The following is a 115343-nucleotide window of genomic DNA, read 5'->3' on the forward strand; positions in this document are numbered from 1 at the left end:
TCTCAGGTCTCAGGGCGAGGCCGCGTAGCCAGCCAGGCTGGACGGTGTCGGCCAATGTGGATCGCCACGCGACCGCGCGATCAGAGCGGCCGAACGATGATCTGCGCCAAAATCCAGTTGACTGAGACGGCCCCGTTACCGAAGTCCTGAGCCTAGATCACGGGGCCGGATATCGTATCAGACCCGACGACCTCATCGTCTGCGTTAGCGTCGGCTTTCCCGGGAATCGCAATCCACTTTCCCGGCCGATGCCTTGGGCGCTACTCGGCCGGCGCGGTCTCGGTCTTGCGCTTGTCGCCGAGGATCAGGCCGAAGACCGGCCCGGCGCCGACCATGACCAGGAAGACGCGAATGATGTGATGGGCCGCGACGAAGGCGACTTCTGTGTGGAGCGCCAGCGCAATCAGGCTCATTTCAGCCAACCCGCCCGGTGAATAGGCCAGGATCAGCGGCACGTGACCATAGATCGAAACCTTCGAGACGCCCCAGGCGAAGGCAATCGTCAGGGCGAGCAGCACCGCCGTCGAGCCGACCGAAAGTAGCAGGACACGCAGGATGACGCTCGGCGAGGTGCCGACAAAGCGGCAACCGACCGTGACGCCGAGCACGAGCTGGGCTGCGTTGACGACTTGGAAAGGCGGGGCGGAATCGCTCCAGCCGAGGAAATGGACCAGCGCACTGACCACCATCGGGCCGAGCAGGTGCTTGGCCGGCAGCCGCAGCAGATGTCCGAGAATGACCCCGAAGACGCCACAGCCAATGAGCCAGAGCTCGGCGAAAAGCGGTGTCTGCGCCAGCGAGGGGCCGGCATTGCGCGTTGCCGACAGCGAGACACCCTCGATCGACTGAACGATGAACGGCAGGGTCATCACCACAAGCAGAACGCGCGCCGAGTGGATCAGCGCGATGATCCGGGCATCGCCGCCCTTCTCCTCGCCGAGGAGAACCATCTCCATCAACCCGCCCGGCATGCCGGCGAAAAAGGCGGTCACCCGGTCGAAGCCGGCGACGCGGCGGAAATAGGTGACGCAGCACAGGCCGCAGGCGGTCATGAACAGAACGAGGCCAATCAGCGTCGGCAGCCAGTTCGGCAATTGCGCCACGAGATCGGGGCGAAAGCCCGCACCGAGCATCACGCCAATCACAGCGCTCATCGGGGGGCGAATGACGCCGGGCGCGGAGACCGGCGCCTTGAGCAGCGCGGCGACCGTGCAGAACACCATGGAACCCAGCATCCAGGGCAGTGGCAACTTCGCCTGCACGAAGAGCCAGCCGCCGAAGCCGCCGAGCGCAAGGGCGAGGCCAAAACGGCGATAGGGGAAGCGCCGGGGAGAGAGCGAACGCAGACCGCTCACAAAATCGGACAGCAATTCCCGCATGCGTCTGTCGTGCCCTTCAACCCGGCGACGGCCGGAAATGCGTCGATGGTGGCACGGCTCCTACACCGCTTCGGCCGACGCATACAGTCCGCCGATGGAATGTCGGCTCCGCGACCCGAACGGGTCGGCGCATGACGGCCACCTTCCATCACAACCCCGCCATGCCCACTGACCATCTGGTCAGGACGTCGAAGATCATCAATGGTTTCAGGGCATTTGCGATGTGAAGAGCCGGGGGCGCGATCGCGCTCGGCCAATGGTTCGGGCGATGAGCGAAGACCGGCTTTCCGAGCAGCGGCGCGGCTCGGGTTCTGACGACGGTGTCGGCGAGCTGTCGACGCCGTTACGGCACGCATCGCCGGAGGATTCCGAACCTCCAGAATCAAGAGGCGACGAGGCTCCGCCTATCGTGCTGGCCGCCATTCCCGGCGTGATCGAACCCGGCCCTTCCGGCTGGTTCGCCGGCCGCCGGCACCGGCTGAGGCATTGGTGGCGCGGCTCGACACCCAACCTGCGCGGTTCGGTCTACATGCTGTCGTCGATGCTGGTCTATGCGGTGATGGTCGGGCTGATCAAGCATATCGGCTCAGCCATTCCGCTGGTCCAGACGCTGCTGATCCGACAGGTGATCATGAGCGTCATCATCATCGCCTTCGCGGCCAACCAGCTGCCAGCCATGATGCGGACCTCGCGCCTGGGACTGCAGGTCTTCCGCGGGTTGATCACGCTCGCTTCGATGCTCTGCGGCTTCAGCGCCATCATCTACATTCCGCTGGCTCAGGCGACCGCGATCGGATTCAGCCAGGTTCTGTTCGTCACCATCGCCGCGGTGCTGCTGCTGAAGGAGAAGGTCGATGGCCGCCGCTGGGTCGCGACCATCATCGGTTTCATCGGCGTCATCATCATGCTCAATCCATCGGCGCAGGGGCTGAACATCTACGCGCTGATGTCTGTCGCAGGCGCGTTTCTGGGGGCGGGCATCACCATCAGCGTGCGCAAGCTGGCGGCGACGGAACGGACCGACACGATCCTGATCTACCAGGGCATCGTGCTGATCATCGTGCTCGCCGTGCCGACCTGGATCTTCTGGGTCCAGCCGACCGCCGAGCAATGGCTCTCGCTGATCCTGCTCAGCCTTTTCGGCACGGCAGGGCAATGGCTGATCACGCGCGCCTATCAGGTCGGGGAGGCAGCCGCGCTCGCTCCGCTGGATTTCACGCGCCTGCTGCTGGCGAGCTTCACCGGCTTCGTCTTCTTCTCCGAGATTCCGGCGCTCACCACTTGGATCGGCGCCACCTTCGTGATCGGGGCAAAGCTCTACACGATGCGCAAGAACGCCCGGCCGCTTGCCCCTCCCGCCTGATCTTCGCGCTCGCTACAGGATGCCCTCGTGATCCATCACCAGCTCGATGCCGGACCGAAGACCTGCCACTGGGGTTTCTTCGACGCTGCCTTGCCGCCCGTTCTGACGATCGCGAGCGGCGACAGCGTCACCATCCGCACGATCAACGGCGGCACGGGAGAGCAGCCGAAATCGGGTTTCCATGTTCTGCCCGAAACTCACGAGATTCACGCGAAGGTCGAGCGCCCGATGCCGGGCCATATCCTCACCGGCCCGGTCGCGGTGAGGGGAGCAAGGCCCGGCCATGTCCTCGAAGTGCGCATCCGCGAGGTCAAACTCCGCACCGATTGGGGCTACACGTTCATCAGGCCTCTCGCCGGCACCCTGCCGGAAGAGTTCGACACCTATAAGCTTGTCCATATCGGGCTCGATGCCGAAAGGAATCTGGCGCATCTGCCCTGGGGCATGGAGCTGCCGCTCGCGCCGTTCTTCGGCGTAATGGGTGTGGCTCCGCCCGCGCATTGGGGCCGGCAGAGTTCGCTGGTGCCGCGCGCCTTCGGCGGCAATCTCGACAACAAGGAACTGGGGCCGGGGTCGACGCTCTATCTCCCCGTCTTCGTCGAAGGTGGGCTATTCTCCTGCGGCGATGGTCACGGCGCCCAGGGCGACGGCGAGGTTTGCGTCACCGCGATCGAGACCGCCCTGGAAGGCACCTTCGAGTTCATCCTGCGCGAGGACTTGAGCTTCACCACGCCACGCGCCGAGACGCCGACGCATCACATCACCATGGGCATCGACCCGGATCTCGACATCTGTGCTCAGAAGGCGCTGCGCGAGATGATCGTCGTGATCTGCGCACGCACCAAACTGACGCGGGAGGAGGCCTATATGCTGTGCAGCCTCGCGGCTGACCTGCGTGTGACCCAGACGGTCAACGGCTCCAAGGGCGTGCACTGCATGCTGGCGAAGAGCCTAGTGGCCTGACTCCCGGCAAGGCACTGGGAGGAGGAATTGCGCCTCCTCTCCAGGCTTTCGACCCCTATGGCGGGCACGAGGATCAGACCGCCGCCGCGGTACGCTCGAGCTCCTGAGCCAAACTCTCAAGCAACTCGCGGGAGCCGGCCTCGCGCGTGGATACCTCATCCTTGCCGTCGAGGAAGGCAGCCTGTTCTGTATAGACGAGGCGGGTGCCCGATCCGACCGGAATGAGCTCGACCGTCGCCAGCGACGCGGAAATCGGCTCGCCTGCGATCGTCATGGTGTAGGCGGAGACGATACGGCGATCGGGCACGATATCCTGAAAGGTCGTGTCGTTGCTGATCGGCGGTCCGCCCTGATAGCGGAAGCTGCTGCGCTCGGAGCCCCCGATCCGGAAATCGACATCGAAGCGCTCGATGCTCCAGCCTTCGCCCTCGGCAAACCAGCGGCGCTTCTGCGCCGGATCGGCAAAGGCTGCGAAGACCCGGGAGGGGGAAGCGGCATAATCGCGTTCAATGACGAAGCTGGCGTGAGTGACGGTGCGGTCGGACATATTCGTCTCCAAATCAAAACCAGTTGCTTTTTGCAACTGGTTGTAAGCTAGGGAGACTGATCTCATAATGCAAGCGGTATTTGAAAGCCGGCTTTCGGGAGACTGCGCATGACCGACGATCCTCGCTCGGGCTGTCCGATCAACCTCACCCTCGAGGTGGTCGGCGACAAATGGAGCTTGCTCATCATTCGCGACATGATGTTCGGCAACCGTCGGCACTTCCGGGAATTGCTGCTGCATTCCAAGGAGGGCATCTCGTCCAACATCCTGGCCGACCGGCTGAAAACGCTGCTCGACCAGGGCATCATCACCAGGAGCGACGACCCGAGCCACAAGCAGAAGGTGACCTACAGCCTGACGGAGAAGGGCATCGGGCTCCTGCCGGCGCTGGCCCAAATGTCGTGCTGGGGGCTGAAATTCCTGCCGGTCAGCGAGGAACTCTCGATCCGCGCCGAACTGCTGGCCGAGGGCGGGCCCGCCCTCTGGGAAGAGTTCATGGACGAACTGCGCGAAAGCCATCTCGGCCAGCCCAATCCGCGACGCGCAAATCCCGGCTGGCTCAGCGTCGGCACGCGCCTGCGGGCCGCCTATGACGCCGTGGTCGCGCGCAAGGCGGCGGAGGCGCTCGCCGGCGCAAGCTGATGGCACGCTTCATCGCGAGCGACACAGTGTGCAGTCATGATGCAAGGGTTGTTCGCGATAGCCGCTAACCGCGTGGAAACATATGCAGGTAGGGCGCGGCCTCTCGCAGCACGCGCATATAGGACGGGCGCTCCAGCAGCCGGTCGAAATAGGCTGCGACGGCCTTGTGCGTGTCGCGGAACGGGAGCACGAGCTCGGAATAATAGAGCGCCGGCGCGGCAGCGCAGTCAGCCATGGTGAAAGCATCCCCTGCGGCCCAGCGCCGTCCGGCCAGCGTATGCTCGAGCACGTCATAGGCCGTCTGGAGCCGTTTCCTTGCCTGTTCGACGCCGGTCGGATCCTTGCCGTCGGCCGGCCTGATGCGGTCACCGACGATCTTCTGCATGGTCTCATTGAGATAAATGTCGAAGAAGCGGTCCTGCAGCCGGGTTTCGAGCGCGTGTCCGGCATCGTCAGGGATCAGCCTGAGCGCCCCCGGATAGGTCTGGTCGAGATAGTCGATGATGATGCTGGACTCAGGCACGATGCGGCCCCGCGCTTCATCCTGCAGCAGCGGGAACCGGCCCATCGGCCAGAGCTGCAGCAGAGCCATGCGCTGTTCCGGATCACCCAGGTCGACAAGCTTTGGCGTGAAGGGTGTGCCGTTCTCATAGAGCGCGATCACCACCTTCTGGCAGAACGAGGACAGCGGGTGGAAATGCAGCGTCAGGGACATGGTCGAGCCTCCGTGAGACATCAGGCGGCGGCGGACTGGCGCTGCAATTCGTGGGCGAGATTGTCGAGGCCGATGCGGGTGCCGTGTTCCCGTTCCTCCGGGCGGTCGTAACCGTCGAGGAAGGCAGCCTGCTCGGTAAAGACAAGCCGCGTTTGCGCGCCTTCAGAYCTGAACAGAACGGTCGCCAGCGACACCGATATACGCCGCTCGGCCAAGCGCATCGCATAGGCGTAGACGATACGGGTGCCGGGCACGATATCCTGGTAGACCGCGTCATAGACATGGTCGACGCCGTCGGAATCCCGGGTCGTCGAATGCTCCTGGCCGCCGACCGAGAAGTCGAGCGTATGTGCGCCGGCCGCCCAGTCGTCATGGCAGGCGAACCAGCGCCGCTTGATCGCCGGATTGGCCCAGGCCGCGAAAACGCGGGCAGCGGAGGCGTCATAGACGCGCTCGATGGTGAAGGTGGCGTGCGTGACACTATGATCTGTCATCCCGTGCTCCTCTGCTCGATGCCGGGCTTCCGTCATCCGGCTCGTCCGGATTTTCTGCGAGATAGGCGCCCAGGCGATCGAAGCGCCGCTCCCACAGCATCCGGCGCTCGTTGATCCAGCGTTCGGCGGCGCGCAGGGCCTGGGTCTCGATATGGCAGGTCCGGACGCGGCCCTGCTTCTGCGAGCGGACGAGGCCGCTTTCCTCGAGCACGGCGAGATGCTGCACAACGGCCGACAATGTCATCGCCAGCGGGGCGGCAAGCTCGCTCACGGACGCCGGCCCATCGCACAGGCGTTCCACCATCAGCCGGCGGGTCGGGTCCGCCAGGGCCTGGAACATCAAGTCGAGTTGCGCCGGTTGGTGAAGCATACGCTTAAGTATCTTGAGGCAGCGAGTCCGTCCAGAATTATTTTAGCAACTGCTAAAGTGTTGCCGCGAACGGCCGCTGCACGCCATTTGCGTCCAAGGCCCCGGACCGGCTATGAGTCCCGGCACGCCTCCTCAGCGTGCGCCCGAATTCCGCGCCAAAGCAGCCGAGGCTTCCATCATGCGTATCGAGAACGATCCCAAGCTCGACTTCCGAGACGTCCTGATCCGGCCCAAGCGGTCGACACTGGGCAGCCGCGCCCATGTCGACGTCAACCGCACGTTCCGCTTCGCCCATACAGGCAAGGACTGGACCGGCTTCCCGTTGATCGCCGCCAACATGGATGTGGTCGGCACCATGGGCATGGCGCGCGCCTTGCTGAAGCACGGCGCGATGGTGGCCCTGCACAAGCATTACGATGCCGACGATCTGATCGCCTTCTTCAAGGAGAAGGAGTCGGCCAACGCCTTCTATTCGCTCGGCACCACCGAGACCGATCACGAGAAGCTGAAGCACGTCCATTCCAAGGCGCCGATCAGCAAGATCTGCCTCGATGTCGCCAATGGCTACACCGAAAAATTCGTCGACACCGTCAAGGCGACCCGCGAAGCCTTCCCGCATGCGGCGATCATGGCCGGCAATGTCGTGACCGGCGACATGACGGAAGCGCTGCTTCTTGCCGGCGCCGACATCGTCAAGGTCGGCATCGGCCCCGGCTCGGTCTGCACCACCCGCAAGATGACCGGCGTCGGCTATCCGCAGCTCTCCGCCATCATCGAATGCTCCGATGCGGCCCATGGCCTGAAGGGTCTGGTCTGCGGAGATGGCGGCTGCACTGTGCCGGGCGATCTCGCCAAGGCCTATGGCGGCGGTGCCGATTTCGTCATGCTCGGCGGCATGCTCGCCGGCCATGACGAATGCGAGGGCAAGATCCGGTACGAGGAGCACGACGGCAAGAAGGTTCCGGTCGCGATGACCTTCTACGGCATGTCCTCGGACACGGCGATGAAGCGCTATTCCGGCGGCGTCGCCAAATACCGCGCCTCGGAAGGCAAGACCGTCGAGGTGCCCTATCGCGGCCCGGTCGAGGGCACGATGCAGGAACTGATGGGCGGCGTGCGCTCGGCGATGACCTATATCGGCGCCGTGCGGCTGAAGGAGATGCCCAAGCGCACCACCTTCATCATGGTCGGCAGCCAGCTGAACACGGTGTTCGGCACCTGAGGCGCTCGCGCGGGCGGCGGCTCAGCCCTCCGTCGGGGTTTCGTCCTCGGTCACCCGGCCATCGACGAGATGGATGCGCCGTCCGATCCGCGCCGCCATCTCCAGGTCATGCGTCACCGCGATCACGGTCTTGCCGCGCTCACGCACCAGCGCGTCGAGAATCGCGAAGACCTGCTCGGAGTTCTTGCTGTCGAGGCTGCCGGTCGGCTCATCGGCGAGCACGAGAGGCGGGTCGTTGGCGAGAGCACGGGCGACCGCGACACGCTGGCGCTGCCCGCCCGAAAGCTGGTCCGGCCGCTTGTCGAGATGGTCGACGAGGCCGAGCGCCTCGAGCAGTTGCGTCGAGCGCTCGCGCATCGCTCCAGACGTCAGGCGCCCGAGCCGGCGCATCGGGATCTCGACATTCTCGCGCACGGTGAATTCCGGCAGCAGGAAATGGAACTGGAAGACGAAACCGAGAGTCTCCAGCCTGATCCGCGCCTTCTCCCGTTCGCCGAGCCCATCGGTGTCGCGGCCGCCGATGCGGAGCAGGCCGGTTGTCGGCCGGTCGAGCAGGCCAAGCAGATAGAGCAACGAGGATTTGCCCGAGCCGGACGGGCCGGTGATGGCGACGAATTCGCCCTCGCCGATCGTCAGCGTCACGTCCTGCACCAGGGTCACGGGCACGGCGGCCGGGAGCACGCGCGTCAGGCCGGCTGCTTCGATCAGCGCCGTCATGTCGCCCCCCGGATAATATCGACCGGGTTGAGCCGCGCCGCCTGCCGCGCCGGCAGATAGCCGGCTATCCCGGCCGAAACCAGGGCGAACCCGGCCGCAATCAGGTAATGCCAGGGGCTCCAGGCCAGCGGCAGCCGCGTGATCTCCTGCACCACTGAGGCCCCCGAGAGTTCGAAGCGGACGAGCGAGAGCGCGAAGCACAGGGCAAGGCCGACCGCCCAGCCGATCAGCGAACCTCCAGCCCCGAGCACAAGCCCCTCCAGGAGGAACAGACGGCGCATGTCGGTTTCCGTGAAGCCAAGCGACTTCAGGATGGCGATGTCGCGCGCCTTCTCATGGGTGATGGTCGAGATGATGTTGAAGATGCCGAAGCCGGCGACCAGCAGGATGGCGCCGACGACGGTGTACATGATGACATTGCGGATCACCAAAGCCTCGAGCAGCGACTCGTTCGCCTCCTGCCAGGCGACCGCCTTGTAGCCGATCAGCGCCTCCGCGCGCCGTGCCACCTGGGGAGCGGAAGCGGGATCGTCGAGCTTCAGGCGGATCTCGTTGATCGCGTTCGGCCGCTCGCTCAGGATCTGAGCGTTCTTGAGCAGAACATAGCCCTCTCCCTCGTCACGGGCGGTCGTTCCGGTATGGAACAGGCCGACGATCTTGAAGGCACGGGTCTGGCCGGTGGAGGAGACCACCGTCACGGTTGTTCCGAGTTCGGCACCAAGACGCTGGGCCAGGCGGTCGCCGACGACGATGTTGTTGCCCCCGGCGATCAGCGAGGTGAAGCTCCCCTGGCGGAAATCCCTGGCGATCGACGAGACGCGCATTTCGGCCTGCGGCTCGATGCCGATGATGCCGATGCCGACATCGCGCCCGGCATAGCGCACCACCCCTTGCGTCTTCAGGCCCGATGCCATCCGGCCGGGAACCCAGGCTCTCAGCAGTGCCGTCGCTTCGGTCGGGTTGAGGATACCGCGACGATCGTCCTTGGGTCTCAGCCCGGCGATCTGAACCGATGCGAACTGGTCCTGCGCGGGTTGCCGGCGTGCGGCGCGCCGTTCGTCGGTGATGGCGACATGCGGCATGGTGTCGACGAGCCTCGCGACGAAATCGTCCTCGCCCCCCTGCATCAGGGCCGCCATGGCGATGGAGAAGCCGACCCCGAGCGCCACGCCGAGCACGGCGACGAGCGTCTGCCGACCGCGCCCGAGGATATGCGTCAAGGCAAGATCGAGGATCAGCCGCATGGCCTCACCCTCCCTGAGCCCTGACGTGCGCGCCGTCACTGAGACGTTCGGGATAGGGCGCAACGACGCGCGCCGTGTCCGGCACCCCCGAGAGAACCTCCACCTCGCTCGTGCCGCGGATACCGATCGTCAGTTCGCGGCGGCGCACGACATCGCCCTCGACGACGAATACCGCATTGTCGTGCACGGCGTTGTTCGGCAGCAGCAGGGCATTCTGCGACACCCGCACGATGACATTGATCTCGACTGTCATGCCGATCATCACGGGCGTCTCATCCGGCAAAGACAGATAGACACGATAATTCTTCGCGATCGGATCGCCCTTGGGCGTGATACTGTCGACCGTGGCTTCAAGCTTCCGGCCCGGGAAGGCATCGGCCGTCAGCAAGACATTCTGGCCGACCTTGACCTGGGGAATGTCCTCCTCGTTCACCTCGGCGACGACGCGCAGCGGCTTCGCCTCGCCAATCCAGAACAGCACCGTGCCGGGCTCGGCGATCTCGCCAACCTCGCCGTCGCGGCGCAGGACGGTGCCACGCATCGGCGCGCGGAGCAGATAGTTCTCCAGCCGGGCAGTCTGGCCTGCGACAAGCGCCGCGGCCTGGCCGATTTCGCTGCGGGCGCGATCAAGCGCCTGCTGGGTGACGACCTTGCGCTCGACAAGCGTCGAAAGCCGCTCAAGCTCCGTCGAGGCAAGGGCATGGCGCGCCTTCATTTCGGCCAGCGTCGCCTCGGCCTGGGCCCTGTCCAGCCTGGCCAGAATCTGCCCCTCCTCGACCCGGGTGCCTTCGCAGTTGCAGAGTTCGACGATGCGTTCGCGGATGAGCGGGGTCACCTTGGCCCAGGTCCGAGGCTCGACGACGCCCGTCGCATAGACGATGGCCGCCGCGTCGCCACGCTTCGCCAGCACGCTGGAGACCTGCGCCGGCCGGGTGGCGGACCAGTAGGCCGCAGTCGCGACGGCGAGCGCGGCTAGGACGAGCAGACGACGAACGAGCTTCAAGGCATCCCTCCCAGGAGGAGGCGGCGGCAGCAGCAGCATGGCGCGACGCGATTATTCATTGCCCCCGCATCGATCCAGGCGCTAAAGTTACAGACCGACCGTCGGTCATTTTACAGACCGACGGTCGGTCGTCAAGTTGGAGAGACCGAACCGGCATGCCCCGCGTGGTGAAACACCCCGATGATCGCAGGAACGAGCTGCTCGACTGCGCCCAGGCGCTGTTCTTCGAACGCGGCTACGAGCGCACGACGATCAACGATGTGATTGCACGTGCCGGCATCTCGAAGGGCGGTTTCTATCACCACTTCACCGCCAAGGAGGACCTGCTTGCCGCTTTGGCGTCTCGGCTCGCCCTGACCTCGGTCGAACGCCTCACGGATTTGACGGAGGCGCCCGATCTCCCACCGCTTGCGCGATTGAACGGCTTTCTGGCGCGCGCCCGGCAAATCAAGCTCGAGGATGCACCCCGGCTCAGAGCGACATTCGATGTCCTCTTCAAGCCCGAGAACATCGTGCTCTATCACCGCATCAACGCAACCGTGATCCCGCTCGCGGTCCCGGTGCTCACCCGCATCATCGCGGCGGGGAAGGCCGAAGGCGTGTTCAAGGTGCCCGATGCCGGAATCGCAGCCGAGATCGTGCTGCATCTCAGCGCCACCAGTCACGACGCCATGGCCCGGGCGATCTCGGCATCGGGAACCCCGGACGCTCCGGCGGCGATCGATGCGCTCGATCAGCAGCTGCGTTTCCAGGGCATCGCCATTGACCGCATCCTCGGACTGCCGGACGGCAGCGTCACCTATGTCGAAGACGGATTCGTGCAGGCCATCATGACCGCGCAGTGATGCACCGATGACGGTGCCGCCAGCCGTCTTCCACTCGACATCGCATCCGGGATTCGAATTCCACCCACTCCCCTTCGCCGCTCAGCTGTTGCATAGTCGCGCCACCATGCAGAAAGCCGCCCAGGCTTCGGGGGAATGACAATGACGAAGATGATGATCCTGGGGGCCGCAGCCGCCCTCGCAGTCGCGGCGACCTCCGCCCATGCGCAACAGCTGGCGCCGAGCCCGACGCTGGATGCCATAAAGGCTCGCGGGCATCTCGAATGCGGCGTGCATCTCGGCCTGCCCGGCTTCTCCTTCGCCAATGACAAGGGCGAGTGGACGGGGCTCGATGTCGATTACTGCAAGGCACTGGCTGCGGCCGTGCTGGGCGATGCCACCAAGGTGAAGTTCACGCCGACCTCGGTTCAGCAGCGCTGGCCGATCCTGCAATCGGGCCAGGTCGACCTGCTCTCGCGCAACTCGACCATCACCTTCTCGCGCAACGCGACCTTGGGCCTGAACTTCCAGGGCATCAATTTCTACGAAGGCCAGACCTTCATCGTCCGCAAGTCGACCAATGCCAAGACGGCGGCCGATCTCGATGGCGCCTCGGTCTGCGTCGCAGCCGGCTCGACCGAAGAGAAGAACGCGGCTGACTGGTTCCGCGAGCGCAACCTCAAGGTCACGATCACCAATTTCCAGAAGAACGACGACGCCATCGCCGCCTATGATGCCGGCCGCTGCGACGCCTATACCGCCGGCGTCGGCGCGCTCGCCGGCCAGCGCGCCAAGCTCAAGGTCCCCGACGAGCACATCATCCTGACCCAGCCGATCTCGAACGATCCCCAGGGGCCGGTAACGCGCTACGGCGACGAGCGCTGGCAGCTGATCGTGCGCTGGGTGCTGAATGGCACCATCGCCGCCGAGGCGCTCGGTGTCACCTCGGCCAATGTCGATGAGATGAAGGCCAATTCGAAGAACTCGGAAGTCCGCCGCCTGCTTGGCGTCGAAGGCGGTTTCGGCGCGATGATGGGCCTGCCGGACGACTGGATGTACAAGGCCATCAAGCAGGTCGGCAATTATGGCGAGAGCTATGAGCGCTCGGTCGGCATGGGCTCGCCGCTGAAGCTCGAGCGTGGCCAGAACCAGCTCTGGACCAAGGGCGGCTTGCTGTTCACGCCGCCTTTCCAGTGAGAACCACGGCATCAGGCGCCTGACGGTGCTTCGAGAAACCGGGCGTCATTCCGGGCAGGCGGCGAAGCCGTACAGCTCCGGAAGCCATCGCAGCGCGCAGCGCCTTTCGATGGTTTCCGGGCCTGCGCTACGCTCCGCAAGGAATGGGGCCCCTCCTTCGCCACTTGTCTAAGAGGCGGCAACCGTGGCCAGCGTTCTGTCCTTCATCAACGACAAGCGGGTGCGCGACCTGTTCTATCAGGTCGCGCTCGTGCTTGGGCTCGTCGGCGCGATCGTCTGGTTCGTGCGCAACGCCTCGGAGAACATGGTCAAGGCCGGCATCGCGTCGGGCTTCGACTTTCTCTGGCGCACTTCGGGGATCGAGGTTCCCTTCGTCCTGACCGGCTACACCCAGCAGGACAACATCCTCGCGCTGTTCTGGGTCGGCATCGCCAACACGATGCTCGTCACGGTGATCGCGATCGCGCTCGCCACCGTGCTCGGCTTCATCATCGGCATCGCGCGGTTGTCCTCGCACTGGCTGCTCTCGACGATTGCCGGTGCCTATATCGAGTTCGTCCGCAATATCCCGCTGCTGTTCTTCGTCCTGTTCTGGTATTTCGGCGTGATCGCGGCCCTGCCGGCGCCACGCGCCTCGCTGAGCCTATTCGGCGTCGCCTTCCTCAATAATCGCGGCCTGACGATGCCGCTGCCCGACTCGCCGGCGCCCTTCCGCTGGGCATTGGCGATCATGCTCCTGTCCTGGCTCATACAGTGGCTGGTGATGCGCTGGGCACGCCGGCGCAAGGAGGAGACCGGCCGCGATGCGCCCGTGCTCATGCTGGGCATCCTGTTCGTCCTGATCGTGCCCGCTCTGGCCGTCACCTGGGCCGGACTCGCCGTGCGCTGGGACGTGCCGGTGCTGCGCGGCTTCAATTACCGCGGCGGCTTCGTCGTGATCCCCGAATTCGTCGCGCTGCTGGCGGCCCTCGTCACCTATACGGCGGGCTTCATCGCCGAGATCGTGCGCGGCGGCATCCAGGCCGTGCCGCATGGCCAGAGCGAGGCGTCTGCAGCGCTCGGGCTGCGTCCCGGCCAGATCCTGCGGCTCGTCGTCATCCCGCAGGCGCTGCGCGTGATCGTGCCGCCGATGACCAACCAATATCTCAACGTGCTGAAGAACTCGTCCTTCGGTGCGGCCATCGCCTATCCCGACGTCGTCAGCCTGTTCATGGGCTCGGCGCTGAACAATACCGGGCAGGCGATCGAGATCATCGCCATGACGCTAGCGGTCTATCTGGTGATCGGGCTTGCCGTCTCCGCCTTCATGAACTGGTACAATGCCAGGATCGCGCTGGTGACCCGATGAGCGCAGCGACCTTTCCGCTCTGGCGCCAGAGGCTGTTCGGCACGCCGGCAACCGCCGCCCTCACAGTGGTCCTCGCACTCGGCATCGCCTGGGTCGCGGTCCCGCTGATCCGCTGGGCGCTGATCGACGCGACCTGGTCCGGCACCACGCGCAATGATTGCACCGGCAGCGGTGCCTGCTGGGTCTTCATTCGGGCCCGCTTCGGCCAGTTCATGTATGGGCTCTATCCCGTCGACGAGCGCTGGCGGGCCGATCTCACCGGAGCAATCTTCGCACTCTCTGGGCTCGGCCTCTATCTCTCGCCGAAATCCATGCGGATCCGGCTCGCGATCCTGGCGCTGATCATCCTGCCACCGCTCGGCGTCTGGCTGCTTGCCGGCGGGTTCGGTCTGCGCCCGGTCGAGACGCGCGAGTGGGGCGGGCTGATGCTGACGCTCTTCATCTCGGTCTATTCCAGCCTGATCGCGATCCCGCTCGGCATCCTGCTCGCGCTTGGACGCCAGTCGCAGCTCAAGGTGGTGCGGCTGATCAGCGTGCTGTTCATCGAGTTCTGGCGCGGCGTGCCGATCATCGCGGTCATCTTCCTCGCCTCGCTGCTGCTGCCGCTGATCCTGCCGAGCGGCACGGGCATCGACCGCCTGGCGCGCGCCGTGATCGGGCTCGGCCTCGTCATCGCCGCCTATATGGCCGAAGCCGTCCGCGGCGGATTGCAGGCGCTTCCCTCCGGCCAGCGCGAGGCCGCAACCGCGCTGGGACTGACCTATTGGAAGGCAACCGGGCTGATCGTTCTGCCGCAGGCCTTGCGGATTTCGCTGCCGGCGATGACCAACGAATTCATCGCGCTGATCAAGAACACGACGCTCGTGCTCGTCGTCTCGATCCTCGACCTGCTCGGCATCGCCCAGGCCTCGCTTGCCGACCCCAACTGGGTCGGGATGAACATGGAGGCCTATGCCTTTGCCGGGGCGATCTATTGGCTGATCTGCTACGCGCTATCGCGCTGGAGCAAGCGCCTCGAGCGACGCAAACTGGGTTAAGCGACCGTAAAGTCGGGATCACCCGCTCCGCTCCCGCGGGCCCCAATGAAAAAGCCGGCCTTGCGGGGCCGGCTTCGATTTCAGATCCAAGGAGCCTTGGCTCAGGCGCGCACGACCTTGCGGTCGCGACGGCGATCGGCCGCGGGCTGATAGGCAATCCGGGCGTGGTAGCTGCAATAGGGCATGCCGGTCTGCGAACGGCCGCCGCAGAAGCGGAATTCCGCCGTGGTCGGGTCGCCCATCGGCCAGCGGCACATATATTCGCGCAGGTCCATGATGGTGACCCGATCGGAGAACGGCACCACGACGTCCTCAGGCAAAGCCGGCGCCTGTTGTGCCTCGACCTCGACCTCGGGCTCATATTGCGGCGCGAGCGCATTGGCGCCACGGGTCATGCCGGCATTGCCGCCGACAGGATGGCTCGGCGCGCGGGTCGGCGCCTTGCGGGGGCGCGGCGTCGACGAAGCGGCCGGGCTCTTGGCTCGCCCGGAAAGACCAAGCCGGTGCACCTTGCCGATCACGGCATTACGCGTGACGTTGCCGAGTTCGCCCGCAATCTGGCTGGCGCTCAGTCCGTCGCTCCAGAGCTTCTTGAGAAGCTCGACGCGTTCGTCCGTCCATGCTCCGACGTCGTTCATGGCTTCACCTGTCTCATCGGGCCAGCTCCTTCACGGAACCGGCCTATGGGCCGATCGTGGGCGGAATCCGAAACCGGCAGCTCCCGCTGTTAAACGGAGGCCGTTACACCCGGAATTGACGGTACAGGAGACGCCGCACGAGATGTCGTATCTGACAAACCGGACCATACAAGATGCCGGGAGTCGGCCACAAGAGTCCCCGAATCGGAAATTGGTTTTTCCCCAGCCATTCGCGGATCGCGGGTCAAGCCCCCACCTGCGGAGCAACTGACCTTACGGCGCGGAATTGACAGCGGGGGACCGGTTTTGCATAGTCTCGCCGACCTAGCCGCCCTTCCACGGGCGGCGCTTATGTTTTTGACGGATCAAGGTCTTCTTGGTGATGCGGATGACGGCGCGACGAGACGTCGGGAACTGGCTGCGACGATAATGTCGCCGGCGGGTCGCAGAGGGCTGCCAATTCTTGCCCCGCGACTCCGTTCTTCCATCCAGCGCCCACCCGTTCTCATTCGCCCTTCCGTGAGGATCGCCTGTCATGACCCCTGCTCCCGTTAATCCCTCCCAGTCCGTGCTGTTGCCGACCTATGCTCGCGCGCCGATCGCGCTTGAGCGCGGCGAAGGCGCCTGGGTGGTCGCCTCGGACGGCCAGCGCTATCTCGATTTCGGCGCAGGCATCGCCGTCAATGCGCTCGGCCATGCGCATCCGCATCTGGTCCAGGCGCTGACCGAGCAGGCCTCGCGCATCTGGCACACCTCAAACCTCTACAGCATGCCGGAAGGAGAACGGCTGGCCCGGCGGCTCTGCGAGGCGACCTTCGCGGAACGGGCATTCTTCACCAATTCCGGCGCCGAGGCCAATGAGTGCGCCATCAAGATGGCGCGCAAGTACCATGCTGCGAAAGGCCATCCCGAGCGCTATCGCATCATCACCTTCGAGGGCGCCTTCCACGGTCGTACGCTTGCGACCATCGCTGCCGGCGGCCAGCAGAAATATATCGACGGCTTCGGCCCGAAGGTCGACGGCTTCGACCAGGTGCCCTTCGACGACGAGGCCGCGCTGAAGGCCGCGATCGGGCCCGAGACGGCTGCGCTGATGATCGAGCCGATCCAGGGCGAGGGTGGCCTGCGCTCCGCGCCCGTGCGCTTCCTCAAGCTGCTCCGCGAGCTCTGCGACACGCATGGCCTGATGCTGATCTTCGACGAGATCCAGACCGGCGTGGGGCGCACCGGCAAGTTCTTCTCCTATGAGCTCTCGGGCGTCGCGCCCGACATCATGGCGATCGCCAAGGGCATTGGCGGCGGGTTCCCGATGGGCGCCTGCCTCGCCACCGGGGAAGCGGCTTCGGGCATGACGCTCGGCACGCATGGCACGACGTTCGGCGGCAATCCGCTCGCCATGGCGGTCGGCAATGCCGTGCTCGATGTCGTGCTGGCGCCGGGCTTCCTCGATCACGTCCAGCAGATGAGTCTGCGCCTGCGACAGTCGCTGGCCCAGCTCAGGGATCACCATCCCGACGTGATCTCGGAGATCCGCGGCGAGGGGCTGATGATCGGCCTGAAGCTCAACACGCCGAACACCGATTTCGTGGTCGAGGCGCGTGCGGCCGGGCTGCTGGTCGTCGCAGCCGGCGACAATGTCGTGCGCCTGCTGCCGCCGCTGGTCATCACCGAGGCCGATGCCGCGGAGGCGATCGTGCGGCTCGAAAGGGCTGCGCAAGCGGTCGAGGCCACCCTGAAGCGACCGGCGGCCGAATAACGAACCCTCCGCCCACGGCACGTTTTTTTTGAAGGAAGCGCCGACGATGCGCCATTTCCTCGATCTTTCCGATTTCTCCAGCGACCAGCTCCGCGCCATCCTGCGCGCGGGCGAGGAGATGAAGGCCCGCCGCCGCACGCCGGCGGCAGCCTCCGACCGCCTGCTCGAAGGCAAGGTCATCGCCATGATCTTCGAACAGCCTTCCCTGCGGACCCGCGTCTCCTTCGACGTCGGCATCCGCGAACTTGGCGGCTCGCCGATGATGGTGACGGGGCAGGAGATCGAGCTCGGCGAGCGCGAGACCATTGCCGATACCGCCCGCGTGCTGTCGCGCTATGTCGACGCCATCATGATCCGCATGCTCGACCATGATTCCGTGGTCGAGATGGCGAAATATGCCACCGTGCCGGTCATCAACGGGCTGACCAAGCGCCAGCATCCCTGCCAGGTCATGGCCGACGTCATGACCTTCGAGGAGCGCAGGGGGCCGATCACCGGCAAGCGCATCGCCTGGACAGGCGACACGAACAATGTCCTGACCTCCTGGGTGCACGCGGCCGGGCGGCTCGATTTCGAGCTTGCGATCGCGACGCCGGAAGAGCTGTCGCCCCCGCCGGCCCTGATCGACTGGGCTCGCAAGCAGGGCGCCAAGATCCGGCTGACCAGCCGGCCCGAAGCCGCGGTCGAGGGCGCAGATTGCGTCATCACCGATTGCTGGGTCTCGATGGGGGACGAGGAAGGCACGCGCCACAATCTGCTGCGCCCCTACCAGGTCGACGAGCGCCTGCTCGGTCGCGCCGAAAAGGATGCGATCTTCATGCACTGCCTGCCGGCGAGCCGCGGCGAGGAAGTCACCGATGCGGTCATGGACGGCCCGCAATCGGCCGTCTTCGACGAAGCCGAGAACCGGCTGCATGCGCAAAAGGGCATCCTGGCCTGGTGCTTTGGCGGCGTCGCAGCCTGATGGCCGTCGCTGACACCCCCTCGGAGACGGCGGCGCTAGACGATCGGGTCGTGCCGTTCACGGTCCCGGACCTCGACATTCGCGGCCGGGTCGTACGGCTCGGCGCCTCGATCGACACAGTCCTCGAGCGTCACAACTATCCGGAGCCGGTCTCGCGCGTCCTTGGCGAAGCAGCCGCGCTTACCGTTCTGCTCGGCACCGCACTTAAATTCGAAGGCCGTTTCCAGCTCCAGACCAAGAGCGACGGGCCGATCTCCATGCTGGTGGTCGATTTCAACGCGCCCGACAATTATCGCGCCGTCGCGCATTACGACGAGGCGCGGCTACAGCAGGCGGTCGCTGAGGGCACGTTGAGCACGGGCGATCTGCTCGGCAAGGGCCATCTCGGCCTGACGGTCGATCAGGGCTCGCAGTCGACGCGCTATCAGGGCGTGGTCGCGCTCGAACATCAGAGCCTCGAAGACGCGGCGCACCAGTACTTCAAGCAGTCCGAACAGATTCCGAGCCGGGTGCGGCTCGGCGTCGGCAGCGTCGTCACAGGCGCGGGACGGCAATGGCGAGCTGGCGGGCTGATCGTGCAGTTCATGCCGACCTCGCCCGACCGGCTACGCGCCGCCGACATCCATCCGGGCGATGCCCCGCAGGGGCACGAGATCCTGGCCAGCGACCACCCCGACGGGATCGCCGACGATGCCTGGGCCGAGGCCCGCTCGCTGGTCGAGACGGTCGAGGACCACGAACTGCTCGACCCGATGCTGGAAAGCGAGCGGCTGCTCTATCGCCTGTTCCACGAGCGTGGCGCACGCGTCTTCGAGCCGGTGATCGTGCATGAATCCTGCCGCTGCTCGCGTGAGCGCGTGCTCGGCATGCTGCGCGGCTTTTCCGCCGAGGACCGCCGGGCCATGGTCGCCGATGACGGCACGCTCGCCGTCACCTGCGAATTCTGCTCGCGGCGCTATGATTTCGACCCGACCGAGGTCGAGGCGGGGCTGAACACCTCGCCCTGACGCTGCCGCGATTCTCGCTCCGGCGCTGTTCTCTCAGAGCGACAGCCCGGCGGCCTTCATCAGAAGACGGAAGCCGAGGGCAACGACGCCGAGCGAGAGCACGCTTGCGCCCCAGATCAGGACGAGCCAGCCGAAGCGGCTGAGCCAGGACTTGCGAGGGGCAGTGACCGGCTCCATCAGTGGTAGCCCTCCCCCGCCTTCACCTTGCCGCGAAACACGTAATAGGACCACGCGGTGTAGGCGAGGATGATCGGGATGATAAAGAGCGCCCCGACCAGGGTGAAGCCCAGGCTCTGCGGCGGAGCCGCTGCCGCGCGGATCGAGATGTCGGGCGGGATGATGTTGGGCCAGAGGCTGATCGCAAGGCCGCTATAGCCGAGGAAGAGCAGCACCAGCGACAGCAGGAAGGGCGCTGCATGCGGCGACCGCTTCAGCACCGACAGGATCAGCGCGGCCGTCGCGAAGACAAGGATGGGGACGGGCGCGAAGAAGAACAGGTTCGGCAGCGTGAACCAGCGTTCCGCCACGCGCTGATGCAGCCATGGCGTCCACAGGCTGACAAGCACGATGGCGACGAGCAGGGCGATGACGATCGGGCGGGCGAGCGCGATCATGCGCTGCTGCAGCTGTTCCTCCGTCTTCATGATCAGCCAGGTGCTGCCCAGCAGCGCATAGGCCACCAGGAGACCAAGTCCGGTGAACAGGCTGAACGGTGTCAGCCAGTCGAGCGCGCCGCCGGCGAAGGCGCCGTCGCGCACCACAAAGCCATTGATGAAGGCGCCGAGCGACACGCCCTGGAAATAGGTGGCGATGTAGGAGCCCCAGGCAAAGGCCTTGTCCCAGAACGGCTTGTGCGCCTCATCGGCCKTGAAGCGGAACTCGAAGGCGACGCCGCGCCAGATCAGCCCGGCCAGCATCAGGACGAGCGGAAGATAAAGCGCGCTGAGGATCACGGCATAGGCGAGCGGGAAGGCGGCCATCAGCGCTGCGCCGCCCAGCACCAGCCAGGTTTCATTGCCATCCCAGACCGGCGCCACCGTGTTGACCATGGTGTCGCGATCCTCCCGCCCCTTCACGAAGGGGAACAGGATCCCGATGCCGAGGTCGAAACCGTCCATGATCACATACATCATCAGGCCGAAGCCGATGATCACCGCCCAGATGATCGGAAGATCGATACCCATCTCGCTCACGCTCCCTTGCCGGCGCCGCTGGGGGCATCGAGGTGATCCGGCGCGGCCGAGAGCGGCCGGGCCGGGCGTTGATTCAAGAGCTCATCGCCATGGGCTTCCGGCTCCGGGCCGTGGCTCTCTGGACCATGTCCCACCAGCTTCAGCATGTAGCTGACACCGGTTCCGAAGACCGCGATGTACATGACGATGAAGACGATCAGCGTCGCCGACAGCGCCAGTGCCGAGTGGTTGGAGACTGCGTCCTTCGTTCGCATCACGCCATAGACGATCCAAGGCTGACGACCGATCTCCGTCGTGAACCAGCCTGCGAGGATGGCGACCAGCCCCGACGGCCCCATCAGCAAGGCAAAGCGCAGGAACAGCTTCGACTCGTACAATCCTCCGCGCCAGCGCAGCCAGACGCTCCAGAGGCCGAGCGCCAGCATGAGGAAGCCGAGGCCGACCATGATGCGGAAGCTCCAGAACACGATGGTCGAATTGGGCCGGTCCTCGGGAGCGAACTCCTTCAGGCCCTGAATCTGGCCATTCCAGTCATGGGTCAGGATCAGGCTTCCCAGGCGGGGGATTTCGAGCTTGTAGCGCGTTGTCTCGACCGCCATGTCGGGCCAACCGAACAGCACCAGCGGCACGCCCTCGCCGGGTTTGTTCTCCCAGTGTCCTTCCATCGCGGCGATCTTGGCCGGCTGATATTTGAGCGTGTTCAGGCCATGCGCATCGCCAACGGCAACCTGCAGCGGCGCGACGACCAGCAGCATCCACATCGCCATCGACAGCATCGTCCTGATCGCCGGCGTGTCGCGGCCGCGTAGCAGATGCCAGGCGCCGGAGGCGGCGACGAACAGGGCCGTCGCGAGAAAGGCGGCGATGGTCATATGCACGAGACGATAGGGGAAGGACGGGTTGAAGATGACCTTCAGCCAGTCGACCGGGATGACCCGGCCATCGATGATCTCAAAGCCCTGCGGCGTCTGCATCCAGCTGTTGGACGCAAGAATCCAGGTCGCAGAGACGAGCGTGCCCAACGCGACCATGATCGTCGCGAAGAAATGCAGGCCAGGTCCGACCTTGTTCCAGCCGAACAGCATGACGCCGAGGAAGCCGGCCTCGAGGAAGAACGCGGTCAGCACCTCATAGGTGAGGAGCGGCCCGGTGACGCTGCCGGCAAAGGAGGAGAAATAGCTCCAGTTCGTGCCGAACTGGTAGGCCATGACCAGCCCCGAGACGACGCCCATGGCAAAGTTCACGGCAAAGATCGTCGACCAGAAATGGTAGAGGTCGCGATAGACAGTGTCGCGCTTCCACAGCCACAGGCCTTCCAGCACGGCGAGATAGCTCGCGAGCCCGATCGTGATTGCAGGGAAGACGATGTGGAACGAGATGGTGAAGCCGAACTGGATGCGGGCCAGCTCGAGTGCGGTCAGACCGAACATCTCAGCTCCTCACCCATGCCGCTGCCGAGGCAGGTTTCCCGCAGGCGAGCGCCGAGATTGACGCGTTTTCCATCGCTTCACCAGAGTTCGGCGAGCAACGGATCATCGCTCGCTACATCCAATCAATGTCTGCATACATTATTACTAAGCGTATGCATTTTCCAGTGAAGCGTGCCGCGCGCAAGCGAGGCAAGACAGCGCAGGCGTCCCTGCACGGGCACCTGCGCTGCGACGTGTACGGCGTTATGCGAGCAAGTTCAGCACGGGCAAGACGACGCACCTGGCCGGGACGGTGCGCCGGGGCGCGCCGAACGGCAGAACATCGGGCTGCGGCTGGCTGGGCAGACCTCGCCCCCAACGCACCGAGGCGACGCTCGCCCCGGCGGCCTGCCGTCACCGATGCGGGGCTCAGAGCCTCTCAGCTCCGGCAGCTCTCCATCAGATCACGCATGAATGCCTCGCCGGCGGCGAGCTGTTCGAGCGTGATGAACTCGTCAGGCTGATGCGCCTGATCGATCGAGCCCGGGCCGCAGACGACCGTGGGCAGGCCGGCGCGCTGGAAATGTCCGGCCTCGGTCGCATAGGGCACGGCAATCGTGCTGTTGCGGCCGGCAAGCCGCATCGTGAGGGCCTCCGCCGTCGAGCCGGCATCGGGCCCGAGGCCCGGCACATCCGATGTCATCACGGTCGTGATCGTCGAGGACGGCGCGGTGCGGCGCATGCGCGCGAGCACCGTCTCGGCATAGGCGGCGAAGCGACCCGGCACCTCGTCGGGATCCGAGCCGGGCAGGGTGCGCACCTCCCAGCCGAGCTCGCAGCGATCGGCCAGGATGTTGCGGGCAATGCCGCCATGGAACTTGCCGACATGGACCGTGTCGTAGGGCGGATCGAAGCGATCTGCCGGGTCGGCCCGCTCCATCAGCTCCTGCGCCATCCGGTCGAGCTCGGCGGCGAGCAACGCCCCGGCATGGACGGCGCTGGCGCCGAGATGCGGCTTAGAGGAATGGGCGGCGAAGCCGGTGACGATCGTGTTGAAGGTGCGGATGCCCTTATGGGCGTCGGCAATTTCGAGCGAGGTCGGCTCGCCGACGATGACAGCGCGCGGCAGCGGCAGGTCGCGCCCCATGCGGGCAATGCCGTCCACCACGCCGAGGCAGGTAAGTTCCTCGTCATAGGACAGGAAGAGATGGATCGGCGTCGTCAGCCTGGCGGCCAGGAATTCCGGCACGAGGGCCAGTCCCAGCGCCACAAAACCCTTCATGTCGACGGCGCCTCGACCATAGGCCCTGCCATCGGCAATGCGCAGGGTGAAGGGGTCGCTCGACCAGGCCTGCCCCGCGACGGGCACGACATCGGTGTGGCCGGACAGGACGATGCCGCCACGATCGGCCGGGCCAATTGTGGCGAAAAGCGCAGCCTTGTCGCCCTCGGCATTGGGAATCCGGATCGAGGACACACCCCAACTCTCGAGATAGTCCGCAACGAAGGCGATGAGATCGAGATTGGACTTGGCGCTCACCGTGTCGAAGGCGACGAGGCGCGACAGCATTTCGAGCGGCGTGTAGCGCCGCGCGGCCGTGGTCGGAATGGTCAATGCAGAACCTTCTTCACATAGGGGGAATCGAGCGGAAACAGCGGCACCTCGACATCGAAGACCACACCATCCTCGCCCAGCATGGCGTAATAGCCACGCATCGAGCCGTCGGGCGTCATCAGCGGGCAGCCCGAGGTGTAGCTGAAGCTCTCGCCCGGCCGCAGCACCGGCTGCTTGCCGACGACGCCATCGCCGCGCACTTCATGGACCTCACCACGGCCATCGGTGATGAACCAGTGGCGGGTCATCAACTGCACGGTCTGTCGCGACTGGTTCACGATCTCGATCGTATAGGCCCAGAAATAGCGACCCTGCTCATGGGCGGATTCCCGTTCCATGAACTCGGGAACGGCGGTCACGCGCACGCCTCGGGTTTGCGCCTGATACATGCTCAGCGGCTCCGTGCCGTTGCGGTTCGCCGGCGGGCGGAATTGGGCCGGGAACGACGTCCCTGTTATGGACCGGCCGGCGGCAGCGTCAATCCCGAAGCCGCGCTGGCCAGTCCTGCGTCCGGCCCGGCGCGGCGGCGGGCAGAATGATTCCCGCATGGACAACCGCCCCGAAAACGGGCGATAGGACTGGCCCGCCTGGCCCTCATGCCAGGCTTCGCTAGCTCAGGCTGAACAGGTCCGACGCTCATGCTGCCCTTCCTGCCCGGCATCCAGCCCGACAGCCGCATCCGTGCCTTCATCGAAGAAGGTGTGATCAAGCTCGCGCGGCCGCCCGCAGAGGGCCAGATCCAGCCGGCCAGCCTCGACCTCAGACTCGGCGACAAGGCCTACCGCGTCCGCGCCAGTTTTCTGCCCGGCCCGGGATCGACCGTCGCACGGCGGCTCGACCAGCTCGCCCTGCATGAGATCGACCTGACCAGGGGTGCTGTGCTCGAGACCGGCTGCGTCTATGTCGCCGAGCTGATGGAAGGGCTGGCGCTGCCCCAGGGCCTGCGCGCCGCGGCGAACCCGAAGAGCTCGACGGGCCGGCTCGATGTCTTCACCCGCGTCATCACCGACCGGGCGCGCGAGTTCGATCTGGTCGAGGAAGGCTATGAGGGCCCGCTCTTCATCGAGATCTCGCCGCGCACCTTCCCCGTCCTCGTGCGCTCCGGCTCGCGGCTCTCGCAGATCCGCTTCCGAGCCGGCGATGCCCGGCTCGACGACCGCACGTTGGGCGAATTGCACGAGCGCGAGACGCTGGTCAGCGCAGCCACTCCCTCCTTCCAGAGCGGCGTTGCCGTCAGCGTCGATCTCGCCGGCTTCGACGGCCTCGTGGGCTATCGCGGCAAGCGGCATACCGCGCTCGTCGATGTCGACCGGGTCGGTGCCTACCGCGTCGCCGATTTCTGGGAGCCGATCCAGGCGGACGCCTCGCGCTCCCTGATCCTCGATCCGGACCAGTTCTACATCCTGGCCTCGAAGGAGGCGGTGCATGTGCCCCCGGACTATGCCGTCGAGATGACGCCATTCGATGCGCTCGTCGGCGAGTTCCGCGTCCACTATGCCGGCTTCTTCGACCCCGGCTTCGGCCATGGCGGCGCCGGTGGCAAGGGCTCACGCGCCGTTCTCGAGGTCCGCTCGCGCGACGTGCCCTTCATCATCGAGGACGGCCAGATCGTCGGCCGGCTGGTCTACGAGCACATGGCGGCACGCCCGGACGCGCTCTATGGCGCCGACCTGAAATCGAACTACCAGGGCCAGGCGCTCAAGCTCTCGAAGCATTTTCGCGACTGAGTGAATCGCAGGCTCCCATCCCGCACGATTGCCGGATGACACCCGCGCAGGAAGCCGCTATGAGATTCGTGTCCTCGCCGTTGATCTGCGGTCGCTGCGAGCGCATGCGGGCGTAGTTCAGTGGTAGAACGTCAGCTTCCCAAGCTGAATGTCGTCGGTTCGATCCCGATCGCCCGCTCCAAATCCTTTTTACGACAATATGTTAGAGCACTGTTTCTCGAACAGCGCCGGTCATTCGACCCCTCCGGCATGGCCTGGCTGGGAACGCTGGCGAGCATCTTAAATCGCGCCGCGCAGGCATCTCAGCCGGTGCGTTCGGCGATAGCGGTCCCTGCGGCCCAGCCTGATGACCACGCCCATTGGAAGTTGTAGCCGCCGAGCCAGCCCGTGACGTCCACCACTTCACCGATGAAGTACAGGCCGTCGACCGTCCTTGCTTCCATCGTCCGTGAGTTCAGACCGGACGTATCGACACCACCGAGCGTCACCTCCGCGGTCCGGTACCCCTCCGATCCAATGGGCATGACCTCCCAGCCGTGAATGATGGAAGCGATCGCGGCCAGCTTCTTGTCGCTTGCGTCGCCGATGGGTCCCGTCCAACCGTGGGCATCTGCGAGATAAGCGGCCAATCGCTTCGGCAGAATATCACCAAGCGTATTTGCGATGCTTCTGCGGCCGTTTTCCTGTCTGGAAGCGCGCAAGTCGGCGAACACGTCCTGCGTGGGCAGGAACGCGATCCTGATCGGTTCCTTCTCGCGCCAGTACGACGAGATCTGCAGAATCGCAGGGCCGGACAGCCCGCGATGCGTGAACAGCAGCGCCTCATCGAATGTGGTCTTGCCGCGCGAGACCCGCGCATCCGCCGCGACGCCGGCAATCTCGCGAAACCCGGCAAGAACGTCTTCACCGAATGTCAACGGCACCAGGGCCGGGCGCGTTTCCGTCACCGCCAAACCAAACCGGCCGGCGATCTGATAGCCAAGGCTGGATGCCCCCATTTTCGGGATGGATTTTCCTCCGGACGCGACGACAAAATGCCGGCACCGAATTTTTGCAGCCCCATCGCCGGCAAGCGTGATCGCAAAGCCGTCATCAACCCGCTCAAGGCTTTCCAGTGTGGTTCTGAGGCGCAATTCGCATGCCGCGCGCGCCATTTCATCCATCAGCATTGCGATGATATCCTTGGCGGAATCATCGCAGAAGAGCTGCCCGAGCGTCTTCTCGTGATAGGCAATGCCGTGTTTTTCGACCAACGCAACGAAATCATGCTGCGTGTATCGGCCAAGCGCAGATTTTGCGAAATGTGGGTTGTTCGACAGAAAATTCCGCGCGCTCGTGCCGATATTGGTGAAGTTGCAGCGCCCCCCGCCTGAAATGCGGATCTTTTCGCCGGGTGCTTTGGCCTGATCGACGATGAGAACACGCCCGCCGCGTGATGCGGCATGGATCGCGCACATCATTCCAGCAGCACCCGCGCCCAGGATGACAGTGTCGAAACGCTCAATTGGCATCGAATGCTGCTAGCCCCAGACCAGCCCTGACGGGCATTGCGCGGCATTCCGGATGACATCGCGCTACACTCGGCTTCGGGTAGATGATCCGCGACCGTCCATCAACAGTGGGACTGCGATCGAGAGTTTTTCGTGCCCGGCGCTCCCGTCAGCTTTTCTGCCTGGGAGCGAGGAAGAGAGATTCGACGTCATAGAACTGCTCCCCAAGCCCAATACCGCCCGTTCGATCCCGATCGCCCGCTCTCGTCTCCTTGCACTCCCCCTGCGTCACGGTTGCCGCTTCCGGCCTCAGCCTGGCGCGGCTATGCTCGCGGTCATGACGCAATCGGACCAGACAGCCGCCGAGCATGAGGCCGAGGCCTCGCGGACCGGGCTATGGCTGCTCGGCGGCGGCGCTTTTGCGCTGCTGCTGACCGGGCTGCTGCTCTGGTGGCGCGAGGGCGACCGGCTCTTCACCGACGGCCTCATCGCCGCCATCGTTGCCTGTTTCTGAGGCGCCCCTGCGCCGTCCGAGTTTTTTCGAGGATCCCTGTGAACCGTCGCCTCATCCTGCCTCTCGTGGTCTTCCTGGCCGGCGCAGTCGCCCTGGCGGCTGCCGCGATCCTGACTTTCAGCCCGGTGCGTCAGGGCCAGCGCGCGACCTCGAGTGTCGGCGGCCCCTTCACGCTGACGACGGCTGAAGGCAAGCCGCTGACCGACGTCGATCTGCGCGGCGCACCCTTCCTCGTCTTCTTCGGCTTCACCCATTGCCCCGATATCTGCCCGACCAAGCTCTTCGAGATTTCCGAGACCCTGCGCGCCGCCGGCCCCAAGGGCGAAAAGCTGCGCGCGCTGTTCATCAGCGTCGACCCTGAGCGTGACACGCCGGAGGTGCTGAAGAGCTATCTTGGCAGCTTCGACCCGCGCATCGTCGGCCTGACCGGCGACCGCGCCGCGATCGACGCCACGATCAAGGCCTATCGCGCCTATTCCAAGAAGGTGCCGCTCAAGGAAGGCGATTACACGATGGATCACACCGCGCTCGTCTATCTCATGGACAAGAAAGGTGGTTTCGTCGGCGCCTTCAATATCGAGCGGCCGCCGGCGGAAGCGGCGGCGGAATGGCTCAGGCATCTGTGAGGCTGCGATAGCGCGCAATCCGCGCGCCTTTGGTTCGTCTTGCTCGCGCCCCGAGGGGATAGCACCGGCGCCCCCCACGGACCACGGGTGAGGCCGAAGCGAGCAGGAAGCCGGCGGGCAAGCCGCGCGGCGCCTCTACTCCGCTGGAGCGACAGGAGCGGCGCGCTGGCCGCTCAGCTCTGGGGAATGAGCGTGACGCCCGAATTTGCAAAGGAGAGCCCGACCTCGCTGCCATAAGGCAGCAGATCGCGCCCGCCCGGCTGGACGACGAAGAGCTCGCCGACCTCGGTCTCGATCATCAGATCAAGGTGGTTGCCGAGATAGGCGCATTTGCGAACGGTGCCGCGCAGGCCCGGCCCGGAGGAAGGCCCCATCAACAGGCTTTCGGGCCGGATCGCCGCCCTGGCCGGTCCGGCCACCAGGCCACGCGCCGGCAATTTCACCTTTGCCGAGCCGATCATCACATCGGCGATGCCTTCGGACACCTCCGCGATCGTGACTGCGACCATGTTGGCATCGCCGATGAAGTCGGCGACGAAGGGGTTGGCCGGCTCCTCATAGAGTTCGCGGGGCGAGCCCTCCTGCGCGATCCGGGCATTCGACATCACGATGATGCGGTCCGAGACGGCGAGCGCCTCCTCTTGGTCATGGGTGACATAGGCAACCGTCAGATTGAGGCTCTGCTGCAGCTCGCGGATCTCCTCCCGCACCTTGCGGCGCAGCTTGGCGTCGAGATTCGACAATGGCTCGTCGAAGAGCAGCACCTGCGGCTCGAGCACCAGCGCGCGCGCCACGGCGACGCGTTGCTGCTGTCCGCCCGAGAGCTCGGACGGGTAGCGCTTCTCAAAACCCTTGAGGCCGACGAGGGCGAGCTTGGTCAGCGCCATGTCCTGCGCCTCGGCCTTCGGGAGCCCCTTCACCAACGGCCCGTAGGCGGCATTCTCCAGCACGCTCATATGTGGAAACAACGCATAGGACTGGAAGACCATGCTGACGTCACGGTCGGCAGCCGAGAGCCGCGTGACATCCTTGCCGCCGATCAGGACCTGGCCTTCGCTTGCGATCTCAAGTCCGGCGATCATGCGCAAGGTCGTGGTCTTGCCGCAGCCGGAGGGGCCGAGCAGGGTCACCAGCTTTCCCGGCTCGATCGTGAAGCTGATATTGTCGACGGCAGTCACCGCGCCATAGCGCATGCTGACATTGCGGAATTCGACTGAGGCAGGTCCCGCCTTGGCCATGAGAGGTGCTGCTCCTTACTTGACGGGCTGTGCGGCGGATGTGGCGAGCGGGATCGCGCTGCGCCGTCCGAGCTTGCGCTCGCCGACGCCGAGCTGGATCAGGGCGATACCAACGGCCATGACCACGATCAGCACCGAGGAATAGGCAATGGCGAGCCCGAACTCGCCGGCCTCGACGCGCCCGACGATATAGGCCGTCGCCAGGTTGTACTCGGCGGAGACCAGGAAGATCACCGCGCTGACCGAGGTGATGCTGCGCACGAAGCTATAGACCAACGCGGAGACGAGCGCAGGGCGCAGCAAGGGCAGCACCACGCGCCAGAGCGTGGTGAAGCTGCGTGCCCGCAAGGTGATCGAAGCCTCGTCCAGGCTCTTGTCGATCTGCGACAAGCCGGCGATGCCGGAACGGACGCCGACGGGCATGTTCCGGAAGACGAAGGCGATGATCAGGATCAGCCCGGTCCCAGTGATCTCGACCGGCGGCACGTTGAAGGCGAGGATATAGGCGACGCCGAGCACCGTGCCGGGGATGGCGAAGCTCAGCATGGTGGTGAATTCGAGCACGTGGCGGCCGCGGAACTGCTGCCGCATCAACAGATAGGCGGTGAGCAGGCCGAGCACCGCCGTCAGCGGGGCCGAGATCGCCGCGACCTTCAGCGTCGTGAACAGCGAATCCCACGCCGCACCCTCGAAGAATATTCCACGGCTGAAATCGATGGCGAAACCGGTGCGGTAATGCTCCAGCGTCGGCGTGTGGTCGCGGCCCATGGTCTTCACGAAACCACCCATCAGGATGATCACGTAGATCACGAAGGTCAGCGCCACCCAGGGCACGATCACCAGTGCGGAGACGAAGGTGACCGGCTTCGGCAGTTTTGCCGGCAGGCCGGAATCACCCTTGCCGGTGACGGTCGTATAGGATTTGCCGCCGAGCCAGCGCTGCTGCACCCAGAAGGCGCCGAGCGTGAAGACGAGGAGCACCATCGCGAGCACCGCCGCCTGCCCCTGATTATGAGCGGCGCCGACCACGGCGAAGAAGATCTTGGTCGACAGCACCTCGAAATTGCCGCCGAGCACCAGCGGATTGCCGAAATCGGCCATGCTCTCGACGAAGCCGAGCAGGAAGGCATTGGCGAGGCCGGGCTTGAGCAGCGGCCAGGTCACCGTTCGGAAGGTCGCCCAGCGCTTGGCGCCCAGCGTCTGCGAGGCCTCCTCCAGGCTGGGGCTGATGCCCTGCACGACCCCGATCAGGACGAGGAATGCGATCGGCGCGAAGGCCAGGACCTGCGCCAGCAGCACGCCGGGCAGCCCGTAGATCCAGCGCGAGCGCGGAATCGAAAACCAGTCATAGAGCAGCCCGGAGACCACGCCGGAGCGGCCGAAGAGCAGGATCAGCGCGAGACCGATGACGAAGGGCGGCGTGATGATCGGCAACACGGTGAGCGCGCGCATCAGGCGCTTGCCGGGCATGCGCGTGCGCAACACGAGCAGTGCGCAGGCAAGCCCGAGCAGCGTGGTGATGACGCCGGTCAGCACGGCAAGGATCAGCGTGTTCCAGGCGACGCCGCAATTCGTGTTCGCGGTGACGCAGCCAAGTCCCCAGATTGAGGAATCGAACAGGCGCGCGACGAAGATGCCAGGGGCGAAGGCGCCGGCCTGATCGACAAGCGCGCTTTGCAGGATCGTCGCCACCGGGAAGAAGATGAAGAGCCCGATCAGCAGGACGATGATGCCAATCGAGCTGGTCGTGAAGATGTCGCCCCGGCAGAAGCCGCGATAGGCGAGCCCGTGACAGAGCAGGAGCAGAAGCGAGAGCACCGTCAGGAAGGCGCCGAAGCCCATGCCGCCCTGAGCCGCGCCGCTGCCGCCGAGCAGGGCGGCGAGCCAGGGGATGCCCTGGCCCTGCAGCGTGATGGCGAAGCCCTGTGCGAAGAACAGGACCATACCGAGCAGCCCCGCCCAGATCAGCGTCCTGCCGACCGCAGCACTCTCGCTGCGGCCGAGCAACAGCGTCACGGCCAGCAGCGCCACGCCGACTGGCAGCAGCCAGGGGGCCGTGCCGGACAGGGCCAGCGCGAACGCCGTGCCGGCCCTGCCGAACGGGTACCCCGCGAGCCAGCCGAACTGGCTGAGACTGACGCCGTCAGGCAGGTACCAGGGAATGACCGCATAGCCGAGCCAGCCGAGCAGCAGGACGAGCCGTGTCGCAGGACGCATCGCAGGGGATCTCTTCAGGGCGCTGGACGGAGAGTTACTTCGGCAGCGCCTTGACCTCCTTGTCCCACTTCGTCAGCAGCCGCGTGCGCTCCGCGGACGAGCCGTATTTGACGAAGTCGTAGTCGATCATCTTCATCTCGGACATCTTCGGCGCCTGCGGAGGCACCGTCGAGTTCTTGTTGGAGGGGACCTGGTACGACTTGGCCGGAGCCGCCAGCGCCTGAGCCGCCGGGGTCAGCGCCCAGTCATAGAACTTCTTGGCGTTGTCGAGATTGCGCGCACCCTTGATGATCGACATCGAGCCGATCTCGTAGCCGGTGCCCTCGCAAGGCGCGACAGCCTTGATCGGATCGCCCTGGACCGCGAAGACGACCGCGTCGTGGATGAAGACGATGCCGACGGCGGTTTCTCCGAGGCTCGCGGCCTTGGCGGGGGCGGCGCCCGACTTGGTGTACTGGCTGACGTTCTTGTGCAGCTTCTTGAGATAGTCGAAGCCCTTCTCCTCGCCCATCAGCTGGACCACGGTCGCAAGCAGGTTATAGGCCGTTCCCGAGGAGTTCGGATCGGCGACCTGGACGTCGTCCTTGAGCTTCGGATCAAGCAGGTCAGCCCAGCATTTCGGCTCGTTCAGGCCCTTCTGCTTGATCTGCTGGGTGTTGAAGCCGAAGCCGAGAGCGCCGGCGTAAATGCCGACGGAGCGCTTCTGAGCCGCCTTCCACTGCGACAGCGCCCAGTCGTGAAGGTCCTTGTTGACCGGCGATTCATATTCGAGGGTCAGCCCTTCCTCGGCAGCCTGGAGATGGGGGTCACCCGTGCCACCCCACCAGATATCGCCGCGCGGATTGGCCGATTCCGCCTTGAGCTGGGCATAGATCTCGCCCGCCGATTTGCGGGTCATCGCGACCTTGATCCCCGTATCGCGCTCGAACGCGGTCGACATGGCGCGGCACCATTCCTCCTGGACGCCGCAATACATGACGAGTGCACCCTGGGCCTGTGCGGGGGCCGCCGCAAAAGCAGCCCCGCTGGCCAGCGCTGCCAGGACCCCGGTCCGGAGCCATTGAAATCCCTGCATGTCATCCTCCCGTTACGTGTCGTTCTTGGTCTTGTTATTGGCTTGATAGTGACGTGTTGCCGGCAAAGATCAATCGTTCGCCTGCCGGCTCCCGATCTGCGTGACCTGTTCGAGTTCGCGGCGAAGCCCCGGCGTGCAGCACAGGATCGGGTTGCCCTTGGCAATACCGTCCCCGCTGAAGAAATCGCTGACATAGGCGCCGGCTTCGGCTGCGATCACGACACCCGCCGCAACATCCCATGCGTTGATGTGGAGTTCGGCATAGGCCTCCGTCCGGCCATTCGCGACATGGGCCAGGCCGAGCGCGCCGGAGCCACCGCGCTTCACCGAGGCGCCTGCGGCGTAGCCACGCCCGATCATCGCGACATAGCGTTCGGCCGGGATGCGCGTCGACCAGCCCAGTTCGACATAGGCGCGCTTGATATCGGTCTGCCCCGACACCTTGATCGCCTCGCCATTCAGGGTCGCGCCTTGCCCCTTGCGTCCGACATAGATCTCGCCCAGCGCCGGCGCAGAGAGAATGCCGATTTCGGGAACGCCGTTCAGCAGAAAACCAATCGAGATGCACCAGTTGCGGTCGCCACGGGCGAAATTCGAGGTGCCGTCGATCGGGTCGATGATCCAGACCGCGTCCGAGGCTTCGCCGCCACCCTCTTCGCCGATGATCGCATCCTGCGGGAACATCACGGCAAGGCGCTGCCGCAGGAAATCCTCGACAGCACCATCGGCGACGGTGAGCCAGTCCTGGGCGCCCTTCATGGTGACGCCAAGGCTTTCGCTCTTGTTGAAATAGTCGAGCGCCATGAAGCCGGCCTGCTGGACGAGGCCCAGCACGGCATATTGGCGCAGATCGAGTTCAGCGGGCGTCATGATCAGATCGCCCCGAGATCGACAGCGACCGGCTTGCCGCTGCGAGCGGATTCGGTCGCCGCATCGGCCAGGATCTGTGCCTTCAGGCCATCTTCTCCGGAGGGCAGGGGCGCCGTCTTGCCCTTCAGGGCGGCGACGAAGGCATCGAGTTCGGCGCGATAGGCGGCGGCATAACGCTCGAGGAAGAAATTCTGCACCGGGTCAGCCCGGAAGCCGGCGCCGGTTGCGATCTCGACCGTGGTCTCGTGGATATTGCCGGCCCGCAGCATGCCCTTCGAGCCATGGACTTCGATGCGTTGGTCGTAGCCATAGCTGGCGCGGCGCGAATTCGAGATCTGCGCGATCTTGCCTGACGCCGTGCGCATCAGAACCGCAGCCGTATCGACATCGCCGGCCTGCCCGATCGCCGGATCGACCAGCGCCGAACCGAGCGCGAAGACCTCGACGGGCTCTTCGGCGAGGAGGAAGCGGGCCATGTCGAAATCATGGATCATCATGTCGCGGAACAGGCCGCCCGAGCGCTTGACATAGTCGACCGGCGGCGGCGAGGGGTCGCGCGAGATCACGCTGACGATCTCGATCGCGCCCGCCTCTCCGGCCCGCAGGCGGTTCTGGAGCGCAGCGAAGCTCGGGTCGAAGCGCCGGTTGAAGCCGATCATCAGCGGCCTGCCGGTCTTGGCGACGGTCTTGAGGCATGCCCTGATGCGCTCGGCGTCGAGATCGACCGGCTTTTCGCAGAACACCGCCTTGCCGGAGGCGACGGCTGCCTCGATCAGATCGGCATGGGTGTCGGTCGGCGTGCAGATCAGGACCGCATCGAGCGTCTTGTCGGCGAGAATCGCGTCGAGACTGGCAACTGTCGCGCCGGTCTCGGCTGCCAGCGAGGCCGCCGCATCCGCAAAGGCGTCCGCAACCGAAACCAGCGTCGCGTCCTTGCGCGCCGCAAGGTTCAACCCATGAATGCGTCCGATCCGGCCGGCACCCAGCAATCCCATGCGCATCGTCATATGTCCTGTCGTCAAGGCTGTGGCTGCGGCAGGGTTACTGCCGCGCTCCAAGAATCGTCTGGTCGAAATCGATGTTCGAGCCAGTCATCAGACCAGATTCGGCCGAGGCCAGATAGGCGACGGCGCGGGCGACCTCTTGCGGGTCGAGCAGGCGGCCGAAGGGCTGGCTCGCGGCAGCCTGATCGAGCCAGCCATCCTGCGCGTCATGGCGCAACCGCATGATCGCGTCTTCGCCCGGCGTCGCCATCCAGCCGATATTCAGTCCATTGACCCGGATACGGTGCGGCAGGAGCCCGAAGGCGGCGTTGCGGGTCAGCGTCGCCAGCGCCCCCTTGGAGACGCTGTAGGCGCTCAGGAATGGCTGGCCGCCATGGGCCGACATCGACTGGATGTTGACGATGGCGCCCGCGATCCCGAGCCGGCACATCAGCTCGGCGGCGCCCTGGATCAGAAAGAACGGCGCACGCAGATTGACCGCCATGATGCGCTCATAGAGCTCGGGCGTCGTCTCCAGGATGGAGCCGCGATCCGTGTCGCCGGCGGCGTTCACCAGGATGTCGAGACGACCGAACGCCGCCTCGGCGGCCGGAACGATTGACTTGACCTGATCGAGATCGGAAAGATCGGCGGCGTGGAAACGAACATCGCAGCCAGCATTGCGAAGATCGCGGGCTACGGCCTCGCCGCGCTCGCGATTGCGGCCGGTCAGCAGCAGGGAAGCAATCCCGCGCGCCTGAAACTCGCGGGCGACGGCTTCACCAAGCCCCTGGCTGCCACCGGTCACGATGGCGGCCTTGCCGGTCAGATCCCGACCGAATTCGTTCTTCCCTGACACCTGACGCCACGCTCCCCAGCGAAATTTTGATATGAATGGATTGTCTTTGTCTGATTTTGGAATAAACATTCCGCCGATCAGCGCTTGAAGTCAAGGCGCTTTAACCGGAACCGGCATGTCATCAGGATCACAGCCTCAGCCCACGGACAGGCCGGAATTCGACCGTTTCGTCGCCTTGCTGCGGGAACGGCGGCCATCCCTGCCGAAGCGACTGAAGCAAGTCGCTGATCATGCGCTTGCCCATCTCGACGACATGGCCTTCGGCTCCACCGCGCAGATCGCGGAGAAGGCCGGCGTGCAGGCCTCGACGCTGGTGCGTTTCGCGCAGGCGCTCGACTATTCCGGCTTCAGCGAACTCCAGGAGGTGTTCCGCTCGCGGCTGCGCCGGCATGCCGCCGATCACCGCGCGCGCCTGGCAGCCCTACGAACGGCAGGAACAGGCTCGGGGGGGGGCGCAGCCCTGCTCGACGGCTTCATTCAGGCGAGCGAAGCGTCGCTTGCCCAGCTCAGGGCGGCTGTCAGGCCCGACCAGCTGGAAGAGGCGGCTGCCTTGCTGGCCAGGGCGCAAACCATCGTCCTCGTCGGCGCGCGACGCATGTTCCCGGTGGTGTCCTACCTCGCCTATGCCTTCGGCAAGCTCGGCATCAGAGCGGTGCTGGTCGACCATGTCGGCGGCCTCGGCCAGGAGCAGGCAGCCCTTGCCGGGCCAGGCGACGCCATCCTGGCGATCAGCTGCGCGCCCTATACGACTGCCACGGTCGAGATCGCTGCCGCCGCACATCAGCGCGGCATTCCGGTGCTGGCCCTGACCGACAGCCCGCTCAGTCCGCTCGCCGAGAACTGTGAGCTCTGGCTGGATGTGGCGGAAGCAGATTTCGGCGCATTCCGCTCGATGGCGGCCAGCTTCACCCTGGCGATGGCGCTTGCAGTCGCTACCGCCGAACACGCCGGCGTCAGCGCCGATCCCGATCTCGCAGGTTAGTGCGGAAGGCCGAAGCTCCATGCCCGTCGCCCCTCAGCTCGACGTCATCACGATTGGCCGCTCCTCGGTCGATCTCTACGGCCAGCAAATCGGCGGCCGGCTTGAAGACATGGGCAGCTTCCTCAAAGCGGTCGGTGGCTGCCCGACCAATATCGCAATCGGCACCGCCCGCCTGGGCCTCAAATCGGCCGTGATCACCCGTGTCGGCGACGAGCAGATGGGCCGCTTCATCCGCGAACAGCTGGAGCGCGAGGGCGTCGAGACGAGCGGCGTGATCACCGACCCCAAGCGGCTGACCGCACTCGTCATCCTCGGCGTCCGCGACGAGAAGACCTTCCCGCTGATCTTCTACCGCACCGACTGTGCCGACGCCGCATTGCAGGAAAGCGAGATCGACGAGGCCTTCATTGCCTCCGCCAGGGCGATCGTCGTCACCGGCACGCATTTCGCCATTCCCAACGCCGCCGCGGCTCAGAAGAAGGCGATCGCGCTCGCCCGCAAGCATGGCCGCAAGGTCGTGTTCGATGTCGACTATCGGCCCAATCTCTGGGGACTTGCCGGGCACCAGGCCGGTGAGGAGCGCTATATCCGCTCCGAGACGGTGACCGAGCATCTCCAGGCGATCCTGCCCGATTGCGACCTGATCGTCGGCACGGAGGAAGAGCTCCACGCCGCCGGCGGCTCGGAGGATACGCTTCAGGCCATCCGCACGATCCGATCCTTGAGCGCCGCGACGATCGTCTGCAAGCGCGGGCCGATGGGCTGCGTGGTATTTCCCGGCGCGATCCCCGCGTCGCTCGAAGACGGAATCAAGGGCCCCGGCTTTCCGGTCGAGGTCTACAACGTGCTCGGCGCCGGCGACGCCTTCATGTCCGGCTTCCTGCGCGGCTGGCTGCGCGACGAGCCGCTTGCGACCTGCTGCGCCTTTGCCAATGCCTGCGGCGCCTTCGCCGTCTCCAGGCTGCTCTGCTCGCCGGAAAGCCCGACCTTCCCCGAGCTGCAATATTTCCTTGCTCATGGTTCGCCGCACCGGGCGCTACGCCGGGACGCCGAGATCAACCATGTGCATTGGGCGACGACGCGCCTGCCGCAGCCCGCGGGCGTGATGGCGCTCGCCATCGATCATCGGGCGCAGCTCGAGGAGATGGCCGACGCGGCAGGCGTGCCGCAGGAGCGGATCACCCATTTCAAGACGCTTGCGGTGAAGGCGGCCGCCCGGGTCGCCGACGGACGCCCTGGCTTTGGCATGCTGGTCGACGGCATCCATGGCCGCGAAGCCCTGTTCCGGGCGGAGGATCACGGCTTCTGGATCGCCCGCCCCCTCGAACTCCCCGGCTCGCGCCCACTCGCGCTGGAGACCGATGCGACAGGGTCTCTCGGCGCCACCCTGGCCGAGTGGCCGGTCAGCCATGTCGCCAAATGCCTGTGCTTCTACCATCCGGATGACCCCGAGGCTCTCAGGAGTGCGCAGGAGCAGGTACTGAAGCGCGTCGCCCTCGCCTGTCGACAGGTCGGGCGGGAATTGCTGGTCGAGATCATTGCCTCGAAGCACGGACCGGTTGCTGACGACACGGTTGCTCGGGTGATGACGCGACTCTACGCCATCGGCATCAAGCCCGACTGGTGGAAGCTCGAGGGCCAGCCCTCCCCGGCTGCATGGCGCGAGATCGATGCGGTCATCGCGGGCCATGACCCCTATTGCCGCGGCGTGTTGCTGCTCGGGCTCGACGCTCCGGAAGAGACGGTCGCGCAGGCCTTCCGGGCAGCGCAGGGCTCGGCATCGGTCAAGGGATTCGCCGTCGGCCGCACGATTTTCGGTGAAGCGGCGCGCGGCTGGCTTGCCGGCGGACTCGACGATGAGGCCGCAACGACGATGATGGCAGAACGCTTCGCCAGGCTGGTCGCAGCCTGGCAGGAACGCTGAGGAACTCCCAATGGGTACGATCCGCCTCACCATGGCGCAGGCGCTGACACGCGCCATGCAGGCACAGAAGACGGTGATCGACGGCAAGACCGTGCCGATCTTCGCGGGCGTCTGGGCCATCTTCGGGCACGGCAATGTCGCCGGGCTCGGAGAGGCGCTGCATGCCGCTCGCGACACGCTGCCAACCTATCGCGCCCATAACGAGCAGGCCATGGCGCATGCTGCTATCGCCTTCGCCAAGGCTTCGCGCCGGCGCCAGATGATGGCGGTGACGAGCTCGATCGGACCCGGTGCCACCAACATGGTCACGGCCGCCGCCGTCGCGCATGTCAACCGCCTGCCGCTGCTGCTGTTGCCGGGCGATGTCTTTGCCGGGCGCCTGCCGGACCCGGTGCTGCAGCAGATCGAGGATTTCGGCGACGGCACGGTCTCCGCCAATGACTGCTTTCGCCCGGTCTCGCGCTATTTCGACCGGCTGACACGGCCGGAGCAGCTGATGCCGGCCTTCGAGCGGGCCATGGCCGTCCTGACCGATCCGGCCGGATGCGGGCCGGTGACGCTGGCGCTCTGCCAGGACGTGCAGGCCGAAGCCTATGACTATCCCGAGAGTTTCTTTGCCGAGCGGCTCTGGACGCCACGCCGCCCACGCCCGGACGAGCAGGAGCTGGCCGAGGCCGTCAGACTGCTCAAGGCGGCGAAGAAACCACTCGTCATTGCCGGCGGCGGCGTACTCTATAGCGAGGCCGAAGCCGCGCTCGCCGAATTCTGCGAGGCGCACGGCATTCCCGCCGCTGAGACGCAGGCCGGCAAGAGCAGCCTCGGGGCAACCCACAGGCTCAATCTCGGCGCCATCGGCGTCACCGGCACGGCCGCCGCCAATGCGCTGGCGCGCGAGGCCGATCTGGTCCTGGCCGTCGGCACGAGGCTGCAGGATTTCACCACCGGCTCCTGGGCACTCTTCGCCAACCCGGCCTGCCGGATCGTCGGGCTGAACACGCAGGCCTTCGATGCCGGCAAGCACCGCGCGCTCCCGCTGGTCTGCGATGCCCTGGCCGGCCTCTCCGAGCTGGCTACGGCACTGGCGGGACATCGCGCTCCGGCGGCATGGACGGAGCGGGCGGAATCCGAGGGCAAGACCTGGCTTGGCCTCGCCGCGCGCTACACCGATCCCGGCAACCAGCCCCTGCCGAGCGATGCGCAGGTGATCGGCGCCGTGCAGCGCTGGAGCGAGCCGTCCGATGTCGTGCTCTGCGCCGCCGGCGGACTGCCCGGCGAATTGCACAAGCTCTGGCAGGCCGGCGCGCCCGGCGGCTACCACATGGAATACGGCTATTCCTGCATGGGCTACGAAATCGCCGGCGGGCTCGGCGTCAAGATGGCCGATCCGAGCCGCGAGGTCGTCGTCATGGTCGGCGACGGCTCCTATCTGATGATGAACTCCGAGATCGCAACCTCGGTGATGCTCGGCCTGAAGCTGACGATCGTCCTGCTCGATAATCGCGGCTACGGTTGCATCAACCGGCTGCAGAATGCGACGGGCGGCGCCTCCTTCAACAACCTGCTGCGCGACACCCGCCACGAGACGCTGCCCGCAATCGATTTTGCCGCGCATGCCGCTTCACTCGGTGCCGTCGCCACGAAGGTCGGCAGCCTCGCCGAACTGGACGAAGCGCTGCGTGCCGCCCGCGCGCATGCGCGCACCACCGTCGTGGTGATCGATACCGACCCGCTCGCCTCGACCGATGCGGGCGGCCACTGGTGGGATGTCGCGGTGCCGGCAACCTCCGCGCGCGCCGAAGTCCGGCAGGCGCGTGAGCGTTATGAGACCGCGCTGAAGTCACGCCCCTGATCCCGAAGGACACTTATCCATGCCCATCCGCATTGGTGCCAACCCGATTGGCTGGTCGAATGACGATCTCCAGGAGATCGGCGGCGCGACATCGCTCGAAACCTGCCTCGCCGAGGCGCGTGAGGCCGGCTTCACCGGCATGGAGCTTGGTCACAAGTTCCCACGGCAACCGGCAGCCCTGAGGGCGGCTCTCGCCCCCTTCGGCATGGACTGCATCTCGGGCTGGTATTCAGCTGAACTGCTTCAGCGCGACGCCGACGAGGAGATGCACCATCTGCGGCCGCATCTCGATCTGCTCAAGGCCATGAGCTCGACCGTGCTGGTCTTCGCCGAGACCTCGAATGCGATCCATGGCGACCGCTCGAAGCCGCTCTCGCAGCGCCCTGTGATGAGCGCGCAGGACTGGGCCGAGTTCGGCCGCCGGATCACGCAGGTTGCCGAGCGCACGCTGAGCGAAGGCGTCCGGCTGGTCTATCATCACCACATGGGCACGATCGTGCAGAGCGAAGCCGATATTGACGCCTTCATGGCGGCGACGGGCCCTGCCGTGCATCTCCTGCTCGACACCGGCCATGCCACCTGGGGTGGCTCGGACCCAGCCGCGCTCGCCGCGCGCTATCGCGAGCGGATCAGCCATGTCCACGCCAAGGACGTGCGCCCGCATGTCATGACGCAGGCAGCGGCGGAAGGCTGGAGCTTCCTTGATGCCGTGCTCGGCAAGGGCAGCGATCTCGGCATCTATACCGTGCCGGGCGACGGGATGGTCGATTATCCCGCCGTGTTCCGCGCATTGCCGGGCTATTCCGGCTGGGTCGTGGTCGAAGCCGAGCAGGATCCGGAAAAGGCCCATCCGCTGACCTATGCCAAGAAGGGCGTCGCCCATCTCAAGCACAGCCTGAAGGAGGCCGGGCTCGTCTGAGGCCCGGATGCGCCATGTCGAAGCTGCTCGTCAAACCATCCGCCCCAGATCAGGACGGCCGCATCCATCACGTCACCCCGGAATCGGCCGGCTGGAGCCATGTCGGCTTCGAAGTCTACCGGCTCGCCGACGGCCAGGTGCTTGAACGGGAGACCGGAGACCGGGAGGTCTGCGTCGTCCTGCTGTCCGGAAAGGCCGCAGCCATGGCCGGGGGCACCGATTTCGGCATCATTGGCGGTCGGTCCTCCCCGTTCGAACCCGACCCCTGGTCGCTCTACGTACCGGCCGGATTGTGCTTTGCCGCGACGGCGCAGGGCCCCTGCGAGCTGGCGATCTGCTCGGCGCCGGGAAAACCGGGTTCAAAACCCCGGGTGATCGCGCCAGGGGATGTCGGCTGCATGACGCGCGGCAGCGGTACGAACACCCGCCATGTCCGCAATATCCTGCCGGAGACCGAGCCCGCCGAAGGGCTGCTCGTCGTCGAGGTGATCACCCCGTCAGGCAATTGGTCGAGCTATCCGCCGCACAAGCACGACCAGGACAGGCTGCCGCAGGAATCGCTGCTGGAGGAGACCTATTACCACCGGCTCTCGCCGCCCCAGGGCTTTGCGCTGCAGCGCGTCTATACCGACGACCGTTCGCTCGATGAGACGCTCTGCGCCGAGGACGGCGATGTCGTGCTGGTGCCAAGGGGTTATCATCCGGTCGCAGCACCGCACGGCTATGAACTCTATTATCTCAACGTGATGGCGGGTCCGAAGCGGGTTTGGAAGTTCGCCAACGATCCGGCCCATGAGTGGATCGTCAAGCCCTGAACGGTCGGGCGCGGCGGGTCGCGCGAATGCAATCCGCCGCCTTGCGATGCCCCGGCGCTCAGCGGCGTTTCCGGATTTCCCGCAAGCGTTCGATATCGGCGCAGAGACGCTCGGCGATCTCCGGGGGATATCCACGCAGGACCCGGCCCCGTTCCAGCGAGGGTAGCCACAGCAGATAATCGACATCCCGCTCGTGGCACCATTCCGGCGAAGAAATCGCGACCATCTGCCCGGCCAGGTCAGACCAGATCATGCGTTCCCCGCCGCCGTTATCCTTGGTCATGCCCAGCCCCCCGCTGGAGATTCAGAACAGCGTTACCTGATATTTGTTCCAATCACCTAGTATTTTGGCCATTCTAATTCTTGCGTTACTCCTCTCTCAGAGAGTCTGACGTGATATTTCTCAATAATACTTGAGAATCCGAAACCCTGAATTCCGCGACCGGCCCCATCGGCAATCACAGATCCGCCGCAAGTCGGGACCCTTCCAAAATATACGACCCAAAGACCCCGAGAACGATTTTCACAGTACAAATAAATCATAACATCGGTAAAATACCAGAGGATCATCTGACTGGATCGCTGAAGATGGCTTGGGGTCTCGTTTCAGATACTCCTGCCCTTCGGCGGAAGCTGCGGGCCAACACGACTTGCACTCGCCTGAGAGGGGCGTCGCGCGCCGCCGCCGGCATTACGCCATGCTCGGCATGACCCTTGGCCAGGCCAGCATCTCCCTTGCGTAACGATCTCGTGACTAAGGCCGTCACCAGGCGATCGCGTGCGCCCTTGCGTCCCGCTTCACGCTGAAATATCCTCACTTGTAGATTTTATAGCAATCATCCGAGCAATGCCGCGATCCGAGCGATCCACTTCCCCCAGCCCAGCTCCGCGCCCTCGCGGTCGGCGGCTCAAGGACCAGATGTCGGGCCGCGAGGCTTTGCTTCTCGCTGCGACGAGCGCCTTTGCGCGTCATGGCTATGACAGCGTCGATCTGCGCAGCCTGGCCGCTGCCGCCAAGGTCGACCCCGGGCTGGTGCGTGTGCATTTTGGCGGCAAGGAGGGGCTCTGGCTCGCGAGCATCGACCATGTCGCCTCGTATACGACGCAGCTGCACGCCGAGATCCGACGCCTGACGGCCGAGACACGCCCGCTCAGGGACCGAGTGACCGATGCCATCCGCCTGACAGTGCTTTTCCATTTCAGCCACCCGGAACTCGGCCTCTTCATCGCGCAGCAGGCGAGGGAGAGCGGGGCGCGACTGGCCGCATTGAAGGAACTCCTGCTTCGTCCCGCGCTCGATGCCTTCATACCGCTTCTCGATCAGGCGGTTCGCGAAGGTGTCACGCATGCGAGCGACCCCTTCATCGCCTTCTCCATTCTCGCCGGCGCATTCTTCTGGCCCTCGACCGCGCCCGACCTCGTTCAATCCCTGTCCGCGAGCCCGATGGATCGCGGACAGTTTCAGGAGCATTTCCTTGAGAATCTCGTCGCCGTATTCCTGTCCAAGCCTGACTAGAGGGAGGACACCCCTGCCTCATGCCCCCGCAAAGACGATGAAGGCTACCCGCGCTTCCGGTGGGCAATGCTCGTGGTTGGATACGGGCCTTGCTCATGGAAGACTGCGCGATGCCCCGACGGCGACCGCGCCGCGACCTGCACTACTGGAAGGATGCGACGGATGACCACCTACACGCCGCGGCGCCGTTTCGCGCTCTTCAGCCTTGCCTTCATCTGGCCGCTGCTTGGCGCAGCAACCCTGGCCCAGGCGCAGGGGGCCGCGCCCCCGCCTCAGGTGACCGTGGTCGAGGTCAAGGCCGGCAAGGTGCCGCTGACATTCGAGTATGCCGCACGCGTCGAGGCCTCGCGGGAGGTTCAGGTCCGGGCCCAGGTTGGCGGGATTCTGCTGAAGCGGAACTTCGTCGAGGGCGCCGAGGTCAAGGCCGGCGACATTCTCTTCGAAATCGATCCGAGGCGCTACGAGGCCGACGTTGCCAAGGCCAAGGCACAGCTCCAGCAGGCGGAGGCACAGCTCGCCCAGGCGACGCGTGATGCCGAGCGCTATACGCGGCTGGCCCTGACCGGCTCCGGCACGGAAAAGGCGCGCGATGACGCCCTCTCCGCCAAGGAACTCGCAACGGCTTCGGTCGCCGTCGCTCACGCCGACCTGAACGTCGCGGAACTCAATCTCGGCTACACCAATGTGAGGGCGCCGATCAGTGGGGTCACGAGCCGCGAGGAGTTGCCCGAGGGCAGCCTGATCGGCACCACTGGCGACAGCAGCCTGCTCACCAAGATCACCCAGCTCGACCCTGTCTACGTCATCTTCAACTCCAGCGAGAGCGAAGTGGCCGAGGTCAGGGCCCTGCTCGAGGCACAGGGCATCTGGGAGCGTGCCGGGGAGGTCCTCTCGGTCAAGCTCACCTACGGCGATGGCCGCGTCTATGCGCAGCCCGGCGTCATCGATTTCGCCTCCTCCGGCCTTGATCCGGAAACCGGGACGCTGCGGCTGCGTGCCGTTGTCCCCAATCCCGAGCATCGCCTGCTGCCCGGCCAGTTCCTGCGCGCGATCGTGATGGGGGTCGTGCTCAACGACGCCATCGTCGTTCCGCAGGCAGCCGTCTCGCAGGGACCGCGCGGACAGTTCGTCTACACAGTCGACAGCCAGGGGAAGGCCGAAGCCCGCCCCGTCGTACTCGGACGTCAGGTCGCCGACGGCTGGATCGTCACCTCGGGCCTCAAGCCCGGCGACAAGCTGATCACGGAGGGGATCATCAAGGTTCGTCCCGGCGCGCCGGTCTCGATCGCTGCTGCGGCGCCCGGAGCTGCCAAGCCATGAATCGCTTCTTCATCGACAGGCCCGTCTTCGCCGCCGTCATCTCGATCGTCATCGTGCTTGCCGGCCTCGTCGCGATCCGGGCGCTTCCGATCGCGCAATATCCCGAGCTGACGCCGCCGCAGATCGTCGTCAGCGCCACCTATCCCGGCGCCAGCGCCGAGACGATCGCGCAGACGGTGGCAGCGCCACTCGAGCAGCAGATCAACGGCGTCGAGGGCATGCTCTACATGCAGTCCTCGAACTCCAGCAGCGGCCAGATGTCGCTGACGGTGACATTCGCTCAGGGCACCGATCCCGATCAGGCAACGATCAACGTCAATAATCGCGTCCAGCGCGCGACGCCGACCTTGCCGCAAGAGGTCACCCGGCTCGGCGTGACGGTCAGCCAGCGCTCGACCTCCATCCTCGGCCTCGTGGCGATGTATTCGGAGAACGACCGCTTCGACACGACCTATGTCGGCAACTATGCCCTGCTGAACGTCATTGACGATCTGAAGCGCATTCCTGGCGTCGGTGACGCGGCATTGCTCGGCCAACGCGACTACTCGATGCGGATCTGGCTGAGCCCCGACAAGCTCGCCCGCTACGGCCTGACGACCACCGATGTCGCGGCAGCCATTCGCGAACAGAATGCCCAGTTTGCAGCCGGCCGTTTCGGCGATGAGCCGAACGACCCATCGACCCCCTTCACCTATTCCGCCACGACCCAGGGGCGTCTCCCGGATGCCGAGGCGTTCGGCAACATCATCCTGCGCTCCGACATCAACGCGGCGACGCTCAGGCTCAGGGATGTGGCGCGGGTCGAGCTCGGCTCGGCCAGCTATACCGTCGACAGCAAGCTCAACGGCAAGCCTGCGGTGCCGCTTGCGGTCTATCTTCAGACGGGAGCGAACGCGCTCTCGACCATGGAGGCGCTCAAGAGCCGCATGGACGAGCTGAAGCAGTCCTTCCCGGAGGGCATGGCCTACAGCATTCCCTACGACACGACGAAGTTCATCCAGGTCTCGATCGAGGAGGTGGTCAAGACCTTCGTCGAGGCCATCGTCCTGGTCATCCTCGTCGTCTTCCTCTTCCTGCAGAACTTCCGGGCGACCCTCATCCCGGTCATCGCGGTGCCGATCTCGATCATCGGCACCTTTGCCGGCATGTACATGTTCGGCTTCTCGATCAACCTGCTCACCCTGTTCGGCCTCGTCCTCGCCATCGGCATCGTCGTCGACGACGCGATCGTGGTTCTGGAGAATGTCGAGCGCATCATGGCGACCGAGCACCTGTCGCCGCGAGAGGCTTCGATCAAGGCGATGAGCGAGGTCACCGGGCCGGTCATCGCGATCGTCCTGGTGCTGTGCGCGGTCTTCATCCCCGTGTCGTTCATGGGCGGGTTGGCCGGCGCGATGTACAAGCAGTTCGCGGTCACGATCGCCCTGTCGGTCACGATCTCGGGCATCGTCGCGCTGACCCTGACTCCGGCTTTGTGCGCGCTGATCCTGAAACCGGGCCATCAGGAGCCGGCATTGCCGTTCCGGCTGTTCAACCGCTTCTTCGACAAGCTGACGAGCGGCTACGTCTCCGGTGTCGGCTTCCTGGTCAAACGCTTCGCCATCGGCCTTGTGCTCTTCGCCGTGCTCATCGCCGGCACCGGCATCCTGTTCCGGACCATTCCGGGCTCGCTGGTTCCAGACGAAGACCAGGGCGTGCTGCTCGGGGTGGCCATCCTGCCTCCGGCCGCCTCGCTGAACCGCACCGTGGCGGTGATGGATGAGGCTGCGACCAATATCGGCAAGCACCCGGCTGTCGAAAACGTCTTCGCCATTTCGGGGTTCGACCTTCTCTCCGGAAGCGAGCGGACCAGCGCCGCCACGACCTTCGTGACGCTGAAGGACTGGAGCGAGCGCCGAACCCCGGACCTCGATGCGCGCAACCTGGTCAAGACGTTCACCGGCATGAATATCGGGATCAAGGACGCCATGGTCCTGTTCTTCAATCCGCCGCCGATCAGCGGGTTGAGCACCACGGGCGGGTTCGAACTCTATGTGCAGGATCGCACCGGAGGCGGCGTCCCGTCGCTCTCCGCCGCCACCGCACAACTGGTCGAAGCCGCCTCGAAACGTCCCGAACTGGCCGGCGTGCGCACGACCTTCGACACCGGCGTTCCGCAGTACCGGCTCGACCTGGACCGCGACATGGCCAAGGCGCTCGGCGTGCCGATCAGCTCCGTCTTCGAGACGATGCAAAGCACGTTCGGCAGCCTCTACGTCAATGACTTCACGCTCTATGGGCGCAACTACCGCGTCAACCTGCAGTCGGAGGCCGCTTTCCGTCAGGCACCGAAGGATCTCAAGCAGGTTTTCGTGCGCTCGAGCAACAACAAGATGGTGCCGCTCGATACGCTAGTGAAAGCCGTGCGCGTCGCCGGCCCCGACCAGTTCGAGCGCTTCAACGCCTTTGCCGCGGCCAAGGTGATGGGCAATCCGGCGCCCGGATACACATCGGGCGCGGCGATCGCTGCGATGCAGGAGGTGGCGCGCGAGTTGCCGCAGGGCTTCCAGATCGCCTGGACGGGTTCGGCCTATCAAGAGCTCGCCACCAGCGGGACCGGCTCGCAGGCCATGATCTTCGGCATCATCATGGTGTTCCTGATCCTCGCCGCGCAGTACGAGAAATGGACCCTGCCGCTGGCGGTCATTCTCGCGGTTCCATTCGCGCTGTTCGGGGCGCTGCTCGCGGTCTGGCTCCGCGGCCTGACCAACGACGTCTACTTCCAGATCGGCCTTGTCACGCTGATCGGTCTGGCCGCCAAGAATGCCATCCTGATCGTCGAATTCGCCGTTCTGGTGCGGCAGGAGGGCATGAGTGCCGCCGAGGCCGCGCTCGAAGCAGCGCGGCTGCGCTTCCGGCCGATCGTGATGACCTCGCTCGCCTTCATTCTCGGCGTCGTTCCGCTCGCGATCAGCAGCGGAGCGGGCTCCGCGAGCCGGCACTCGATCGGCACGGGCGTGATCGGCGGCATGTTGGCGGCGACCTTCATCGCCACCTTCTTCATCCCGATGTTCTACCGGCTCATCGACTGGCGCGACCCTCGCCCGGCCAAGGATGCAGGGCCGGCGGCGAAAGTCGAGGTGACGGCGGAGAAGGCGGGAAGCCCGGTCTGAACCTCGGACCGGTCTCGTATCCACCTCGCTCACGTGGCGCGCGGCCGGGATGATCGCGCGCGACAAATCGGGTGTCGAGCACTAGGCTCGACGCCGCAACCAGCACGATGTGATGGGACACACCATGAGCGAATTCAGAATTGCCGTCGTGATCGGCAGCCTTCGTCGCGATTCCTTCAATCGCAAGCTTGCCACGGCCATCGCCAAACTCGCCCCGCCCGAATTCAGGTTCCATCAGGTCGCGATCGGCGATCTGCCGCTCTACAATCAGGATGACGACGCGAACCAGGCCCCGGTCGTGAAGCGACTGAAGGCTGAAATCACCGACTCCCAGGGCGTCATCTTCGTCACTGCCGAGTATAACCGCTCCATCCCCGGCGTGCTGAAGAACGCGATCGATCAGGCCTCGCGGCCCTATGGGCAGAGTGCCTGGGCCGGCAAGCCGGCCGGTGTTCTCGGCGTGTCGGTCGGCGCTATCGGAACAGCGATTGCGCAGCAGCATCTGCGCAATGTCCTCGCCTATCTCGACATGCCGACGCTCGGACAGCCGGAAGTCTTCATCCAGGCCAAGGATGGGTTGTTCACCGAGAGCGGCGAGATCGGTGATTCCAGCCGGGCTTTCCTGCAAGGCTGGATGGATGCCTATGTCGTCTGGGTGAAGAAGCACTCAGCCTGAGGCGCCTTTTCTGGAAAATCTAACGACGACATCCCGGCTCTGTGCCGTTGAAGCGGCCTGACCGGGATGAGCGCCGAGCTTGCGCGGCCTCCTGCGCACGCCATTACGCGCCGGCGAGAAAGGGCTCCGCCTGCCGAAATGCCGCTGCGGCCTCCTTCATGGCGCGTGCGGCCTCGGCATTCGCGATTGTTCGCGCGGCCTCGTCGAACAATTCCGGCCTGGGCGATTCCGTCCTGAACCGCCCCAGAGCCGCGAGCCCCTGCGCAATCAGCCGCCGATCCTCGTCCCCGAGCCCTCCCTCAGACATCAACCGCTGCAGCGCCGCCACCGCCCTCTCCGGCTCGGGCGAGGTGCAGAGTGAGGCGCATGATCTGCCGGGTCATGCCCTGATCCCAGCTTGCCCCGCGCCTGGCCTGCGGATTGGCGAGGAGCCGCTCGAGGTCTCGCCGGATATCCTCGCGGGTCCTTGCCGCGTGCCGGTCATGCCTGCGCGGCAGCAGAATGAAGCTGCTTGTCACCAGCACCGCAGCGGCGACAAGCGCGCCGGCCTCGCTCAGGATTGCGGCGGGTCTGGTGACGGCCGGCAACACCGCCTGGCTGGCCAGGAGAAAACACATATTCGCGTCGATCGCCGCGATTGCCGTCCTGCGGCTCGCGCGCGCCAACCCTCCAAGCAGGAGGAACGGTGCCACCGAAACCAACAGCTCGGGCACGGTCTGGACATGCGGCTGCACGCCGAAGCGATAGATCAGGGCAGCCACCACCCCAGCCAGCACCCCCTTCAGCATATGCGGCGCATTGGCCTGCGGCTGCGCCAGCGAGCCCAGGACCATCGAGAAGATGCAGACTCCCAGCGCTGCGAGCTCCGCCACCGGCCAGTTTGCAGCATAGGCCGCAGAGGCAGCCAGCCAGGTGGCCAACCCCGACACCGCGCCGGCGGTGGTGCCCAGCGACCAGTCGCCATGGGGATTGTGCAGGAAGACAGGCACCAGGCCGGAGAGCTCATCTCCGGCCGGGCGGTCCGCACTGAGCGCGGCTTCTGCTGCGACCAGCCGCCGCAGACTGTCCGACAGGCGGGGATCCAGCCCTTCGGCACGGGGCACCTCCCCTTGCGCCTCTGTCTCCCGTTCGAAACGTTGCGCCAACCGGTCAAGTTCTGCCAGAGCCCTGGCGTTGGTCTCCTCCGACGCCTCCCGCGACGCAGCCGCGCGCCCTGCCGACATCACCAACAAGGCGGCCGCGACCAGTGCATCGACGCGCTTGCGACGCCGCGAGCCCCGCAGCGAGCCTGCCGTCATCTGATCCGCCGCCTGGGTGACGCTGCTCATCTCGGCGAGAAGCTGCCGTTCGGCTACGGCAACCCGATCCTGCGGAACGCCCTGGAGCGCCAAGGCTGCGAACCGCACCGCTTGCCGGGCCATCAGCCGCGCCCGGGACATGAGAGCAGAACGCGATGCTGACGGCGTGAACAGCGCCGTGACCAGCGTCACCACCGCCACGCCGATCAACGTGCACTCAACCCGTGCAATGGCGATGTCCCAGGATCGTTCCGGAGAGAACACCGTTGGCAGGATGACGATGGCCGCGGTTATGCCGCTCATCAAGGCGCCATAGGCGGTGACGCCGCGCAGCACATGCGTCAGCGCAGTGTTGAAGCCGACCCAAAGACCAAGCGCGAGCAACAGAAAATAGTGGTTGGGAATCAGATGCAGCAGGCCGAAGCCGACGGCTGCACCAATCAAAGTTCCGAGAATCCTGAGAAAGCCACGGGCGAACAAGAGCCCGCGCGAGGCTTGCGCCACAACCCAGACCGGCATTGCGGCCCAATAGGCGTTGGTGATGTGAAGCGACGATGCGAGAGCAAATGCGAGCCAGGCGGCAAGAGCCAGCAGCGCTGCTTGCCGGAGGCCCGCACCATCCAGCCCCAGCCGGAGCAAGGGCGAGGACCTCACGGCCACGGCTCGCGCATGTCCTGAGCAGCCTTCTCCAAGCGGACCTCATGTCGGTCGGTTGCCCGGCACCAAGCCCGGCGGGCGTTCACGCCACCATACCGCATGAGGCCGGTGGACGAGCCTGCATCGGCGGGCACGGCCCTGTCGATGACTGAGACCGACCGGTTCCAGCGCAGGCAGATTGGAGCTGCACCAATGATAGTGTAGGATTTGTGGCTACGGATGCGCGGGCCGGCCTGCTGCGTGTGGTGGGGCGAACCGAACCCGAAGGAGGCCCTTCGATGATACGCTTGGCCTTGACGACCGTCCTGCTTCTCCCCCTCCTTTCCCATTCAGTCATTGCCGCAGCAGACGCCACCTCCGGCGAGAAGATCTTCCTGCGATGTCGTGCCTGCCACCAGATCGGCGAGACCGCGAGGAATGCGGTCGGCCCGAAGCTCAACGGCCTGATTGGGCGCCCGGCAGGGTCCGTCGAGGGCTACAGCTACTCGGCTGCCAACAAGAACTCCGGCATCACCTGGGACGAGCCGACGTTCCGCGATTACATCAAGGCGCCACAGGCCAAGATCCCCGGTACGAAGATGGTGTTCCCCGGCCTGAAATCCGATCAGGAGATCGACGATATCGTCGCCTTCCTCAAGCAATTCGACGCCGACGGAAAGAAGAAGTAGCCGCCTTCGACGCGCAGGTGCGGCGATAGCGCGGCTGGCTCAACGCCGGCCTCGATTGACAACCAGCGAACGCGGCCGGACAATATTCAGCGACCATAGGCTGAGAAGCGGAGCGCTTTGCAGCCTGGGCGGGAGCTTTGCGTCACATGTGACGCGCAATCGTCTGACGAACCGGGAGGTTCGGCGATGGCGAGCAGGAAGCGACGCTTGAAACCGGTTGACGCGCTCGTCCGAGCCCGCGCCACGCGATCCCTCTGCGCCATCCCTCCAGTCTTTCTCCCTGCCCCGTTCTCGCCGCTCCCCGGCACCGCCATGAGCAGGCGGTATCGTTCTCGGGCCGACGAGAAGCCCGCTTTCACGACGTCGCCACGCTCCTATCGCGTTGCGGCGCCGACCGGACCCCGTTCATCGCCGCCATAGGCAAGGGTGACTGACCATGGGTGTTGCCGTCGTACTTGCGCTGGTCGTGGTCGGCTCGGTGGCGTTCCACCTGCTAAGCCCATGGTGGTGGACCCCGATCGCCTCCAACTGGCACTATATCGACAACACCATCATCATCACCTTCTGGATCACCGGCACCGTCTTCGCTGCCGTGGTGCTGTTCATGGCCTATTGCCTGTTCCGCTTCCGCCATCGCGAAGGACATCGGGCAGCTTATGAGCCGGAGAACAAGCGGCTGGAATGGTGGCTCGCGATCGGGACCGGCATCGGTGTCGCCGCCATGCTGGCGCCTGGCCTCGTCGTCTGGAAGCAGTTCGTGACGGTGCCGGCCGATGCCGCAACGGTCGAGATCGTGGGCCAGCAATGGCAATGGAGCTATCGCCTGCCCGGCGCCGATGGCCGGCTCGGAGCGACCGACGTAACCCTTGTCAGCCCCGAGAACCCGCTTGGCCTCGATCCAAAGGATGCGCGCGGCCAGGACGACATCATCATCCAGGGAGACCAGCTTCACCTCCTGCTCGACAAGCCGGTGAAGGTGCTGCTGCGCTCACTCGACGTCGTCCATGATTTCTACGTGCCCGAGTTCCGCGCCAAGATGGACATGATCCCGGGCAACGTCACCTATTACTGGTTCACGCCGACCCGTACCGGCACGTTCGAGGCGCTGTGCGCCGAACTCTGCAGCACCGGCCATACCTTCATGCGCGGTGGCGTCGTCGTCGAGCCGGAAAGCGAATACCGCGCATGGCTGCAGCAACAGAAGACCTTCGCACAGCTCACCGCAGCGGCGCGGGCGCAGGCGAGAAACTAGGGGATGGAAGACGGCTGAGCCTCCGACGAGGCGTGCCATCTGATGGAGAGCGGGAGGCGGTTTGATGGTCGATGTGCCGAGTGACGCTGCCGGACCTCTCTCGACCGCCGAGGTCGAGGATGTCGAACTCTATCATCCGAGAAGCTGGGTCACGAAATATGTCTTCTCCCAGGACGCCAAGATCATCGCGATCCAGTACTCGTTGACGGCGCTGGCGATCGGCCTCGTCGCCCTCGTCCTGTCCTGGCTGATGCGGCTGCAGCTCGGCTTCCCTGGCCTCGTCTCCTTCATCGACCCGGAGCGCTACTACCAGCTCATCACCATGCACGGCATGATCATGGTGATCTACCTGCTGACCGCGCTGTTCCTCGGCGGCTTCGGCAACTACCTGATCCCGCTGATGCTCGGCGCGCGCGACATGGTCTTTCCCTATGTCAACATGCTGAGCTACTGGATCTATTTGCTTGCCGTGCTGGTGCTCGTCGCCGGTTTCTTCGTGCCGGGCGGAGCGACCGGAGCCGGCTGGACCCTCTATCCGCCGCAGGCGATCCTCCCCAACACGCCCGGGCAGCCCTGGGGCATCATCGTGATGCTGGTCTCGCTGATCCTCTTCATCATCGGCTTCACCATGGGTGGGCTGAACTATGTCGTGACCGTGCTGCAAGGCCGGGCGAAGGGCATGACGCTGATGCGCATGCCACTCACCATCTGGGGCATCTTCACCGCGACCGTGATGGCGCTTCTGGCCTTCCCGGCTCTCTTCGTCGGGGCGGTGATGATGCTGCTCGACCGGCTGATCGGAACGAGCTTCTTCATGCCGTCCATCGTGGCTCTGGGAGAACAGCTCCCCTATCGCGGCGGCAGCCCGATCCTGTTCCAGCATCTGTTCTGGTTCTTCGGGCACCCTGAAGTCTACATCGTCGCATTGCCGGCCTTCGGGATCGTCTCCGACCTGATCAGCACCCATGCGCGCAAGAACATCTTCGGCTATCGCATGATGGTCTGGGCGCTGGTGGGGATCGGCGCGCTCAGCTTCGTCGTCTGGGCGCACCACATGTATGTCAGCGGCATGCATCCCAGTTTCGGGTTCTTCTTCGCGACCACGACGCTGATCATCGCCATCCCGACCGCCATCAAGGTCTATAACTGGGTGCTGACGCTCTGGCGCGGCGACATCCATTTCACCTTACCCATGCTGTTCGCGCTCGGCTTCATCGTCACTTTCGTCAATGGCGGTTTGACCGGGCTGTTCCTCGGCAATGTCGTCGTCGATGTGCCGCTCTCGGACACGATGTTCGTCGTCGCGCATTTCCACATGGTGATGGGTGTTGCTCCTATCCTCGTCATCTTCGGCGCGATCTATCACTGGTATCCCAAGGTCACCGGGCGGATGCTCGATACCACCCTCGGAAAACTGCATTTCTGGGTCACTTTCCTCGGCGCCTACCTGATCTTCTTCCCGATGCACTATATCGGCTTGATGGGCGTGCCGCGCCGCTATCACGAGATCGGCGACATGGCCTTCGTTCCGGCGTCGACGGCGACGCTGAACGGCTTCATCACCATCGTCGCCCTGGTCGTCGGCGCCGCCCAGCTCGTCTTCGTCTTCAATCTCGCCTGGAGCCTGAAGCGAGGCCGGCCGGCTGGCGGGAATCCCTGGCGCGCGACCACGCTGGAATGGCAGACGCCCGAGACACCGCCGGCCCATGGCAACTGGGGCAAGACGCTGCCCGTGGTCTATCGCTGGGCCTATGACTACAGCGTGCCCGGCGCCGCAGAGGATTTCCTGCCGCAGAACCAGCCTCCCGATCCGCAAACGGCGTGAGGAGGCAGCATCGTGGTCGTCATCCTCCTGTTCATGGTCTTGATGGCAACGCTCGCCGGCTGGTGGCTGTCGCATCAGCGGCTGACAGCCAAGCCCTGGCTCGAAGTCGGGGTCATCGACGAGGCCGGAGATGCGGGGACGCGATCCCTCCTGATCGCGAAGCTCGGCCTCGGCGCCTTCCTCGCCGTCGCCGGCTCGCTCTTCGCACTCCTGATCAGCGCCTATTCAATGCGCATGAGCATGACGGACTGGCGCTCTCTGCCGATGCCAATCGTGCTCTGGTTCAACACCGGGCTGCTCATGCTTGCGAGTGTCGCCCTGCATTCGGCGGTAATCGCTGCGCGCTGTGACGAACCGTCGAGCATCCGCTCTGGACTGCTGGCTGCAGGGGTCTGCTCGCTGGCCTTCCTCGCCGGACAGGTGCTGGCCTGGCGCGAACTCGCGGCTGCCGGCTATTTCAGCGCGGCGAACACGGCGAGCGCCTTCTTCTATCTGGTCACCGCAATCCACGGCCTGCACATGCTTGGAGGTCTCGTGGCGCTGGGGCGGACGACGGCCCGGTCTTTCGCGCCGGCCGAGCGTACCCCCCAGGCATCGGGCGCCTTGCGCCTCAGCGTCGAGCTCTGCGCGATCTACTGGCATTTCCTGCTGCTGGTCTGGCTCATTCTCTTCAGCCTGCTGATGCGCTGGACCGACGACCTGATCGAGATTTGTCGCGGATTGCTGAGCTAGGAGGCGCGACCGATGAACGAGCTATCGCCAACCGCCCTGAAGCCCGAAAGCATAGGTCTCACCGGCTGGAGCGGTGTCGAGGCGGACTGGTCCGCGGATCAGCGGGCGTTCAGGACGGCCTCCTGGGGGAAGGCCATGATGTGGATCTTCCTGCTCAGCGACACCTTCATCTTCGGCACCTTCCTGATCTCCTACATGACGGTCAGGATGTCGACGGTCGTGCCCTGGCCCAATCCGAGCGAGGTCTTCGCGCTTGAGATCGGCGGCCACCACCTGCCGCTGATCCTGATCGCCATCATGACCTTCGTGCTGATCAGCAGCAGCGGCACCATGGCGATGGCCGTCAATTTCGGCTACCGGCGCGACCGCCGGAAGACGGCGATCCTGATGCTGCTGACCGCACTGCTCGGCGCAACCTTCGTCGGCATGCAGGCCTTCGAATGGTCGAAGCTGATCGCGGAAGGGGTCCGTCCCTGGGGCAATCCCTGGGGCGCCGAGCAGTTCGGCTCGAGTTTCTTCATGATCACCGGCTTCCACGGCACCCATGTCACGATCGGCGTGATCTTCCTGCTGATCATCGCGCGCAAGGTCTGGCGCGGCGATTTCGACCAGGAGCGCCGCGGGTTCTTCACGAGCCGGAAGGGCCGCTACGAGATCGTCGAGATCACCGGCCTGTACTGGCACTTCGTCGATCTCGTCTGGGTCTTCATCTTCGCGCTGTTCTATCTCTGGTGAGAGGTCGCCATGGCTCAGTCAAACATTCCGCACGGCGACACGCAGCAGCATCCCATCCGGCTCTATCTCGTCGTCTGGGCCTGGCTCTTCATCCTCAGTGCCTGCTCCTACATGGTCGATTACTTCGGCCTCGTGGGCTATCTGCGCTGGTCGCTGATCCTGCTCTTCATGGCGCTGAAGGCAGGGTTGATCGTCGCGGTCTTCATGCACATGGCCTGGGAGCGCCTCGCGCTCGCCTACGCGATCCTGCTGCCGCCCGCCGCCTTGATGGTCTTCGTCGCGATCATGGTCTTCGAAGCGCACTACACGCTCTTCAACCGGCTGACATTCTTCGCGACGGGATGACGTGCCCGGCCGCCCGGCGCGCTAAGCAACGACCAAGCAAGGGGCCTCCCCTCTCGACGGCCCCGGACAGGCCGTCAGGAGGGCGAGGACGCACCGCTATCAGGCGTTGCCGACGCTGCCATAGACCATGCGCCCGCGATGGAATGTGGCGCTGCGTGCGGGCAGGCGGGCGACCGCCTCGGCGGAGCAACTGGCCCCGACCAGCGTGAAGGCTGCGTCATCGCCGGCCTTTGGCCAGACGCGATTGCCACCATTGTCCAAGGGCAGCACCCCGCCGGTGGCGATCGCCATGGCACGCGACAACCGGAACTCATCGCTGCCCCGGTAGAGTTGAGCATACAGGTTGGCTTTTTCCAGCATGTCGGCGCAACCGAACGGCGACCAGTGATCGATCACGCTGTCGGTCCCGGTCATCACGAAGACGCCTGCTTCGCTCAACCGAGGCAGCGGCATCATCAGGCCGCCGATCGGTACCGTCGAGGCGATGGTCATCTGCTGCGCCGCCAGACGGGAGGCGGTTTCGGCCAGAGCGTCCGGAGGGAGCGTGGTGAGCGCGAAGGCGTGGCTGATGGTCACCTTGCCGCGCAGTGCCGGATTCTTCTCCACCGTATCGATCATGTGGTTGATCGCGGCGACCCCGGCCGGACTGGTCTCATGCAGGTGGATATCGACGCCCTTGCCGGTATCGAGAGCGATCTGGAACATCGCATCGAGCGATTTCTGCATCGAACCGTCGACATTGGTCGGGTCCAGACCGCCGACATAGTGCACGCCCATCTGCATGGCTTCGCGCATCAGGCCGTCGACCTGGGAATGCAGCAGGCCGTGCTGCGGGAAGGCGACGATCTCGCAGCTGAAATCGCTGCGGTGATTCTCCAGCGCGCGCTGCAGGTGCTCCAGGCTCTTCAGGCCGCTGACCGGGTCGATGTTGCAATGGCTGCGCGCCACGGTCGTTCCCTTGGACTGCAGCAGGGCAATCAGCTGCTCGGCGCGCTGTTGCGAGGTCGGCAACAGCTTGGGGAGCAGATTCTGTTCGAGCGCGATCATGTCCAGGATGGTCTTGCCCTGGCGCGGTCGCGGCGCCTGCCATGGGCCACCGTAGAAGGTCTTGTCCAGGTGAATGTGCATGTCGCGCATTGCCGGGAGCATGAGCTGGCCATGCGCCTGATAGCGCGGCACGCCGGCGGGCGGAGCGGTGTTTGCCGGGTGCAGCGCAGCGATCTTGCCGTCCTTGATCTCAAGCGTGTGGAGCGCGGTGCGGGTGCCGATGACCGTGTCGCCATCATACTCGAAGCCTTCTTCGAGCCGCACGTCGCTCAGGTAGTAATGCCGATCGGTCAGCGTACTCGCGCCGGCCTCGGAGGGGCGGCCGGCGCTGGCCGGCGCGGCCTGTGCGCCGCCACCGGCCAGGCCGATGACTGCGCAGGCGGTGGTGAGTTTCCCGGTCTGGCTGAGAAAGCCCCTGCGGCTGTGTTGATGGACGCTTTCCACGTTTGTTTCCTTAACCTCGGGTCTGGGCGTTTCGGCTCCTAGATTACGAATGGGCTGCGCGGGTTGGCAGCGATATTTGCCAATGATGACTATTCGATTTGGCAATGATGTCCGTCGCGGACATAGCATCACCGTCAACTCGGGCCCGCTCACCGTTCCAGGTGGCAGAACTCGGCCAATCTTTCTGCCAGCATGACGGCCGCGGCGGGCGCGTTGTCGCGGTAGTACAGCGCCAGCTCGAAATCGTTCACCGGCGGCAGGCCTTCCGCCGTGCCCAGAATTCGGTGGTCGGGCAGCCGGCAGCCGGCCGGCAGCAGGGTTACGCCCAGCCCGGCGGCGGAGGCGGCAGCGAGCGCAGCCAGGCTGGCGCTGCTGTAGCTTACACGCCAGCGAATGCCGAGGCTGTCCAGCGCCTGGCAGAGCTCCTCGCGATAGAGACCGTTGAGCGGGAACACCGCCAGCGGCACCGGCGAGCGTTCGATGGCCGGGTGCGCCTGGCTGTCCAGCCATAGCAACGGTTCGAGCCTGGCCGCGCGCGGCGGCTGACGGCGGCGCTGCTTGACCAGGATCAGGTCCAGCTCTTCGCGCTCATAGGCGCTGCGCAAATCGGCGCTGAGGCCGCTGGTGACGTCCAGCCGCAGATGCGGCTGCTCACGGCTGAATGCCGCCAGCAGGTCGACGGTGGGGACCGTAAAATCCTCCGGCATGCCCAGCCGCAGCACGCCGTCGCGCCAGAAGCCGGTCAAGGCGTCATGCGCCTCCTCGTTCAGGGCGATGATGCGCCGTGCATAGCTCAGCAGCCGCCCACCCTCCTCGGTCAGCTCAACCTGATGCGAGGAGCGCTCGAAGAGCGGCTTGCCCAGCATCTCCTCCAGACGCCTGACCTGCTGGCTGACGGTGGACTGCGACAGGGACACGCGGTCGGCGGCGCGGGTGAAGCTCTGGCTCTCGCAGACCGCGACGAAGCTGAGCAGCAGCTGCGGGTTGAACATCGGATAGCGATTCATGCGCCCGCCGCCAGCATTTCATGAGCCGATTTGCCCGATACTAGGCGGTGCGGGTGGTCATGGCCAAGGCGAAGCAAGCCTTCGCGGGCGAATATCCGCGCGTTGGCGTCGGACTCAGCAGCCGCTGAATCCCGTCCTTGAGCTGCGCGCGGCAATCTGCCCGGCACTGGCCTTCGCTCACTGCGCCTGTCGGCCAGACGGAGCGGCGTTGGTGCTTGGCGCCACTGAGGGTCCCCTCAGCGGTGATTCGGAAAGATCTCCGGGATCGAGAGACATCTGTCGGTGAGCCCCTGTTCCCGGGAATAGCGGGCCATGGCCTCGATCGCCGTGCGGTTGGGCTCGATCCCATAGGGCCAGTAATCCTTGCCCATGACCTCTTCGGTCTGGCGCAGCGCCGCCTCCTGCCAGGGCAGCATCGCCGTGTCATAGGCAAACTGATGCAGCTCGTTGGCGGCGAAGGCCTTGGCCTGCTCGAAGGCCACGGTCAGCGACGCAGCCAGGTCGGGATGGCGATCGGCGATGTCGGAACGGATGCCGATCAGATGCATCGGCGGGAACAGGCCGGTCTTTCGGAAATAGGCCCTCTCAGCCGCCGGAACATCCGGAAACAACCGCCGGATCGCCGGATGCCCGTCGGCGAAGGCCTTCGGCGCGCGCGGCGCGATGATGGCATCGAGCTTGCCCTCGAGCAGCCACTGCCAGAGCGTCTCGCCGGCGGGCAGCCGCGTCGTCTCGAACCGGGCGGGCAGGGTGACCGGCACCTTCTCCTCGCGACCGGGCGCATCGATGCCGCCGATGATCCAATGGACTGCTTCCGGCCGCACGCCATATTCGTCGGCGAGGAGGCCGCGCACCCAGACATTGGCCGTGAGCTGATATTCCGGGACGCCGACGCGCCGGCCGGCGAAATCCTCCGGCCGCTCGATCCCGGAATCGCTGCGGACATAGAGCGCGCTGTGGCGAAATTTGCGCGAAACGAACAGCGGCAGGCCCAGATAGCGACAGGTGCCGCGCGAGCGCAGCAGGAGGTAGGTCGAGAGCGACATCTCGGTTATGTCGAACTCGCCTCCAAGCATGCCGCGCAGGAAGACCTCCTCCGGCGGGAGCACCGACCAATTGAGCGTATAGCCCTTCGGCCGGAACATGCCCGCGATCAGCGGCCAGGTCCGGTCATAGGCGCCGCAGCCGACGGTGAGCCGCGTGTCCTCTCCCAGGGGCCCGTTCATCGGTCGGAATAGCCGGGGATGATCAGCGCATCGATGATGTAGCGACCGCCGGCCGCGACAACGGCAGCGCCCCGCTCCAGCTCGGCGAGCAGCTCGTCGACGCTACGGACCGAAACAGCCCCTTCGAAACCCTGCGCGCGCGCCAGCCCGATGATGTCGGGCGCCGGATCATCCAGCCGCTGGCCGATCCACTTGTTCTCGACCGGCCGGCCGCGCTGGCGTGCCATGCGCTCCTGATGGACCTCGTCGTTGAAATAGGACCGGTTATTGGCGACGACGAGCAGCATCGGCACGCGCTGATGCGCGGCTGTCCAGAGTGCGTTCACGCCCATCAGGTAATCGCCGTCGCCGATGACTCCAATCGTCATCCGGCCGCTGCCCTTCAGCGCAATCGCGGCGCCGATCGTGTGGCCAGGCCCTGTGCCGACGGCGCCGCCGCCATCCTTGCCGAGAAAATCCAGTGGCGTGCGGAACCGGCAGGCGCTGCGCGGCCAGCCGAAGGAGAGACGGGCGAACGTCACCTCCCGATCGCGCGCGAAGGCAGAGATCGTGAAGGCCATCTGTTCGGCGTTGAAGGGCGCGGTACGGTCCGGGCCCTCCGAGGCTGTCTGCGTCCAGTGGCTGCCTTCGGACACCAGTGACGGCGCCGGTTGCCAATCCGTGCCGACAGCCTCCAGCAACTGGCTGACGAAGCGATCCGGATCGGCCGCGATCCTGACATCGCAGGCCGGCAATGCCTGATGGTCCATGCTCCAGCCATTGGCGACATGGCCGTCGAGCGAGCAGTGGACGATCGCGGTCGTCAGCGGCTCCTGCGTCTGCGAGGCACCGCAGCGGGCGCTGAGGAAGCCGGCCAGATCGTGCCAGTCGAGGCTGACGATGGCATCGGCCTCGCGCAGCAAGTGCTGCTCAGCGTCGTTCGGGCGCTCGCCGACCGGGGCCAGCGCATGAAGCCGGTGCTCGGTCGGAAAGCCTGACGCATTATGCGTGGTCGTCAAAACCGTCGCCCCCAGCCGCTCGGCCAATGCGATACGGCGTTGCCAATCGCCAGCATGGCGCGAGACCCGGCCGATCAGAAGCAAGGGCGCACGCGCATTGCGCAGGATGTCCAGGGTCCGAGCGATGTCCTCGGCGGGAGCCGCGGCCGGCCGCGGCGGCGCAAAGCGGCGGATATCGGGGACCCTTACCGCGCGGTCGAGCCGGCTTTCCTGCATCTCGGCGTCGAGGCAGACATAGACCGGGCCGGTCGGAGCGGTCCGCGCGATCTGGTCGGCGCGCAGCACGGATTCGACCGCGGCCTCGGCCGAGGCCGGCTGGTCGTCCCATTTGGTGTAATGCCGGACCAGCGCGCCCTGGTCGCGCGCAGTGTGGATCCAGTCGATCCAGGGCCGGCGGCGATGCGCGTCGACCGGGCCCGTCGCGCCGAGAATCAGCATCGGCCGGCGATCGCACCAGGCGTTGAAGATCGTCATCGTCGCATGCATCAGCCCGACATTGGAATGCAGGATGACGGCCATCGGCTCCTGCGCCACCCGCGAGAATCCGTCGGCGATCGCCACCGCGTGTTCCTCGTGCAGGCAGACGATCATCGCCGGGTCATGGTTGCCGAGGTGGTTCACCAGGCTGTCATGCAGGCCCCGGAAGCTCGCGCCTGGAACCAGTGCGACATATCTGTAGCCCAGCGCCCTGATCGTCTCGGCAACGACGTCGCTGCCCCATCTTTCGGTCGCCGGCGCCACGGCGCCCCCCTCGGTCTGCATGGTCATGTCCATCTGGCTGTCGCGCTTATTCGCTGAAGACCTCGTCGCGGCCCTTACGGATCGCCGGTAGGATGGCGACGGTGAGCATGGCGAACGCGATCAGGATGAGGATGGCGGCGATCGGCCGCTCGACGAAGGTCATGGGGTTGCCGCGCGAGATCATCAGTGCCTGACGGAGGTTTTCCTCCATCATGCGTCCGAGCACGAAGCCGAGGGTCAGCGGCGCCGGCTCGAAGCCGAACTTGGTGAGGCCGTAGCCGAACACGGCCAGCGCTCCCATGATTAGGATGTCGGCCGGCTCGTTGTTGATCGAGTAGACGCCGATGCAGCAGAAAATGACGATGCCGACGAACATCAGGCGATACGGCACTTTCAGCAGTTTCACCCAGAGCCCGACCGCCGGCAGATTGATGACCAGCAGCATCAGGTTGCCGACCCACATCGAGGCGATCAGCCCCCAGAACAGGTCGGGCATCTTGGTCATGATCTGCGGGCCAGGCACGATGCCGTGGATCGTCATTGCGCCGACCATCAGGGCCATCACCGCATTGGGCGGGATACCGAGCGTCAGCAGCGGAATGAAGGAGGTCTGAGCTCCGGCATTATTGGCCGATTCCGGCCCGGCGACGCCCTCGATCGCGCCGCGGCCGAACCGGCGCGGATCGCGGGCCAGCTTCTTCTCGAGCGTGTAGGAGGCGTAGGGCGCGAGCACGGCACCGTTGCCCGGCAGGATGCCGAGGATCGAGCCGAGCAGGGTTCCGCGCAGGATCGGCTTGGCCGAAGCGCGCAATTCCTCGGGGCCAGGCAGCAGCCGGCCGATATGGGTCTGGCGTACCTGCCGTGACTCGCCATGCTCGAGGCTGCGAAAAACCTCGGCGATGCCGAACAGCCCCATGCCGAGCAGGGCGATCTCGATACCGTCGGCGAGCCAGGTCGCTCCGAAGGTGAGGCGCAGCTGGCCGGTTGTCAGGTCTGGCCCGACAGTCGAGAGCAGCACGCCCACCAGGATCATCACCACGGCCTTGAGCACGGATCCGCGCGCCAGCAGGACTGCGAACGCGAGCCCCATCAGCATGAGCGCAAAATACTCCGCTGGCCCGAAGATCAGCGCGATGCTGGCCAACGGCGCGGCGAGGGCGGCAATCACCAGTGTCGCAATCGTGCCGGCGACGAAGGAGCCTATCGCCGAGATCCCAAGCGCAATGCCCGCTCGGCCTTGGCGCGCCATCTCATGGCCGTCGATTGCGGTGACGACAGCGCTCGACTCGCCGGGGATATTGAGCAGGATCGAGGCGGTGGAGCCGCCATACTGGGCGCCGTAATAGATGCCGGCCAGCATGATCAGCGCGGCGGTAGGATCGAGCCCGAAGGTCAGCGGGAGCAGGATCGCGATGGTCGCGATCGGCCCGATCCCAGGCAGGACGCCGATCAGCGTCCCCAGCATGCAGCCGGCAAAGCAGAGCAGGATATTGGTCGGCGACAGCGCGATGCCGAGGCCGTGGCCGAGATTCTGCAGGAGTTCCATGCGCGCCTCAGAAGTTGATCGAGAACGACGGGAGCACCAGCATCGGGATCGGCTGGTTAAGCGCGAAGCGGAACAGAAGGGCACAGGCGACCGTCATCGCCAGCGCAAAGACAACGAGCTCGCGCGGCCTGACCTCACGCGAGCCGAAGCCGGCGACGAGCATGGCAAGCGGCGCCGCGACGATGAAGCCGGGCTCACGGATCGTCGCGGCGAAGAGCACGATTCCGGCCAGTACGAAGGCCGGCCCGCGCAGATGCCAGCGTTCGAGCGCGTCGCCATCCTCGATGAAACTCAGCACGACGAGGACAGCACCGCCGATGCCGATCGCGATCGCCGTCCAGCGCGGCACCATGGCCGGGCCGATGACGCGCAGCGTGCCTTGCGCGAGATTGCCCAGCATCAACACGACGACGGTCGCCGCTGCGATGAGGATCAGGCCGGAGACCAGATTCTGCGGAGAACGCACGGCGCGTTTCCACCGGGGGAGAGGCTCGGACTGGCTCATGGCAGTTTCGCCCTGGCTTGGGAGGCGGCGCGTTGCGGCCGGCTCGGCGTCATTCGACGGTCACGCGGACGGTGCGCACCATCTCGCCCCATTTGGCGACCTCAGCCTTCAGATAGGTCGCGACCTGGGGAGCCGAGCGGACATGGAGTTGGTAGCCCATGCCGAGGAGCTTCTCCCGCGTCTGCGGCTCGCTGACGATCTCGTTGATCGCGGCGTTGAGCTGCTCGACAATGGCCGGCGGCGTCTTGGCCGGGGCGAGCACGGCGACCCAGGATTCGGCGACGAAGGGGAATCCGGACTCGGTGTAGGTCGGAACATCGGGCATCGCCGCGACACGCGTCTCGCTCGCAACGGCCAGTCCCTTGAGCTTACCCTCCGCGACCTGCGGGATGATGCCGAAGGACGAAGCGACCATGTCGACCTGGTTGCCGAGTGCCGCCTGCACCGAGAGCGCGCCGCCGCGGAAGGGGATATGCGAGGCCGGCTGCATGGCGAGGCGTTTCAGGAAATACTCGGTCGCCAGATGCGAGCCCGAGCCGACACCGGCGCTGGCGAAGGTGATCTCCTCCTTCTTGGCCCAGGCGAGATAGTCCTTCAGATTGCCGGGCTTCGACGGATGCGTCGCGATCGTCTCCGGCGACGAAACCGCAATGGCGACCGGGATGAGCTGATCGAGCGCGTAGTCGCGCTTCTTGTAGAGCGTCTCGTTGATGGCGATCGCCGTCGAGGTGACGAGCAGCGTCAGCCCGTCGGGCTTTGCATGCGCAACGATGGCGGCCGCCGTGTTGCCACCGGCGCCGGCCTTGTTCTCGACCGTGACCGCCTTGCCCCATTTCTCGTTGAGCTTCTGGCCGACAATGCGTGCGAAGGTATCGACGAAGCCACCGGCGGCAAAGGCGACCGTCATGTTGATGCGATCGGACGGGTAGGCCGGCGCCTGCGCCGAGGCGAGGCCGGCAGAAGCCGAAAGTGCGATACCGACTCCGACGAGGCGGGCGGTGGCGCCAGTGAGACTACGCATGTTTCTCCCTCCGTTTATGTATTTTTATGACCCGCGAGCAGTCACGCGGTCTTTCCGATCGCTCCTGTCAGCTTCTTGCCGGCCGCTTCAGGTTGACGTGGATGTGCTTTTCTTGGGTGTAGCTGAGCAATTCTTCGAGGCATTCCTCGCGGCCCAACCCGGATTGCTTGTAGCCCCCGAAGGGTGTGCCGAGGAAATGCCGCGAAACCTCGTTGATCCAGACAAAGCCGGCCTCGACCTCGCCGGCGAGACGGTGCGCGTTGCGGACGTCATTGGTCCAGATCGAGCAGGTCAGCCCGTATTCGACGCTGTTGACGGTCTCGAGCATGCTTGCCTCGTTCGACCAGCGGAAGACCGCAAGAACCGGTCCGAAGACCTCCTCGCGCGCCAGCCGCATCGCAGGCGTCACCTCGGTAAACACGGTGGGCTCGACGAAATTGCCGTTGGCGAGCGCCGGATCGAGCGGGCGGCCGCCACCACAAAGCAGGCTCGCGCCCTCCGCCTTGGTGTCCGCGATGAAGCCCATCACCTTGTCCAGCTGGGCACGGCTGATGATGGCGCCCATCGTGGTCGCCGGATCGGTCGGATCGCCGGGGCGGAATTGCTTCACACGCTCGGCGATACGCGCCACGACCGCGTCGTGGATTGCCTCGTGGATGAAGGCCCGGCTGGTCGAGCCGCAGGACTGGCCGCACCAGATGAAGTTCATGCCGGCGACCACGGCGGCCGCGACCTCGTCGGGATCGGCATCGGCAAGCGCGATCAGCGCATTCTTGCCGCCGAGTTCGAGCAGGACCGGCTTGATGGTATCGGCACCGGCCTTCATGACGGCGCGCCCGGCCTGGACGCTGCCGATGAGCGAGATCATCGCGACGCCTCGATGGGCGGCAAGCGCCGCTCCGGCCTCGCGACCGCCTGGGAGTACGTTGAAGACGCCGGGAGGCAGCACCCCGTCGATCAGCTCGGCAAAGCGCAGCGCGCTCAGCGGCGCCTGGTCCGGCGGCTTGACGATGACGGTGTTGCCAGCCGCGAGCGGCGCAGCCGACTTGGCGGCGCAGAACATGAACGGGTGGTTGAACGGGATGATGCGGCCGATGACGCCGCGCGGCTCGCGCACCGAGAAATTGACCGAGTCGCGGCCGAGCGGCACCGATTGGCCCTTCATCTCGGTGACGAGGCCGGCGAAGAAATCAAGCTGAGAGGCGGCGTTGGCAACGTCCCCGAGCATCTCGTGGACCGGATTGCCGCCGTCGATTGCGTCGATGAGCGCGAGTTCCCGCGCGTTGTCGCGGACGATCTGGGCGATTCGCCTGAGGATCTTGGCGCGCTCGGCCGGGGCGACGTTCCGCCAGCCGCGATAGGCGGCGCCAGCGGCCCGGACCGCGGCATCGACATCACTGCTTCCGGCCTGCGCGACGAAGCCGAGCGACGCGCCCGTCGCCGGGCTGGTCAGTTCGAGACCGCCGGTCTCGGCCGCCTCGCGCCAGCTGCCGTTGATGTAGAGGTTCCGGTTCCGCGGCAAGACATCGGGCGATGCGCTTGCAGTTGCTGGCGCGATCGGGTCGCGCATGTCCTGGTCCATCGTCTGTCTCCCCTTCCGGCGAGGCCGGTCGCGCCGGCTTGCTGCGCCGGCGCATTTTCTTGCTTGCTTATTGGGTATCGGCTTCGCCCGGAGCGGTCTTCGCGGTGTTTCGGGCTTCAGCTATAACTTTCGCGACTATGAGGGCTCCGGCTTCTGCCCGGAGAGTGCGGCGCGTACGGCATCGAGCATCGCGAAACCGTCTTCGGGCTCGGCCTGCAACGGCAGGCGCCCGAGTCGTTCCTGCTGGAGGACGACGCCCTCTGTGACGGCCGGGTCGATGCCAAGCTCGCGAAGCGTCAGCGCGACCTCGCGCATTTCGGCGGCACGCCGGACGCCATGCTGCAGCATACGGCTGACATTGTAGGGAACGACTTTTGGCCAATCGAGGCCAGGATAGCTGCGCCCGAGGGAGTCGAGGATCACCGGGTCGATTCCGGCGACACGCGCCGCCATGAAACACTCATAGGTCAACGCCTCCAGCCCCTTGACCATGACGCTGCGGATCATCTTGATGATCGTTGCCGATCCGATCTGCGGACCCGCCGGCCCGAGTTCCATGCCGAAGCCACCGAAGATCGCGATGAAGCGCTCGGCCGCCTCGCCGGCGACCAGGCAAGGTGTGGCGTGGCGCTTGGGGTGAACCGGCGCCATGATCGCGAGATCGAGATAGGCACCAGGCGAAGCAAAGGCTGCGGCCGCCTCGCGCTTGCGGCCGGGCGAGACCGAATTGACGTCGACGAAGACCTGGCCGGATACAAGATGCGGCGCAACCTGGCGGGCGGCGTCGAGACTGTCGGCTGCGGTGACGGCCGAGAATACGAAATCGGCACCGGCCAGCGCGGCCTCGAGGCTGTCGGCGAGGCGGACGCCCAGGTGCTCTGCCGGCTTGCGGACGCGCTCCTGCGTACCCGCGGTGTCGAAGGCGGCGATCTCGACGATGCCGGCTTCGAGCAGGCCGCCGGCGAAGGCCTGTCCGGCCTCGCCGAAGCCGATGAAGCAGAGTCGCGGCGGGTTGGTGCGCGGAGAAACGGTTTGCAGCATGATGCCCTCCGCGATCAGAGAATCTGGCAGATATCGTCGAAGTCGAACCGCGCGGCGCGCGGCCTGACGCTCGCCGGGTCGCCATGACCGATATTGATCAGGAAATTGGACCTGACCTCACCGCCTGGGAAGAATTCGGCGTCCACGACATCATGCAGGACCCCGGACATTGGGCCGCAATCGAGCCCCAGCGCACGCGCCGCCATCAGCAGGTAGGCGCCCTGCAGGGTCGCGTTGCGAAAGGCCGCCCGGGCAGCAAGGTCGGGATCCGCGAGATAGCCCGCGCGCTTGTCGACCGCATGCGGCGCCAGGCGCTCCAGATGATCGAAGAAGCGGCTGTCGATGCCGAGGATCGCAGTCACCGGCGCCGCCATGGTCTTGTCTACATTGCCGGGTTTCAGCCCGGGCCGCAGCCGCTCCTTGGCCTCTTGCGAGACGACGAAGACGATGCGCTGGGGGCTGATATTGCTGCTCGTCGGCGGCATCCGCGCGAGTTCGTAGAGCTCGCGCAGCTGCGCGTCGCTCACCGCCTTCGGCAGCCAACCGTAATAGGTTCGCGCCTCGCGGAAGAGAATGTCCAGGCAATGCTCGGATACGCATTGTCTTGTCGTCTGTTGAAGCATGAGCTGCGAACCTGCGGATGTGACGCCGGAACGCTATCCGCAGGATGCCCGTCGCGTCTTCATGTGCTGGTTCACAAGAGCTATAAGTGCCGGGAATATCAGATGCCGGTGAGCGTATCCGGCGAGGCGCCGTCCTCGTCGAGGAGGCCGGTCGCCCGCAATTCGCGCAGATGGTCTCGCAGCGCCGCCAGCAGGGCCCCGACGCTCGGCGACCGTCGACGATGGCGCAATGTGATGATTCCGGCCGGCCGGCTGCCTGAGACCATGGGAACGGGCAATATCCTGACGGCACCGCGGCCGAGATCGCCGGCGAGCATCAACCGCGGAAGGATGGTGACATAGTCGTTCGACAGAACGAGCTCGCGGATGAAGGAAATCGAGGTCGAACGCAGCGGCGCGGCCAGCATCTCCAATCCGGAATAGGCGATCACCGCATCGATCTCCTGACCGAGGCGCTGTTCCAGCGAAGGCAGTACGAGGCCGAACTTCCCGAGCTCCGCTCCCGCGCTGCCGGGGCGGTCGAGCAAGGGATGACCGGCCCGTGCCAGGACCGAGATCGGCTCGTGATAGATCGTCTCGCGGTGAACATCATGGGCGGTTTCGAGCTCGTAGAGCCGCCCGACGATCAGATCGAGCTTGCCGCTCTCCAGCTGCGGCATCAGCTCCGCCGTGCGCCCCTGCACCAGCCTGATGTTCAACTCGGGATTGGAGGCGCGCAGCCGGCCGAGCGTCGGCGGCAGCACGCTCGTCGCCGCAGTCGGCAGGGCGCCGATGACGAGCGTGCCGGCCTGCCCCTGCTCGATCAGCCCGATATCGTCCGTGAGTCGCTCGACCAGCGACAGCATGGCCCGGCCACGCTCGACAACGGCACGGCCGAAGGGATTGATCATCACGCCGCGGGCCATCCGGTCGAAGATGGGATGGCCGACGATCAGCTCGACATCCTGCACCGCCTTCGACACTGCGGGCTGCGTGATGCTGAGCGCGTGGGCCGCGGCCAGGAAACTGCCCTGCTCGGCCACGGCAATGGCGATCTCGATCTGCCGCAGCTTCAGGCGCGCATTGATCTGCGATCGCATGGCCTGCCTCTCCCCATTGCAGGCAAGCCCTTTGCCCTACTGAGGGGGCAATGACAAATTGGGGGAATCAATGATCTCACCGACGCATACCAGCGAATCGATGGTTCTTCGGAGAGTCGGGCCTTCGGGCTGAGATTGCCGGCATGGTCGGGCGACCGCGAAGCTGATTCTCAGGAACGATCTGTTCGGCGGCCTCTGAGAAAGCCTGAGGGCCGAGCGCGGCGGCCGGCGATCAAGGCCGCAGATGCGACCCGTCCACTCTCGGTGAGTTCGTGATCCGGATCGGAAAATTTGGTGGAGCCAGGCGGAATCGAACCGCCGACCTCTTGAATGCCATTCAAGCGCTCTCCCAACTGAGCTATGGCCCCACGCTGGCCGATTGATTTGGGGGTCAACCGGCAAATTCCCGGACACCGCAGGAGTGGCTTCAACTTCGAAGCCCGGCGATGTCCGCGTCGTCACTGTCGCGACGGAGGGCTCTATAGGCGGGCTCGGCAGAAGACACAAGCACCTATATCGCAGAAATATTTTTTGTCCTCAGACGTCCTCGTCACCCTCGATGTCGCCATCGATCAGATCGGAGACGTCATCGTCGCCTTCCTCGTCCTCTTCCAGGAACGTGTCGTCTTCCTCGGCAGCGATGTCGTCCTCGACCTCGATGTCGTCCTCGCTGGTGACAACCGCGTCCTTCTCGCTCGTTTCGGCATCGGCCTCATCGAGAGAGACAAGCTCGACCGCGCCGTCAGCGGCCTCGGTCTCGTCCTCGTCATCCGCTTCCTTGGCGACAACCGCCGCCGCTTTGGCCTGCGGCTCGAACATCGAACGCGGGAAAGCCTGCCCCGTATAGGGCGAGACGATCGGGTCCTTGTTCAGGTCGTAGAATTTGCGTCCCGTGGTCGGGCAAACGCGCTTGGTACCAAGTTCCGGTTTCGCCACTGCGTCGGACCTTCATTCATTCATGTTTTGAAAAGCAGGCGCGTCCGTTAGTCGTGCCGGCCGGCCCTGTCAAATGCTGATTTGATTCGCGTCTCGCGCGTGGCGCGCGACGGGTGGCCATGCTAGGCAGCCAGCGTCCAAGATCAAGCAGCCAGAGACGATCGACGTGGCCCACGCGCAGCACCCAACTCCCGTCACCGCCCGGGCCTCCGGCCCGCTCTCCGGCCGTGTCCGGGTTCCCGGCGACAAGTCGATCTCGCATCGCGCGATGATCTTCGGCTTGCTCGCCATCGGCGAGACCAAGGTCACCGGCCTGCTCGAAGGCGAGGACGTGCTGCGCACAGCCGACGCGGCCCGCGCGCTGGGCGCCATCGTGCATCATGACGGACCCGGCGCCTGGCGCGTCCAGGGCGTCGGCGTCGGCGGGTTGAGGGAGCCGGCCGGCCTGCTCGATTTCGGCAATGCCGGCACCGGCTCGCGCCTGATGATGGGCGTTTGCGGCGCGCACCCGATCACCACCACCTTCGATGGCGACGCCTCGCTCAGGAAACGGCCGATGCGGCGTATCCTCGATCCGCTCGAACTGATGGGCGCCACCATCCTGTCGCAGGAAGAGGGCGGGCGCGTGCCGTTGACGATCCGCGGGCCGAAGGAGGCGCTGCCGATCACCTATCGCACACCGGTCGCCTCGGCGCAGATCAAGTCGGCCGTTCTGCTCGCCGGCCTCGCCGCCCCGGGCGAGACCACGGTGATCGAGACCGAAGCGACGCGCGACCATACCGAGAAGATGCTGGCGCATTTCGGCGCCGAGGTGCGGGTGACCCCCGAGGGGGCCCATGGCCGGCGGATCGTGCTGACGGGCCAGCCCGAATTGCAGGCAGCGCCGATCGTGGTGCCTGCCGACCCCTCCTCCGCCGCCTTCCCGCTGGTCGCCGCGCTGATCGTGCCGGGCTCCGACATCCTGATCGAGAGCGTGATGACCAATCCGCTCCGCAGCGGGCTGCTGACCACGCTGCGCGAGATGGGGGCCGACATCACGGTCGAGAGCGAGGCCAATGAAGGCGGCGAGACGGTCGCGACGCTGCGCGTCCGCTCCGGCGCCCTCACGGGCGTCGAGGTGCCGCCGGAGCGCGCGCCATCGATGATCGACGAGTATCCGGTCCTCGCGGTCGCCGCGTCCTTTGCCAGCGGCACGACCCGGATGCGGGGGCTTCAGGAGCTGCGCGTCAAGGAATCAGACCGGCTCGCCGCTGTCGAGGCCGGGCTGAAGGCCGCGGGCGTGACCTGCCGGATCGAAGGCGACGACCTCGTCGTCGAGGGCGGAAACGGCAAGGTCACGGGGGGCGGCACGGCCGCAACCCATCTCGATCACCGCATCGCCATGAGCTTCCTCGTCATGGGGCTGGCGACGCAGAAACCGATGCAGGTCGATGACGGTGCGATGATCGCGACCAGTTTCCCGACCTTCATCAGCCTGATGAACGGGCTGGGCGCTGAGATCGCATGAGCCCTGCCGCGATGCGTAAGCGCCTGGTCATCGCCGTGGATGGTCCTGCCGCCTCGGGCAAGGGTACGCTGGCGCGGCGGCTCGCGGCCCATTACGGCCTGCCCTATCTCGATACCGGCCTGCTCTATCGCATGGTGGCCCGCGCGATGCGGGACGTGGGCAAGGATATCCACGATGCCGAGGCCGCCGCAGCGATCGTCTCGACATTCGATGAAAAGGCCTTCGCCGAGGACAGCCTGCGTGGGCGCGAGATCGGCGAGGCCGCATCGGTCGTTGCGGCGATGCCGGCGGTCCGCAAGGGGCTGATCGACCGTCAGCGCCGCTTCGCCGGGCAGCCGGGCGGGGCCGTTCTCGACGGGCGCGATATCGGCACGGTGATCTGCCCCGAGGCTCCGGCCAAGCTCTTCGTCACCGCGACGCCGGAGGTGCGGGCGGCCCGGCGCCACAAGGAATTGGCCGGACGCGGCGAGCTTGCCTCCTTCGAGGGCATTCTGGCCGATATCAGGCGTCGCGATGCCCGCGATTCCGGCCGCAGCGATGCCCCGCTGAAGGCAGCTGAGGACGCGGATATCCTCGACACCTCGGCGCTCACGGTCGAGGAGGCGGTCGCGGCCGCGATCGCCATCGTGGATGCCCGCCGCGCGGGCTGAGCCTGCCGATAAATCATTCTTGGCGAGAGCCGAAACGAGGTGCACACTTCCGCCGCGCCCTGATGGCGGAGGTGGCGATGCGGCATGTGCTGTTCGGTCTCTTGAGTCTTGCGGCGGCCGGCTTCTGGACGGGCACGGCGCCGAATGCGCAGCCGGCGGCCGCCCCGCCCGACGAGGTCGATCTCGCCCTCGTGCTGGCGGTCGACATTTCCTACTCGATGGATCTCGACGAGCTCGCGCTGCAGCGCGGCGGCTATATCGAGGCCTTTCGCTCGAAACAGCTGCACGACGCCATCGCCAAAGGCGCGCTCGGCAAGATCGCCGTGACCTATTTCGAATGGGCCGGCGGCAATTTCCAGCATATCGTCAAGCCCTGGACGGTCATCGACACGCCACAATCGGCCATCGCCTTTGCCGAGGAGCTGGGCGAGGCTCAGACACGGCGCGGCCGGCGGACGTCGATTTCGGGCGCGATCGATCTCGGCATGCAGTTGCTCGATCAGGCCAATGTCACAGCGATGCGCCGCGTGATCGACATCTCGGGCGACGGCGCCAACAATGACGGGCGCCCCGTTACCGCGGCGCGCGACGATGCACGCGACAAGGGCATCAGCATCAACGGCCTGCCGGTGATGCTGAAGCAGGCGAGCTATTTCGATATCGACAATCTCGACGTCTATTACGAAGACTGTGTCGTCACCGGCGTCGGCGCCTTCGTGATCCCGATCCGCGAACGTCACCAGTTCGTCGATGCGACCCGGACCAAGCTTGTGCGCGAGATTGCCGAGGCCCCGGCTGCCGAGGCCACCATCCAGAAGGCGCAGGCCAAGGAGCCGCGCGTGTCCTGCCTCTCGGGTGAGAGACAGTGGCGCGACCGGATGGGGAATTGAGGCGGCCTCAGGTGCCGCGGGGCTTCGCTCGCGTCGTCGGCAGCGCTGCGGCTGGATCGTCCGGCCAGAGATGGCGGGGATAGCGGCCCTTCATGTCGGCCTTCACCGCGGCCCAGGAGCCGCGCCAGAAACCCGGCAGGTCGCGGGTGACCTGGATCGGCCGATGCGCCGGCGACAGCAACTCCAGGACGAGCGGCACGCGGCCGGCCGCGAGCGAGGGGTGCTGGGCAAGCCCGTAAAGCTCCTGCACGCGCACCGAGATCGTCGGCCCTGCCTCGGCCGCATAATCCACGGCGAGATGGGAACCGGTCGGTGCAGCGAAATGCGTCGGCGCCTCGGCATCGAGCCGGCGTTTCAGATCCCAGGGCAGCAGGCTGGCCAGCGCCGCATCGAGGTCGGCCGGCGCAATCGCGGCGAGCGAGGTTCGCCCCTCGATATGGGGCGCAAGCCAGAGTTCCGGCTCGGCTGCGAGCCCGGCATCGGACAGGTCGGGCCAGGGATTTTCGCCTTCTGTGCCGATTGCGGCCTGACGCAGGAAGGCGGTCCGCTCCCGCAATTGCTGCTGTGCCTTCGTCCATGGCAGCAACCCAATGCCCAACGTCGCCACACCAATCGCCAGGATCGCAGCGTTCTCCGACGTTGCCTCGACTGCAAGCGGGCGCTCCGACAGGCTGATGGCGCCATAGCGCCTGACCGCACGCGCACGCAGAGCGCGGGCATTGCGGTCGAAGACCGTTTCCGTCCGCTCCTCCAGGCCGAAGGACGCGAGGCCTTCGGCGGCCTGACGCAGGACTTCGTCTTCACCGATTGCGGCACCCCCGAGGATTCGGGCCTGCTGCGCCATGCCCGTCATGTCGGCCACGACGATCCAGGGCTCGCGGGCGAGGCGCTGCGTCGGCTCCAGCGCCGCACCGCGGCCATTGGCCAGGAGATACTGGCCCGAGCCCGCTGCGCGTAGCCTGGCGATTCGATCGGGATAGGCGAGCGCGAGCAGGAAGCCGATGGAGCCCGTCGCGTCGCACCCGGGCGGGCTCGCCTTCTCCGCCAACCGGGCCCAGCCCTCCGCGAGGCGGCGCATATCGGCGGCACGACCACCGCGCTCCCGCCCGAAGCGCTCGGCCCGCTCGGCGAGATCCGTCGCATCCCCGCCGAGCCCCCGCTCGACCAGCAGCGCCGCCAGTTCCGCCGCCGCCCTGGCCTGACCGAAGCGCGCGGCAACGACGACCATGCGCGCGAGGCGCGGCGGCAGCGGCAATGCCTGCAAGGCCCGGCCATCGGCGGTGATGCGGCCGTCATCGGCGAGTGCGCCAAGATTGAGCAGCAGCGCCCGCGCCTCCTTCAGGGCAGGCGCCGGCGGCTGGTCGAGAAAGGCGAGCGATGTCGGATCGGCGACGCCCCAGGCGGCGCAATCAAGCAGCAGCGGCGCGAGATCCGCAGAGAGGATTTCAGGCCGGGCGAAGGCTTCCAGGGCGCCAGTACCAGCCTCCTCCCAGAGGCGGTAGCACACGCCCGGTTCGGTGCGGCCGGCGCGGCCGCGGCGCTGGTCGGCCGCAGCGCGGCTGACCCGGCGGGTCTCGAGCCGGGTCACGCCGATATCGGGCTCGTAGACGGGGACGCGCGCGAGGCCCGAATCGACCACCACGCGCACCCCCTCGATGGTGAGCGAGGTCTCGGCGATCGAGGTCGCCAGCACGATCTTGCGACGTCCGGCCGGCGCCGGCAGCACGGCGCGATCCTGCTCGGCCTGATCGAGCGCGCCATAGAGCGGCGCGATCTCGACCGCGGGATCGCGCACCCGTTCGCGCAGCCGCTCCTCGACCCGCCTGATCTCGCCCTGTCCTGGCAGGAAGACGAGGAGCGAACCCGATTGCTCGTTCAGGGCCTGCTGCACGGCCTCGGTGACCTGGTCCTCGATCCGCTTCAGCGGATCCCGGCCGCGATAGCGCGTCTCGACGCGATAAGCCCGGCCCTGCGATTCGATGACCGGCGCGCCGAGCAGCTTTGCGACCCGCGCGCCATCCAGGGTGGCCGACATCACCAGGATGCGCAGGTCCTCGCGCAATCCGCCTTGCGCGTCGAGCGCCAGGGCGAGACCGAAATCGGCATCGAGGGAGCGTTCGTGGAATTCGTCAAAGAGCACGGCGGCGATGCCGTCGAGCGCCGGATCGTCGAGGATCATCCGGGCGAAGACCCCCTCGGTGACGACCTCGATCCGCGTCTTCGGCCCGATCTTCGATCCGAGCCGGACACGCAGGCCAACCGTGTCGCCAACGCGCTCCCCCAGCGTCTGCGCCATGCGGCCGGCAGCACCGCGAGCCGCGAGCCGGCGCGGTTCGAGGATGATCAGCTTGCCGCCGGCCGCCCAGGGCTCGTCGAGCAGGGCGAGCGGGACACGCGTGGTCTTGCCGGCGCCGGGAGGAGCGACCAGCACCACATTCGGGCCGGCACGGAGCGCCGCGGCGAGATCGCCCAGGACGGCATCGATCGGAAGCGGGGTATCGAAATCGCGCATGGCGCGATGTGACGCAGCCGGCGCGCGGACGCAAGCGATGGCGGACTCAGGCTGCCTGCCGAAGCCCGACCTCGAAGGGGCTGACCGTGATCGCGCCTGATTTCACCGACACCATCGAATTGCATCCGAGCGCCTGCCAGCAGTCGCGCGCGGCATCGACCGGCTCGGACGCGACGACGATGCTGTCGCTGCGGTTGCAGATATAGAGCGTCGGCGGCCGCGTATCGGAAGACCAGCGCACGGCGTGGATCGTCTCGCCATCGGCGAGCGCGGCGGCGCAGCGCAAGGGCTCGCGAATGCCGGCCGCCTGCATCAGGGCCAGCGCCTCGCCCAAGGTCCAGGCCAACGCCTCGCCGGGCGAATAGCCGTCCGCCATGCGGGCGAGCGCCAGCAGGAAGATCGCCTCCGAATCCGTCGTGCCGACACGGGCGGCATAGAGTGAATCGGGAATCAGGCTCTCGAGCTTGCGGCGGATCAGGGCGTAGCCGCCGATCTGGCCGTTATGCATGAAGAGATGCCGGCCATGGACGAAGGGATGGCAATTGGCCCGTGTCGTCGCCGTACCGGTCGCAGCGCGCACATGGGCGAAGAAGAGATGCGAGCGCACCTGACGGGCGATCGAGAGCAGGTTCTCGTCGGACCAGGCCGGACGGACCTCGCGATACTGCCCGGGCTCCGGCTTCTCGCCATACCAACCGACGCCAAACCCGTCGCCATTCGTGCCGGTCTTGCTCTCCTCGGCATGGAGCGACTGGTGAATCAGCGAATGGCAGGGCGAGGCGACGAAATCCTCAAGAAAGACCGGAACGCCGGAATAGGCGAGGAAACGGCACATGGTCGGTCCCGAATCAGGCTGCGGGCGGGACGCCGCATTGAGGAGATTATTCCACGAGAATGAACCGTGACATAACAAATCTTCCCCGCACCCTACTCGCTGCAGGAGAAATCCAGCTTCGCTTCCTTGCGGCTCCGACCGACCTTCACCTCGATCTCGAGCGGAGCGCAGGTGGCGCTGTCGAGCAGGAAGGCCTTGTGGATGCGCCCCTCTTCGCCGAAGAGGAACCCGCCATAGACGCGCCTGAGCAGGATCCTCTCGCCCGTCTTCGCCTTCTGCCTGACGGTGAGCGAGGCGAGGTCGCGCGCGATCTTGTCCGAGGATTTGGTGTTCTTCGCGCCGGTGAAGGAAAGCGTCACCAGCAGCGCATCGGCCGGCTCGCCGGCTTCGCCCTCGCCGATCACTGCATTGTGGAGCGCCTTCTTCGTACCGACCAGATTCTCCGAGAGCCTGCCGGTGCGCTCGAGGAAGAGCTGGGCCTTGATCTCCTCGACCGCGACCTGGGCGAAGGCCGAAGCTGAAGACGCCGCCAGAAGGCCCAGGCCGAACAGTGCGGAGAAAGCCGGTTGCATCGTCGAGGCCCCATCTGAATCACGCCCTATCGGCAGGATTGCGCAGCTATGCCATTTCGCCGTGAGGTTGCTAGCCCTCCGATCAGGCTTTACGCGACAACACAACCGGGCGATGACGGAAACCGCTCGATATCGGGATTGGGGAGCGGGTCCTTGAAGTCAGTGATTTCGCTTGCGGGTGCAGCCTTGGCGCTGTGCCTGGTTCCCAGCCTCGCATTCGCGGCGGGCGATATCGGCGGGGCGACGCTCGGTGCGGCCTGGGCTCTTCCCTTTGCCGGCATGCTGCTCTCGATCGCCCTCGGACCGATCCTGTTTCCGCATGTCTGGGAGCTCAATTACGGCAAGTTCGCAGCCTTCTGGGCAGCGCTCGTGCTGGTGCCTCTGGTCCTCTTCCGTGGCTTCGATCCGGCGCTCGGATCACTGCTTCACACCGCGCTGCTCGAATATACCCCCTTCATCATCCTGCTCTTCGCGCTCTTCACCATTGCCGGCGGCATCCTGATCACCGGGAATCTGCGCGGTACGCCAGCGACCAATACGGCCCTGCTGGCGATCGGGACCACGATGGCGAGCGTGGTCGGCACGACGGGCGCCTCGATCATCATGATCCGGCCGCTGCTGCGCGCCAACGACGACCGCCGCCACAACGTCCATGTCGTCGTGTTCTTCATCTTCCTGGTCTCGAATATCGGCGGCTCGCTGACCCCGCTCGGAGATCCGCCACTCTTTCTCGGCTTCCTGCGCGGCGTCAGCTTCTTCTGGACGACCCAGCACCTCCTGCCGGAAACCAGCTTTGCGGTCGCTGTGCTGCTCGCGCTGTTCTTCGCGCTCGACAGCTATTTCTTCAGCAAGGAAAAGGGGGCTCCAGCCCTCAAGGATCCGACGCCGGACCGTGCCATCAAGCTCTTCGGCAAGGTCAATATCGCTCTGCTCGGCGGCGTCATCCTCGCCATCCTGATGTCGGCGAACTGGAAGCCCGGCACTGTCTTCGACATCCATGGCGTTCATGTCGAGCTGCAGAATGTGGTGCGCGACGCGATCCTGCTCAGCCTCGCGGGTCTCTCGCTGGTACTGACGCCGAAGCCCGTGCGGGCCGGCAATGAATTCAGCTGGGGGCCGATCAAGGAGGTCGCCAAGCTCTTTGCCGGCATCTTCGTCTGCATCATCCCGGTGCTGGCGATGCTGCAGGCCGGCAAGGACGGGGCGTTCGCACCGCTCGTCGCGCTGGTGACGCATGCGGACGGAACGCCGAACAACGTCGCCTATTTCTGGCTGACCGGCATCCTCTCGTCCTTCCTCGACAATGCCCCGACCTATCTGGTCTTCTTCGAACTCGCCGGCGGCGACGCGAAAGCCCTGATGACAACCGGTGCACTGACGCTGACCGCGATCTCGGCCGGCGCGGTCTTCATGGGCGCCAACAGTTATATCGGCAACGCGCCGAACTTCATGGTCTACGCCATCGCCAAGGATCGGAAGGTCAATATGCCGAGCTTCTTCGGCTACATGATGTGGTCAGGCGCGATCCTGATCCCGCTCTTCCTGCTGCAGACGGTGATCTTCTTCAGGTAGCCGCAGGCCTGTCCGGCAGCTCGGCCCCGTGCCGGGCGCCAGCCGTCCCCCGTTCACGGACGGACGTGGCCGGGGGCGCTCCGGGCGCGTCCACCCCATGGCTGCGCGGCGCTAGGGCCGTCCCGTCGGCACGCCTTCGCGAATCCTCTGCGAAAACGCGGGATCGTCGAGGGACAGCGTGCGTGCCCGCTCACTGATGCGCCCGCGTCGAATCAACTCGTCGAGCGGCATGTCGGAGCGGATCGCACCGATGCGGGCGAGGTAACCCGGCAGGTAGCCGGAGAGCAGCACGCGCGGATCGAGGGGCAGCGAGAAGGTCCAGCCGGGGGCAACCGAACCGACGAGATGGTAGACCACCGTCGTGCAATTGGTCGTCAGCGTGTTGTACCAGCGCGGCTTCTTCGCCAGCCGGTTGATGTCGGCGGCATAGGCCAGCAGCACGTCGCGGGCCTGGGTCGGGGTCGCGGCGAGCCGGAACAGCCTCACATCCTCGCCACGCGCATGGGTGCGCAGGCCAACGATGTCGCGCTCGTCGGCGACGACATAGGCCATCTCATAGGTCCGGAAGAAGCCGGCCAGCGACGACCATTCCTCGCCCTTCTCGCGCCGAACCTCGATCGAGAAGGTCAGCGGCAGGGAATCTGAGAAGGTAAAGCTGACGAGCAGATGCGCAATCGCCTCGCCGGACCAGTAGGACAGGAAGAGATCGGCGCCCTCGATCTTCGACAGGTCGAAGCTGCGCGTTTCCCAGTGCTGATCGTAGTCGGTTTCGGTGCGCCAGCGGAAATGACGCAAATTGCTGACGGTGATGCGGTCGCCCTCGCGCGCGATCTCCGGCAGGCGCGCAAGCTCGGGGATCCAGTCGCGATCATGGGATGGCAGCATGCTGTTCCACCAGCCGAGCAGGCCGAGGAACACGATCGCGAAGCCCAGCGGCAATCGCAGGGCGCCGGTCCAGATCCCGATCAGCCCGGCCAGCGCGGCGAACGCGAAGCCGATGGCGCCCATGATGGCCAGCGCGCCGTTGAGGCGGAACAGCAGGAGGCCGACGCCCCAAAGACCCGCCCCGACGATGACGAGGGTGGTGAGAAGCTTCAGTAGAATCAAAAAGAGGCGGCTCATCGCCGCCTCTCGTAACACATCAATCCGATTCGGGCGTCACGCCGCGAGCGAACTGGTCGGCGCTGCCGCCTTCACGGCATCATCGACATGGCTCTCGAAACGCTTGAAGTTCTCACGGAACATGCCGACGAGCGTCTTGGCGGTTTCGGCGAACTCGGCCTTATCCTGCCAGGTCTTGACGGGATAGAGGATGTGCGGCTCGACGCCGGGCACCGAGGTCGGCACCGCGAAGCCGAAATAAGGATCGCGGCGGAAATCGGCGCGGTTGAGCGAGCCGTCCAGCGCCGCCGACAGCAGGCGGCGGGTGACGCGGATCGGCATGCGCCGGCCGGTACCGTACTTGCCGCCGGTCCAGCCGGTGTTCACCAGCCAGCAATCGACATGGTGCTTGGCGATGAAGTCGCGCAGCAGATTGGCGTATTCCGACGGGTGACGCGGCAGGAAGGGCGAGCCGAAGCAGGTCGAGAACTCCGGCTCGACGCCGACAAGGCCGCGCTCCGTGCCGGCGACCTTGGCGGTGTAGCCGGAGAGGAAATGGTACATCGCCTCGGCCGGGGTCAGCTTGGCGATCGGCGGCATCACGCCGAACGCGTCGGCCGTCAGCATCACGATGTTCTTGGGCGTGCCGGCCCGGCCGGTGCGCGACGCATTCGGGATGAAATCGAGCGGATAGGCCGAGCGGGTGTTCTCGGTCTTGCTCTGGTCATCGAAATCCACAACTCGGCTGATCGGGTCGAGCACGACATTTTCGAGCACGGTGCCGAAACGCTGCGAAGCAGCATAGATCTGCGGCTCGGCCTCGGCCGAGAGCTTGATCGTCTTGGCGTAGCAGCCACCCTCGAAATTGAAGATGCCGTCCTTCGACCAGCCATGCTCGTCATCGCCGATGAGCGTGCGGTCAGGGTCTGCCGACAGCGTGGTCTTGCCGGTGCCGGAGAGCCCGAAGAAGATCGCCGGGTCTTCATTGCGGCCGACATTCGCCGAGCAATGCATCGGCACGACACCCTTGGTGGGCAGGATGTAGTTCAGATAGGTGAAGACCGATTTCTTCATCTCGCCGGCATAGGCGGAGCCGCCGATCAGCACGATCTTGCGGGTGAAATCGATGGCGACGACGGTCTCGCTGCGGCAGCCATGGCGCTTGGGATCGGCCTTGAAGCTGGGGAGATCGACAATTGTCATCTCCGGCACATAGGTCGGAATCTCTTCCGGAGCCGGGCGGATGAGAAGGTTGCGGATGAAGAGCGAGTGCCAGGCGAACTCCGTGAAGACGCGAGCCTTGACACGATGCACCGGGTCGGCGCCGCCATAGAGATCCTGGGCAAAGAGTTCCTTGCCTTCGGCGTGGCTGATGAAATCAGCGAGCAAGGTCTCGAACTGCGCCGGCGTGATCGCGCCGTTGTTCTCCCACCAGACGGTTCCTTCCGTCAGCGCATCCTTGACGACGAACTTGTCCTTCGGAGACCGGCCGGTATGGCTGCCGGTATCGGCGCAGAGCGCACCGCCATGGGCGATCTCGGACTCGCCGCGCCGCAGCGACTCCTCGTAAAGGCGCGCCGCTTCGAAGTTCCAGCGCACCGCCTTGAGCTTGCGGAAGCCGAATGTGTCGGCGCCGCAGGCGGTGTTGAAGTGACCGATGGTCTCCACAGGCATTCTCCCAAACGGCGCCCTTCGACGCCTTGTTTCGACATGGCGGACTGTGCTTCCGCCACCGTGGGCGAGATCAAGTGCGGCGCTCTTTAAGCGCATGGCGGCGCCGGCTCAAGTCACCGACGAAACTTGAGCAGGCACAAGCTTCCCTAAATCGATTGAATAATCCGAGCCCTCCGGCACAGCGTCATCAGGCCGCAGCTCGGGCCTTCTGGGCCAGCGCCACCAGCGCGGCACGCAACGCCCCCGGGCTGGTCACACGCTCGGGAAAGACAAGGCGCGCCGCAGCATCGCCGCAGACAAGATCAAGCCCTTCGGGGTCGAGTCCCGTCGCCCGCCAGCGCCCCTCCGCCTCACCCAGCAGCCGCGTCGCATACAGCGCGAGCGCGTCCGCATGGTCCTCGTTCATATGTGCGACGGCGCCGTCCTCGGCCTCGATCAGCGCATCGCACCCCGTCAGGTCGAGCAGGACGTCACCTGTCGCGATCTCGGCTGCGCGGGCAAACCCGCCATTGGGATGGAGCCCGGAGACCTCGAGCCGGAAGAGCGAAAAATCGGGGAAATCAATGTAGAGCTTCGACTTGGGGTGACGCGCCAGGAACCGGCGCCGCGCCCGCGGATCGTCGGTGCGCAGGGCACGCCCGGCCACGCTGACGCGCTTCGAGTTGGCCATGGGGTCGCCCTTCCCCAACGCAAAGCACAGGATCGAGCAGCGCGGATCGGCATCGAGATTGCGCGTATGCAATGCGAGCTTCGAGAGCAGAAGAAGCGGCGTTCCATCGACATCGGTCGCGACATTCACGAGAGTCGACAACGGAAATCCGCTTGCCGGGTCAAGGGTCGCCAGCGGCGCCGTGCGAGCAATGCGCAGCAGCTCGCGCGCCATCGCGACCGCATCGAAGGAATCCGGCGCCGTGCCCCCGAGTTCGACGCCGCGCGGCGTGATCGCCTGTCCCTGAACCTCAGACATCGCACGCTCCTCACCCTCAAAAATCGGCCTTGGCGAGCCGCACCAGCCGAAGCCGCCGACAGCCGCTCCGGACCCTTTCGGCATAACAACGCGTTAGGCTGTAGCGAAACCGTCACGGCACCGCTAGATTGCAGCCACGGTTTGGCCGCTCTCTCGCGAGAGTGGACCCGTCATTGCAACGCGGCCCAGAGACGTAAAGCCCATGCCAACCATTGCGCTGGTCGATGACGACCGCAACATCCTGACCTCGGTCTCCATCGCCCTCGAGGCCGAAGGATACCGGATCATGACCTATACGGACGGGGCATCGGCGCTTGATGGGCTGAAGCAGAACCCGCCGGATCTGGCGATCTTCGATATCAAGATGCCACGCATGGACGGGATGGAGCTGCTTCGGCGGCTCAGGCAGAAATCCGACCTGCCGGTGATCTTCCTGACGTCGAAGGACGAGGAGATCGACGAGCTCTTTGGCCTGAAGATGGGCGCGGATGACTTCATCCGGAAGCCGTTCTCACAGCGACTGCTGGTCGAGCGCGTCAAGGCGATCCTGCGCCGCGCAGGCGCCAAGGATGTCAGCGCGCCAGCGCGGCCGGAAGACGCCAAGGCCCTGGAGCGCGGCCAGTTGCGCATGGACCCGGAGCGTCATACCTGCACCTGGAAGGGCGAGCCGGTCACGCTGACCGTCACCGAATTCCTGATCCTGCAGTCGCTGGCACAGCGTCCCGGCGTGGTGAAAAGCCGCAACGCCCTGATGGACGCCGCCTATGACGACGAGGTCTATGTCGACGACCGCACCATCGACAGCCATATCAAGCGGCTGCGCAAGAAGTTCAATCAGGTCGATGCCGAGTTCGACATGATCGAGACGCTGTACGGTGTCGGTTACCGCTTCAAGGAGATGTGAGAATCGCGATCGATGCCTTGACCTGCTCCGAGGGACACTTAACGGCCTTCGTGGAATTGGAACGCATCACGCATGGCGACGATTGAACAGGACAGACCCCGCGCCGAAGGCCGCCGCAGCCGTCCGGCGCTGCGGCGGCGCGTAGCGCTTGCGGGACGGCATGCCTGGCGCGCCATCTCGTCGCGCGCGGCCTCCAGCCTGACGCGTCGCATCGTCGTCCTCAATCTCGCCGGGCTCGTGGCACTGCTGCTCGGCTTTCTCTACCTCAATCAGTTCCGCGAAGGATTGATCGAGTCCCGGGTGCAAAGCCTGCTGACGCAGGGCGAGATCATTGCCGCCTCGATCGCGGCCTCCGCGACGGTCGAGACCGACACGATCACCATCGACGCCGATAAGTTGCTGCAGCTGCAAGCAGGTGAGAGCGCCGGCATTGCCGATGATCCGCTCGATTTCTCGATCAATCCCGAGAAAGTGGCGCCGCTGCTCAGGCGCCTGGTGACGCCGACCAAGACCCGTGCCCGCGTCTATGACAAGGACGGGATGCTGACGCTCGATTCGCGCAATCTCTATTCGCGCGGCGACGTGCTCCGGCTCGACTTGCCGCGCCTCGGCGAGCAGGACGAGGCGCCCTTGCTCGAGCGCACATGGAACATGCTGCGCAGCCGGCTCGGGCGTGCCGACGTGCCGGCCTATGACGATTTCGCCAATGCCAATGGCAAGTCCTATCCGGAGGTGGCACGCGCCTTGAGCGGCGTTCCAGCCAGTGTCGTGCGCGTCAATACGCGCGGGCAGACCATCGTCTCCGTCGCCGTGCCGGTCCAGCGCTTCCGGACCGTACGCGGAGCGCTTCTGCTCTCGACCCAAGGCGGCGACATCGACGGCATCATCGCCGGCGAACGCTACGCCATCATCCAGGTCTTTGCCGTTGCTGCGGGCGTGATGATCGTGCTGTCGGTGCTGCTGGCCGGCACGATCGCCGAGCCGATCCGCAAGCTCGCCGACGCTGCGCAGCGCGTGCGCAAGGGCGTGAAGTCGCGCGAGGAAATTCCCGATTTCACCAATCGCCACGACGAGATCGGACACCTGTCAGGCTCGCTGCGCGACATGACAAAGGCGCTCTACAACCGCATCGAGGCGATCGAGAGCTTCGCCGCCGATGTCGCCCATGAGCTCAAAAACCCGCTCACCTCACTGCGCAGTGCCGTGGAAACGCTGCCGCGCGTGAAGAACGACGATTCCCGCGGCCGGCTGCTCGCCGTGATCCAGCATGATGTCCGGCGCCTCGACCGCCTGATCTCGGATATTTCGGATGCGTCGCGGCTCGACGCGGAGCTGGCACGCAACGATGCCGCCCCCGTCGACATGGCCCAGGTCTTGGAAGCCGTGGTCAGCTTGCAGAACCAGACGCGTCGGGATGGCCAGCCCGGCATCGAGCTTTCGGTCGAGCGGCGCGGGCAGCGCCCTGGCGGACGTCAGGACTTCCTGGTGATGGGCCATGATTCCCGGCTCGGCCAGGTCATGGTCAATCTCATCGACAACGCCCGTTCCTTCTCGCAGCCCGACAAGCCCGTGCGCGTCATACTGTCGCGCGTCGGGCCCGATGTGCTGATCAGCGTCGAGGATGACGGGCCGGGCATCCCGCCCCACGCCATCGAGCGCATCTTCGAGCGCTTCTATACCGACCGACCGGACGAGGGCTTCGGGCAGAATTCCGGGCTCGGCCTTTCGATCTCACGCCAGATCGTCGAAGCCCATCGCGGCAGCATTCGGGCCGAGAACCGGCTCGACCGCTCGACCGGAGCTGAAGACCCGCCACGGCTCGGTGCCCGCTTCGTCGTACGGCTGCCTGCCGTTCAGCACATCGCCTGAGTTGCCGCCATGGACAATGCCAACACGGCCGCAACCGGCGAACGCGTGCATGCCAGCACGATTGCGATTGGAGAGGCCGGAATCATCATCCGCGGCCCATCCGGCGCCGGAAAATCGGTTCTGGCGCTGGCCCTCATCGCGCTCGCCAGGCAGGACGGCCTGTTTGCGCGCCTGGTCGCCGACGACCGGACCGAACTGAATGCGACTGGCGGCAGGTTGGTCGGCTACCCCGTCTCCCCGCTGGAGGGACTGATCGAGCGACGCGGTCTCGGCCTCACGCCCGAGCCCTACTTGCCCGGCGTCGTGATCCGGCTGATTGTCGATTGCAGTGGCGAGGAGCCGGAACGCATGCCTGAGCCGGAAGCGCTGGTGGAACGCCTGGCAGGTATCGACCTGCCGCGGCTGACCGTGAAGGGTCGGGCCGGTGACGAGCGGCTTGTCCTCACCGCCCTGCGCCTGTTCATGGGAGATGCGTGAGCCTTGTTTTCGACAAGATTCAATCCAGCTGTCTTGCCTAACCCGCGCGCCTGCCGCATAAACCGCGACCTTGTCCGGGCGCCTGCAAGCGCTCTCCGGTGCGATAGTGAATGATCGGACTCGTCCTTGTGACGCATGGGCATCTGGCGACCGAGTTCCGCTCAGCGCTCGAACATGTCGTCGGCCCCCAGCAAAACCTCGCCACCATCGCCATCGCCCCCGATGACGACATGGAGGCCCGTCGACGCGACATCATCGCGGCGGTCGAAGCCGTCGAGAACGGCAAGGGCGTGATCGTTCTCACCGACATGTTCGGTGGCACGCCCTCGAATCTGGCCATCTCGGTGATGGAACCCGGGCGGATCGACGTCGTGGCCGGGATCAACCTGCCGATGTTGATCAAGCTCGCCAGCGTGCGCGAGGAGAAGACCCTCGACGAGGCCGTAACCAGCGCGCAGGATGCCGGCCGAAAATACATCACCGTAGCCAGCCGGGTTCTGGCGGGAAAATAGGATGAGCGGCCAGGTGAGCAGCAGCGAAGACGATTGTGATTGCCCGGAGACGGCGATCCCGAACGGCGCGCTTTATTGCGAACTGCCGATCGTCAACAAGAAGGGGCTGCACGCCCGCGCCACGGCGAAATTCGTGCAGTGCGCCTCGAATTTCGACGCCGACATTACCGTGACCCGCTGCGGCGAGACCGTCGGCGCGACCTCGATCATGGGTATCCTGACGCTCGGCGCCGGCATCGGCTCGACCATCACCGTCGTCGCCAAGGGCCGTGACGCCCAGGAGGCGCTGAAGGCGCTCGAAGCGCTGGTCGCCGACAAGTTCGGCGAAGGCGAATAGACTGAGGCGCCGACCGCGCTCCCTTCCAGGTCGCCTGAGGTCGGATTTTGCTGCGCTCGGCCTGAGATGCGCTGGTGGCAAACCGTCCCCTCCCTTCCCGGACTGCTGACTTCTGATGGCAAGCACGCGACAATGCCCGATGCGGGCATCTGACGGGCGAGGTTCGCGCATGTCGCGCCGCGCTCATTCCCGGCGCATATAAAGACATCTTTATATCTTTGATTGCCTTCTGACGCCGTCGCTGCTAGAGAGCCGCGCGTCATTCAAGATCAAGCCATTGGAGCAGCCCCGTGTCGAAGCACGATTACGTCGTCAAGGACATCAGCCTCGCGGATTACGGCCGCAAGGAAATCAACATGGCCCAGGACGAGATGCCGGGCCTGATGGCGATCCGCGCCGAGCATAAGGGCAAGGCCCCGCTCAAGGGCGCCCGCATCGCCGGCTGCCTGCACATGACCATTCAGACCGCCGTGCTGATCGAGACGCTGAAGGAACTCGGCGCCGACGTGCGCTGGTCGTCCTGCAACATCTTCTCGACCCAGGACCATGCCGCCGCCGCGATCGCCGCGACCGGCACCCCGGTCTTCGCCATCAAGGGCGAGACGCTGGAGGAGTATTGGGAATACGTCCTGCGCACCGCGACATGGGGTGACGGCGGCACGCCGAACATGATCCTCGACGATGGCGGCGACCTGACCATGCTGATCATCCTCGGTGCCGAGGCCGAGGCCGGCAAGGCCGAATTCCTGGACAAGCCGGGCAACGAGGAAGAGACGATCTTCTTCAAGCTGATCAAGCGGGAGCTCAAGGCCAATCCAGGCTGGTTCACCAAGACCCGCGCCGCGATCAAGGGCGTCTCGGAAGAGACCACCACCGGCGTGCACCGCCTCTACGAGCTGGCCAAGGCCGGCCGCATGCCCTTCCCGGCGATCAACGTCAACGACTCCGTCACCAAGTCGAAGTTCGACAACCTCTATGGCTGCCGTGAATCGCTGGTCGACGCCATCCGCCGCGGCACCGACGTGATGATGTCGGGCAAGGTCGCGGTCGTCGCCGGCTATGGCGACGTCGGCAAGGGCTCGGCCGCTTCGCTGCGCCAGGCCGGCTGCCGCGTGCTCGTCACCGAGATCGACCCCATCTGCGCGCTGCAGGCGGCGATGGAAGGCTACGAGGTCGTGACCATGGAAGATGCTGCGCCCCGCGCCGACATCTTCGTGACCGCCACCGGCAATCTCGACGTCATCACCGTCGAGCACATGCGCGCCATGAAGCACCGCGCCATTGTCTGCAATATCGGCCATTTCGACTCGGAGATTCAGGTCGCCGGCCTGAAGAACTTCAAGTGGGACAACGTCAAGCCGCAGGTCGACGAGGTCGAGTTCCCCGACGGCAAGCGCATCATCCTGCTCTCGGAAGGTCGCCTGGTGAATCTCGGCAACGCCACCGGCCACCCGTCCTTCGTGATGTCCTGCTCGTTCTCGAACCAGACGCTGGCCCAGATCGAGCTCTGGAACCACCACGCCAAGTACGAGAACAAGGTCTACACGCTGCCGAAGCATCTCGACGAGAAGGTCGCGGCGCTCCACCTCGCCAAGGTCGGGGCCAAGCTGACTGTGCTCAACGATGCGCAGGCGAAGTATCTGGGCCTGGCCCCGACCGGCCCGTTCAAGCCCGAGCTCTACCGCTACTGACACGCCAACAGGCGTAAAGTTGAAGAAGCCCGGCGTTCGCGCCGGGCTTTTTTGCATCTGACTGACCTCTCATTATTGCAAGAAGACACCACTAATAGACAGTGCCCTACAGCCAGGCTCAATTTGTTGATTTCTTGGCCAGGGGCGGCACTCGGTCGCGATTTTCCACGCATTTACCTGCCATTAAGCACTTCCTGCCGGACTCCACCGGTGATTAGAGTGGAGCTGATTCGGGCCCGCTGCGTTCGCGCGAGGTCGAGCAAGCTCAAACGGGTTGGTGTGGTGGTGTGCGTGCGTCCGGTTCGGGCTGCGGCGCCTCGATCGGCTTTCCACCTTGGCCGTTCAACGCCAGGGTCGGGTTCAGACTAAGTGACGGAAGCAGAATGAGACGAGCGGGGCGAAAGAGACGGAACGGAGATGCGGGGCGCCACAGCGCACTGCTCCCAGGCCTCGCCGTCGGCAGCATTCCGCTTCCGGCGCTCGCACAAACCGAGATCATGGCTCCGCTCCCGGCAGGTGCGCTTGGTGCCGGCAGCCTTTCGATCGTCCTGGCCGGGCTTGTGGTCTTCGCGGCAACAACCTCGATCATCTATGTGCGCGAGCGGGGACGCTGGCAGCGCCGTGAAGGAGAGCTCGCGAGCGAACTGGAAGCGGCCCGCAGCCACCAGGAACGCCTGGGTGCGCTGCTCGCCTCCGATGCCCAGGTCGTGGTGAGCTGGAACGGAAAGAACGCCGAGCCGATCTTCGAGGGCGACAGCGGCTTTCTCGGCGCGCCCGGCGCTGCGCTGGCCCTTGCCTATGGCAGCTGGGCCCCTCCCGCCGACGCCAAGCGCCTGGAACTCGCCACCGACGCATTGAAGGAGCGCGGCGAAGCCTTCGGCTTCACGCTCAGGAGTCGCTCCGGCCCGTTCATCGATGTCGAAGGCCGCCCCGTCGCAGGGCGTGCGGTGATCCGTTTCCGCCAGGTCAGCGGCGAGCGGGCCCGGGTCATGGCGCTGCAAAGCGAACTTGAGCATGTCACCGCCGATCATGCAGCGCTCTCCACCTTGCTGGCTGGCCTGCCGCAACCGGTCTGGACCCGCAATGCCGACGGTCGCCTGAGCTGGGCCAATGCCGCCTATGCCCGCGCGGTCGAAGCTGCCGGCGGCAGCGAGGCGGTGAAGGGCGGCCTCGAGCTGCTCGACCGCAATGAACGGGAGAACGCAGCCAAGGCGCGCAGCGAAGGGCGCCCGTTCGCAACACGCGCTCCGGCCGTGGTAGCCGGCCAGCGGCATACGCTCGACATCCTGGAAATGCCGACGCCGGCCGGCTTTGCCGGCATCGCGACCGACATGAGCGAGCTTGAGGCCGTTCGCGCCGACCTGCAGCGCCAGATGGATGCGCATGTGCGCACGCTCGACCGGCTGAAGACGGCCGTTGCCGTGTTCGATGCCTCACAACGGCTGGTCTACAGCAATTCCGGGTTCGAGACGCTCTGGTCGCTCGACTCCGCCTTCCTCGAAGGCAAGCCCAGCGATAGCGAAATCCTCGACCGGCTGAGAGCCGAGCGCCGCCTGCCTGAACTCGGCGACTACCGCAGCTGGAAGGCTGCGGTGCAGGCCACCTATACAAGCCCGCGTGCCAGCGAGGACTGGTGGTATCTGCCGGACGGGCGGACGATCCATGTCGTCTCGAGCCCCAACCCGCAAGGCGGCGTCACCTATCTCTTCGATGACGTGACCGAACGCTTCACGCTCGAATCCCGATTCAATGCGCTGTCACGCACGCAACGGGAAACGCTGGACTCGCTGCGCGAGGGCGTCGCGGTGTTCGGTTCGGACGGCCGGCTCAAGCTCTCCAACCCCGCCTTCGCCCAGGCCTGGAAGATCCACGGCGACCTGGCCGGAGCCACGCCGCATATCGACGAGGTGGTCCGGCTCTGCCGGCCGCTCTATCCGCATGACGATGTCTGGACGGAGCTGCAGAGCGTCATCACCGGCGTGCGCGATGCGCGTGAGGACTATGGCTGCCGGATGGAGCGTCGTGACGGCACCGTGCTCGATTGCGCCGCCGCGCCGTTGCCGGACGGAGCGACGCTGATCACCTTCGCCGACGTCACCGCAAGCGTGAATGTCGAACGTGCCCTGACCGAAAAGAACGAAGCCCTGGAGAAGGTGTCGCGGCTGCGCGAGGATTTCGTCCACCACGTCTCCTACGAGCTGCGCTCGCCGCTGACCAACATCATCGGCTTCGCGCAATTGCTCGGCGCCGAGACGATCGGTGCGCTCAACGAGAAACAACGCGACTATACCGGCCATATCGTGCGCTCGTCCGGCGCACTGCTCGCGATCATCAATGACATTCTCGACCTCGCCTCGATCGACAACGGCGCTTTGGCGCTCGAATTCCAGGAAGTCGATGTCGCCGAGACCATTGCCCAGGCGACGGCCGGCCTGCACGACCGCCTGATCGACAGCAAGCTGACCCTCAAGGTCGATATCGCGCCCCAGACCGGCCCCTTGAGGGCAGATGGCCGCAGGTTGCGGCAGGTGCTGTTCAACCTGATCTCGAACGCGATCGGCTTCTCCGCTCCCGGCCAGACCATCGGGGTCACGGCCGGACGCCTCGGCGGCGATGTCCGCATCACCGTCGCCGACGAAGGCCGCGGCATCCCGGCCGAGGTCAAGGACAAGGTGTTCGACCGCTTCGAGAGCCATTCTCTCGGCTCCAAGCATCGCGGCGTCGGACTTGGCCTCTCCATCGTGCGTTCGATCGTCGAGCTGCATGGTGGCCATGTCGAGCTCGATTCTGCGCCAGGGCAGGGCACGCGGGTCACCGCGGTGTTTCCCTCGGAAGGCATGCCGCTCTCGGATGCCGCTGAATGACAGAGGATACCGTGAAGACAGGCGGGCATCGGCTGACGCTGGCCGGTGAAGCCGCCACGGTGCGGCTCGGCCGCGATCTCGCCGCGATCCTCAAGCCCGGCGATATCGTGGCGATCTCCGGCCATCTCGGCGCCGGCAAGTCGTTGCTGGCGCGCGCTATCCTGCGCGAGCTTGCCGACAACCCGGACCTGGAGGCTCCGAGCCCGACCTTCACCCTGGTGCAGAGCTACGACACGCTGCGCGGCAGCGTGATCCATGCCGATCTCTACCGGGTGCGATCCCCCGACGAGCTCGATGATATCGGGCTGATCGAGGATCTCGACCGCATCATCACGCTGGTCGAGTGGCCGGACCGGGCCGGTACGCGGCTGCCTGCCGGTCGGCGGCTCGACATCGTGCTCGACGTCGACCCAAAGGCGCCCGAGACCGGGCGGATCGCCAGTCTCGCGGGCGGTGTGCTCTGGCGCTCGCGCCTTGCCATCGCGATCGCAGCGCGGCGATTGATCGACTCTGCCGGATGGGGTGAGGCCAAGCGCGACTTCATGCTCGGCGACGCCTCGACCCGCGCCTATGAGCGGCTGACGCGTCCGGATGGACAAACCGCCATCCTGATGATTTCGCCGCCGCGCGCGGACGGCCCCGCGATCCGCCTCGGCAAGCCTTACAGCGCCATCGCGCACCTGGCGGAATCGGTCGATGCCTTCGTCGGCATGGATCGCGGCCTGCGCTCGCTGACCTATTCGGCCCCCGACATCTTTGCCCAGGACCTCGAGACCGGCCTCCTGCTGATCGAGGACCTCGGTGACGAAGGCGTGCTCGACGAGAACGGACCGATTCCCGAACGCTATGAGGCCGCCGCACGCCTGCTGGCCGACATGCATCGCCACACCTTGCCGGCGATCCTGCCGGTCGCCGACGGACGCGACTACATCGTGCCGGACTATGATCGGGGTGCGCTCTCGATCGAGACCGAACTCGTGCTCGAATGGTACGCCCCGCATATTGCCGGCGTGACCTTGCCGGCGGTGACTCATGCCGAATTCAGCCGCATCTGGAGCAAGCTGTTCGACGAAATCCTCGCCGCACCATCGACCTGGACGCTCCGCGACTTCCACTCCCCCAACCTGATCTGGCTGCCGAAGCGTGAAGGACACGCCAAGCTCGGTCTGATCGACTTCCAGGACGCCGTGCTCGGCCACCCCGCCTATGATCTGGTCTCGCTGGGACAGGACGCGCGCGTTGACGTGCCGGCGGCGCTGGAACTCAAGCTGCTTGCCGCCTATGGCTCGGCGCGGCGGGCGGCGGACGAGAGCTTCGATCTCGCCGGCTTCGCTCGCGCCTATGCGATCCTGGGCGCACAGCGCAACACCAAGATTGCCGGGATCTTCGCACGCCTCGACAAGCGCGACGGCAAGCCTGCCTATCTCAAGCACCTGCCGCGAATCGAAACGTACTTGCGCCGCAACCTCGAGCACCCAGCGCTCGAAGAGCTGAAGGCCTGGTATCAGGCCCATCTGCCGAAGCTGTTCGAGACAGCCGAGAGCCCCTGAGAGGTCGTCCGCGACAAGCGCGACCGCGACGCGCTATGGATCGCACAGGTTCATCACAATCGGGAGATTCGCGTGACTGAGACGGGTTCGCGGCCGATCCGCCGGGCCATGGTGCTGGCGGCAGGCATTGGCCAGCGCATGCGCCCAATCACCGACAGCCTGCCGAAGCCCTTGGTCCGGATCGGCGGCAAGGCAATGCTCGATCACGCGCTCGACCGGCTCGCCGAAGCCGGCGCCACCGAGGCGGTCGTCAATGTCCACCATCTCGCCGAACAGATCGAGGCTCACCTCGCCGGGCGCACGCATCCCCGGATCGTCATCTCGGACGAGCGCGACGAGCTGCTCGAAACCGGCGGCGGCGTGAAGAAGGCCCTCCCGCTGCTCGGCGGCGAACCCTTCTTCCACGTCAACTCCGACTCGCTCTGGAGCGAGACCGGCATCTCCAACATTGCGGCCATGGCCGAGGCCTGGACGCCGGCGGAGATGGACATGCTGATGCTGCTGGCCCGGCGCGAGGACAGTGTCGGCTTCGACGGCGCCGGCGACTTCTTCCAGGATGCGGACGGCCGGCTGACACGGCGCGGACAGGCGCCAACGGCCCCCGTCGTCTATGCCGGGGTGATCATCATGAAACCCGAGATCTTTGCCGACACCCCCGAGGGCTCGTTCTCGCTCAACCTGCTCTTCGACCGGCTCATCGCACGAAAGCGCCTGTTCGGACATGTTCTGCAGGGCCAGTGGCTGCATGTCGGCACGCCGGAAGCGATCGCGCCGGCAGAAGCCGCATTCGCGGCCGCCCAGAGCTTCCATGGCTGAGCTCAACCTGTTCACCATCCCCGCCGGCACAGCGTTTCTCGACGTGCTGGCGCAGGCGGTGCTGGACGGACGATTCGGTCAGGTCTACGCGCCGGATGAGCCGGCAGCGATGGCTCGTGCGACGCTCTATCTCCCGACGCGCCGTGCAGCGCGGGCCCTGGTCGCCGGCCTGTCCGCGAGGCTTGGCGGCAAGCCGCTGCTGCTGCCGCGAATCGTGCCGCTCGGCGATGTCGACGAGGCCGAGACGGCGCTGATCGGCGCGGGCGGCTGGGATGGCGCGCGCGTCGGGCCGATCGACCCGCTGGCGCGGCGGATGCTGCTGGCGCGGTTGGTCGATAGCTGGGGACGCACGGCGAACCGCAGCCACCTGAAGCTCGACCCGTCAGAGCCCTCGCTCGTGCCTTCAACGCTGGCCGAGGCCTGGGGGCTGGCTGGCGACCTCGCCGCCCTGCTCGACCAGATGCAGACCGAAGGCGTGCCGGTCGAGCGGCTGGCGACCCTTGACGCCGCTCGTTTCGACAAGGTTTGGCAGCTCAATGCGAGCTTCCTAGCCATCCTGGGCGAGGCTTGGCCGAAGATCCTCGAAAGCCGCGATGCCTGCGATCCTGCCGATTTTCGCAACCGCATGCTCGAAGCCGAACGCCAACGCCTGCTTTCCGGCAGCGTGACCGGGCCTATCATTGCTGCGGGCTCCACGGGCACGATCCCGGCCACCGCCCGGCTTCTCGCAGCGATCGCGGGGATGCCCAATGGCGCGGTCGTACTGCCCGATCTCGACCTCGACCTGGCTCAGCTTGCCTGGGAGGCGATCGAGAAGGAGCCTGCACCGTCCCACCCGCAGGCGGCATTGTATCGGCTGCTCCAGACATTGAAGGCCGGCCGTGACGACGCCCAGCCGCTGGCGAGGCCGGAACCGGGCCTCGCGGCCCGGGCGGCGTTGCTGCGCGAGGCGATGCTTCCGGCATCGGTCACGGAATTCTGGGCCGATCTCGCGACCCGCGTTTCCCCGGGCGAGGCTGAAGCAGCCTTCGATGGGATCAGCATCGTGGAGACCGCCGACGAGCGCGAGGAGGCGCTGGCAGTCGCCATCGCGCTCCGTGAAACACTGGAGCAGGACGGCAAGCACGCCGCACTGATCACTCCCGATCGCGGCCTCGCCGAACGAGTCGTCGTGGAACTCCGGCGCTGGGGCATCGAAGCCGATGATTCCGCTGGCCTGCCGCTCGCGCGCTGGCCGGCCGGCGCCCTGCTGCGCCTCCTCCTGGAGGCTGCGCGAGCCCAGATGATGCCGGCGAGCCTCGTTCCCTTGCTCGCCCACCCGCTTTGCCGGCTCGGACTGTCGCGACAGACCGTGGCGCAGGGCGCGGCGGCGCTCGAGATCGGCGCCTGGCGGGGCGAGGCTGTCACAAAGGGATTTGCGGGCCTGCGCAACAGTTTTGCGGCGGTTCCGGGACTGATGCAGGACCGGCATGCGCCTGCGCCGCGCAGGCGCCTGAACAGCGCGGATCTCGCCGCCGCGGGCCTGGTTCTCGACGCCCTCGAGGCCGCCATGGCGCCGCTGCTCGCAGCACTGGCCGCCCCGCTGCCTGCCTTCGCTACTGTGGTGACGGCAAGTCGCGATGCCCTGGTCGCACTCAGTCGGGCGGAGAGTGGCGCCACGCTCGCCTTCGTCGGGCCGGACGGCGAGGCCCTTGCAGGGCTGTTCGACCAGATCGACGGCGCCCTCCCCGATGCTCCCGAGGCCGGCCATCCCCGCGATGTCATTGCGATCCTCGACAGCCTGCTGGCCGAGACATCGGTCCGACGCAGCGGGACGGGCCATCCTCGCGTCAAGATCTGGGGCTTGCTGGAAGCGCGCCTGCTGGAAGCCGACCATGTCGTGCTGGGCGGCCTCGTCGAGTCCGTCTGGCCTCCGGAGGCCAAGACCGATTCCTTCCTGAACCGGCCGATGCGGGCCGAACTGGGCTTGAGCGCTCCCGAGCGGCGCATCGGCCAGACCGCGCATGATTTCATCCAGGGCGCGATGGCGCAGCGGGTGACCCTGACCCGCGCGCGCAAGGCCGGCGAGGCCGAGACCATCGCCTCGCGCTTCTGGCAAAGGCTCAAGGCCGTGACCCCTCAGGATGTCTGGAACGGGGCCGCGGCCAGGGGAGCCCGCCTGACCGGGCTTGCTTCACTCCTGAGCAAACCCGCCGACGCCAAACCAATCGGCCGCCCTGCTCCGCGGCCCGCGCGCCAGCTCCAGCCCGTCGCGCTCAGCGTCACCGAGGTCGAGACGCTCTACCGCGACCCCTACCAGATCTTTGCCCGCAAGATCCTGAAGCTCGACGCCCTTCCCGAGCTCGTTGGCGACCCCGGCGCCAGCGATCGCGGCAACCTGATGCATGATATTGTCGGGACTTTCGCGGAGACCTATCCGGAGCAATTGCCGGCCGACTCACTCAATCACCTGATCGCGATCGGCAAGCGCCTGTTCCAGGCGTTTGACGATACACCCGAGGTCCGCGCCTTTTGGTGGCCGCGCTTCCTCCTGACCGCCAGTCATTTCATCGGCTGGGAGGAGCGCCGGCGCGGCGAGCTGGCACGGGTTGCAGTCGAACGCGGTACCGCGGCGACGTTCAAGCTGCCGGACGGCGCGGAATTCAGACTGAGCGGGCGGGCCGACCGAATCGAGATCACGCGGCAGCCCTCGCTGCGCATCATCGACTTCAAGACCGGAGCTCCACCAAGCAAGGCGCAGGTCGAGAAGGGTTTTGCGCCGCAATTGACACTGGAAGCCGAGCTCGCGGCGCGATCCGGATTTCGCGAGGATATCGCTCCTGCACCGGTCGACGCGCTGCTCTATCTCAAGCTCCATCACGATCCGAAGGGTTGGGCCAAGGACAAGCCGCTCGAGTTCGATGGCGAGCCTCTGGCCGATGTCGCCGCGCGCCATCTCGAACGGCTGATCGAGCATCTCCATGCGCTTCGCAGCGGGCGCGAAGCCTATGTCTCGCGGCGCGCGCCCGACTACATCAAATATGCCAGCCCCTACGACCAGCTCGCGCGGGTCAAGGAGTGGTCGGCGGCACCGGGTGGCGACGAGCCCGGAGGCGAAACATGAAGCCCGGCTGGATCGTTCCCCCGCAGACCAACCAACGCCAGGCACTTGCCGCCCGGCCCGATCTCAGCGCCTGGGTTTCGGCCAATGCCGGTTCAGGCAAGACGCATGTGCTGGTCAACCGCGTGTTGCGACTGCTGCTCGACGGCGTCGCGCCGGCCCGGATGCTCTGCATCACCTACACCAAGGCGGCGGCCGCCAATATGGCGAACCGCGTGTTCAAGGCGCTCGGCGCCTGGGCGACCATGCCGGATGAGGCCCTTTCCGCGGCGCTCCAAAGCCTGACCGGCGAGCGCGCGACGGCGCGGCAGCAGGCAAGCGCTCGCCGGCTGTTCGCGGAGGCGCTGGAGACGCCGGGTGGGCTCAGGATCGAGACCATCCACGCCTTCTGCACGCGCGTTCTGCAATCTGCGCCCTTCGAGGCGAACGTACCGCCGCGCTTCGAGGTTGCCGACGATCTCGCGCAGGCCGAGCTGCTGCACGACGCAAGGCGCGAATTGCTCGCGGCCATTGCCGCCGATCCTGCCGGCGCGGAGGCACAGGCGCTCGACCTGCTGGCCAGGCAGGCGGCGCAGGACACCTTTGACGCGATGATGCAGGAGGCTTTGCGCCAGCGCACCCTGTTCAGCGACGCAGACGGCCGCGCACGCTCGGCGCAGGAGATGCGCACGGGCATTTCGGGTTTCCTGGGAATTGCACCGGACCTGACGAATGACGAGGTGCTGGCCGATTTCCGACGCGATCTTGCCTCCGTTCCAGGACTTGCCGCTCTCGTCTCGGCGCTGGAAGCCGGTAGCGCGACCCGGCAGAAATTTGCGGCTGCGCTGCGCAGCCTGACGGCGCAGCAATTCGAGGGCGACCCGATCGCAACCTGCCGCTCCGGCTTCATCACGGCCGAAGGCACGGTCAACGCGCATATCAGGGGCAAGGGCAAATCCGAGCTCGAGCCGGCGCTGATGGCCGTGCTCGACACTCTTGCCGACCTCCTGCTCGGCGCAGTCGACCAGCTCAACGCCATTGCCATCCGCGACCGCAGCCACGCGCTCGCGCTGCTGGTGACACGGATGCTCGCCTCTTATCAGCGGCTGAAGAGCGAGCGCTCGCTGCTGGACTATGACGACCTGATCGCCAAGACGCGCTCCCTGCTCTCGCGGGTCGAGGCCGCCTGGGTGCTCTACAAGCTCGATGCCGGCATCGATCACATCCTGCTCGACGAGGCCCAGGACACCAGCGAGGCGCAATGGGCGATCCTGGGCGCGCTCGCCGACGAGTTCACGGGCGGACGGGACACGCGCGCAGAGAGCCCAAAGCCCCGGACTATCTTCGTCGTCGGCGATGAGAAGCAGTCGATCTACGGCTTCCAGGGTGCCGCGCCGAGCGCCTTCGGCGAGCAGCGGACCCGGCTCGGGCTGAACATCCGGCAGGCGCAGCTCGCATTCGAGGCGGTGAGCCTCAACACCTCCTTCCGCTCGGCGCCCGACATCATGCGGGCGGTGGACATCGTCTTCGCGGTGGCGGAGCACGCCCGCGGGCTGGTCTTCGACGGCAGCGCCCGGCCGGAGGTGCATGACACCGTGCGCCAGGGCGACCCCGGCGCAGTCGATCTCTGGCCGCTATCGGCCGACGACCAGAGCGAGCCGCCGGATGCCTGGACGACTCCGGTCGACGCGCCCGAGCAGCGTAGCGGGACCGTGAAGCTCGCAACGCGCATCGCCGGCGTGCTGGCACGCTGGACGCGCAGCGGGCAGGATGATCTCGGACACGGCTTCAAGCCCGGCGACGTCATGATCCTGCTGCGCCAGCGCGGGCCGCTGTTCGAGGCGATCGTCAAAGCCCTGAAGGATGCGGGCGTGCCGGTGACCGGTCGCGATCGCTTGAGCCTCGCGACACATCCCGCGGTCGAAGACCTCGTCGCACTCGGCCGGGCGCTGCTCCTGCCCGATGACGACCTGTCGCTGGCCATCGCGCTGAAGACGCCGCTGCTTGGCCTCGACGACGACGATCTGATGCGCTTCGCGCCGGAGCGAAAGGGCTCGCTGCGCGGTGCCCTGCACGGCATCGGCGAGTGCGAGCCGCGCTTTGCCGCCATCGAAGCACGACTCTCCCAACTCGGTGACGACGCACGGCGCATCGGGCCATTTCGCTTCTTTGCGCAGCTGCTCGGGCCGGAAGGCGGGCGCAATCTCGCTCTGGCTCGGCTAGGCGCCGAGGCCGGCGACGCGCTCGACGCCTTTCTCAACGCGGCGCTGGACTATGAGCGACGACACGGCCCATCGCTTGCCGGCTTCCTGCACCACATCACCCAGGCCGGAACCGAGGTTAAGCGCGATCTTTCCAGCAGCGCAGGCGAAGTGCGCGTCATGACCGTGCACGGCTCGAAGGGATTGGAGGCGAAAGTCGTGATCCTCGCCGATCTCGCCCCCGAGCCGGGCGCCAAGCGCTTGCCGAAGATTCTCGCGGTGGAACCTCCCAGGGGCAAACTCGTGCCGATCTGGCCCCCGGCCAGGGCAGACGATGCGGAGGCGACCCGCAGGGCGAAGGCGCAGGTCGTCGACCAGCTTGCGGAGGAACATCATCGCCTCCTCTATGTCGCGATGACCCGGGCCGAGGACCGACTGATCGTCTGCGGAGCGCAAGCCAAAGGCGAGGCGCCGCCCGGAAGCTGGTATGCGATGATCGAAAGCGGACTTTCGCTCGCGACATCGGGCCTGCAGGAGGTCGCCGCACCGGACGGGGTCGGCACGATCCGGCGCTTCATGGTCTCGGCACCAAAGCCCACCGGTCCTGTGGAGGAGGCGCAGTCCAAGCCGGCGCTCGCCGAACCCGGCTGGCTCCGCGCCTCCGCGCCCGCCGAACAGGAACCGTTGCCACCGCTCAAGCCGTCGAATGCGATCAGCGCCGCCGACGCGGCCGAGCGGCCGGGCGACGGCCCATTCCTTGCCGAGGCAGCGCAAGCCGGCCGGCTGGCGCATCTGCTCCTGCAGATCCTGCCGGATGTCGACGCGCCGGGCCGCAACGCGACGGCACAGGCACTCGCCGCCCTGCGCGGAGCTGGTTTGCCTTACGCACGACGCCAGGAGGTCATCGGCCAGACCCTGGCTTTGCTTCGCGACCCTGCGCTTTCCGCCCTGTTTTCATCCGGATCGCTGGCTGAGGTTCCGATTGCCGGCGAGATCACGCTTGCGAATGGTGCAGTGCGCGCCGTCTCGGGCCAGATCGACCGGCTCGCCGTCACGGAGAACGAGGTACTGATCGCCGACTTCAAGACGGCGTCGCGCCCGCCGGCCGATGAATCGGCGATCCCGCCCGCGACGCAAGCCCAGCTCGCCGTCTATCGCGCCCTGATCGGGCAAATCTATCCGGGGCGGCAGGTGCGGACCCTGGTGATCTACACCGCGACGCTCGCGACACTGGAGCCGCAAGCCGCTGCGCTCGATGCCGTTCTGGCGAATTTGGCAGGGTAGCCCTGCTTCAATGCAAGGCCGACGAAACTTGACCCGGGCTGCCGGCGTTCATAGCTTCGGTGTCGAATGCAGCAGTGCTGCGAACTGCTTTTGAAAGGCGAAGAAGCCATGGCGACGAACAAGGTAACCGATGCGAGCTTCGAGGCGGATGTCCTCAAGTCGAGCGAGCCGGTCGTGGTCGATTTCTGGGCCGAGTGGTGCGGCCCCTGCCGGATGATCGGCCCAGCGCTCGAGGAGATCGCCGGTGAGATGGCCGGCAAGGTCAAGATCGTGAAGATGAATGTCGATGAAAACCAGGCCATTCCCGCCCAGTTCGGCATTCGCTCGATCCCGACCCTGATGCTGTTCAAGGACGGCAAGCTGGCCTCGCAGAAGGTCGGCGCGGCCCCTAAGAGCGACCTTTCGCGCTGGATTTCGGCCTCTGTCTGAGTTCTATCGGCCTGTCGGGCCAAAAAATCAGCCCGCCTTCCCTGGGGGAGGCGGGCTTTTCTTTTGGGCGAATGGCGCGCCGTTCCGTCGAAGAATCAGCCCTTCGAGCGGGAATCGACGCTCCAGGCGCCAGCACCGGCGAAGACCAGGTAAAGGAAGATGAAGCAGTAGAGGATCGCCGCATCGCCGCCATTAAGCAGCGGGTAAATGCTGCGCGGTGCGTGGAACATCCAGTAAGCATAGGCCATTTCGCCAGCCAGCACGAAGGCGACAGGACGGGTCCACAGGCCGATCAGGATCAGGAAACCGCCAACAGCCTCCAGAATGGCGCCGAACCAGAACAGAGTGAAGGCGGCGGGCAGGCCGCTGGCTGGCGCGGCCGGGAAACCAAAGAGCTTCTGAGTGCCATGGATGATGAAGATCAGCGCGGTCACGATGCGCAAAACGGCGAGAGCCTGCGGGGCAAAGCGGCTCAGGGGGTTGGAGGCTTGCATTCGGACATAACCTTCTAGGTCGCGGAGGCTCGAGTACGTCGGAACAGGCTGGATTCGTGCCGAATTGCGGCATTGCATCTGGGCTGCGCGGCGAAGTTGTCGGGTTTCACGCGATTTTCAATTCACAAGAACGTTTGCACTGCAACATTCCCCGGCGAAGTGCCATGGCTGGCGCATTTGCCACAAATCCGAGTGATCGCTGCTCCGGGCCCGTGCTGGAATCTGGTTTCCCTTAACCGGCCCTTAAAAGCGCCATGTTTGACTCCTGTGTGAAGCTCGCGCGTTTTCGGTGCAAAGGGCGCGGTTTCACGGGGCTGAACGGGGCAGAATGAACGATCGGGCGAGACGAGGCGGCGAACGGCGCGAGCCGTCCTTCGAGGGTGGGCGGAGCGAGAGTTCCGACGCCTTCGACATGCGCCTCTCCGCCGATGATCGCTCGAGCCGCAGCCATCGCGGCGCCGCACGTCAGGAGCCGAGAGAAGAGATGCCGAAGATCCGCAAGGGCGGGGGCGGAAATGGCGGGGGCCGGCGGCGTGGCCGCAAGCGCCGCTCCTTCCTCGGCCGGATGATGTACTGGACGCTGGTCCTCGGACTCTGGTGCGTCATCGGTGTCGGCGGGCTGGTGGCCTATCACGCGGCGCAATTGCCGCCGATCAATCAGCTCACCGTGCCAAAGCGTCCGCCGAATGTCGCGATCCTCGCCGCCGACGGCTCGCTGCTCGCCAATCGCGGCGAGACCGGCGGGCGTACCGTGACGCTTGGCGAGATTCCGCCCTATCTGCCCAAGGCCTTCGTCGCGATCGAGGATCGACGCTTCTACGAGCATTTCGGCATCGACCCGATCGGCATCGCCCGCGCCATGGTGCGCAACGTCACCAACCGGGGTGGTGGCGTCCAGGGCGGCTCCACCCTGACGCAGCAGCTTGCCAAGAACCTGTTCCTGACCCAGGACCGCACCGCCGCGCGCAAGATCCAGGAAGCGATCCTGGCGCTGTGGCTGGAGCAGACCTACAGCAAGGACCAGATCCTCGAGCTCTATCTCAACCGCGTCTATTTCGGCTCCGGCGCCTATGGCGTCGAGGCGGCGGCGCAGCGCTATTTCAACAAGTCCGCCCGCTCGGTCACCGTCCCCGAAGCCGCCATGCTGGCGGGCCTGGTACAGGCACCGTCGCGGCTGGCGCCCAACCGCAATCCGGATGCGGCCGAGAAACGGGCGCAGCTCGTGATCGCCGCGATGGCCGAGCAGGGCTTTGTCTCGCAGGCTGCGGCGAAATCGGCACTGGTCGCCCCGGCGGAAGCGGCCGAACGTGTCGGCGCCGGCTCGGTGAACTATGCGGCCGACTACGTCATGGACGTGCTCGACGACTTCATCGGTGCGGTCGAGGGCGACGTCTCGGTGCTGACGACGATCGATCCAAAGCTGCAGGCCGCGGCCGAAACGACCCTTGTCGAGTCTCTGGCCGCGCAGGGCGGGAAGCTGAATGCCAGCCAGGGCGCCGTCGTTTCCATGGCGCCGGACGGGGCTCTGCGCGCGCTGATCGGCGGACGCGACTACACCAAGAGCCAGTTCAACCGCGCGACCGCCGCCAAGCGCCAGCCAGGCTCATCCTTCAAGCCCTTCGTCTATCTGACTGCAATCGAGCATGGCCTGACGCCGGACACGATCCGCGACGACTCCCCGGTCTCGATCAAGGGCTGGCAGCCGGAGAACAACAGCCGCACCTATCGCGGCCCGGTGACCCTGCAGACCGCCTTCGCCCATTCGATCAACACCGTCGCGGTGAAGCTGAACCAGGAGGTGACGCCGAAGGAAGTCGTGCGCACCGCGCAGCGGCTCGGCATTTCCTCGGGCCTCCAGGCCAATGGCTCGCTCGCACTCGGTACCTCGGAAGTGACGCCGATCGAGCTCACCACGGCCTATGCCAGCTTCGCCAATGGCGGGCAGTCCGTGCTGCCCTATGTCATCCGAGAGGTGAAATCCGTCTCGGGCAAGGTGATCTACGCCCGCAAGGCGACGAGTTTCGGGACAGTCGTGCAGCCGCAGGTGCTGCCGATGGTCAACGCCATGTTCCACGAGACCATGGCCAGCGGCTCGGGCAGCAAGGGCAATCTCGCCGGTTGGGAAGTCGGCGGCAAGTCGGGAACCACGCAGGATTTCCGCGATGCCTGGTTCGTCGGTTTCACCTCCAAGCTGGTGACCGCCGTCTGGATCGGCAATGACGACAACAGCGCCATGAAGCGGGTCTATGGCAGCGGATTGCCACTCGAAGTCTGGGGCAAGTACATGAAGGCCGCCCATGTCGGCCTGCAGCCATCGCCGCTGCCGGGTGGGTTGTGGCGCGCGGGGCCGAAATCGATCTTCGATGGCGGCGCGCCAGTGGCCGGCATGCAGCCGCCGGCACAGACCCAGACAGCGGGCGCTGGCTCGGACCGCGCCTGGGTGCCGCCTGCGCCGCAGGAGAAGAACTTCCTTGAGCGGCTGTTCGGCGGCTGAGCCTTTTCAGGCCTTGGCCGCTCGCAGCTTGCGCGAGGCGTGAAACAGGACCAGTGCCGACACGCCGAGCAGCGACATCATCGCCGGCAGCGGCAGCGCGGAGTCGGTCAGCAGCTTGCCGACGACAAGACCGACACAGGCCGAGAACAGCATCTGGCAGAGCCCGACGAAGGATGATGCAGCACCAGCGCGATCCGGAAACGGCATGAGCGCCGAGGCCTGCGCCTGGGGCATGCTGAGCCCGATCCCGATCGAATAGATCGCCCAGGGTATCGTGACGCCGAGGGGGCCGCCAAAGCCGGCGGTGAGGCAGAGCAGCATGCTCAGCCCGCCCGCAGCCAGGAAGGCCACGCCGATCGCAATGACGCCGTCGAGCCCACGCCGGCCGACGAGACGCTGGGCGATGATGGTGCCCAGGATGAAGCCGAGCACCCCGAACCCGAAGGACAGGCCGTAATCGCGCGGCGACAGGCCATAGATGCTGATCAGCACGAAGGACGAGCCGGAGATGAAGGCGAAGAGTCCGCCATAGGCCAAGGCCGTGATCGCGACATAGACACGATAGGGACGGTTCCTGAGCAAGACGCCGAAGCTGCGGAAAATCGCCAGCAGCGACAGCCGCTCCGATGAACGCGCGCGGATGGTTTCCGGCAGGAACAGGATGATCACGACCGCCAGCAGCAGCGCGAGGGCTAGCGTCGCGACAAAGGTCGAGCGCCAGCCAAAGGCCGCCTGCAGGATGCCGCCGACCGCCGGCGCAATGGCCGGGACCAACCCCATGATCATGCCCATGCGGGCGAATTCCCGGCCGGCGCGGGGCCCCTCATAGAGATCCCTGACCATGGCCCGGCCGAGCACGATCGGCCCGGACGCGCCCAATGCCTGCAAGACCCGGCCGGCCACCAGCCACTCGATCGAAGGCGCAAGCGCGCAGAGCAGGGTCGCGATCAGGAAAAGCGCCAGGCCGGTGAGAAGCACGGGTTTGCGCCCCAACCGATCCGAGAGCGGCCCCCAGACGATCTGGCCTCCGGCGAAACCGAACAGAAAGGCGGAGAGCGTCGCCTGCGCCCCTGCAACGTCGGTGCCCATGACACGAACGATCTCGGGCAGGGACGGCAAATAGAAATCGGTCGAGAGCGGCCCGAGGGCCGTCAGCATGGCAAGGACCGCGGTCATTGCGAGCGTGTCGGGGCGCAGCTTCACGAGACCATCCCTGTTTCGGCTGATGCCGGGTTAGGGGAGGTTGCGCCTCAAGTCGAGCCGGACGCCTCCGGCCACGACAGCCTCAGCCGTAGCCGTGCAGCCCTGCGCCATGGCGCTTCAGCCAGGCTTCCGCTTCTTCCGTCCGCGGGCAGAGCTTGTGGGTCAGCGCCCAGAAGCGATGGGAATGGTTCATCTCCTTGAGATGCGCGACTTCGTGGGCCGCGAGATAGTCCAGCACCAGTGGCGGGGCGAGGATCAGGCGCCAGGAGAAATTCAGGTGCCCCCTCGACGAACAGGAGCCCCAGCGGCTCGTGGTGTCGCGGATGGTGATCTTGCGGGCGGGGATGCCGAGTGTTCCCGTATGGTGCCTGACCGCACGCTCCAGATCCTCGAGTGCGGCGCGGCGCAGGAAATCCTTGACCCGACGCGCGACATGGGCGGCTTCGCCGGCGACCGCGATGATGGCGGTGCCATCCTTGTCGATTGTGGCGTGGGTGATGCCGCGCACCTTCGACCAATGCACGATCCGGTGGGGCGCGCCGCGAAAGGGCACGACCTGTCCCGGCTCAAAGGGCACCGAAAGCGGACGCTTGGCGAGCTTTGCCGCGATCCAGCCGCCATGATTCTCGGCGAAGATCTTACCGGTGAGGAAGTCTGCGCGTTCCGGCAGCGTCAGCGTGATCTCGCCGGTCGCCTGCGAGACACGCAGCGTCATCCGCCGAGCGGCAGCGCGCCGCTTCACCGCAACGGAGAACAGCGTGCCGCCATGAGCGACCTCGATCCGATCCGGATCAGGCTGGCGCTTGAACAGGGAGAGCCGCATCGCCCGCAATTGTGCTGGATTCGCGGGCGATGCGGAAGGGCTTCAGTTCGCGATCTTCAAGGCCTTGCGCGCGACGGCCGCGCTGTCGTCCCGGCGCACCTTGGCTGCCTCCATGTCGAGGCTGACCATGAAGTCGGAAATGCGGGGCGCGATTTCGGCGCGGAAGCGCGAACCGTTGAAGACGCCGTAATGGCCGACGCCCTTCTGGAGGTAATGCACGCGCTTGTCGGCCGGGATATTGGCGCATAGATCATGGGCGGCCTGAGTCTGGCCGACGCCCGAGATATCGTCGTTCTCGCCCTCGACCGTCATCAGCGCAACGCGACGAATGGCCTTCAGATCAACCGGCTTCTCGCGATGCATCATCGTGCCCTTGGGCAGGGCATGCTGAACGAATACGGTATCGACCGTCTGGAGATAGAACTCCGCCGTCAGGTCCATGACCGCGAGATACTCGTCATAGAAATCGCGGTGCTTCTCGGCCGAATCGCCATCCCCGGCGATGAGGTGCTTGTACATCTCGTAGTGAGCCGAGACATGTCGGTCGATGTTCATGGCCATGAAGCCCGATAGCTGCATGAAGCCGGGATAAACCTCCCGGAAGGCGCCCATATGCGGGAACGGCACCATGGTGATGCAATTGCGGCGGAACCATTCGGTCCCGCGCTCCATAGCTAGCTGGTTGACTGCGGTCGGCGAGCGGCGGGTATCGATCGGACCACCCATCAGGGTCATCGACCGCGGCGCATTGGGATCATTCTCCGCTTCCATCCGCGCGATCGCGGCAATCACCGGAACCGCAGGCTGGCAGACGGCCATGACATGGGTGTCGGGGCCGAGCGTCTGGAGCATGCCGACGACGTAGTCGATATAATCGTCGAGATCGAAGCGACCGGCGGCGAGCGGCACCAGGCGGGCATCCGTCCAGTCGGTGATGTAGACCTCATGGCCAGGCAGGAACGCCTCGACCGTGCCGCGCAGCAGCGTGGCATAGTGGCCCGACATCGGGGCAACCAGCAGCACCTTGGGCTGCGGCTTGCGACGCCCGGCGATCTTGCGGTCGAAATAGACCAGCTTGCAGAAGGGCCGCTCCCAGACGACGCGTTCCTCGACGGCGACCTTGACGCCGCCAATCGTGGTCTCGTTCAGGTCGAAGGCGGGCTTGCCATAGCGGCGCGTCATCCGTTCGAACAGTTCACAGGACGCAGCGACCGTGCGGCCGAGCGGCGTGTAGGTCAGCGGATTGGCTGGGTTCTTGAACGCCAGCTGCAGCGCATCCGACATGCCACGAACGGGCGCGACCATCGTATGAACCGCTTCGTAGGCGTGATAAGCGAACGACATGGCAGCTCCATACATGCAGCGACGTCTCCCGGGTGCCGGATGCACCTGATGATGCGCCGCAACAAACAGCGCAGCCTAGATTGTTTCTGCTCTCATTCAATCCGGCAAAAGGCTAAGATTTTCCTTCAATGCCAAAATGCCACAGTTTTGCACTGCAAAACCCCGGCCCGTCATCGGATGCATGGGCGTCATGACGGTCCCTGATGCCGATCTCCCGCCGCTGGCACGATCCAGCCGTCATTTGCGCCTCGACACCCTCGTGCGGTTGCGCTGGCTTGCTATCGCTGGCCAGAGCCTCGCGGTCGCCGGCGTGCATTTTGGCCTCGGCTTCACCCTGCCGTTCGGCTGGTGTTTCCTCGCCATCGCCATCTCCGCCTGGCTGAACATTGCGCTGCGCATTCGCTTTCCGCTCAGCCACAGGCTGCGCGAGGATGCGGCGACCGCACTGTTGGCCTTCGACATCATCCAGCTCGCAGCCCTGCTCTACCTGACCGGCGGCCTGCAAAATCCCTTCGCCATTCTGTTCCTGGCGCCGGTGATGATTTCGGCGACAGCCTTGCCGCCGCAGCGCACCATGCTGCTCGGGCTACTGGCCGTCGTGCTGGCGAGCGTGCTGAACTTCACGCATCTGCCCCTGCCCTGGGCCGGGCCCAACCGGCCGGTCCTGCCGCCATTCTACCAGGCCGGGAACTGGATCGCGCTCGTGCTCGGGCTCGGCTTCACCGGCATTTATGCCTGGCGCGTCGCCAAGGAAGCGCGCGACCTCTCGGAGGCTCTCGCTGCGACGGAGTTGGTCCTGGCACGCGAACAGCACCTTTCGCAGCTCGACGGCCTCGCCGCAGCAGCAGCCCATGAACTCGGCACGCCGCTCGCCACGATCGCCCTGGTGGCACGAGAATTGTCGCGGCTGGCCCCGCCGGAAGGCGAGATGGCGGAGGATATCACGCTGCTGCGCGAGCAGGTCGAGCGCTGCCGCGGCATCCTCGGCAAGCTGACCTCGCTTCAGGACGACGATGCTGGCCCGCTCGACCAACTCTCGCTGCGCCTGCTGATCGAAGAGACGGCCGGCCCGCAGCGGCCATTCGGCGTGCCGTTCCGCATCGAGATGATCGGAGACAAGCCGGAACCCGTCTGCCGACGCAACCCAGGCATGATCTACGGCCTCGGCAATATCGTCGACAATGCCGTCGACTTCGCCCGGTCCGAAGTGGCGATCATCGCACAATGGACCGATATGCATGTCATGCTGACCATCGCCGATGATGGCCCCGGGTTTCCTCCCGACGTCCTGATGCGCGCCGGCGAGCCCTATCTCTCGCGCGCAGCGGCAGAAAGTCGCGCCGGCGGCGGTTTGGGCCTGGGACTTTTCATTGCAAAAACGCTGCTGGAACGCGGCGGTGCCGCGCTCGAATTTTCGAATCTGCCATCCCCGGCGAGCGGCGCGTCCGTCCGCATGGTCTGGCCGAGGGCGGTGTTCGAGGCCGACGCAAAACCTTCCGGGTCTTCAAAACGGGGGGAAATGCCACTACCTGAGGGTGACGGCCCCTTCTCGCCGTCCTGATGCGCGAAACCCATGATCGCGTTACAATTTCGCCGGCCCGAACCGGTGGCAGGAGAGTTGAGATGCAACAGGCGCTGAACGACGCCGCCCAATCGGACATGACCCTGCTGCTCGTCGACGACGACAAGCCGTTCCTGACCCGACTCGCGCGGGCCATGGAAGGGCGGGGTTACTCCGTACGCATCGCCGAAAGTGTCTCGGCTGGTCTTGCTGCTGTCGAGGAAGAGGCCCCGGCCTTTGCTGTCATCGATCTGCGCCTTGCCGATGGCAACGGGCTCGATGTCATCGCCCGCCTGAAAGAGCGCCGCCCCGACGCGCGCGGCATCGTGCTGACCGGCTACGGCAACATCGCGACCGCCGTCAGTGCCGTGAAGCTCGGTGCTTTCGATTTCCTGGCAAAACCCGCTGACGCCGACGAAATCCATTCGGCCCTGGCAGCCGCGCGCGATTCGCGGCCGATGCCGCCGGAAAACCCGATGTCGGCCGATCGGGTCCGTTGGGAACATATCCAACGTGTCTACGAGCTGTGCAGCCGCAATGTCTCTGAGACGGCGCGGCGGCTCGGCATGCACCGGCGCACCCTGCAGCGCATCCTGGCAAAGCGCGCCCCGCGCTGAAGCATCGGCCCGAAAAGTGGATAACAGTTTTCGGGAAAGCCGATGCAGGCACTGAAGGTTGGATCATTGGACCGGATATCCGGCCCACTGATCTAGAGCGGCGGGTCCTCGATCAAGGCAAGGCGCTGGGCAGACAGCCTGGCGAAGGCGATCGTGAGCGCCTTGCGTCGCGCAGCCACGAGCGGATGGCGCGGCGCATCGCGCAGGAGTTCGCCGCCATAGCTATCGGCGATGATCAGCCCGACATCGTCGGGCAGGATTTCGCGCGGGAATTCCGGCGCGACCGCGAAGAGAAAACCATCGCAATAGTCGCGATAATCCGGCCATTTGCCATCGACGCGATAGTCCTCGATGCCCGACTTGACCTCGATGACCAGGAGTTCGCCGGTCGGCGACAAGGCGACGATATCGCCCCGACGGCCATTGGCAAAGGTCATTTCCTTGACGATAGCATAGCCACGCTCACGCAGATGCCTGGCCGCGCCGCGGCAGACGGCACGGGTGATGTCGGGGCGGGCAGGCGGCGGGTTGAGCACGGAATCGGGAAGCAACATACCCACATGTTCACTCTTTGTGCGCCCCAACGCAAGCTGAAGACGCTTGCAGGCCCGCGCCGTCCCGCTATGGTCCCGGCGCTTTGAACTCCCATCTTGCTCTCCTGCTGATCATCATTCCGGCTGCCGCGGCATCGGCGGCGCTCTGCGTGCTGTTGCGGCCCCTGCTGGTCCGCTATGCGTTGGCGCGGCCGAATGCCCGCTCCAGCCATACGCAGCCGACGCCACAGGGCGGTGGCATCGCAGTTCTTGCCGGGGCCTTTCTCGCGCTGATCCTGGCTCTGCTGCTCCTTCCCCTTCCAACGGCGGCGCGCGCTGATCTGGTCTGGGTCATGGCGGCGGCAACGGCACTGGCGGTCGTCGGAGCCTGGGATGACATCCGCCCGCTTCCGGCCGCGACACGGCTCGTCCTGCAGGCGCTTTGCGTCGGGATCGTGCTGTTCTGCGCCGCTCCCGAACTCAGGCTGTTCCCGGACCTCATGCCGCTCGGGCTCGAGCGCGCTCTCGCGCTCGTCGCCGGGCTCTGGTTCGTCAATCTCGCCAATTTCATGGACGGCATCGACTGGATCACCGTGGCCGGCATCGCACCGCTGGCCGGTGCGCTTGCCCTGGCGGGCGCCAGCGGGGTGCTCGATCCCGCCAGCGGCCTACTCGCCGCCGCCTTGTTCGGCGGGATCATCGGCTTCGCGCCGTTCAACAAGCCCGTGGCGCGGCTCTTTCTCGGCGATGTCGGCTCGCTGCCGCTCGGTCTGCTCAGCGCCTATCTGCTTTACCGCCTGGCGGGAACCGGCGCACTGACCGCGGCGCTGATCCTGCCGCTCTACCATGTCGCGGATTCGACGATCACTTTGTTCAGGCGGCTGGCGCGCGGGGAGAAAGTCTGGGAGGCGCATCGCAGCCATTTCTACCAGCAGGCCACCGTCAACGGCTTCAGCGTTCCAGAGGTCGTGATGCAGGTCGCGCTGCTCAACCTTGCCCTGATCGCGCTTGCCGGACTCAGCGTCGCCGTTCCCGCGCTTTGGCAACAGCTCATCTGTCTTGCCCTTGCAGCGATGCTGACCGGGCTGCTGCTGCGGCGCTTCGCCAGCAAGCGGATCCGGCCGTGAGCGAACGTGTTCTCGTTACGGGAGCGAGCGGCTTCATCGGCCCGCATGTCGTCGCCGGCCTTCGTGCGAGGGGATATGGCGTCCGGGTAGCCCAGCGGCGCGAGAGCCCCGCGGATGAGGGCATCGAGCGCGTGGTGATCGGCGATCTCTCCGAGCCGGTGGATTGGCGCCCGGCTGTCGCTGGCATCCGCCATGTCGTCCATCTCGCAGGCCTCGCCCATGCCGGGCCGGGTCTCGATGAATCGCTCTACCGGCGCATCAACACTGAGGCGACGCTCGCGCTGGCGGAAGCTGCTCTGCAAGCAGGCGCCGCGCGATTTGTCTATGTCTCCTCAATCAAGGCACTCACGGGAGCCTTTGACGGCCATTTTCGCGAGAGCGACGCGCCAGCACCGGACGATGCCTATGGCCGCTCCAAGCTGGCGGCGGAGCTGGGACTCGCCACGCTCGGTCTCGACTGGATCTCGCTAAGGCCGGTTCTGGTCTATGGGCCCGGCGTCAAAGCGAATATGGCGTCGCTCCTGAAGCTGGCCCGTTTGCCGATACCCTTGCCCCTCGGCGGTCTCGATGCCCCGCGCTCGCTGCTCGCCATCGAGAATCTCGTCGACGCGATCCTCTTCGCGCTGACATCCGCCTGTCCGGCACGGCGTAGCTACACGGTTGCCGACCCCGAGCCCGTCAGCGTGGCCGAGATGATCGCGGCGATGCGCTCCGGCCTCGGGCGCAAGCCCGGCCTCCTGCCCATTCCAGCGGCCCTCCTGAGGCAGGCGGCGCGGCTGGCCGGGAAGGAACAGGCCTTCGCCAAGCTCAGTGGCGGGCTCGTCGCGCGCCCCGAGGGGCTGATCAGGGCCGGTTGGCGGCCACCGGCAGCGACGCTTCCGGCACTGGCGCAGCTGGCCGCGGCTGCTGACGCAGCTTGAAATCCGGAATCGCCTCCTCCAGCACCGCTTCAGCCGCAAGGCGATCCTCAGCCTTGATGGCGGCTTCCAGGCGCGAGAACCAGCCCTGCATGCGGGCGCGCGCCGCGAAGCTCGGCTTCGCCGCCATGACGCCGTCGAGCCCGGTCTCGGCCATCGGCTCGTCATGCGCGAAGAGAATCTCGTTCAGACGCTCGCCAGGGCGGACGCCGGTGATCGCGATTTCGATATCGACGCCCGGCTCATAGCCAGCGAGCCGAATCATGCGCTCGGCCAGATCCATGATCCTGACCGGCTGGCCCATCTTGAGCACATAGACGGCCGCGCGCTCGGTCTCTGGCCCTGCGGCGCGGGCATGCGACGCGGCGGTCAGGACGAGATCGCAGGCTTCGCGGATCGTCATGAAGTAGCGGATCATCTCCGGGCTGGTCACGGTCAGCGGACCGCCGCGCTTGATCTGCGCCTTGAACTTAGGAACCACCGAGCCGACCGAGCCCAGCACGTTGCCGAAGCGCACGGCAACGAGGCGCATGCCGGAGGCTGCTGCGACAAACTCGGCATCGCGCGACTGGGCATACATCTCGGCGAAACGCTTGGTCGCTCCCAGCATCGAGACGGGCTCGATCGCCTTGTCGGTCGAGATCATCACGAAGATCTTGGCATCAGCAGCGATCGCGGCATCGATGACATGCATCGAGCCGAAGACATTGGTCTTGATGCCCTCCGCCCAGTCGGCCTCAAGATAAGGCACATGTTTCAGCGCTGCGGCGTGGATCACGATGTCGGGGGCAAACGCCGTGAAGAGCGGCGTGATCCGGGCGCGGTCGCGTACATCGGCAAGCGCTCCCGAGATCCTTGTCTCCAGCCGATGAGCCGCGAGTTCCTCGGTGATCTGGAACAGCGCCGGCTCCGAGCTCTCGACCACCAGGAGCTCCGAAGCACCGAAGGCCGCGCAGCGCAGGCAGATCTCCGAGCCGATCGAGCCACCTCCGCCGGTGACGATGACGCGCTTGCCTTTCAGGAAGGACCCCAGCCGATCGCGATCGATCTTGACCGAAGGGCGGACGAGCAGGTCCTCGATCTCCAGCGGTGCCAGCTCAGTCTCGGTCCCGCCTTCGCCGTAGGAATCGAGCCGCGAGATCGGCAAGGCGAGTCTGCGCGTCCGGGCGAGCCATTTGTCCGGCTCGGCTTCCGGTGCCAAGGCGCTCGAAGTGGCGACGATACGGCGGAACGGCTCACCGCGTTCGGCCGCGTCGCCAGCGACCGTCTCGATCTGAGACAGCAGACCAAGCACGGGAACGCCGCGGATCGACTGGCCGAGATCATCGGCGCGCGGCGACAGAATGCCAGCAGGCTTCAATTTGCGCATGGTCCCGGCTTCCATGGCGCGAATGACCATCTCGACCTCGACGCCGCGGCCGAGCAGCAGCGCGGGGAGCGCAGCGTCGCGCTCGGCATGCTGTTTGGAACGGGAATATTTGAGGTAGCGATAGGCGAGGCGCGGGCCGCCGAGCAGCGCGTTCTGCACAAGCCAATAGAGTGCGATGGTGATCTTGCCGAAATAGAAGGCGCCGTAGAGGCTCGGTGACAACAGGAGATAGTCAATCACCAGCAGCGACAGCGACAGGACGGTGACCGCCTTGACGATGTTCGACAGGTCCGGAAGCGAGGCGAAGCGCCATTTCGAGCGATAAAGCGAGAAAAACCAGTAGACCGCGCCAGCATAGGCGACGAAAAACGGCAGGAAGCTCGGCAGATAGCGCAGATGCTCATCGAGCTGCCCGCCCTCGAACCGCACCACAAAAACGGAAACGATTGCCAGCGCCGTGACCACGAGATCATGGACGATGACGGCGAGCTTCTTGGTATTCTGCTTGGTGAATAGGGCCATGGCCGGCGGGGTATCCCGCTCCCGTGCCGCCTTGTCAACGCGAAGCGGCAGGCAAAGAGCGCGCTGCGCGCGAAATCAGGCCTCCGCGTGCGAGACCTTGGCGCGCGAATAGCCGAGACCGGCGAGAATGAAATCGACCATCGCCTCGATGCTCGGCCCCGGCAGGCTGAGGCATTGCGAGATCAGCATCGGATGGCAGAAGGGCGTCATCGCAAAGCGCACGCAGGCGGTGGCGACTTGCGGGTCCATCGGTCGGAATTCGCCCGAAGCGATGCCTTCCGCCACGACACCGCGCAGGATGCCGTCATAGCGCCCGATATGGGCCTGGACGACCTCCCAGCTCTCCTCCATCGCAGCAGCGACCATCTCGTGCACCTTGTGGTGGTCGAGATAACGCAGCGAGTTGATGCGGTTGTTGGTGATCAGGATATCCCGAAGCCGCTCGGCAGCGGAACGCTTTTCCCGCGCGATCGCCGTAACTGCCGCCTCCATCTCGCCCATATAGCGCTCGGCGACGGCCTCATTGATGGATTTCTTGGAGTCGAAGAACCGATAGACATTGGCGGGACTCATCCGCAGTGCCTTGGCGATGTCCGCCACCGTGGTCTTCTGGTAGCCGATGTCACGAAAGAAGCGCTCCGCCGTATCGACGATGCACTGCCTCGTATCCCGCTCAAGATGACTCAACTCGGTTTCTCGTTCAGTTGCTCGGCGATTTCGGATGGGAATTGTTCATTATGATGAATTTCGTCATTCGTCAACTCCATGACGAATAAAGACTTTAGCCAAATCTTCCTGACATCTCTGACCGGTAGACGGCAAAACTGACCAGTTTGTCAATCCGTCGCCGGGCGGGTAGACCGGGGTGCGGTGAAAGTGTCGCAGGCCAGGCCACGCCGAGGCGGCGCAACTCGATCAGTCGGATTGCACCCGCTCGTGAGCGAGGGTCCAGATCGCATCGATGTCGAGATGCCGAGCCAGATGTCCAGCCAGACGGTCGAGCGCCAATTCGACCTCATCCTCGTAATTCAGCGTCGAAGACAGCGTTCGGCCCGCGATGCCCGCAAGAATGGCGGCACGGACGGCATCTGAGGCAAAGGCGCCATGCAGGTAGGTGCCGATCACGCGCCCATCGGTCGAGGCTGCTCCCTCCCGCCGCTCACCAACCCGGAAGGGCGCGCGTTGCGTGTCGGCCCCCTCGGTGCGGCCAAGATGAATCTCGTAGGCCCGACCTGACGATGCGCTGGGCGCATGGGTGAAAGCGACCTCACGCACGGTCTTGCCAGGCTCCAGCACAGTATCGACCTCGAGCAGGCCGAGGCCTGGAGCCTCACCTGCCGGTCCCTCCAGACCATGAGGATCCCGCACGGTACGCCCGAGCATCTGGTAGCCACCGCAGAGGCCGATGACATGACCTCCGCGTCGGCGGTGGGCAGCGAGATCGATATCCCAGCCCTCGGCGCGCAAAGCCGCGAGATCGCGGAGCGTCGTCTTTGAGCCGGGCAGGATGACGAGATCGGCGTCGCCCGGCAGCGGCGCGCCGCGGGTCACCATGACCAGTTCGACGGCGGCCTCCAGTTTCAGCGGGTCGAGATCGTCAAAATTGGCGATTCCCGGCAGCACCGGTACCGCGACCTTGAGCACGGCGCCGGCCTTGCGCGCGCCGGAGGTCAGATCGAGCCCGTCCTCGGCCGGCAGGCGGGACGCTTCGGCGAACCAGGGCACAATGCCGAGGCAAGGCCAGCCAGTCGCCTGCGAAATCGTGGTGATACCGTCCTTGAAGAGTGCTGCGTCGCCACGAAAGCGGTTGATGGCAAAGGCCCGAATCATCTCGCGATCGGCGGTTTCGAGCACGGCATGGGTGCCGACGAGACTGGCGATCACGCCACCGCGATCAATGTCGCCTATCAGCAGCGCCGGAACGCCGGCCGCGCGGGCAAAGCCGAGATTGGCGATATCTCGCGCGCGCAGATTGGTCTCGGCCGGCGAACCGGCTCCCTCGACGAGAACGAGATCGGCCCCGGCGCTGAGGCGCTCAAAACTCTCCAGTACTTTCGGGAGGAAATCGCCGCGCCGCGCAAAATCGCCGGACGCGAGGTGGCCTGCGACGCGGCCCTGCAGCACGATCTGGCTGCCTGTGTCGCTCTCCGGCTTGAGCAGCACCGGGTTCATGTCGACATGCGGCGGCACGCGGGCAGCGCGGGCCTGAAGAGCCTGGGCGCGACCGATCTCGCCTGAAGCGGTCGCTGCGGCATTGTTCGACATGTTCTGTGGCTTGAACGGCCGCACCCTGAGGCCGCGATCGGCAAAGAGCCGACATAATCCAGCGACGAGCAGCG

The 115343-nt window shown here is 65.7% G+C and carries 100 protein-coding genes and 2 tRNA genes (1 of these 102 running past the window's edge); 51 read left to right on the forward strand and 51 right to left on the reverse strand.

What is annotated here, in order from left to right; genetic code table 11:
• Positions 1–260: 260 nt before the first annotated feature.
• The gene (locus AB4118_RS22990) at positions 261–1379 is read right to left on the reverse strand and encodes an AbrB family transcriptional regulator (RefSeq protein WP_441491921.1); all 1119 of its coding nucleotides are present in this window, start codon (positions 1377–1379) and stop codon (positions 261–263) included.
• Between the two features lie 268 nt (positions 1380–1647).
• Between AB4118_RS22990 and AB4118_RS22995 the strand changes: the two genes are divergently transcribed.
• Both AB4118_RS22995 and AB4118_RS23000 read left to right on the forward strand, forming a co-directional pair.
• Positions 1648–2742 carry a DMT family transporter gene (locus AB4118_RS22995; protein ID WP_441491922.1) on the forward strand — a complete coding sequence of 365 codons (1095 nt, stop codon included), beginning with the start codon at positions 1648–1650 and terminating at the stop codon, positions 2740–2742.
• A 27-nt stretch (positions 2743–2769) separates the two neighbouring features.
• A complete protein-coding gene (locus AB4118_RS23000; protein WP_441491923.1) occupies positions 2770–3705 on the forward strand; it encodes an acetamidase/formamidase family protein in 936 nt (311 codons plus the stop codon).
• Between the two features lie 73 nt (positions 3706–3778).
• Here the strand turns inward: AB4118_RS23000 and AB4118_RS23005 are convergent, their stop codons facing one another.
• A complete protein-coding gene (locus AB4118_RS23005) occupies positions 3779–4252 on the reverse strand; it encodes an SRPBCC family protein (RefSeq protein ID WP_441491924.1) in 474 nt (157 codons plus the stop codon).
• A gap of 108 nt (positions 4253–4360) precedes the next feature.
• On the opposite strand from AB4118_RS23005, the gene AB4118_RS23010 reads away from it, so the two are divergent.
• On the forward strand, positions 4361–4894 hold the full coding sequence (locus AB4118_RS23010; protein ID WP_441491925.1) for a winged helix-turn-helix transcriptional regulator: 534 nt from the start codon (positions 4361–4363) through the stop codon (positions 4892–4894).
• Between the two features lie 64 nt (positions 4895–4958).
• Here the strand turns inward: AB4118_RS23010 and AB4118_RS23015 are convergent, their stop codons facing one another.
• From AB4118_RS23015 to AB4118_RS23025, 3 genes are read right to left on the reverse strand one after another with little or no spacing between them, the layout of a single operon-like run.
• Positions 4959–5609: a glutathione S-transferase family protein gene (locus AB4118_RS23015; protein ID WP_441491926.1), complete on the reverse strand. Its 651-nt coding sequence runs from the start codon at positions 5607–5609 to the stop codon at positions 4959–4961.
• A 20-nt stretch (positions 5610–5629) separates the two neighbouring features.
• Positions 5630–6103: an SRPBCC family protein gene (locus AB4118_RS23020; RefSeq protein WP_441491927.1), complete on the reverse strand. Its 474-nt coding sequence runs from the start codon at positions 6101–6103 to the stop codon at positions 5630–5632.
• Positions 6090–6473: an ArsR/SmtB family transcription factor gene (locus tag AB4118_RS23025; RefSeq protein ID WP_441491928.1), complete on the reverse strand. Its 384-nt coding sequence runs from the start codon at positions 6471–6473 to the stop codon at positions 6090–6092. The genes AB4118_RS23020 and AB4118_RS23025 overlap by 14 nt, the downstream gene beginning before the upstream one ends.
• A gap of 178 nt (positions 6474–6651) precedes the next feature.
• On the opposite strand from AB4118_RS23025, the gene AB4118_RS23030 reads away from it, so the two are divergent.
• Positions 6652–7695, forward strand: a complete 1044-nt coding sequence (locus AB4118_RS23030) for a GMP reductase (RefSeq protein ID WP_441478548.1) — start codon at positions 6652–6654, stop codon at positions 7693–7695.
• A gap of 21 nt (positions 7696–7716) precedes the next feature.
• Here AB4118_RS23030 and AB4118_RS23035 read toward each other — a convergent pair whose 3' ends face one another.
• Genes AB4118_RS23035 through AB4118_RS23045 form a run of 3 tightly spaced genes read right to left on the reverse strand, consistent with a single transcriptional unit; the run spans position 7717 to position 10659 of the window.
• Positions 7717–8412: an ABC transporter ATP-binding protein gene (locus AB4118_RS23035; RefSeq protein ID WP_441491929.1), complete on the reverse strand. Its 696-nt coding sequence runs from the start codon at positions 8410–8412 to the stop codon at positions 7717–7719.
• The gene (locus AB4118_RS23040; RefSeq protein WP_441491930.1) at positions 8409–9656 is read right to left on the reverse strand and encodes an ABC transporter permease; all 1248 of its coding nucleotides are present in this window, start codon (positions 9654–9656) and stop codon (positions 8409–8411) included. The genes AB4118_RS23035 and AB4118_RS23040 overlap by 4 nt, the downstream gene beginning before the upstream one ends.
• 4 nt (positions 9657–9660) lie before the next feature.
• The gene (locus AB4118_RS23045; RefSeq protein WP_441491931.1) at positions 9661–10659 is read right to left on the reverse strand and encodes an efflux RND transporter periplasmic adaptor subunit; all 999 of its coding nucleotides are present in this window, start codon (positions 10657–10659) and stop codon (positions 9661–9663) included.
• A 155-nt stretch (positions 10660–10814) separates the two neighbouring features.
• On the opposite strand from AB4118_RS23045, the gene AB4118_RS23050 reads away from it, so the two are divergent.
• The 4 genes from AB4118_RS23050 (at position 10815) to AB4118_RS23065 (ending at position 15065) form a co-directional block, all read left to right on the forward strand.
• Positions 10815–11504, forward strand: a complete 690-nt coding sequence (locus AB4118_RS23050; protein ID WP_441491932.1) for a TetR/AcrR family transcriptional regulator — start codon at positions 10815–10817, stop codon at positions 11502–11504.
• Positions 11505–11645: 141 nt separating this feature from the next.
• Positions 11646–12680, forward strand: a complete 1035-nt coding sequence (locus tag AB4118_RS23055) for an amino acid ABC transporter substrate-binding protein (RefSeq protein ID WP_113516799.1) — start codon at positions 11646–11648, stop codon at positions 12678–12680.
• Between the two features lie 184 nt (positions 12681–12864).
• The gene (locus AB4118_RS23060; RefSeq protein WP_441491933.1) at positions 12865–14028 is read left to right on the forward strand and encodes an amino acid ABC transporter permease; all 1164 of its coding nucleotides are present in this window, start codon (positions 12865–12867) and stop codon (positions 14026–14028) included.
• Complete coding sequence (locus AB4118_RS23065) at positions 14025–15065, forward strand: amino acid ABC transporter permease (RefSeq protein ID WP_441491934.1); 1041 nt, start codon at positions 14025–14027, stop codon at positions 15063–15065. The genes AB4118_RS23060 and AB4118_RS23065 overlap by 4 nt, the downstream gene beginning before the upstream one ends.
• A gap of 101 nt (positions 15066–15166) precedes the next feature.
• On the opposite strand, the gene AB4118_RS23070 is transcribed toward AB4118_RS23065, so the two are convergent.
• A complete protein-coding gene (locus tag AB4118_RS23070; RefSeq protein ID WP_113516797.1) occupies positions 15167–15703 on the reverse strand; it encodes a GcrA family cell cycle regulator in 537 nt (178 codons plus the stop codon).
• A gap of 535 nt (positions 15704–16238) precedes the next feature.
• On the opposite strand from AB4118_RS23070, the gene AB4118_RS23075 reads away from it, so the two are divergent.
• Genes AB4118_RS23075 through AB4118_RS23085 form a run of 3 tightly spaced genes read left to right on the forward strand, consistent with a single transcriptional unit; the run spans position 16239 to position 19430 of the window.
• Positions 16239–17459: an aspartate aminotransferase family protein gene (locus tag AB4118_RS23075; RefSeq protein WP_441491935.1), complete on the forward strand. Its 1221-nt coding sequence runs from the start codon at positions 16239–16241 to the stop codon at positions 17457–17459.
• Between the two features lie 46 nt (positions 17460–17505).
• Positions 17506–18423 carry an ornithine carbamoyltransferase gene (gene argF, locus AB4118_RS23080; protein ID WP_113516795.1) on the forward strand — a complete coding sequence of 306 codons (918 nt, stop codon included), beginning with the start codon at positions 17506–17508 and terminating at the stop codon, positions 18421–18423.
• Entirely contained in the window at positions 18423–19430 is a 1008-nt protein-coding gene (locus tag AB4118_RS23085) for an Hsp33 family molecular chaperone (protein WP_441491936.1), read from the forward strand. The genes argF and AB4118_RS23085 overlap by 1 nt, the downstream gene beginning before the upstream one ends.
• Before the next feature lie 33 nt (positions 19431–19463).
• On the opposite strand, the gene AB4118_RS23090 is transcribed toward AB4118_RS23085, so the two are convergent.
• The 5 genes from AB4118_RS23090 to apaG form a co-directional block, all read right to left on the reverse strand.
• Positions 19464–19607: a DUF2474 domain-containing protein gene (locus AB4118_RS23090; RefSeq protein ID WP_113516794.1), complete on the reverse strand. Its 144-nt coding sequence runs from the start codon at positions 19605–19607 to the stop codon at positions 19464–19466.
• Positions 19607–20614, reverse strand: a complete 1008-nt coding sequence (gene cydB, locus AB4118_RS23095) for a cytochrome d ubiquinol oxidase subunit II (protein ID WP_441491937.1) — start codon at positions 20612–20614, stop codon at positions 19607–19609. The genes AB4118_RS23090 and cydB overlap by 1 nt, the downstream gene beginning before the upstream one ends.
• Positions 20615–20619: 5 nt before the next feature.
• Entirely contained in the window at positions 20620–22053 is a 1434-nt protein-coding gene (locus tag AB4118_RS23100; RefSeq protein ID WP_441491938.1) for a cytochrome ubiquinol oxidase subunit I, read from the reverse strand.
• Positions 22054–22471: 418 nt separating this feature from the next.
• Positions 22472–23647, reverse strand: a complete 1176-nt coding sequence (gene argE, locus AB4118_RS23105; protein WP_441491939.1) for an acetylornithine deacetylase — start codon at positions 23645–23647, stop codon at positions 22472–22474.
• A complete protein-coding gene (apaG, locus tag AB4118_RS23110; protein WP_069878462.1) occupies positions 23644–24036 on the reverse strand; it encodes a Co2+/Mg2+ efflux protein ApaG in 393 nt (130 codons plus the stop codon). Before apaG ends, argE begins: the two co-directional genes overlap by 4 nt.
• 249 nt (positions 24037–24285) lie before the next feature.
• Here apaG and AB4118_RS23115 point away from each other — a divergent pair, with 249 nt between their 5' ends.
• Both AB4118_RS23115 and AB4118_RS23120 read left to right on the forward strand, forming a co-directional pair.
• The gene (locus tag AB4118_RS23115) at positions 24286–25374 is read left to right on the forward strand and encodes a 2'-deoxycytidine 5'-triphosphate deaminase (protein ID WP_441491940.1); all 1089 of its coding nucleotides are present in this window, start codon (positions 24286–24288) and stop codon (positions 25372–25374) included.
• A 106-nt stretch (positions 25375–25480) separates the two neighbouring features.
• A tRNA-Gly gene (locus AB4118_RS23120) sits at positions 25481–25555 on the forward strand.
• A gap of 121 nt (positions 25556–25676) precedes the next feature.
• Here AB4118_RS23120 and AB4118_RS23125 read toward each other — a convergent pair.
• Entirely contained in the window at positions 25677–26879 is a 1203-nt protein-coding gene (locus AB4118_RS23125) for a BaiN/RdsA family NAD(P)/FAD-dependent oxidoreductase (protein WP_441492055.1), read from the reverse strand.
• Positions 26880–27201: 322 nt separating this feature from the next.
• Between AB4118_RS23125 and AB4118_RS23130 the strand changes: the two genes are divergently transcribed.
• Positions 27202–27378: a hypothetical protein gene (locus tag AB4118_RS23130; protein WP_441491941.1), complete on the forward strand. Its 177-nt coding sequence runs from the start codon at positions 27202–27204 to the stop codon at positions 27376–27378.
• 32 nt (positions 27379–27410) lie between these two features.
• A complete protein-coding gene (locus AB4118_RS23135; protein WP_441492056.1) occupies positions 27411–28004 on the forward strand; it encodes an SCO family protein in 594 nt (197 codons plus the stop codon).
• A 173-nt stretch (positions 28005–28177) separates the two neighbouring features.
• On the opposite strand, the gene AB4118_RS23140 is transcribed toward AB4118_RS23135, so the two are convergent.
• The 6 genes from AB4118_RS23140 to AB4118_RS23165 form a co-directional block, all read right to left on the reverse strand.
• A complete protein-coding gene (locus AB4118_RS23140) occupies positions 28178–29242 on the reverse strand; it encodes an ABC transporter ATP-binding protein (RefSeq protein WP_441491942.1) in 1065 nt (354 codons plus the stop codon).
• A gap of 15 nt (positions 29243–29257) precedes the next feature.
• Positions 29258–31459, reverse strand: a complete 2202-nt coding sequence (locus tag AB4118_RS23145; RefSeq protein WP_441491943.1) for an ABC transporter permease — start codon at positions 31457–31459, stop codon at positions 29258–29260.
• Between the two features lie 34 nt (positions 31460–31493).
• A complete protein-coding gene (locus tag AB4118_RS23150; RefSeq protein ID WP_441491944.1) occupies positions 31494–32534 on the reverse strand; it encodes an ABC transporter substrate-binding protein in 1041 nt (346 codons plus the stop codon).
• Positions 32535–32603: 69 nt separating this feature from the next.
• Positions 32604–33404 (reverse strand): inositol monophosphatase family protein, encoded by an 801-nt coding sequence (locus AB4118_RS23155; RefSeq protein ID WP_441491945.1) that lies wholly within the window; start codon positions 33402–33404, stop codon positions 32604–32606.
• Positions 33405–33406: 2 nt separating this feature from the next.
• Positions 33407–34411, reverse strand: coding sequence for an inositol 2-dehydrogenase (iolG, locus tag AB4118_RS23160; RefSeq protein WP_441491946.1), 1005 nt, complete (start codon positions 34409–34411; stop codon positions 33407–33409).
• A gap of 34 nt (positions 34412–34445) precedes the next feature.
• A complete protein-coding gene (locus tag AB4118_RS23165) occupies positions 34446–35246 on the reverse strand; it encodes an SDR family oxidoreductase (protein WP_441491947.1) in 801 nt (266 codons plus the stop codon).
• 115 nt (positions 35247–35361) lie between these two features.
• Between AB4118_RS23165 and AB4118_RS23170 the strand changes: the two genes are divergently transcribed.
• From AB4118_RS23170 to iolB, 5 genes are read left to right on the forward strand one after another with little or no spacing between them, the layout of a single operon-like run.
• Positions 35362–36228 (forward strand): MurR/RpiR family transcriptional regulator, encoded by an 867-nt coding sequence (locus tag AB4118_RS23170; protein WP_441491948.1) that lies wholly within the window; start codon positions 35362–35364, stop codon positions 36226–36228.
• A gap of 19 nt (positions 36229–36247) precedes the next feature.
• Complete coding sequence (locus tag AB4118_RS23175) at positions 36248–38152, forward strand: bifunctional 5-dehydro-2-deoxygluconokinase/5-dehydro-2-deoxyphosphogluconate aldolase (protein WP_441491949.1); 1905 nt, start codon at positions 36248–36250, stop codon at positions 38150–38152.
• Positions 38153–38162: 10 nt separating this feature from the next.
• Positions 38163–40001, forward strand: coding sequence for a 3D-(3,5/4)-trihydroxycyclohexane-1,2-dione acylhydrolase (decyclizing) (iolD, locus tag AB4118_RS23180; protein WP_441491950.1), 1839 nt, complete (start codon positions 38163–38165; stop codon positions 39999–40001).
• A 19-nt stretch (positions 40002–40020) separates the two neighbouring features.
• On the forward strand, positions 40021–40920 hold the full coding sequence (gene iolE, locus AB4118_RS23185) for a myo-inosose-2 dehydratase (RefSeq protein ID WP_441491951.1): 900 nt from the start codon (positions 40021–40023) through the stop codon (positions 40918–40920).
• A gap of 14 nt (positions 40921–40934) precedes the next feature.
• Complete coding sequence (gene iolB, locus AB4118_RS23190) at positions 40935–41735, forward strand: 5-deoxy-glucuronate isomerase (protein ID WP_441491952.1); 801 nt, start codon at positions 40935–40937, stop codon at positions 41733–41735.
• 58 nt (positions 41736–41793) lie between these two features.
• Here iolB and AB4118_RS23195 read toward each other — a convergent pair whose 3' ends face one another.
• The gene (locus tag AB4118_RS23195) at positions 41794–42018 is read right to left on the reverse strand and encodes a hypothetical protein (RefSeq protein ID WP_441491953.1); all 225 of its coding nucleotides are present in this window, start codon (positions 42016–42018) and stop codon (positions 41794–41796) included.
• A gap of 636 nt (positions 42019–42654) precedes the next feature.
• Here AB4118_RS23195 and AB4118_RS23200 point away from each other — a divergent pair.
• From AB4118_RS23200 to AB4118_RS23215, 4 genes are all read left to right on the forward strand, one after another.
• Positions 42655–43251 carry a TetR/AcrR family transcriptional regulator gene (locus tag AB4118_RS23200; RefSeq protein ID WP_441491954.1) on the forward strand — a complete coding sequence of 199 codons (597 nt, stop codon included), beginning with the start codon at positions 42655–42657 and terminating at the stop codon, positions 43249–43251.
• A 162-nt stretch (positions 43252–43413) separates the two neighbouring features.
• On the forward strand, positions 43414–44571 hold the full coding sequence (locus tag AB4118_RS23205) for an efflux RND transporter periplasmic adaptor subunit (RefSeq protein ID WP_441491955.1): 1158 nt from the start codon (positions 43414–43416) through the stop codon (positions 44569–44571).
• Complete coding sequence (locus tag AB4118_RS23210; RefSeq protein WP_441491956.1) at positions 44568–47723, forward strand: efflux RND transporter permease subunit; 3156 nt, start codon at positions 44568–44570, stop codon at positions 47721–47723. Before AB4118_RS23205 ends, AB4118_RS23210 begins: the two co-directional genes overlap by 4 nt.
• 124 nt (positions 47724–47847) lie before the next feature.
• Positions 47848–48399: an NADPH-dependent FMN reductase gene (locus AB4118_RS23215; protein WP_441491957.1), complete on the forward strand. Its 552-nt coding sequence runs from the start codon at positions 47848–47850 to the stop codon at positions 48397–48399.
• Between the two features lie 103 nt (positions 48400–48502).
• Here the strand turns inward: AB4118_RS23215 and AB4118_RS23220 are convergent, their stop codons facing one another.
• Together AB4118_RS23220 and AB4118_RS23225 are read right to left on the reverse strand one after the other, a co-directional pair.
• Positions 48503–48706, reverse strand: coding sequence for a hypothetical protein (locus tag AB4118_RS23220; RefSeq protein ID WP_441491958.1), 204 nt, complete (start codon positions 48704–48706; stop codon positions 48503–48505).
• The gene (locus tag AB4118_RS23225) at positions 48699–50351 is read right to left on the reverse strand and encodes an FUSC family protein (RefSeq protein WP_441491959.1); all 1653 of its coding nucleotides are present in this window, start codon (positions 50349–50351) and stop codon (positions 48699–48701) included. The genes AB4118_RS23220 and AB4118_RS23225 overlap by 8 nt, the downstream gene beginning before the upstream one ends.
• A 281-nt stretch (positions 50352–50632) precedes the next feature.
• On the opposite strand from AB4118_RS23225, the gene AB4118_RS23230 reads away from it, so the two are divergent.
• The 6 genes from AB4118_RS23230 (at position 50633) to AB4118_RS23255 (ending at position 55911) form a co-directional block, all read left to right on the forward strand.
• The gene (locus AB4118_RS23230; protein WP_441491960.1) at positions 50633–51022 is read left to right on the forward strand and encodes a c-type cytochrome; all 390 of its coding nucleotides are present in this window, start codon (positions 50633–50635) and stop codon (positions 51020–51022) included.
• A 436-nt stretch (positions 51023–51458) separates the two neighbouring features.
• The gene (locus AB4118_RS23235) at positions 51459–52274 is read left to right on the forward strand and encodes a cytochrome c oxidase subunit II (RefSeq protein WP_441491961.1); all 816 of its coding nucleotides are present in this window, start codon (positions 51459–51461) and stop codon (positions 52272–52274) included.
• Between the two features lie 64 nt (positions 52275–52338).
• Positions 52339–54099, forward strand: coding sequence for a cytochrome c oxidase subunit I (locus AB4118_RS23240; protein WP_441491962.1), 1761 nt, complete (start codon positions 52339–52341; stop codon positions 54097–54099).
• Between the two features lie 12 nt (positions 54100–54111).
• Entirely contained in the window at positions 54112–54831 is a 720-nt protein-coding gene (locus tag AB4118_RS23245) for a cytochrome c oxidase subunit 3 (protein ID WP_441491963.1), read from the forward strand.
• Positions 54832–54843: 12 nt separating this feature from the next.
• The gene (locus AB4118_RS23250; RefSeq protein WP_441491964.1) at positions 54844–55566 is read left to right on the forward strand and encodes a heme-copper oxidase subunit III family protein; all 723 of its coding nucleotides are present in this window, start codon (positions 54844–54846) and stop codon (positions 55564–55566) included.
• 9 nt (positions 55567–55575) lie between these two features.
• Entirely contained in the window at positions 55576–55911 is a 336-nt protein-coding gene (locus AB4118_RS23255; protein WP_441491965.1) for a cytochrome C oxidase subunit IV family protein, read from the forward strand.
• 99 nt (positions 55912–56010) lie between these two features.
• On the opposite strand, the gene AB4118_RS23260 is transcribed toward AB4118_RS23255, so the two are convergent.
• From AB4118_RS23260 to AB4118_RS23320, 13 genes are all read right to left on the reverse strand, one after another.
• On the reverse strand, positions 56011–57402 hold the full coding sequence (locus tag AB4118_RS23260; protein ID WP_441491966.1) for an amidohydrolase family protein: 1392 nt from the start codon (positions 57400–57402) through the stop codon (positions 56011–56013).
• A gap of 149 nt (positions 57403–57551) precedes the next feature.
• Positions 57552–58409: a LysR family transcriptional regulator gene (locus AB4118_RS23265; protein WP_441491967.1), complete on the reverse strand. Its 858-nt coding sequence runs from the start codon at positions 58407–58409 to the stop codon at positions 57552–57554.
• 236 nt (positions 58410–58645) lie between these two features.
• On the reverse strand, positions 58646–59635 hold the full coding sequence (locus tag AB4118_RS23270) for an ABC transporter substrate-binding protein (protein ID WP_441491968.1): 990 nt from the start codon (positions 59633–59635) through the stop codon (positions 58646–58648).
• Positions 59632–61401 carry a thiamine pyrophosphate-binding protein gene (locus AB4118_RS23275; RefSeq protein ID WP_441491969.1) on the reverse strand — a complete coding sequence of 590 codons (1770 nt, stop codon included), beginning with the start codon at positions 61399–61401 and terminating at the stop codon, positions 59632–59634. The genes AB4118_RS23270 and AB4118_RS23275 overlap by 4 nt, the downstream gene beginning before the upstream one ends.
• A gap of 19 nt (positions 61402–61420) precedes the next feature.
• Positions 61421–62920, reverse strand: coding sequence for a tripartite tricarboxylate transporter permease (locus AB4118_RS23280; protein WP_441491970.1), 1500 nt, complete (start codon positions 62918–62920; stop codon positions 61421–61423).
• A 7-nt stretch (positions 62921–62927) separates the two neighbouring features.
• Entirely contained in the window at positions 62928–63386 is a 459-nt protein-coding gene (locus AB4118_RS23285) for a tripartite tricarboxylate transporter TctB family protein (protein ID WP_441491971.1), read from the reverse strand.
• An 88-nt stretch (positions 63387–63474) separates the two neighbouring features.
• Positions 63475–64446, reverse strand: a complete 972-nt coding sequence (locus AB4118_RS23290) for a Bug family tripartite tricarboxylate transporter substrate binding protein (protein WP_441491972.1) — start codon at positions 64444–64446, stop codon at positions 63475–63477.
• Between the two features lie 67 nt (positions 64447–64513).
• Complete coding sequence (locus tag AB4118_RS23295) at positions 64514–66028, reverse strand: aldehyde dehydrogenase family protein (RefSeq protein ID WP_441491973.1); 1515 nt, start codon at positions 66026–66028, stop codon at positions 64514–64516.
• Between the two features lie 135 nt (positions 66029–66163).
• Positions 66164–67069: an NAD(P)-dependent oxidoreductase gene (locus AB4118_RS23300; RefSeq protein ID WP_441491974.1), complete on the reverse strand. Its 906-nt coding sequence runs from the start codon at positions 67067–67069 to the stop codon at positions 66164–66166.
• Positions 67070–67083: 14 nt separating this feature from the next.
• Positions 67084–67692 carry a malonic semialdehyde reductase gene (locus tag AB4118_RS23305; RefSeq protein WP_441491975.1) on the reverse strand — a complete coding sequence of 203 codons (609 nt, stop codon included), beginning with the start codon at positions 67690–67692 and terminating at the stop codon, positions 67084–67086.
• Between the two features lie 98 nt (positions 67693–67790).
• Entirely contained in the window at positions 67791–68771 is a 981-nt protein-coding gene (locus AB4118_RS23310) for a LysR substrate-binding domain-containing protein (RefSeq protein WP_441491976.1), read from the reverse strand.
• Between the two features lie 292 nt (positions 68772–69063).
• Positions 69064–69139 (reverse strand) — tRNA-Ala (locus tag AB4118_RS23315).
• Positions 69140–69308: 169 nt separating this feature from the next.
• Positions 69309–69707, reverse strand: coding sequence for a TIGR02300 family protein (locus AB4118_RS23320; protein WP_113515648.1), 399 nt, complete (start codon positions 69705–69707; stop codon positions 69309–69311).
• Positions 69708–69873: 166 nt separating this feature from the next.
• Between AB4118_RS23320 and aroA the strand changes: the two genes are divergently transcribed.
• From aroA to AB4118_RS23335, 3 genes are all read left to right on the forward strand, one after another.
• Entirely contained in the window at positions 69874–71214 is a 1341-nt protein-coding gene (gene aroA, locus AB4118_RS23325; protein WP_441491977.1) for a 3-phosphoshikimate 1-carboxyvinyltransferase, read from the forward strand.
• A gap of 23 nt (positions 71215–71237) precedes the next feature.
• Positions 71238–71864: a (d)CMP kinase gene (gene cmk / locus AB4118_RS23330; RefSeq protein ID WP_441492057.1), complete on the forward strand. Its 627-nt coding sequence runs from the start codon at positions 71238–71240 to the stop codon at positions 71862–71864.
• 77 nt (positions 71865–71941) lie between these two features.
• Positions 71942–72754: a DUF1194 domain-containing protein gene (locus AB4118_RS23335; RefSeq protein ID WP_441491978.1), complete on the forward strand. Its 813-nt coding sequence runs from the start codon at positions 71942–71944 to the stop codon at positions 72752–72754.
• 7 nt (positions 72755–72761) lie between these two features.
• On the opposite strand, the gene hrpB is transcribed toward AB4118_RS23335, so the two are convergent.
• From hrpB to AB4118_RS23350, 3 genes are all read right to left on the reverse strand, one after another.
• The gene (hrpB, locus tag AB4118_RS23340) at positions 72762–75266 is read right to left on the reverse strand and encodes an ATP-dependent helicase HrpB (RefSeq protein WP_441491979.1); all 2505 of its coding nucleotides are present in this window, start codon (positions 75264–75266) and stop codon (positions 72762–72764) included.
• A 46-nt stretch (positions 75267–75312) separates the two neighbouring features.
• Positions 75313–76101: a class II glutamine amidotransferase gene (locus AB4118_RS23345; protein ID WP_441491980.1), complete on the reverse strand. Its 789-nt coding sequence runs from the start codon at positions 76099–76101 to the stop codon at positions 75313–75315.
• A 92-nt stretch (positions 76102–76193) separates the two neighbouring features.
• Positions 76194–76673 (reverse strand): hypothetical protein, encoded by a 480-nt coding sequence (locus tag AB4118_RS23350; RefSeq protein WP_441491981.1) that lies wholly within the window; start codon positions 76671–76673, stop codon positions 76194–76196.
• Between the two features lie 153 nt (positions 76674–76826).
• On the opposite strand from AB4118_RS23350, the gene AB4118_RS23355 reads away from it, so the two are divergent.
• Positions 76827–78245 (forward strand): sodium:proton antiporter, encoded by a 1419-nt coding sequence (locus tag AB4118_RS23355; protein ID WP_441491982.1) that lies wholly within the window; start codon positions 76827–76829, stop codon positions 78243–78245.
• A 111-nt stretch (positions 78246–78356) separates the two neighbouring features.
• On the opposite strand, the gene AB4118_RS23360 is transcribed toward AB4118_RS23355, so the two are convergent.
• The 3 genes from AB4118_RS23360 to AB4118_RS23370 form a co-directional block, all read right to left on the reverse strand.
• Positions 78357–79367 (reverse strand): Lnb N-terminal periplasmic domain-containing protein, encoded by a 1011-nt coding sequence (locus AB4118_RS23360; RefSeq protein ID WP_441491983.1) that lies wholly within the window; start codon positions 79365–79367, stop codon positions 78357–78359.
• Positions 79368–79403: 36 nt separating this feature from the next.
• Positions 79404–81014 (reverse strand): phosphoenolpyruvate carboxykinase, encoded by a 1611-nt coding sequence (locus AB4118_RS23365; RefSeq protein WP_441492058.1) that lies wholly within the window; start codon positions 81012–81014, stop codon positions 79404–79406.
• A gap of 193 nt (positions 81015–81207) precedes the next feature.
• Entirely contained in the window at positions 81208–81987 is a 780-nt protein-coding gene (locus AB4118_RS23370) for a HugZ family pyridoxamine 5'-phosphate oxidase (protein ID WP_141740036.1), read from the reverse strand.
• Positions 81988–82189: 202 nt separating this feature from the next.
• On the opposite strand from AB4118_RS23370, the gene AB4118_RS23375 reads away from it, so the two are divergent.
• The 12 genes from AB4118_RS23375 to trxA all read left to right on the forward strand — a co-directional run bounded on the left by AB4118_RS23375 (position 82190) and on the right by trxA (position 100000).
• Positions 82190–82891: a response regulator transcription factor gene (locus AB4118_RS23375; RefSeq protein ID WP_113515657.1), complete on the forward strand. Its 702-nt coding sequence runs from the start codon at positions 82190–82192 to the stop codon at positions 82889–82891.
• Positions 82892–82963: 72 nt separating this feature from the next.
• The gene (locus AB4118_RS23380) at positions 82964–84760 is read left to right on the forward strand and encodes a stimulus-sensing domain-containing protein (protein WP_441491984.1); all 1797 of its coding nucleotides are present in this window, start codon (positions 82964–82966) and stop codon (positions 84758–84760) included.
• 9 nt (positions 84761–84769) lie between these two features.
• Positions 84770–85237 carry a hypothetical protein gene (locus AB4118_RS23385; RefSeq protein ID WP_441491985.1) on the forward strand — a complete coding sequence of 156 codons (468 nt, stop codon included), beginning with the start codon at positions 84770–84772 and terminating at the stop codon, positions 85235–85237.
• Positions 85238–85347: 110 nt separating this feature from the next.
• Entirely contained in the window at positions 85348–85749 is a 402-nt protein-coding gene (locus AB4118_RS23390) for a PTS sugar transporter subunit IIA (protein ID WP_043234821.1), read from the forward strand.
• Between the two features lies 1 nt (position 85750).
• Complete coding sequence (locus AB4118_RS23395) at positions 85751–86086, forward strand: HPr family phosphocarrier protein (RefSeq protein ID WP_069878534.1); 336 nt, start codon at positions 85751–85753, stop codon at positions 86084–86086.
• Between the two features lie 290 nt (positions 86087–86376).
• Complete coding sequence (gene ahcY / locus AB4118_RS23400) at positions 86377–87777, forward strand: adenosylhomocysteinase (protein WP_113515661.1); 1401 nt, start codon at positions 86377–86379, stop codon at positions 87775–87777.
• Between the two features lie 497 nt (positions 87778–88274).
• Complete coding sequence (locus AB4118_RS23405; protein ID WP_441491986.1) at positions 88275–90641, forward strand: sensor histidine kinase; 2367 nt, start codon at positions 88275–88277, stop codon at positions 90639–90641.
• On the forward strand, positions 90638–92191 hold the full coding sequence (gene tsaE / locus AB4118_RS23410; protein WP_441491987.1) for a tRNA (adenosine(37)-N6)-threonylcarbamoyltransferase complex ATPase subunit type 1 TsaE: 1554 nt from the start codon (positions 90638–90640) through the stop codon (positions 92189–92191). Before AB4118_RS23405 ends, tsaE begins: the two co-directional genes overlap by 4 nt.
• Positions 92192–92299: 108 nt before the next feature.
• On the forward strand, positions 92300–93007 hold the full coding sequence (locus AB4118_RS23415; RefSeq protein WP_441492059.1) for a nucleotidyltransferase family protein: 708 nt from the start codon (positions 92300–92302) through the stop codon (positions 93005–93007).
• Positions 93000–96110 (forward strand): double-strand break repair protein AddB, encoded by a 3111-nt coding sequence (gene addB, locus AB4118_RS23420; protein ID WP_441491988.1) that lies wholly within the window; start codon positions 93000–93002, stop codon positions 96108–96110. Before AB4118_RS23415 ends, addB begins: the two co-directional genes overlap by 8 nt.
• On the forward strand, positions 96107–99571 hold the full coding sequence (gene addA, locus AB4118_RS23425) for a double-strand break repair helicase AddA (RefSeq protein WP_441491989.1): 3465 nt from the start codon (positions 96107–96109) through the stop codon (positions 99569–99571). The genes addB and addA overlap by 4 nt, the downstream gene beginning before the upstream one ends.
• Positions 99572–99679: 108 nt before the next feature.
• Positions 99680–100000: a thioredoxin gene (gene trxA / locus AB4118_RS23430; RefSeq protein WP_043235061.1), complete on the forward strand. Its 321-nt coding sequence runs from the start codon at positions 99680–99682 to the stop codon at positions 99998–100000.
• 95 nt (positions 100001–100095) lie between these two features.
• On the opposite strand, the gene AB4118_RS23435 is transcribed toward trxA, so the two are convergent.
• Entirely contained in the window at positions 100096–100494 is a 399-nt protein-coding gene (locus tag AB4118_RS23435) for a DoxX family protein (protein ID WP_441491990.1), read from the reverse strand.
• 328 nt (positions 100495–100822) lie between these two features.
• Here AB4118_RS23435 and AB4118_RS23440 point away from each other — a divergent pair, with 328 nt between their 5' ends.
• Positions 100823–102988: a transglycosylase domain-containing protein gene (locus AB4118_RS23440; protein WP_441491991.1), complete on the forward strand. Its 2166-nt coding sequence runs from the start codon at positions 100823–100825 to the stop codon at positions 102986–102988.
• 6 nt (positions 102989–102994) lie between these two features.
• Here AB4118_RS23440 and AB4118_RS23445 read toward each other — a convergent pair whose 3' ends face one another.
• The 3 genes from AB4118_RS23445 to AB4118_RS23455 all read right to left on the reverse strand — a co-directional run bounded on the left by AB4118_RS23445 (position 102995) and on the right by AB4118_RS23455 (position 106358).
• Complete coding sequence (locus tag AB4118_RS23445) at positions 102995–104191, reverse strand: multidrug effflux MFS transporter (RefSeq protein ID WP_441491992.1); 1197 nt, start codon at positions 104189–104191, stop codon at positions 102995–102997.
• An 82-nt stretch (positions 104192–104273) separates the two neighbouring features.
• On the reverse strand, positions 104274–105014 hold the full coding sequence (locus tag AB4118_RS23450) for a M48 family metallopeptidase (protein ID WP_441491993.1): 741 nt from the start codon (positions 105012–105014) through the stop codon (positions 104274–104276).
• A gap of 42 nt (positions 105015–105056) precedes the next feature.
• Entirely contained in the window at positions 105057–106358 is a 1302-nt protein-coding gene (locus AB4118_RS23455; RefSeq protein WP_441491994.1) for a polyhydroxyalkanoate depolymerase, read from the reverse strand.
• Between the two features lie 190 nt (positions 106359–106548).
• Here AB4118_RS23455 and AB4118_RS23460 point away from each other — a divergent pair, with 190 nt between their 5' ends.
• Together AB4118_RS23460 and AB4118_RS23465 are read left to right on the forward strand one after the other, a co-directional pair.
• Positions 106549–107919 carry an ActS/PrrB/RegB family redox-sensitive histidine kinase gene (locus AB4118_RS23460; RefSeq protein WP_441491995.1) on the forward strand — a complete coding sequence of 457 codons (1371 nt, stop codon included), beginning with the start codon at positions 106549–106551 and terminating at the stop codon, positions 107917–107919.
• 62 nt (positions 107920–107981) lie between these two features.
• Entirely contained in the window at positions 107982–108536 is a 555-nt protein-coding gene (locus tag AB4118_RS23465; RefSeq protein ID WP_043234810.1) for an ActR/PrrA/RegA family redox response regulator transcription factor, read from the forward strand.
• 92 nt (positions 108537–108628) lie between these two features.
• Here the strand turns inward: AB4118_RS23465 and AB4118_RS23470 are convergent, their stop codons facing one another.
• On the reverse strand, positions 108629–109090 hold the full coding sequence (locus tag AB4118_RS23470; protein ID WP_441492060.1) for an MmcB family DNA repair protein: 462 nt from the start codon (positions 109088–109090) through the stop codon (positions 108629–108631).
• 83 nt (positions 109091–109173) lie between these two features.
• On the opposite strand from AB4118_RS23470, the gene AB4118_RS23475 reads away from it, so the two are divergent.
• Together AB4118_RS23475 and AB4118_RS23480 are read left to right on the forward strand one after the other, a co-directional pair.
• Positions 109174–110196 carry an MraY family glycosyltransferase gene (locus AB4118_RS23475; protein WP_441491996.1) on the forward strand — a complete coding sequence of 341 codons (1023 nt, stop codon included), beginning with the start codon at positions 109174–109176 and terminating at the stop codon, positions 110194–110196.
• On the forward strand, positions 110193–111116 hold the full coding sequence (locus AB4118_RS23480; RefSeq protein WP_441491997.1) for an NAD-dependent epimerase/dehydratase family protein: 924 nt from the start codon (positions 110193–110195) through the stop codon (positions 111114–111116). The genes AB4118_RS23475 and AB4118_RS23480 overlap by 4 nt, the downstream gene beginning before the upstream one ends.
• Here AB4118_RS23480 and AB4118_RS23485 read toward each other — a convergent pair.
• The 3 genes from AB4118_RS23485 to AB4118_RS23495 form a co-directional block, all read right to left on the reverse strand.
• Positions 111040–113004, reverse strand: a complete 1965-nt coding sequence (locus tag AB4118_RS23485; protein WP_441491998.1) for an SDR family NAD(P)-dependent oxidoreductase — start codon at positions 113002–113004, stop codon at positions 111040–111042. The genes AB4118_RS23480 and AB4118_RS23485 overlap by 77 nt on opposite strands.
• 75 nt (positions 113005–113079) lie before the next feature.
• Complete coding sequence (locus tag AB4118_RS23490) at positions 113080–113691, reverse strand: TetR/AcrR family transcriptional regulator (RefSeq protein ID WP_441491999.1); 612 nt, start codon at positions 113689–113691, stop codon at positions 113080–113082.
• 228 nt (positions 113692–113919) lie between these two features.
• Positions 113920–115343 carry the 3' portion of a cobyric acid synthase gene (locus AB4118_RS23495; protein WP_441492000.1) on the reverse strand. The gene runs 64 nt beyond the window's last position, so 1424 of the gene's 1488 nt are visible here — the last part of the coding sequence; the start codon falls outside the window, past its right edge; its stop codon occupies positions 113920–113922.

The sequence above is a fragment of the Allobosea sp. 2RAB26 genome, from assembly GCF_052115465.1.
Classification (GTDB): domain Bacteria; phylum Pseudomonadota; class Alphaproteobacteria; order Rhizobiales; family Beijerinckiaceae; genus Allobosea.

What these genes read in the sequence shown, in the direction of transcription:
- AB4118_RS22990 (WP_441491921.1), bottom strand. Translation starts at nt 1,379, where the DNA reads ATGCGGGAATTGCTGTCCGATTTTGTGAGCGGTCTGCGTTCGCTCTCT.
- AB4118_RS22995 (WP_441491922.1), top strand. Translation starts at nt 1,648, where the DNA reads ATGAGCGAAGACCGGCTTTCCGAGCAGCGGCGCGGCTCGGGTTCTGAC.
- AB4118_RS23005 (WP_441491924.1), bottom strand. Translation starts at nt 4,252, where the DNA reads ATGTCCGACCGCACCGTCACTCACGCCAGCTTCGTCATTGAACGCGAT.
- AB4118_RS23010 (WP_441491925.1), top strand. Translation starts at nt 4,361, where the DNA reads ATGACCGACGATCCTCGCTCGGGCTGTCCGATCAACCTCACCCTCGAG.
- AB4118_RS23015 (WP_441491926.1), bottom strand. Translation starts at nt 5,609, where the DNA reads ATGTCCCTGACGCTGCATTTCCACCCGCTGTCCTCGTTCTGCCAGAAG.
- AB4118_RS23025 (WP_441491928.1), bottom strand. Translation starts at nt 6,473, where the DNA reads ATGCTTCACCAACCGGCGCAACTCGACTTGATGTTCCAGGCCCTGGCG.
- AB4118_RS23030 (WP_441478548.1), top strand. Translation starts at nt 6,652, where the DNA reads ATGCGTATCGAGAACGATCCCAAGCTCGACTTCCGAGACGTCCTGATC.
- AB4118_RS23035 (WP_441491929.1), bottom strand. Translation starts at nt 8,412, where the DNA reads ATGACGGCGCTGATCGAAGCAGCCGGCCTGACGCGCGTGCTCCCGGCC.
- AB4118_RS23040 (WP_441491930.1), bottom strand. Translation starts at nt 9,656, where the DNA reads ATGCGGCTGATCCTCGATCTTGCCTTGACGCATATCCTCGGGCGCGGT.
- AB4118_RS23050 (WP_441491932.1), top strand. Translation starts at nt 10,815, where the DNA reads ATGCCCCGCGTGGTGAAACACCCCGATGATCGCAGGAACGAGCTGCTC.
- AB4118_RS23055 (WP_113516799.1), top strand. Translation starts at nt 11,646, where the DNA reads ATGACGAAGATGATGATCCTGGGGGCCGCAGCCGCCCTCGCAGTCGCG.
- AB4118_RS23065 (WP_441491934.1), top strand. Translation starts at nt 14,025, where the DNA reads ATGAGCGCAGCGACCTTTCCGCTCTGGCGCCAGAGGCTGTTCGGCACG.
- AB4118_RS23070 (WP_113516797.1), bottom strand. Translation starts at nt 15,703, where the DNA reads ATGAACGACGTCGGAGCATGGACGGACGAACGCGTCGAGCTTCTCAAG.
- AB4118_RS23075 (WP_441491935.1), top strand. Translation starts at nt 16,239, where the DNA reads ATGACCCCTGCTCCCGTTAATCCCTCCCAGTCCGTGCTGTTGCCGACC.
- argF (WP_113516795.1), top strand. Translation starts at nt 17,506, where the DNA reads ATGCGCCATTTCCTCGATCTTTCCGATTTCTCCAGCGACCAGCTCCGC.
- AB4118_RS23085 (WP_441491936.1), top strand. Translation starts at nt 18,423, where the DNA reads ATGGCCGTCGCTGACACCCCCTCGGAGACGGCGGCGCTAGACGATCGG.
- AB4118_RS23090 (WP_113516794.1), bottom strand. Translation starts at nt 19,607, where the DNA reads ATGGAGCCGGTCACTGCCCCTCGCAAGTCCTGGCTCAGCCGCTTCGGC.
- AB4118_RS23100 (WP_441491938.1), bottom strand. Translation starts at nt 22,053, where the DNA reads ATGTTCGGTCTGACCGCACTCGAGCTGGCCCGCATCCAGTTCGGCTTC.
- apaG (WP_069878462.1), bottom strand. Translation starts at nt 24,036, where the DNA reads ATGTATCAGGCGCAAACCCGAGGCGTGCGCGTGACCGCCGTTCCCGAG.
- AB4118_RS23115 (WP_441491940.1), top strand. Translation starts at nt 24,286, where the DNA reads ATGCTGCCCTTCCTGCCCGGCATCCAGCCCGACAGCCGCATCCGTGCC.
- AB4118_RS23130 (WP_441491941.1), top strand. Translation starts at nt 27,202, where the DNA reads ATGACGCAATCGGACCAGACAGCCGCCGAGCATGAGGCCGAGGCCTCG.
- AB4118_RS23140 (WP_441491942.1), bottom strand. Translation starts at nt 29,242, where the DNA reads ATGGCCAAGGCGGGACCTGCCTCAGTCGAATTCCGCAATGTCAGCATG.
- AB4118_RS23145 (WP_441491943.1), bottom strand. Translation starts at nt 31,459, where the DNA reads ATGCGTCCTGCGACACGGCTCGTCCTGCTGCTCGGCTGGCTCGGCTAT.
- AB4118_RS23150 (WP_441491944.1), bottom strand. Translation starts at nt 32,534, where the DNA reads ATGCAGGGATTTCAATGGCTCCGGACCGGGGTCCTGGCAGCGCTGGCC.
- AB4118_RS23155 (WP_441491945.1), bottom strand. Translation starts at nt 33,404, where the DNA reads ATGACGCCCGCTGAACTCGATCTGCGCCAATATGCCGTGCTGGGCCTC.
- iolG (WP_441491946.1), bottom strand. Translation starts at nt 34,411, where the DNA reads ATGACGATGCGCATGGGATTGCTGGGTGCCGGCCGGATCGGACGCATT.
- AB4118_RS23170 (WP_441491948.1), top strand. Translation starts at nt 35,362, where the DNA reads ATGTCATCAGGATCACAGCCTCAGCCCACGGACAGGCCGGAATTCGAC.
- AB4118_RS23175 (WP_441491949.1), top strand. Translation starts at nt 36,248, where the DNA reads ATGCCCGTCGCCCCTCAGCTCGACGTCATCACGATTGGCCGCTCCTCG.
- iolD (WP_441491950.1), top strand. Translation starts at nt 38,163, where the DNA reads ATGGGTACGATCCGCCTCACCATGGCGCAGGCGCTGACACGCGCCATG.
- iolE (WP_441491951.1), top strand. Translation starts at nt 40,021, where the DNA reads ATGCCCATCCGCATTGGTGCCAACCCGATTGGCTGGTCGAATGACGAT.
- iolB (WP_441491952.1), top strand. Translation starts at nt 40,935, where the DNA reads ATGTCGAAGCTGCTCGTCAAACCATCCGCCCCAGATCAGGACGGCCGC.
- AB4118_RS23195 (WP_441491953.1), bottom strand. Translation starts at nt 42,018, where the DNA reads ATGACCAAGGATAACGGCGGCGGGGAACGCATGATCTGGTCTGACCTG.
- AB4118_RS23200 (WP_441491954.1), top strand. Translation starts at nt 42,655, where the DNA reads ATGTCGGGCCGCGAGGCTTTGCTTCTCGCTGCGACGAGCGCCTTTGCG.
- AB4118_RS23205 (WP_441491955.1), top strand. Translation starts at nt 43,414, where the DNA reads ATGACCACCTACACGCCGCGGCGCCGTTTCGCGCTCTTCAGCCTTGCC.
- AB4118_RS23210 (WP_441491956.1), top strand. Translation starts at nt 44,568, where the DNA reads ATGAATCGCTTCTTCATCGACAGGCCCGTCTTCGCCGCCGTCATCTCG.
- AB4118_RS23215 (WP_441491957.1), top strand. Translation starts at nt 47,848, where the DNA reads ATGAGCGAATTCAGAATTGCCGTCGTGATCGGCAGCCTTCGTCGCGAT.
- AB4118_RS23220 (WP_441491958.1), bottom strand. Translation starts at nt 48,706, where the DNA reads ATGTCTGAGGGAGGGCTCGGGGACGAGGATCGGCGGCTGATTGCGCAG.
- AB4118_RS23230 (WP_441491960.1), top strand. Translation starts at nt 50,633, where the DNA reads ATGATACGCTTGGCCTTGACGACCGTCCTGCTTCTCCCCCTCCTTTCC.
- AB4118_RS23235 (WP_441491961.1), top strand. Translation starts at nt 51,459, where the DNA reads ATGGGTGTTGCCGTCGTACTTGCGCTGGTCGTGGTCGGCTCGGTGGCG.
- AB4118_RS23240 (WP_441491962.1), top strand. Translation starts at nt 52,339, where the DNA reads ATGGTCGATGTGCCGAGTGACGCTGCCGGACCTCTCTCGACCGCCGAG.
- AB4118_RS23250 (WP_441491964.1), top strand. Translation starts at nt 54,844, where the DNA reads ATGAACGAGCTATCGCCAACCGCCCTGAAGCCCGAAAGCATAGGTCTC.
- AB4118_RS23255 (WP_441491965.1), top strand. Translation starts at nt 55,576, where the DNA reads ATGGCTCAGTCAAACATTCCGCACGGCGACACGCAGCAGCATCCCATC.
- AB4118_RS23265 (WP_441491967.1), bottom strand. Translation starts at nt 58,409, where the DNA reads ATGAATCGCTATCCGATGTTCAACCCGCAGCTGCTGCTCAGCTTCGTC.
- AB4118_RS23270 (WP_441491968.1), bottom strand. Translation starts at nt 59,635, where the DNA reads ATGAACGGGCCCCTGGGAGAGGACACGCGGCTCACCGTCGGCTGCGGC.
- AB4118_RS23275 (WP_441491969.1), bottom strand. Translation starts at nt 61,401, where the DNA reads ATGACCATGCAGACCGAGGGGGGCGCCGTGGCGCCGGCGACCGAAAGA.
- AB4118_RS23280 (WP_441491970.1), bottom strand. Translation starts at nt 62,920, where the DNA reads ATGGAACTCCTGCAGAATCTCGGCCACGGCCTCGGCATCGCGCTGTCG.
- AB4118_RS23290 (WP_441491972.1), bottom strand. Translation starts at nt 64,446, where the DNA reads ATGCGTAGTCTCACTGGCGCCACCGCCCGCCTCGTCGGAGTCGGTATC.
- AB4118_RS23295 (WP_441491973.1), bottom strand. Translation starts at nt 66,028, where the DNA reads ATGGACCAGGACATGCGCGACCCGATCGCGCCAGCAACTGCAAGCGCA.
- AB4118_RS23300 (WP_441491974.1), bottom strand. Translation starts at nt 67,069, where the DNA reads ATGCTGCAAACCGTTTCTCCGCGCACCAACCCGCCGCGACTCTGCTTC.
- AB4118_RS23305 (WP_441491975.1), bottom strand. Translation starts at nt 67,692, where the DNA reads ATGCTTCAACAGACGACAAGACAATGCGTATCCGAGCATTGCCTGGAC.
- AB4118_RS23310 (WP_441491976.1), bottom strand. Translation starts at nt 68,771, where the DNA reads ATGCGATCGCAGATCAATGCGCGCCTGAAGCTGCGGCAGATCGAGATC.
- AB4118_RS23335 (WP_441491978.1), top strand. Translation starts at nt 71,942, where the DNA reads ATGCGGCATGTGCTGTTCGGTCTCTTGAGTCTTGCGGCGGCCGGCTTC.
- hrpB (WP_441491979.1), bottom strand. Translation starts at nt 75,266, where the DNA reads ATGCGCGATTTCGATACCCCGCTTCCGATCGATGCCGTCCTGGGCGAT.
- AB4118_RS23345 (WP_441491980.1), bottom strand. Translation starts at nt 76,101, where the DNA reads ATGTGCCGTTTCCTCGCCTATTCCGGCGTTCCGGTCTTTCTTGAGGAT.
- AB4118_RS23350 (WP_441491981.1), bottom strand. Translation starts at nt 76,673, where the DNA reads ATGCAACCGGCTTTCTCCGCACTGTTCGGCCTGGGCCTTCTGGCGGCG.
- AB4118_RS23360 (WP_441491983.1), bottom strand. Translation starts at nt 79,367, where the DNA reads ATGAGCCGCCTCTTTTTGATTCTACTGAAGCTTCTCACCACCCTCGTC.
- AB4118_RS23370 (WP_141740036.1), bottom strand. Translation starts at nt 81,987, where the DNA reads ATGTCTGAGGTTCAGGGACAGGCGATCACGCCGCGCGGCGTCGAACTC.
- AB4118_RS23375 (WP_113515657.1), top strand. Translation starts at nt 82,190, where the DNA reads ATGCCAACCATTGCGCTGGTCGATGACGACCGCAACATCCTGACCTCG.
- AB4118_RS23380 (WP_441491984.1), top strand. Translation starts at nt 82,964, where the DNA reads ATGGCGACGATTGAACAGGACAGACCCCGCGCCGAAGGCCGCCGCAGC.
- AB4118_RS23385 (WP_441491985.1), top strand. Translation starts at nt 84,770, where the DNA reads ATGGACAATGCCAACACGGCCGCAACCGGCGAACGCGTGCATGCCAGC.
- AB4118_RS23390 (WP_043234821.1), top strand. Translation starts at nt 85,348, where the DNA reads ATGATCGGACTCGTCCTTGTGACGCATGGGCATCTGGCGACCGAGTTC.
- AB4118_RS23395 (WP_069878534.1), top strand. Translation starts at nt 85,751, where the DNA reads ATGAGCGGCCAGGTGAGCAGCAGCGAAGACGATTGTGATTGCCCGGAG.
- AB4118_RS23405 (WP_441491986.1), top strand. Translation starts at nt 88,275, where the DNA reads ATGGCTCCGCTCCCGGCAGGTGCGCTTGGTGCCGGCAGCCTTTCGATC.
- tsaE (WP_441491987.1), top strand. Translation starts at nt 90,638, where the DNA reads ATGACAGAGGATACCGTGAAGACAGGCGGGCATCGGCTGACGCTGGCC.
- AB4118_RS23415 (WP_441492059.1), top strand. Translation starts at nt 92,300, where the DNA reads ATGGTGCTGGCGGCAGGCATTGGCCAGCGCATGCGCCCAATCACCGAC.
- addB (WP_441491988.1), top strand. Translation starts at nt 93,000, where the DNA reads ATGGCTGAGCTCAACCTGTTCACCATCCCCGCCGGCACAGCGTTTCTC.
- addA (WP_441491989.1), top strand. Translation starts at nt 96,107, where the DNA reads ATGAAGCCCGGCTGGATCGTTCCCCCGCAGACCAACCAACGCCAGGCA.
- trxA (WP_043235061.1), top strand. Translation starts at nt 99,680, where the DNA reads ATGGCGACGAACAAGGTAACCGATGCGAGCTTCGAGGCGGATGTCCTC.
- AB4118_RS23435 (WP_441491990.1), bottom strand. Translation starts at nt 100,494, where the DNA reads ATGCAAGCCTCCAACCCCCTGAGCCGCTTTGCCCCGCAGGCTCTCGCC.
- AB4118_RS23440 (WP_441491991.1), top strand. Translation starts at nt 100,823, where the DNA reads ATGAACGATCGGGCGAGACGAGGCGGCGAACGGCGCGAGCCGTCCTTC.
- AB4118_RS23450 (WP_441491993.1), bottom strand. Translation starts at nt 105,014, where the DNA reads ATGCGGCTCTCCCTGTTCAAGCGCCAGCCTGATCCGGATCGGATCGAG.
- AB4118_RS23455 (WP_441491994.1), bottom strand. Translation starts at nt 106,358, where the DNA reads ATGTCGTTCGCTTATCACGCCTACGAAGCGGTTCATACGATGGTCGCG.
- AB4118_RS23460 (WP_441491995.1), top strand. Translation starts at nt 106,549, where the DNA reads ATGACGGTCCCTGATGCCGATCTCCCGCCGCTGGCACGATCCAGCCGT.
- AB4118_RS23465 (WP_043234810.1), top strand. Translation starts at nt 107,982, where the DNA reads ATGCAACAGGCGCTGAACGACGCCGCCCAATCGGACATGACCCTGCTG.
- AB4118_RS23470 (WP_441492060.1), bottom strand. Translation starts at nt 109,090, where the DNA reads ATGTTGCTTCCCGATTCCGTGCTCAACCCGCCGCCTGCCCGCCCCGAC.
- AB4118_RS23485 (WP_441491998.1), bottom strand. Translation starts at nt 113,004, where the DNA reads ATGGCCCTATTCACCAAGCAGAATACCAAGAAGCTCGCCGTCATCGTC.